111 protein-coding genes and 12 tRNA genes (2 of these 123 cut by a window edge) are annotated in these 110,899 nt (G+C 61.2%); 42 read left to right on the plus strand and 81 right to left on the minus strand.

The window, feature by feature from the left end:
* The 4 genes from thyA to rppH form a co-directional block, all read right to left on the minus strand.
* On the minus strand, positions 1 to 336 hold the start of the coding sequence (gene thyA, locus AB5Y59_RS09305) for a thymidylate synthase (protein WP_039039983.1). 459 nt of this gene lie to the left of the window's left edge; only the first 336 of its 795 coding nucleotides appear in the window; it begins with the start codon at positions 334 to 336; its stop codon lies off the left edge, out of view.
* On the minus strand, positions 336 to 1,160 hold the full coding sequence (lgt, locus tag AB5Y59_RS09310) for a prolipoprotein diacylglyceryl transferase (RefSeq protein ID WP_043153049.1): 825 nt from the start codon (positions 1,158 to 1,160) through the stop codon (positions 336 to 338). Before lgt ends, thyA begins: the two co-directional genes overlap by 1 nt.
* A 66-nt stretch (positions 1,161 to 1,226) precedes the next feature.
* The gene (gene ptsP / locus AB5Y59_RS09315; RefSeq protein WP_368211872.1) at positions 1,227 to 3,506 is read right to left on the minus strand and encodes a phosphoenolpyruvate--protein phosphotransferase; all 2,280 of its coding nucleotides are present in this window, start codon (positions 3,504 to 3,506) and stop codon (positions 1,227 to 1,229) included.
* Between the two features lie 13 nt (positions 3,507 to 3,519).
* Entirely contained in the window at positions 3,520 to 4,047 is a 528-nt protein-coding gene (gene rppH / locus AB5Y59_RS09320; protein WP_010673089.1) for an RNA pyrophosphohydrolase, read from the minus strand.
* Positions 4,048 to 4,778: 731 nt separating this feature from the next.
* On the opposite strand from rppH, the gene mutH reads away from it, so the two are divergent.
* Both mutH and AB5Y59_RS09330 read left to right on the plus strand, forming a co-directional pair.
* Entirely contained in the window at positions 4,779 to 5,453 is a 675-nt protein-coding gene (gene mutH, locus AB5Y59_RS09325; RefSeq protein ID WP_113069602.1) for a DNA mismatch repair endonuclease MutH, read from the plus strand.
* Positions 5,454 to 5,536: 83 nt separating this feature from the next.
* Positions 5,537 to 5,866, plus strand: coding sequence for an isoamylase early set domain-containing protein (locus AB5Y59_RS09330; protein ID WP_103260846.1), 330 nt, complete (start codon positions 5,537 to 5,539; stop codon positions 5,864 to 5,866).
* Between the two features lie 102 nt (positions 5,867 to 5,968).
* Here the strand turns inward: AB5Y59_RS09330 and rplS are convergent, their stop codons facing one another.
* The 5 genes from rplS to ffh all read right to left on the minus strand — a co-directional run bounded on the left by rplS (position 5,969) and on the right by ffh (position 9,486).
* Positions 5,969 to 6,316 carry a 50S ribosomal protein L19 gene (rplS, locus tag AB5Y59_RS09335; RefSeq protein WP_005313505.1) on the minus strand — a complete coding sequence of 116 codons (348 nt, stop codon included), beginning with the start codon at positions 6,314 to 6,316 and terminating at the stop codon, positions 5,969 to 5,971.
* A 32-nt stretch (positions 6,317 to 6,348) separates the two neighbouring features.
* On the minus strand, positions 6,349 to 7,098 hold the full coding sequence (gene trmD, locus AB5Y59_RS09340; protein ID WP_010673086.1) for a tRNA (guanosine(37)-N1)-methyltransferase TrmD: 750 nt from the start codon (positions 7,096 to 7,098) through the stop codon (positions 6,349 to 6,351).
* A gap of 34 nt (positions 7,099 to 7,132) precedes the next feature.
* Positions 7,133 to 7,654 (minus strand): ribosome maturation factor RimM, encoded by a 522-nt coding sequence (rimM, locus tag AB5Y59_RS09345; protein WP_039039979.1) that lies wholly within the window; start codon positions 7,652 to 7,654, stop codon positions 7,133 to 7,135.
* 24 nt (positions 7,655 to 7,678) lie between these two features.
* Positions 7,679 to 7,927, minus strand: a complete 249-nt coding sequence (rpsP, locus tag AB5Y59_RS09350; protein ID WP_010673084.1) for a 30S ribosomal protein S16 — start codon at positions 7,925 to 7,927, stop codon at positions 7,679 to 7,681.
* Between the two features lie 179 nt (positions 7,928 to 8,106).
* Positions 8,107 to 9,486, minus strand: coding sequence for a signal recognition particle protein (ffh, locus tag AB5Y59_RS09355; protein ID WP_010673083.1), 1,380 nt, complete (start codon positions 9,484 to 9,486; stop codon positions 8,107 to 8,109).
* Between the two features lie 285 nt (positions 9,487 to 9,771).
* On the opposite strand from ffh, the gene ccsA reads away from it, so the two are divergent.
* Positions 9,772 to 10,563 (plus strand): inner membrane protein YpjD, encoded by a 792-nt coding sequence (gene ccsA, locus AB5Y59_RS09360; RefSeq protein ID WP_039040017.1) that lies wholly within the window; start codon positions 9,772 to 9,774, stop codon positions 10,561 to 10,563.
* 39 nt (positions 10,564 to 10,602) lie between these two features.
* Positions 10,603 to 11,883: an HlyC/CorC family transporter gene (locus tag AB5Y59_RS09365; protein ID WP_010673081.1), complete on the plus strand. Its 1,281-nt coding sequence runs from the start codon at positions 10,603 to 10,605 to the stop codon at positions 11,881 to 11,883.
* Between the two features lie 30 nt (positions 11,884 to 11,913).
* Here AB5Y59_RS09365 and AB5Y59_RS09370 read toward each other — a convergent pair whose 3' ends face one another.
* Entirely contained in the window at positions 11,914 to 12,381 is a 468-nt protein-coding gene (locus AB5Y59_RS09370) for an Rrf2 family transcriptional regulator (RefSeq protein WP_039039978.1), read from the minus strand.
* A 111-nt stretch (positions 12,382 to 12,492) separates the two neighbouring features.
* On the opposite strand from AB5Y59_RS09370, the gene hmpA reads away from it, so the two are divergent.
* Entirely contained in the window at positions 12,493 to 13,686 is a 1,194-nt protein-coding gene (gene hmpA / locus AB5Y59_RS09375; protein WP_319921852.1) for an NO-inducible flavohemoprotein, read from the plus strand.
* Positions 13,687 to 13,768: 82 nt separating this feature from the next.
* On the opposite strand, the gene AB5Y59_RS09380 is transcribed toward hmpA, so the two are convergent.
* The 6 genes from AB5Y59_RS09380 to AB5Y59_RS09405 all read right to left on the minus strand — a co-directional run bounded on the left by AB5Y59_RS09380 (position 13,769) and on the right by AB5Y59_RS09405 (position 18,755).
* Positions 13,769 to 14,359 carry a tetratricopeptide repeat protein gene (locus tag AB5Y59_RS09380; protein WP_029313773.1) on the minus strand — a complete coding sequence of 197 codons (591 nt, stop codon included), beginning with the start codon at positions 14,357 to 14,359 and terminating at the stop codon, positions 13,769 to 13,771.
* Between the two features lie 396 nt (positions 14,360 to 14,755).
* Positions 14,756 to 15,691, minus strand: a complete 936-nt coding sequence (gene mdh / locus AB5Y59_RS09385; protein ID WP_010673076.1) for a malate dehydrogenase — start codon at positions 15,689 to 15,691, stop codon at positions 14,756 to 14,758.
* 242 nt (positions 15,692 to 15,933) lie between these two features.
* The gene (gene artM, locus AB5Y59_RS09390) at positions 15,934 to 16,596 is read right to left on the minus strand and encodes an arginine ABC transporter permease ArtM (RefSeq protein WP_010673075.1); all 663 of its coding nucleotides are present in this window, start codon (positions 16,594 to 16,596) and stop codon (positions 15,934 to 15,936) included.
* A gap of 2 nt (positions 16,597 to 16,598) precedes the next feature.
* On the minus strand, positions 16,599 to 17,249 hold the full coding sequence (artQ, locus tag AB5Y59_RS09395; protein ID WP_268451675.1) for an arginine ABC transporter permease ArtQ: 651 nt from the start codon (positions 17,247 to 17,249) through the stop codon (positions 16,599 to 16,601).
* Positions 17,250 to 17,252: 3 nt separating this feature from the next.
* A complete protein-coding gene (locus AB5Y59_RS09400; protein WP_010673073.1) occupies positions 17,253 to 17,990 on the minus strand; it encodes an arginine ABC transporter substrate-binding protein in 738 nt (245 codons plus the stop codon).
* Positions 17,991 to 18,014: 24 nt separating this feature from the next.
* Complete coding sequence (locus AB5Y59_RS09405) at positions 18,015 to 18,755, minus strand: ATP-binding cassette domain-containing protein (RefSeq protein ID WP_041214472.1); 741 nt, start codon at positions 18,753 to 18,755, stop codon at positions 18,015 to 18,017.
* Between the two features lie 200 nt (positions 18,756 to 18,955).
* On the opposite strand from AB5Y59_RS09405, the gene argR reads away from it, so the two are divergent.
* Positions 18,956 to 19,426 carry a transcriptional regulator ArgR gene (gene argR, locus AB5Y59_RS09410; RefSeq protein WP_005308670.1) on the plus strand — a complete coding sequence of 157 codons (471 nt, stop codon included), beginning with the start codon at positions 18,956 to 18,958 and terminating at the stop codon, positions 19,424 to 19,426.
* A gap of 79 nt (positions 19,427 to 19,505) precedes the next feature.
* Here argR and AB5Y59_RS09415 read toward each other — a convergent pair whose 3' ends face one another.
* The 5 genes from AB5Y59_RS09415 to glnK form a co-directional block, all read right to left on the minus strand.
* Positions 19,506 to 20,411, minus strand: a complete 906-nt coding sequence (locus AB5Y59_RS09415) for a Dyp-type peroxidase (protein WP_368211875.1) — start codon at positions 20,409 to 20,411, stop codon at positions 19,506 to 19,508.
* Between the two features lie 89 nt (positions 20,412 to 20,500).
* Complete coding sequence (locus tag AB5Y59_RS09420; RefSeq protein WP_368211877.1) at positions 20,501 to 21,535, minus strand: ABC transporter ATP-binding protein; 1,035 nt, start codon at positions 21,533 to 21,535, stop codon at positions 20,501 to 20,503.
* Positions 21,536 to 21,575: 40 nt separating this feature from the next.
* Positions 21,576 to 23,201, minus strand: coding sequence for an iron ABC transporter permease (locus tag AB5Y59_RS09425; protein WP_039039972.1), 1,626 nt, complete (start codon positions 23,199 to 23,201; stop codon positions 21,576 to 21,578).
* A gap of 39 nt (positions 23,202 to 23,240) precedes the next feature.
* Positions 23,241 to 24,248 (minus strand): Fe(3+) ABC transporter substrate-binding protein, encoded by a 1,008-nt coding sequence (locus tag AB5Y59_RS09430; protein ID WP_039039971.1) that lies wholly within the window; start codon positions 24,246 to 24,248, stop codon positions 23,241 to 23,243.
* 228 nt (positions 24,249 to 24,476) lie between these two features.
* On the minus strand, positions 24,477 to 24,815 hold the full coding sequence (gene glnK / locus AB5Y59_RS09435) for a P-II family nitrogen regulator (RefSeq protein ID WP_005332325.1): 339 nt from the start codon (positions 24,813 to 24,815) through the stop codon (positions 24,477 to 24,479).
* A gap of 201 nt (positions 24,816 to 25,016) precedes the next feature.
* On the opposite strand from glnK, the gene arfB reads away from it, so the two are divergent.
* Entirely contained in the window at positions 25,017 to 25,433 is a 417-nt protein-coding gene (gene arfB / locus AB5Y59_RS09440) for an alternative ribosome rescue aminoacyl-tRNA hydrolase ArfB (protein ID WP_010673067.1), read from the plus strand.
* Positions 25,434 to 25,459: 26 nt separating this feature from the next.
* Entirely contained in the window at positions 25,460 to 25,954 is a 495-nt protein-coding gene (locus AB5Y59_RS09445; RefSeq protein WP_368211879.1) for a methylated-DNA--[protein]-cysteine S-methyltransferase, read from the plus strand.
* A 606-nt stretch (positions 25,955 to 26,560) separates the two neighbouring features.
* Here AB5Y59_RS09445 and AB5Y59_RS09450 read toward each other — a convergent pair.
* From AB5Y59_RS09450 to AB5Y59_RS09480, 7 genes are all read right to left on the minus strand, one after another.
* Positions 26,561 to 27,757 (minus strand): NupC/NupG family nucleoside CNT transporter, encoded by a 1,197-nt coding sequence (locus tag AB5Y59_RS09450; RefSeq protein ID WP_039039970.1) that lies wholly within the window; start codon positions 27,755 to 27,757, stop codon positions 26,561 to 26,563.
* Between the two features lie 183 nt (positions 27,758 to 27,940).
* Positions 27,941 to 28,876, minus strand: coding sequence for a LysR family transcriptional regulator (locus tag AB5Y59_RS09455; protein ID WP_368211982.1), 936 nt, complete (start codon positions 28,874 to 28,876; stop codon positions 27,941 to 27,943).
* Between the two features lie 82 nt (positions 28,877 to 28,958).
* Complete coding sequence (locus AB5Y59_RS09460) at positions 28,959 to 29,495, minus strand: glutathione peroxidase (protein WP_010673063.1); 537 nt, start codon at positions 29,493 to 29,495, stop codon at positions 28,959 to 28,961.
* A gap of 59 nt (positions 29,496 to 29,554) precedes the next feature.
* Positions 29,555 to 30,118 carry an NnrU family protein gene (locus AB5Y59_RS09465; RefSeq protein ID WP_368211881.1) on the minus strand — a complete coding sequence of 188 codons (564 nt, stop codon included), beginning with the start codon at positions 30,116 to 30,118 and terminating at the stop codon, positions 29,555 to 29,557.
* 261 nt (positions 30,119 to 30,379) lie between these two features.
* Positions 30,380 to 31,513 (minus strand): glycerate kinase, encoded by a 1,134-nt coding sequence (locus AB5Y59_RS09470; RefSeq protein WP_041210943.1) that lies wholly within the window; start codon positions 31,511 to 31,513, stop codon positions 30,380 to 30,382.
* Positions 31,514 to 31,522: 9 nt separating this feature from the next.
* Positions 31,523 to 32,785 (minus strand): GntP family permease, encoded by a 1,263-nt coding sequence (locus AB5Y59_RS09475; RefSeq protein ID WP_042014914.1) that lies wholly within the window; start codon positions 32,783 to 32,785, stop codon positions 31,523 to 31,525.
* 119 nt (positions 32,786 to 32,904) lie between these two features.
* Positions 32,905 to 34,020, minus strand: coding sequence for a sugar diacid recognition domain-containing protein (locus AB5Y59_RS09480; RefSeq protein WP_039039965.1), 1,116 nt, complete (start codon positions 34,018 to 34,020; stop codon positions 32,905 to 32,907).
* 206 nt (positions 34,021 to 34,226) lie between these two features.
* Here AB5Y59_RS09480 and AB5Y59_RS09485 point away from each other — a divergent pair, with 206 nt between their 5' ends.
* The 3 genes from AB5Y59_RS09485 (at position 34,227) to AB5Y59_RS09495 (ending at position 35,933) form a co-directional block, all read left to right on the plus strand.
* Complete coding sequence (locus tag AB5Y59_RS09485) at positions 34,227 to 34,601, plus strand: YacL family protein (RefSeq protein WP_039039964.1); 375 nt, start codon at positions 34,227 to 34,229, stop codon at positions 34,599 to 34,601.
* A 49-nt stretch (positions 34,602 to 34,650) separates the two neighbouring features.
* The gene (locus AB5Y59_RS09490) at positions 34,651 to 34,941 is read left to right on the plus strand and encodes a hypothetical protein (RefSeq protein WP_039039963.1); all 291 of its coding nucleotides are present in this window, start codon (positions 34,651 to 34,653) and stop codon (positions 34,939 to 34,941) included.
* A gap of 161 nt (positions 34,942 to 35,102) precedes the next feature.
* A complete protein-coding gene (locus AB5Y59_RS09495; RefSeq protein WP_323884109.1) occupies positions 35,103 to 35,933 on the plus strand; it encodes a CPBP family intramembrane glutamic endopeptidase in 831 nt (276 codons plus the stop codon).
* 75 nt (positions 35,934 to 36,008) lie between these two features.
* Here AB5Y59_RS09495 and AB5Y59_RS09500 read toward each other — a convergent pair whose 3' ends face one another.
* The 5 genes from AB5Y59_RS09500 to AB5Y59_RS09520 form a co-directional block, all read right to left on the minus strand.
* Positions 36,009 to 36,428, minus strand: a complete 420-nt coding sequence (locus tag AB5Y59_RS09500) for a DUF4426 domain-containing protein (RefSeq protein ID WP_041210940.1) — start codon at positions 36,426 to 36,428, stop codon at positions 36,009 to 36,011.
* 18 nt (positions 36,429 to 36,446) lie between these two features.
* The gene (yggU, locus tag AB5Y59_RS09505) at positions 36,447 to 36,746 is read right to left on the minus strand and encodes a DUF167 family protein YggU (protein ID WP_010673054.1); all 300 of its coding nucleotides are present in this window, start codon (positions 36,744 to 36,746) and stop codon (positions 36,447 to 36,449) included.
* Positions 36,746 to 37,297, minus strand: coding sequence for a YggT family protein (locus tag AB5Y59_RS09510; RefSeq protein ID WP_010673053.1), 552 nt, complete (start codon positions 37,295 to 37,297; stop codon positions 36,746 to 36,748). Before AB5Y59_RS09510 ends, yggU begins: the two co-directional genes overlap by 1 nt.
* A gap of 23 nt (positions 37,298 to 37,320) precedes the next feature.
* The gene (proC, locus tag AB5Y59_RS09515; protein WP_010673052.1) at positions 37,321 to 38,145 is read right to left on the minus strand and encodes a pyrroline-5-carboxylate reductase; all 825 of its coding nucleotides are present in this window, start codon (positions 38,143 to 38,145) and stop codon (positions 37,321 to 37,323) included.
* Positions 38,146 to 38,267: 122 nt separating this feature from the next.
* A complete protein-coding gene (locus AB5Y59_RS09520) occupies positions 38,268 to 38,969 on the minus strand; it encodes a YggS family pyridoxal phosphate-dependent enzyme (protein WP_042864460.1) in 702 nt (233 codons plus the stop codon).
* A 39-nt stretch (positions 38,970 to 39,008) separates the two neighbouring features.
* Between AB5Y59_RS09520 and tapT the strand changes: the two genes are divergently transcribed.
* Genes tapT through yaaA form a run of 3 tightly spaced genes read left to right on the plus strand, consistent with a single transcriptional unit; the run spans position 39,009 to position 41,982 of the window.
* On the plus strand, positions 39,009 to 40,043 hold the full coding sequence (gene tapT, locus AB5Y59_RS09525; protein WP_368211884.1) for a type IVa pilus ATPase TapT: 1,035 nt from the start codon (positions 39,009 to 39,011) through the stop codon (positions 40,041 to 40,043).
* 23 nt (positions 40,044 to 40,066) lie between these two features.
* Entirely contained in the window at positions 40,067 to 41,176 is a 1,110-nt protein-coding gene (locus AB5Y59_RS09530; protein ID WP_042882153.1) for a PilT/PilU family type 4a pilus ATPase, read from the plus strand.
* Between the two features lie 32 nt (positions 41,177 to 41,208).
* Entirely contained in the window at positions 41,209 to 41,982 is a 774-nt protein-coding gene (yaaA, locus tag AB5Y59_RS09535) for a peroxide stress protein YaaA (protein WP_368211886.1), read from the plus strand.
* Between the two features lie 187 nt (positions 41,983 to 42,169).
* Here the strand turns inward: yaaA and srmB are convergent, their stop codons facing one another.
* Complete coding sequence (gene srmB, locus AB5Y59_RS09540) at positions 42,170 to 43,390, minus strand: ATP-dependent RNA helicase SrmB (RefSeq protein WP_041210934.1); 1,221 nt, start codon at positions 43,388 to 43,390, stop codon at positions 42,170 to 42,172.
* 127 nt (positions 43,391 to 43,517) lie between these two features.
* Here srmB and AB5Y59_RS09545 point away from each other — a divergent pair, with 127 nt between their 5' ends.
* Entirely contained in the window at positions 43,518 to 44,228 is a 711-nt protein-coding gene (locus tag AB5Y59_RS09545) for a tRNA1(Val) (adenine(37)-N6)-methyltransferase (RefSeq protein WP_368211888.1), read from the plus strand.
* 235 nt (positions 44,229 to 44,463) lie between these two features.
* Positions 44,464 to 45,726 carry a branched-chain amino acid transport system II carrier protein gene (brnQ, locus tag AB5Y59_RS09550; protein WP_254203880.1) on the plus strand — a complete coding sequence of 421 codons (1,263 nt, stop codon included), beginning with the start codon at positions 44,464 to 44,466 and terminating at the stop codon, positions 45,724 to 45,726.
* A 90-nt stretch (positions 45,727 to 45,816) separates the two neighbouring features.
* Here brnQ and AB5Y59_RS09555 read toward each other — a convergent pair whose 3' ends face one another.
* Genes AB5Y59_RS09555 through zur form a run of 3 tightly spaced genes read right to left on the minus strand, consistent with a single transcriptional unit; the run spans position 45,817 to position 46,959 of the window.
* A complete protein-coding gene (locus AB5Y59_RS09555) occupies positions 45,817 to 46,044 on the minus strand; it encodes a hypothetical protein (RefSeq protein WP_128344179.1) in 228 nt (75 codons plus the stop codon).
* Positions 46,045 to 46,049: 5 nt separating this feature from the next.
* Positions 46,050 to 46,511, minus strand: a complete 462-nt coding sequence (locus tag AB5Y59_RS09560) for a chemotaxis protein CheX (protein ID WP_010673043.1) — start codon at positions 46,509 to 46,511, stop codon at positions 46,050 to 46,052.
* The gene (gene zur / locus AB5Y59_RS09565) at positions 46,501 to 46,959 is read right to left on the minus strand and encodes a zinc uptake transcriptional repressor Zur (protein WP_049636537.1); all 459 of its coding nucleotides are present in this window, start codon (positions 46,957 to 46,959) and stop codon (positions 46,501 to 46,503) included. The genes AB5Y59_RS09560 and zur overlap by 11 nt, the downstream gene beginning before the upstream one ends.
* Before the next feature lie 136 nt (positions 46,960 to 47,095).
* On the opposite strand from zur, the gene dusA reads away from it, so the two are divergent.
* Complete coding sequence (gene dusA, locus AB5Y59_RS09570; protein ID WP_052816269.1) at positions 47,096 to 48,082, plus strand: tRNA dihydrouridine(20/20a) synthase DusA; 987 nt, start codon at positions 47,096 to 47,098, stop codon at positions 48,080 to 48,082.
* Positions 48,083 to 48,084: 2 nt separating this feature from the next.
* Positions 48,085 to 48,234 carry a hypothetical protein gene (locus AB5Y59_RS09575; RefSeq protein ID WP_139737104.1) on the plus strand — a complete coding sequence of 50 codons (150 nt, stop codon included), beginning with the start codon at positions 48,085 to 48,087 and terminating at the stop codon, positions 48,232 to 48,234.
* A gap of 83 nt (positions 48,235 to 48,317) precedes the next feature.
* On the opposite strand, the gene AB5Y59_RS09580 is transcribed toward AB5Y59_RS09575, so the two are convergent.
* Positions 48,318 to 48,743, minus strand: a complete 426-nt coding sequence (locus AB5Y59_RS09580) for a hypothetical protein (protein ID WP_029313758.1) — start codon at positions 48,741 to 48,743, stop codon at positions 48,318 to 48,320.
* 113 nt (positions 48,744 to 48,856) lie between these two features.
* Complete coding sequence (hupA, locus tag AB5Y59_RS09585) at positions 48,857 to 49,129, minus strand: nucleoid-associated protein HU-alpha (protein WP_005305063.1); 273 nt, start codon at positions 49,127 to 49,129, stop codon at positions 48,857 to 48,859.
* Positions 49,130 to 49,467: 338 nt separating this feature from the next.
* On the opposite strand from hupA, the gene AB5Y59_RS09590 reads away from it, so the two are divergent.
* On the plus strand, positions 49,468 to 49,950 hold the full coding sequence (locus AB5Y59_RS09590) for an Rsd/AlgQ family anti-sigma factor (protein ID WP_029313757.1): 483 nt from the start codon (positions 49,468 to 49,470) through the stop codon (positions 49,948 to 49,950).
* A gap of 102 nt (positions 49,951 to 50,052) precedes the next feature.
* Positions 50,053 to 50,439: a PilZ domain-containing protein gene (locus AB5Y59_RS09595; RefSeq protein ID WP_029313755.1), complete on the plus strand. Its 387-nt coding sequence runs from the start codon at positions 50,053 to 50,055 to the stop codon at positions 50,437 to 50,439.
* A gap of 53 nt (positions 50,440 to 50,492) precedes the next feature.
* On the opposite strand, the gene radA is transcribed toward AB5Y59_RS09595, so the two are convergent.
* Positions 50,493 to 51,857, minus strand: a complete 1,365-nt coding sequence (gene radA / locus AB5Y59_RS09600) for a DNA repair protein RadA (RefSeq protein ID WP_139737105.1) — start codon at positions 51,855 to 51,857, stop codon at positions 50,493 to 50,495.
* Positions 51,858 to 51,957: 100 nt separating this feature from the next.
* On the opposite strand from radA, the gene AB5Y59_RS09605 reads away from it, so the two are divergent.
* Positions 51,958 to 54,333: a PilZ domain-containing protein gene (locus AB5Y59_RS09605; RefSeq protein WP_368211892.1), complete on the plus strand. Its 2,376-nt coding sequence runs from the start codon at positions 51,958 to 51,960 to the stop codon at positions 54,331 to 54,333.
* Between the two features lie 56 nt (positions 54,334 to 54,389).
* On the opposite strand, the gene AB5Y59_RS09610 is transcribed toward AB5Y59_RS09605, so the two are convergent.
* Positions 54,390 to 55,295 carry an alpha/beta fold hydrolase gene (locus tag AB5Y59_RS09610; protein ID WP_139737107.1) on the minus strand — a complete coding sequence of 302 codons (906 nt, stop codon included), beginning with the start codon at positions 55,293 to 55,295 and terminating at the stop codon, positions 54,390 to 54,392.
* Between the two features lie 28 nt (positions 55,296 to 55,323).
* Positions 55,324 to 56,328, minus strand: a complete 1,005-nt coding sequence (gene serB, locus AB5Y59_RS09615; protein ID WP_368211894.1) for a phosphoserine phosphatase SerB — start codon at positions 56,326 to 56,328, stop codon at positions 55,324 to 55,326.
* A 193-nt stretch (positions 56,329 to 56,521) separates the two neighbouring features.
* On the opposite strand from serB, the gene AB5Y59_RS09620 reads away from it, so the two are divergent.
* Positions 56,522 to 57,130 carry an AhpA/YtjB family protein gene (locus AB5Y59_RS09620; protein ID WP_010673032.1) on the plus strand — a complete coding sequence of 203 codons (609 nt, stop codon included), beginning with the start codon at positions 56,522 to 56,524 and terminating at the stop codon, positions 57,128 to 57,130.
* Positions 57,131 to 57,195: 65 nt separating this feature from the next.
* Positions 57,196 to 59,442, plus strand: a complete 2,247-nt coding sequence (locus tag AB5Y59_RS09625; RefSeq protein ID WP_368211896.1) for a PAS domain S-box protein — start codon at positions 57,196 to 57,198, stop codon at positions 59,440 to 59,442.
* Positions 59,443 to 59,506: 64 nt separating this feature from the next.
* On the opposite strand, the gene deoD is transcribed toward AB5Y59_RS09625, so the two are convergent.
* The 7 genes from deoD to AB5Y59_RS09660 form a co-directional block, all read right to left on the minus strand.
* Entirely contained in the window at positions 59,507 to 60,223 is a 717-nt protein-coding gene (gene deoD / locus AB5Y59_RS09630; RefSeq protein ID WP_005341325.1) for a purine-nucleoside phosphorylase, read from the minus strand.
* A 133-nt stretch (positions 60,224 to 60,356) separates the two neighbouring features.
* Positions 60,357 to 61,565 carry a phosphopentomutase gene (locus tag AB5Y59_RS09635; RefSeq protein ID WP_139737110.1) on the minus strand — a complete coding sequence of 403 codons (1,209 nt, stop codon included), beginning with the start codon at positions 61,563 to 61,565 and terminating at the stop codon, positions 60,357 to 60,359.
* Between the two features lie 14 nt (positions 61,566 to 61,579).
* Positions 61,580 to 62,911 (minus strand): thymidine phosphorylase, encoded by a 1,332-nt coding sequence (gene deoA, locus AB5Y59_RS09640; protein WP_043153005.1) that lies wholly within the window; start codon positions 62,909 to 62,911, stop codon positions 61,580 to 61,582.
* Between the two features lie 82 nt (positions 62,912 to 62,993).
* Positions 62,994 to 63,767 carry a deoxyribose-phosphate aldolase gene (gene deoC, locus AB5Y59_RS09645; protein ID WP_039039946.1) on the minus strand — a complete coding sequence of 258 codons (774 nt, stop codon included), beginning with the start codon at positions 63,765 to 63,767 and terminating at the stop codon, positions 62,994 to 62,996.
* 387 nt (positions 63,768 to 64,154) lie between these two features.
* Complete coding sequence (locus AB5Y59_RS09650) at positions 64,155 to 64,325, minus strand: XapX domain-containing protein (RefSeq protein ID WP_010673027.1); 171 nt, start codon at positions 64,323 to 64,325, stop codon at positions 64,155 to 64,157.
* Between the two features lie 123 nt (positions 64,326 to 64,448).
* A complete protein-coding gene (locus tag AB5Y59_RS09655; protein WP_010673026.1) occupies positions 64,449 to 65,723 on the minus strand; it encodes a NupC/NupG family nucleoside CNT transporter in 1,275 nt (424 codons plus the stop codon).
* Between the two features lie 213 nt (positions 65,724 to 65,936).
* The gene (locus AB5Y59_RS09660; RefSeq protein WP_139737111.1) at positions 65,937 to 66,725 is read right to left on the minus strand and encodes a TatD family hydrolase; all 789 of its coding nucleotides are present in this window, start codon (positions 66,723 to 66,725) and stop codon (positions 65,937 to 65,939) included.
* Positions 66,726 to 66,765: 40 nt separating this feature from the next.
* Between AB5Y59_RS09660 and tppF the strand changes: the two genes are divergently transcribed.
* On the plus strand, positions 66,766 to 67,380 hold the full coding sequence (tppF, locus tag AB5Y59_RS09665; RefSeq protein WP_029313748.1) for a type IVa pilus pseudopilin TppF: 615 nt from the start codon (positions 66,766 to 66,768) through the stop codon (positions 67,378 to 67,380).
* Here tppF and AB5Y59_RS09670 read toward each other — a convergent pair.
* The 4 genes from AB5Y59_RS09670 to amt all read right to left on the minus strand — a co-directional run bounded on the left by AB5Y59_RS09670 (position 67,349) and on the right by amt (position 71,310).
* A complete protein-coding gene (locus AB5Y59_RS09670) occupies positions 67,349 to 67,519 on the minus strand; it encodes a DUF5363 family protein (RefSeq protein ID WP_164882078.1) in 171 nt (56 codons plus the stop codon). The genes tppF and AB5Y59_RS09670 overlap by 32 nt on opposite strands.
* Before the next feature lie 81 nt (positions 67,520 to 67,600).
* The gene (locus tag AB5Y59_RS09675; RefSeq protein WP_368211983.1) at positions 67,601 to 68,110 is read right to left on the minus strand and encodes an N-acetyltransferase family protein; all 510 of its coding nucleotides are present in this window, start codon (positions 68,108 to 68,110) and stop codon (positions 67,601 to 67,603) included.
* Between the two features lie 187 nt (positions 68,111 to 68,297).
* Positions 68,298 to 69,650, minus strand: a complete 1,353-nt coding sequence (gene rlmD, locus AB5Y59_RS09680) for a 23S rRNA (uracil(1939)-C(5))-methyltransferase RlmD (protein ID WP_039039940.1) — start codon at positions 69,648 to 69,650, stop codon at positions 68,298 to 68,300.
* A 232-nt stretch (positions 69,651 to 69,882) separates the two neighbouring features.
* The gene (amt, locus tag AB5Y59_RS09685) at positions 69,883 to 71,310 is read right to left on the minus strand and encodes an ammonium transporter (protein WP_010673021.1); all 1,428 of its coding nucleotides are present in this window, start codon (positions 71,308 to 71,310) and stop codon (positions 69,883 to 69,885) included.
* Between the two features lie 533 nt (positions 71,311 to 71,843).
* Between amt and AB5Y59_RS09690 the strand changes: the two genes are divergently transcribed.
* A complete protein-coding gene (locus AB5Y59_RS09690; protein WP_104455214.1) occupies positions 71,844 to 72,212 on the plus strand; it encodes a VOC family protein in 369 nt (122 codons plus the stop codon).
* Between the two features lie 201 nt (positions 72,213 to 72,413).
* Here AB5Y59_RS09690 and AB5Y59_RS09695 read toward each other — a convergent pair.
* Positions 72,414 to 72,498: transfer RNA gene (locus AB5Y59_RS09695), tRNA-Leu, on the minus strand.
* A 143-nt stretch (positions 72,499 to 72,641) separates the two neighbouring features.
* Here AB5Y59_RS09695 and AB5Y59_RS09700 point away from each other — a divergent pair.
* Positions 72,642 to 73,154, plus strand: coding sequence for an RDD family protein (locus AB5Y59_RS09700; RefSeq protein WP_010672963.1), 513 nt, complete (start codon positions 72,642 to 72,644; stop codon positions 73,152 to 73,154).
* Between the two features lie 144 nt (positions 73,155 to 73,298).
* On the opposite strand, the gene lptG is transcribed toward AB5Y59_RS09700, so the two are convergent.
* Together lptG and lptF are read right to left on the minus strand one after the other, a co-directional pair.
* On the minus strand, positions 73,299 to 74,369 hold the full coding sequence (gene lptG / locus AB5Y59_RS09705; protein WP_010672962.1) for an LPS export ABC transporter permease LptG: 1,071 nt from the start codon (positions 74,367 to 74,369) through the stop codon (positions 73,299 to 73,301).
* A gap of 25 nt (positions 74,370 to 74,394) precedes the next feature.
* Positions 74,395 to 75,507 carry an LPS export ABC transporter permease LptF gene (gene lptF / locus AB5Y59_RS09710; RefSeq protein ID WP_029313726.1) on the minus strand — a complete coding sequence of 371 codons (1,113 nt, stop codon included), beginning with the start codon at positions 75,505 to 75,507 and terminating at the stop codon, positions 74,395 to 74,397.
* A 172-nt stretch (positions 75,508 to 75,679) separates the two neighbouring features.
* Here lptF and pepA point away from each other — a divergent pair, with 172 nt between their 5' ends.
* The 6 genes from pepA (at position 75,680) to pbpG (ending at position 83,894) form a co-directional block, all read left to right on the plus strand.
* Positions 75,680 to 77,191, plus strand: a complete 1,512-nt coding sequence (pepA, locus tag AB5Y59_RS09715) for a leucyl aminopeptidase (RefSeq protein ID WP_010672960.1) — start codon at positions 75,680 to 75,682, stop codon at positions 77,189 to 77,191.
* A gap of 169 nt (positions 77,192 to 77,360) precedes the next feature.
* Positions 77,361 to 77,816 carry a DNA polymerase III subunit chi gene (locus tag AB5Y59_RS09720; RefSeq protein WP_368211899.1) on the plus strand — a complete coding sequence of 152 codons (456 nt, stop codon included), beginning with the start codon at positions 77,361 to 77,363 and terminating at the stop codon, positions 77,814 to 77,816.
* A 65-nt stretch (positions 77,817 to 77,881) separates the two neighbouring features.
* Positions 77,882 to 80,746, plus strand: coding sequence for a valine--tRNA ligase (locus tag AB5Y59_RS09725; RefSeq protein WP_319885732.1), 2,865 nt, complete (start codon positions 77,882 to 77,884; stop codon positions 80,744 to 80,746).
* A gap of 207 nt (positions 80,747 to 80,953) precedes the next feature.
* Positions 80,954 to 82,246, plus strand: coding sequence for a hemolysin family protein (locus AB5Y59_RS09730; protein WP_029313724.1), 1,293 nt, complete (start codon positions 80,954 to 80,956; stop codon positions 82,244 to 82,246).
* An 18-nt stretch (positions 82,247 to 82,264) separates the two neighbouring features.
* Positions 82,265 to 82,930, plus strand: a complete 666-nt coding sequence (locus tag AB5Y59_RS09735; protein ID WP_010672956.1) for a DedA family protein — start codon at positions 82,265 to 82,267, stop codon at positions 82,928 to 82,930.
* A 136-nt stretch (positions 82,931 to 83,066) separates the two neighbouring features.
* Complete coding sequence (pbpG, locus tag AB5Y59_RS09740; RefSeq protein WP_041214408.1) at positions 83,067 to 83,894, plus strand: D-alanyl-D-alanine endopeptidase; 828 nt, start codon at positions 83,067 to 83,069, stop codon at positions 83,892 to 83,894.
* Between the two features lie 329 nt (positions 83,895 to 84,223).
* Here the strand turns inward: pbpG and AB5Y59_RS09745 are convergent.
* From AB5Y59_RS09745 to pncC, 17 genes are all read right to left on the minus strand, one after another.
* A tRNA-Arg gene (locus AB5Y59_RS09745) sits at positions 84,224 to 84,300 on the minus strand.
* 27 nt (positions 84,301 to 84,327) lie between these two features.
* Positions 84,328 to 84,404, minus strand: a tRNA-Arg gene (locus tag AB5Y59_RS09750).
* Positions 84,405 to 84,431: 27 nt separating this feature from the next.
* Positions 84,432 to 84,508, minus strand: a tRNA-Arg gene (locus AB5Y59_RS09755).
* A gap of 27 nt (positions 84,509 to 84,535) precedes the next feature.
* A tRNA-Arg gene (locus AB5Y59_RS09760) sits at positions 84,536 to 84,612 on the minus strand.
* A gap of 27 nt (positions 84,613 to 84,639) precedes the next feature.
* A tRNA-Arg gene (locus AB5Y59_RS09765) sits at positions 84,640 to 84,716 on the minus strand.
* A gap of 27 nt (positions 84,717 to 84,743) precedes the next feature.
* A tRNA-Arg gene (locus AB5Y59_RS09770) sits at positions 84,744 to 84,820 on the minus strand.
* Positions 84,821 to 84,847: 27 nt separating this feature from the next.
* Positions 84,848 to 84,924, minus strand: a tRNA-Arg gene (locus tag AB5Y59_RS09775).
* 27 nt (positions 84,925 to 84,951) lie between these two features.
* A tRNA-Arg gene (locus AB5Y59_RS09780) sits at positions 84,952 to 85,028 on the minus strand.
* Between the two features lie 25 nt (positions 85,029 to 85,053).
* Positions 85,054 to 85,130, minus strand: a tRNA-Arg gene (locus AB5Y59_RS09785).
* Between the two features lie 94 nt (positions 85,131 to 85,224).
* Positions 85,225 to 85,301, minus strand: a tRNA-Arg gene (locus tag AB5Y59_RS09790).
* A 4-nt stretch (positions 85,302 to 85,305) separates the two neighbouring features.
* Positions 85,306 to 85,398: transfer RNA gene (locus AB5Y59_RS09795), tRNA-Ser, on the minus strand.
* Positions 85,399 to 85,610: 212 nt separating this feature from the next.
* Entirely contained in the window at positions 85,611 to 85,799 is a 189-nt protein-coding gene (csrA, locus tag AB5Y59_RS09800) for a carbon storage regulator CsrA (protein WP_005315760.1), read from the minus strand.
* Positions 85,800 to 85,892: 93 nt separating this feature from the next.
* Positions 85,893 to 87,140 carry an aspartate kinase gene (locus AB5Y59_RS09805; protein WP_069652249.1) on the minus strand — a complete coding sequence of 416 codons (1,248 nt, stop codon included), beginning with the start codon at positions 87,138 to 87,140 and terminating at the stop codon, positions 85,893 to 85,895.
* Positions 87,141 to 87,156: 16 nt separating this feature from the next.
* The gene (gene alaS, locus AB5Y59_RS09810; protein WP_041212325.1) at positions 87,157 to 89,781 is read right to left on the minus strand and encodes an alanine--tRNA ligase; all 2,625 of its coding nucleotides are present in this window, start codon (positions 89,779 to 89,781) and stop codon (positions 87,157 to 87,159) included.
* A 279-nt stretch (positions 89,782 to 90,060) separates the two neighbouring features.
* On the minus strand, positions 90,061 to 90,567 hold the full coding sequence (locus AB5Y59_RS09815) for a regulatory protein RecX (RefSeq protein ID WP_319918805.1): 507 nt from the start codon (positions 90,565 to 90,567) through the stop codon (positions 90,061 to 90,063).
* Between the two features lie 41 nt (positions 90,568 to 90,608).
* Positions 90,609 to 91,673 (minus strand): recombinase RecA, encoded by a 1,065-nt coding sequence (recA, locus tag AB5Y59_RS09820; protein ID WP_043154135.1) that lies wholly within the window; start codon positions 91,671 to 91,673, stop codon positions 90,609 to 90,611.
* Positions 91,674 to 91,753: 80 nt separating this feature from the next.
* Entirely contained in the window at positions 91,754 to 92,245 is a 492-nt protein-coding gene (pncC, locus tag AB5Y59_RS09825) for a nicotinamide-nucleotide amidase (RefSeq protein ID WP_029313644.1), read from the minus strand.
* 199 nt (positions 92,246 to 92,444) lie between these two features.
* Here pncC and AB5Y59_RS09830 point away from each other — a divergent pair, with 199 nt between their 5' ends.
* Together AB5Y59_RS09830 and mutS are read left to right on the plus strand one after the other, a co-directional pair.
* A complete protein-coding gene (locus AB5Y59_RS09830; RefSeq protein WP_368211902.1) occupies positions 92,445 to 92,852 on the plus strand; it encodes a Spy/CpxP family protein refolding chaperone in 408 nt (135 codons plus the stop codon).
* Between the two features lie 264 nt (positions 92,853 to 93,116).
* On the plus strand, positions 93,117 to 95,687 hold the full coding sequence (mutS, locus tag AB5Y59_RS09835; protein WP_368211903.1) for a DNA mismatch repair protein MutS: 2,571 nt from the start codon (positions 93,117 to 93,119) through the stop codon (positions 95,685 to 95,687).
* A gap of 70 nt (positions 95,688 to 95,757) precedes the next feature.
* On the opposite strand, the gene AB5Y59_RS09840 is transcribed toward mutS, so the two are convergent.
* Both AB5Y59_RS09840 and AB5Y59_RS09845 read right to left on the minus strand, forming a co-directional pair.
* Entirely contained in the window at positions 95,758 to 97,356 is a 1,599-nt protein-coding gene (locus AB5Y59_RS09840) for a BCCT family transporter (RefSeq protein ID WP_368211905.1), read from the minus strand.
* 9 nt (positions 97,357 to 97,365) lie between these two features.
* The gene (locus AB5Y59_RS09845) at positions 97,366 to 97,893 is read right to left on the minus strand and encodes a hypothetical protein (RefSeq protein ID WP_010672814.1); all 528 of its coding nucleotides are present in this window, start codon (positions 97,891 to 97,893) and stop codon (positions 97,366 to 97,368) included.
* A gap of 163 nt (positions 97,894 to 98,056) precedes the next feature.
* On the opposite strand from AB5Y59_RS09845, the gene AB5Y59_RS09850 reads away from it, so the two are divergent.
* Complete coding sequence (locus tag AB5Y59_RS09850; protein WP_010672813.1) at positions 98,057 to 98,536, plus strand: MarR family winged helix-turn-helix transcriptional regulator; 480 nt, start codon at positions 98,057 to 98,059, stop codon at positions 98,534 to 98,536.
* 61 nt (positions 98,537 to 98,597) lie between these two features.
* On the opposite strand, the gene AB5Y59_RS09855 is transcribed toward AB5Y59_RS09850, so the two are convergent.
* Positions 98,598 to 99,179 carry a YjaG family protein gene (locus AB5Y59_RS09855; protein ID WP_042864483.1) on the minus strand — a complete coding sequence of 194 codons (582 nt, stop codon included), beginning with the start codon at positions 99,177 to 99,179 and terminating at the stop codon, positions 98,598 to 98,600.
* Positions 99,180 to 99,340: 161 nt separating this feature from the next.
* Between AB5Y59_RS09855 and AB5Y59_RS09860 the strand changes: the two genes are divergently transcribed.
* Positions 99,341 to 100,285 (plus strand): D-2-hydroxyacid dehydrogenase, encoded by a 945-nt coding sequence (locus AB5Y59_RS09860; protein ID WP_268453220.1) that lies wholly within the window; start codon positions 99,341 to 99,343, stop codon positions 100,283 to 100,285.
* Positions 100,286 to 100,348: 63 nt separating this feature from the next.
* Here the strand turns inward: AB5Y59_RS09860 and mepM are convergent, their stop codons facing one another.
* A complete protein-coding gene (gene mepM / locus AB5Y59_RS09865; RefSeq protein WP_041212320.1) occupies positions 100,349 to 101,686 on the minus strand; it encodes a murein DD-endopeptidase MepM in 1,338 nt (445 codons plus the stop codon).
* Between the two features lie 270 nt (positions 101,687 to 101,956).
* On the opposite strand from mepM, the gene AB5Y59_RS09870 reads away from it, so the two are divergent.
* Together AB5Y59_RS09870 and AB5Y59_RS09875 are read left to right on the plus strand one after the other, a co-directional pair.
* On the plus strand, positions 101,957 to 103,258 hold the full coding sequence (locus tag AB5Y59_RS09870; protein WP_342041015.1) for a LapD/MoxY N-terminal periplasmic domain-containing protein: 1,302 nt from the start codon (positions 101,957 to 101,959) through the stop codon (positions 103,256 to 103,258).
* Positions 103,252 to 104,193, plus strand: a complete 942-nt coding sequence (locus tag AB5Y59_RS09875) for a TAXI family TRAP transporter solute-binding subunit (RefSeq protein ID WP_368211984.1) — start codon at positions 103,252 to 103,254, stop codon at positions 104,191 to 104,193. The genes AB5Y59_RS09870 and AB5Y59_RS09875 overlap by 7 nt, the downstream gene beginning before the upstream one ends.
* Here the strand turns inward: AB5Y59_RS09875 and AB5Y59_RS09880 are convergent.
* Entirely contained in the window at positions 104,188 to 104,862 is a 675-nt protein-coding gene (locus AB5Y59_RS09880) for a transglutaminase-like cysteine peptidase (protein ID WP_041212317.1), read from the minus strand. The two genes, AB5Y59_RS09875 and AB5Y59_RS09880, sit on opposite strands and share 6 nt — an antisense overlap.
* 76 nt (positions 104,863 to 104,938) lie before the next feature.
* A complete protein-coding gene (gene znuA, locus AB5Y59_RS09885) occupies positions 104,939 to 105,877 on the minus strand; it encodes a zinc ABC transporter substrate-binding protein ZnuA (protein ID WP_128296331.1) in 939 nt (312 codons plus the stop codon).
* 94 nt (positions 105,878 to 105,971) lie between these two features.
* Between znuA and znuC the strand changes: the two genes are divergently transcribed.
* On the plus strand, positions 105,972 to 106,736 hold the full coding sequence (gene znuC / locus AB5Y59_RS09890; RefSeq protein ID WP_039039733.1) for a zinc ABC transporter ATP-binding protein ZnuC: 765 nt from the start codon (positions 105,972 to 105,974) through the stop codon (positions 106,734 to 106,736).
* 9 nt (positions 106,737 to 106,745) lie between these two features.
* A complete protein-coding gene (znuB, locus tag AB5Y59_RS09895; protein WP_010672803.1) occupies positions 106,746 to 107,525 on the plus strand; it encodes a zinc ABC transporter permease subunit ZnuB in 780 nt (259 codons plus the stop codon).
* A 104-nt stretch (positions 107,526 to 107,629) separates the two neighbouring features.
* Here the strand turns inward: znuB and AB5Y59_RS09900 are convergent, their stop codons facing one another.
* Positions 107,630 to 108,547: a LysR substrate-binding domain-containing protein gene (locus tag AB5Y59_RS09900; RefSeq protein ID WP_042014956.1), complete on the minus strand. Its 918-nt coding sequence runs from the start codon at positions 108,545 to 108,547 to the stop codon at positions 107,630 to 107,632.
* 91 nt (positions 108,548 to 108,638) lie between these two features.
* Here AB5Y59_RS09900 and AB5Y59_RS09905 point away from each other — a divergent pair, with 91 nt between their 5' ends.
* Positions 108,639 to 109,502, plus strand: a complete 864-nt coding sequence (locus tag AB5Y59_RS09905) for a DMT family transporter (protein ID WP_368211908.1) — start codon at positions 108,639 to 108,641, stop codon at positions 109,500 to 109,502.
* On the opposite strand, the gene AB5Y59_RS09910 is transcribed toward AB5Y59_RS09905, so the two are convergent.
* Positions 109,499 to 110,089, minus strand: coding sequence for a uracil-DNA glycosylase family protein (locus tag AB5Y59_RS09910; RefSeq protein WP_010672800.1), 591 nt, complete (start codon positions 110,087 to 110,089; stop codon positions 109,499 to 109,501). The genes AB5Y59_RS09905 and AB5Y59_RS09910 overlap by 4 nt on opposite strands.
* Positions 110,090 to 110,191: 102 nt before the next feature.
* On the opposite strand from AB5Y59_RS09910, the gene rarD reads away from it, so the two are divergent.
* Positions 110,192 to 110,899, plus strand: partial view of an EamA family transporter RarD gene (gene rarD / locus AB5Y59_RS09915; RefSeq protein WP_113069038.1) — the 5' portion only. The gene runs 186 nt beyond the window's last position; only the first 708 of its 894 coding nucleotides appear in the window; its start codon is at positions 110,192 to 110,194; its stop codon lies off the right edge, out of view.

A 110,899-nucleotide genomic window follows, 5' to 3' on the forward strand; every position in this document is an offset into this window, starting at 1 on the left:
GATCTGGTCGATGACAGATCCATCGGCCGCTGGCCAGGAGCGCCACTGGGCACCATAGACAGGCCCCAGATCACCGTGCTCGTCGGCCCACTCATCCCAGATGCTGACACCGTGCTCTTTCAGATAGGCGGTGTTGGTATCGCCATTGAGGAACCAGAGCAGCTCATGAATGATGGAGCGCAGGTGGCACTTCTTGGTGGTCACCAGCGGGAATCCTTCCGCCAGATTGAAGCGCATCTGATGACCGAACAGGGAGACGGTCCCGGTGCCGGTGCGATCGGATTTGACGGTCCCTTCATCCAGAATTTTCTGCATCAGGTCGAGATAGGCACGCATTACTTCGCCTCCTTCGGTGCATTGCCGAACAGACGGGGCTGCTTGTAGGCGGCCCAGACCATGAGCCCCCCCGCCACTATCATCGGGGTAGAAAGGATCTGACCCATGCTGATCTCATTGAAGTAGAGACCCAGCTGGCTGTCTGGTTGACGAACAAACTCCACCAGGAAGCGGAACAGACCGTAGAACAGCAGGAACATCCCGGAAATGGCGCCACGGGGTGGGTGCTTGCGCCAGAACAGGTTCAGGATGATGAAGAGCACCACCCCTTCCAGCGCGAACTGGTAAAGCTGGGACGGGTGACGCGGCTCGGGCCCAGCCTCGGGGAAGATGATGGCCCAGGGGACATCGGTGACCCGACCCCACAACTCGCCGTTCATGAAGTTGCCGATGCGGCCAACACCGAGGCCGAACGGAATGAGCGGCGCCACGAAATCCGCCACGGTGAAGAAGTGGCGCTGGGTTTTGTGGGCAAACCAGATCATGGCGGTGATCACCCCGATGAGGCCACCGTGGAACGACATGCCACCGGTCCATATCTTGAACAGATAGGTCGGGTCGGCAAGGAAGAGATCGAAGTTGTAGAACAGCACATAGCCGATACGGCCACCCAGGATCACCCCGAGGAAGCCATAAAACAGCAGGTCGGATACCTCGTTGCGGGTCCAGCCGCTGTTGGGTGCATCGGCACGGCGACCTGCCAGCCACATGGCGAAGGCAAAACCGAACAGGTACATGAGACCATACCAGCGTACCGATAATGGTCCCAAACTGAATGCTACGGGATCAATCTGCGAGAAAACCCAATATCCGTCGTGCTGCATAGGCGGCCCCAATCATAAGAAAAGCCGCATTCTCCTATCATTCTTACGCAGTAACAAGACGGAATATCAATCGGGCAGCCTGACCTTGTGCCCAGCCCGCAGTAAGCCTCCCAGACCGTGCTCTTCCAGATAGCGGGCAAACAGGCCGCGCAGAACGTGAGGATTGTCATGCTTGAGACCATCCGCCATCAGCGTCTTCAACTCACCAAGGTCGGATTGCCGCAGCACGTATTTGATACGGGAGATGTTGTGGGTATTCATGCTGAAACGGCGATAGCCCATGGCCAAGAGCAGCAGCACTCCGACCGGATCGCCAGCCAGCTCGCCACAGACAGAGACCGGCTTGTGATAGCGCCGGGAGGCATCGACCAGCAGTTGCAAAGCGCGGATCACCGCGGGATGGAAGGCATCGTAGATGCTGGCGACACGGGCATTGTTGCGATCCACCGCCAGCAGGTACTGGGTCAGGTCGTTGCTGCCCACCGACCAGAAGTCGATGAGCGGCGCCATCTCCGGCAGGATGTACAGCGCGGAGGGGACTTCGATCATCACCCCGAGACTGGGGTAGCGGATCGCCGCATCGCGGCTGGCCGCTTCTTCCGACACCTCGCGCCACGCCTGATCCAGCAGACGACGGGAGGCCTTGATTTCACTGACGCTGCTGATCATCGGCAGCATGATGGCCAGATTGTCCAGCCCTTCGCTGGCCCGCAACATGGCCTTGAGCTGCACCAGGAAGAGTTCGGGGTGATCTAGGGTGAGCCGGATCCCCCGCCAACCAAGGAAGGGATTTTCCTCCACGATGGGGAAATAGGGCAGTTGCTTGTCCCCCCCCACGTCCAGAGTCCGCATGCAAACCGGGCGATCCCGATAGGTTTCCAGGATCCCGCGATAGCGGGCAGTCTGCTCCCACTCCGAAGGGAAGCTGTCCTGCAGCATGAAGGGGATCTCGGTGCGATAGAGCCCGACCCCGTCCGCCAGATGATTGAGGGAGATCTCGGTATCCGCACTCAGCCCTGCGTTGAGCAGCAGAGAGACCTTGGTGCCGTCGGCGGTCTCGGAGGGCTGGTTGTCGACGCTGCGCACCAGGGTGTCGAGTGCCCGCTCCTCACTCAGCAGTTGCCGGTACTCGGTCAGGATCACCTGGTTGGGTTCGATGAAGAGATCGCCGCTGTAGCCATCGATGACCAGGGTGCGCCCGCCTATGTCACCGAGGGGCAGATCCACCCCCATGATGGCCGCCACCCCCATGGCACGGGCCAGGATGGCGGCATGGGAGTTGGTCCCGCCCTTGAGCGACACCACACCGCTCAGAAATTCCCTCGGGATCTCCGCAAGGATGGTGGCCGTCACTTCATCGGCGACCAGCACCACGGGTTCGCCGATGGTGAGCTGCTCGGGTTCGTCCTGAACCAGCCGGCTGATGAGCCGCTGGGCGATGTCTTTCACATCGGTGGAGCGCTCCCGCAGATAGGGATCTTTCATCCCCTTGAACTGCTCTATCAGCCGATCGCTGATGAGTTTGACCGCCGAGATCGCCGTCCAGTGTTCCTTGCTGACCTTGTTGCGGATGGGCTTGATGTAGCCGGGATCGTTCAACAGGTGCAGATAGATGTCGAAGATGGCGACCGAGTCCTGGCTGTAGCTCTCGCGAAAGCGCAGTGCCAGGCTCTCCAGATCATGGCGCACTTCCTCCACCGCCAGCTCGAGACGGGCAAGCTGCTTGGCATGATCCTCGTCCTTGCGCGGCGTGATGGTATTGAGCGCCTTGCGCGGACGCCACACCCAGGCCTTGGCGATGGCGATGCCACTCGCCCCGGCAATACCGCGCAGCGGCTTGCTCCAGTCGGTCTTCTGCAGCCACCCCTTGGCCTGGGCCTGGGCGATGCGGGCAGCCAGCTGAGCCGCCAGGGTGACCATGAAGGACTCCTCCCCCTCATCGAAGAGGCGGCTCTCGTTCTGCTGCACGACCAGAATCCCCACCACCTGACGCTGATGCATGATGGGAGCGCCGAGAAAGGAGCGAAACGCCTCTTCCGCCACATCGGGCAGGAACTTGAAACTGGGGTGAGAGGGGGCATCGGCAAGGTTGATCAGCTCTTCACGCTGACCCACCAGGCCGACGATACCCTGCTCGAACGGCAGGGTGGCCTTGCCAACGGCCGATTCGGCCAGACCATCGGTCGCAGCCAGTCGATAGCGGCGCATGTCCGGCTCGGCCACATAGACGGAGCAGCAGTCCACCGTCATGGCGAGCCGGGTCTGGCTCACCAATGCTTGCAAGGCCTGTTCGAGGGTGTTGGCCTCGGCCATGCTTTCCACGATGCGTCTGAGTTCCGTCAGCAACTAGTTGTGCTCCTTAACGCGAGCGGTTGCGCCGCCCATCTTTTCGGTTAGCCTGCACCACGGGGACTGGCATGGCCAGCGGGGCAAACTCCTTCATCACCCGGCGGTAAACCTCCCGCTTGAAGGAGACGACCTGACGAACCGGGTACCAGAAGCTGACCCAACGCCAATCATCAAATTCCGGGTGACCATGACAGCCAAACTGGATCCTGGACTCTTTGCCAGGATCGAGCTGCAACAAAAACCATTTCTGCTTCTGGCCAATACAGACCGGTGAACTGTCCCAGCGGACGAGTCGTTTGGGTAAGCGATACTTCAGCCAGTTGCGACTGGTCGCCAGTATGGTCACATCGTCCTGCTTGAGGCCTATCTCCTCATACAGCTCACGATACATGGCCTGTTCCGGCGATTCACCATCATCAACCCCCCCCTGCGGAAACTGCCAGGAGTGCTGCCCATAGCGCTTAGCCCACAATACTTGTCCGTCACGGTTACAGATCACGATGCCGACATTGGGACGAAATCCGTCACCATCTATCACGTGATCACCTTATAAAGGCTGAATCTATAACGAGATTGTTCCACATTCACCCCGTGGCGGCAAACAGGGACTGTCATCTTCCATTCATGAATAACTTGGCATTTCAAGCAAAGTTATAAACAAATTGAAGGTTCATGCTAGGCAAGTTGCCCACCCAGACTGTGCATAAACCTGTGATCAAGCAGGTATATACAGTAGTTTTATACTGTGGCATTGCACGGAAGCATATCATACCCGATTCACTCAAAAACAAAATATACATTTAAATACATAAGGTTATAGTTTAATTGCTGGATCAAGATCCATGTCTTTTGCCTAAGAGGATCCAGCCTGTCAATTGTGAACAAGTTCGACTGCTCAAAGATCCACCAAGACGGATTTATCCACAGATATGGCGCATTATCTGCACCGAAATGGCGCTGAAAATCGGCGTACTCTCACATTTATTTCTGGTGCCACGCTTCCTTTCACCACTTTACGCCAGTTATCCAAGATTTCTGTGGATAACTGTGTGCAACAGCTCGCACAAACCCTTGGACAACTCGTTTATGCGGGGATCCGGCGGGCCAACATACTGGATAAATAAAGTAAAACCCTTTAAAATCATTTAGATATGTTGAATTCTGTCACCCATGTCTCCCTGTGTATAGCCGGGCGAGGATCGGTTATAAAATCAGCGATACCATGCAAGGATCCGTATTGCGATGTCTATTATCTCCAGAGGAGCCCTCATGCCCGCCAATCCCCAGTCAGAACAAGAGCTGCTCAGTCGAGCCTACGCCATGGCTGGCTTCACTCTGGCCCAGCTTGCCGCAACGGCGGGCATCCCCGTACCGCGGGATCTCAGACGTGACAAGGGCTGGACAGGGCAGTTGATCGAGTGGCAGCTGGGGGCCAGTGCAGGTAGCCGTCCCGAGCAGGATTTTCCGGATCTCGGTATCGAGCTCAAGACGATCCCTATCGATCCTCAAGGGCGCCCGCTGGAAACCACCTTTGTCTGCGTGGCCCCCCTCATCGGGGTCAGCGGCCAGCGCTGGGAGGAGTCGAACGTGCGCAACAAGCTGTCGCGGGTGCTCTGGATCCCGGTGGAAGGCAGCCGCGACATCCCTGTCGGCGACCGTCGCGTCGGCATGCCGCTGCTATGGAGCCCGAATGAAGAGGAAGAAGGACTGCTGCGACAGGACTGGGAAGAGCTGATGGACATGATAGTGCTGGGGGAAGTGGAGCAGATCAGCGCCCGCCACGGCCAAGTATTGCAGCTGCGCCCCAAGGCGGCCAACAGCAAGGCGCTGACCCGCGCTATCGGCCGCAATGGCCAACCCATCATGACGCTACCACGGGGCTTCTACCTCAAGATCGAGTTCACCCATCAACTCCTGCAGCGCCATTTTGCCCTCCCCCTTTGATCCTGTTTATCAACATCCTTGTCATAAAGTGATATAAAAATAACCAGCGCTACTTTCTTCGCAGCCAGTGACAAGGAGTCCATATGCCGATCAACAAGCAATTCCTCAAATCCCGTCCCGAGGTAAAGGTGACCTTTGCCGTCGAAAAGGAGGCCGCCGGTGATGCCGAGCAGGTCTTGCTGCTGGGTGAATTCAGCCAGTGGCAGCCCATTGAACTGAAGAGGATGAAAAACGGGGAGTTCAAGGCGACACTCAACCTGCCGACCGATGGCCCCAGCCATTTCGAGTATTGCTATCAGCTAGTGCAACCCGATGGTGAAACTCTTTATGACAACGACTGGGAGGCGGACGACTACGTGCCTGGCCCCTTCGGGCGTGACAACTCTGTGGTGCGGGTCAGCCAGCCCAGTTGAGCCAATACCCCGCACACGGATACAAAAAAGGCTCGCCATTGGCGAGCCTTTTCACTACCTGTCGAGCTTTTCGCCGACATACCGACACCAATTCGAATCGAATTAGTTGAGCTTCTCTTTGATACGAGCAGCTTTGCCGGACAGGTTGCGCAGGTAGTACAGTTTGGCGCGGCGAACATCACCACGACGCTTCAGTTCTACACTGTGGATCAGCGGAGAGTGAGTCTGGAATACACGCTCAACACCTTCGCCGTTGGAGATCTTGCGAACGGTGAAAGCAGAGTGCAGACCGCGGTTACGCTTGGCAATCACGATGCCTTCGAAAGCCTGCAGACGCTCTTTACCACCTTCTTTAACACGAACTTGAACACGTACGGTGTCGCCCTGGGCAAAAGCCGGGATGTCGGTACGCAGTTGCTCTTGTTCAAGCTGCTGAATAATCTTGCTCATTGTCTTTCCTTACCTAGGATAAACTGAAAACTCTACTTAACGCTGTCACGCACTTCGCGGACATACTCGGCAAGAAGTGATTCTTGCTCGTCAGTCAGAGCTAGGTTGTTAATAAGTTCCGGCCTTCTTTGCCAGGTTCGTCCGAGCGATTGCTTGAGTCGCCAGCGCCGAATCACTTCGTGATTGCCGCTTGTCAGCGCCTCGGGCACCGTCAGCCCATCCAACACCTCCGGCCGAGTATAGTGGGGATGATCCAGCAGCCCATCCGTGAAGGAGTCCTGCTCGGCACTGGCCTGATCACCCAAGACCCCCGGGACCAGACGCGAAACCGCATCGATCAGGGTCATGGCAGGCAACTCGCCACCACTTAACACGTAATCCCCGATAGACCACTCTTCGTCGACTTCGGTTTGTATCACGCGCTCATCGATACCTTCGTATCGACCGGCGACCAGAATCAGTTTCTGATTCGTCGCCAACTCGGTCACGCCCGCTTGAGTCAGCTTGCGTCCCTGAGGAGAGAGATAGATGACTTTCGCCCCGTCTCCCGCCGCTTGCTTGGCTGCATGAATGGCATCACGCAGCGGCTGAACCATCATCAACATGCCGGGCCCACCACCATAAGGACGATCATCGACCGTACGGTGTTTGTCGTGGGTGAAGTCCCGAGGGTTCCAGCACTCAATCTGCAGCAGGCCACTCTTGACGGCCCGACCCGTTACCCCGTGCTCGGTAATGGCTCGGAACATTTCCGGGAAGAGGCTAATGACCCCAATCCACATAAGAAACCTCCGGCACCCGTGTTAGCGCGGGAAACTAGAAACCAGGATCCCAATCAACTTCGATTGTTCGAGCAGTCAGATCAATATTCTTGATCACCTGCTCTTCCAGGAACGGTATCAACCGCTCCTTTGCACCAAAGGCATCTTTTACATTGGCCTCAACCACCAACACATCGTTGGAGCCGGTTTCCATCAATTCGGTCACCTTGCCCAGGTCGTATCCCTTGGTGGTTACCACGGTGCAACCAATGAGGTCACGCCAGTAGAACTCCCCTTCGGGCAACGCAGGCAACAGATCGGCGGGGACGCCAATCTCGACGTTGGTCAATGCCAGGGCATCCTCACGCACATCGATACCATCGAGTTTGCAGATCAGACCCTTGTTGTGACGCTTCCAGGATGACACCCGGATTTCACGCCACGCCCCGTTCTGATTGATCAGCCAGGGGTTGTAATCGAAAATCGCTTCGGCAACATCGGTGAAGGAGTTCACTTTAAGCCAGCCCTTGATCCCGTAAACGGTCCCCAGGGTGCCCAGAACTACAGGTTTTTCCACCTTAACTCCCTACCGTTTGGCTGATTAAGCAGCTTTGGCAGCGTCTTTGATCAGCTTGGCAACGCGGTCAGAAACAGCGGCACCAGTAGCAACCCAATGCTCGATACGAGCCAGGTCCAGGTTCAGCTTTTCAGCGTTACCAGCAGCAACCGGGTTGAAGAAACCGACGCGCTCGATGAAACGACCGTCACGGGCGTTACGGCTGTCAGCAACTACTACCTGGTAGAACGGACGCTTTTTCGCGCCACCACGTTGTAAACGAATGGTTACCATATCGTCCTCATAAACATCTAATGAACAAGGCCTGCAAATACGCAGACCCTAGCTTAAAATAAGCCGCGTAATTCTACTTGGATTCGTAATAATTGCAACCAAGCCAGCTATTTTTTGCGCAGGGATTGGCATGAAAAAGGCTCACCAGGGTGAGCCTTTCTGCCTGACCAGCAGGAAAATCAGAACGGACCGCGACCGCCACCACCGAATCCGGGGGGCAGCATGTTCTTCATCTGGCCCATCATCTTGCGCATGCCGCCCTTGCCGGACATCTTCTTCATCATGCGCTGCATCTCGGTGAACTGCTTGAGCAGCTTGTTCACGTCCTGGACCTGCATGCCGGAGCCCGCAGCGATGCGGCGCTTGCGGGAGCCCTTGATGAGATCGGGATGGGCACGCTCTTTCGGCGTCATGGAGCTGATGATGGCCTCCATCCGCACGGTGAGCTTGTCATCCATCTGATCCTTGATGTTGTCCGGCAGGCCGGACATGCCGGGCAGCTTGTCGAGCATCCCCATCATGCCGCCCATGTTGCGCATCTGGGCCAGCTGCTCGCGGAAGTCTTCCAGGTCGAAGCCCTTGCCGCTCTTGACCTTGCTGGCCAGCTTGGCCGCCTTCTCTTTATCGACGTTGCGCTCCACCTCTTCGATGAGAGAGAGCACATCCCCCATGCCGAGGATGCGGGAGGCGAGACGATCCGGATGGAACGGCTCCAGCGCGTCAGTCTTCTCACCCATACCGATGAACTTGACCGGCTTGCCGGTGATGTGACGCACCGACAGTGCGGCACCACCGCGGGCATCACCGTCTGCCTTGGTAAGGATCACACCGGTGAGCGGCAGCGCCTCGTTGAAGGCCTTGGCGGTATTGGCGGCATCCTGACCTGTCATGGCATCCACCACGAACAGGGTTTCGACCGGCTTGATGGTGGCGTGCAGATCCTGGATCTCCGCCATCATTTCGCCATCGACGTGCAGACGACCGGCAGTATCGACGATCACCACGTCATAGAACTTCTTGCGCGCCTGATCGATGGCGGCAGTGGCAATGGCGATCGGTTTCTGGCTGGCATCACTCGGGAAGAAGTCGACACCGATGTCGCCCGCAAGGGTCTCAAGCTGCTTGATCGCCGCCGGACGGTAGACGTCTGCACTGACCACCAGCACCTTTTTCTTGCTGCGCTCCTTGAGCAGTTTGGCCAGTTTGCCGACCGTAGTGGTCTTACCGGCCCCCTGAAGACCTGCCATCAGGATGATGGCCGGCGGCTGGGCAGCCAGGTTGAGCTGTTCGTTGGCCTCCCCCATCACGGTGACCAGTTCGCCATGGACGATCTTGATGAAGGCCTGGCCCGGACTCAGGGATTTGGCCACTTCCTGGCCCACGGCACGTTCCTTGACGCGCGCCACGAAATCGCGCACCACCGGCAGGGCGACGTCCGCCTCGAGCAGCGCCATGCGGACTTCGCGCAGGGTATCCTTGATGTTCTCTTCGGTCAGGCGGCCGCGGCCGCTGACATTGCGCAGGGTGCGCGAGAGTCGTTCAGTCAAATTCTCAAACATGACGCTTTCCGGTTCTTGGCGTGACACTGGGGGCATTATACCCCGGTCAGCACTCTAGGGACGATTACTCGCCGCTTGCCGCGGCGGCCTGCCATCGAACGGGCAGGTCAACAAATGGAGGGCAGTATACCCCAGTCAACGCCGGAGGACGATTATTCGCCGCACGGTGACCATCAACGCCTACTTATATGTGGGCAGTTAGCCTCTGGCACAACTGGCGAGCATATCTTGTGCAAGGTATACTGCCCCTCTTATCCATAAAGCTTGTTTGACAACGACCTGGTTATGATCGTGATCTCTGTTCTGGCCCTGGCGTTTTACCTGCTGGCCATCATCGCCTCACTGCACCTGCTGCTCAGCGCCAAGCCCGTCGGGCAAGTATCGCTGTTCGCCTGTGTCGGCCTGGCCCTGACCGCCCATGGCATGGCGGTGGGCAGCGAAGTGCTGGCCACCCATTCCGGCCAGAATCTCAGCATGTTGAACGTGGCGTCCCTGGTCAGCCTTATCATCAGTTGCTTCATGACCTGCGTCACCCGACGCTTCAACGGCTGGATCCTGCTGCCCGTCGTCTACAGTTTTTCAGCCCTGCTGCTGGCAGCCAGCGCGCTCATTCCCGGGCGCTACATCACCCATCTGGAAGCGCACCCCCAGTTACTACTGCACATAGGCCTCGCGCTGATGGCCTATTCGGTACTGATGATCGCCTGCTTGTTTGCCCTCCAGCTTGCCTGCCTGGACAGGCAACTGAAATCCAGAAAGATCAGCCACTTGCCAGCCATGCCACCCCTGATGACGGTGGAGAAGCGCCTGTTTCAGCTCATTTCCGCAGGTCTGCTGCTGCTGACCCTCTCCATCGCATCCGGCCTGTTCTTCCTGGAAGACATGTTTGCCCAGGGCAAGTCCCACAAGGCCATCCTCTCTATCCTGGCCTGGTGCGTCTACGCTCTGCTGCTCTGGGGCCACCATACCCGTGGCTGGCGCGGCCGCAAGGTCATCATGCTGAGCCTCATCGGCAGCTTCATTCTGACACTGGCCTATTTTGGCAGCCGCTTCGTCAAGGAAGTGCTGCTTAGCTGACACACGCACATTCCCCAACCATCCTTACAGGAGCCCTTCTTGGACAGTATCTCAACGAGTACATTGCTGATTGTTCTCGTTATCTTGATCCTTTTGTCAGCCTTCTTCTCCAGTTCCGAAACCGGTCTGATGTCGCTCAACCGCTACAAGCTGCGGCATCTGGCCCAGACCAAGCACAAGGCTGCCCGCCGGGTCGAGAAGCTGCTGGCCAGGCCGGACCGCCTGCTTGGCCTCATTCTCATCGGCAACAATCTGGTCAACATCCTGGCCTCCGCCATCGCGACCATCGTCTGCATCCGGCTGTTCGGGGATCTCGGCGTCGCCATTGCCACCTTCGGGCTGACCCTGGTGGTACTGGTATTCGGGGAAGTCACCCCCAAGACACTGGCGGCCATGTTCCCCGAGCGGATAGCCTACCCTGCCTCCTGGATCCTCAAGGGGCTGATGGTGCCGTTCGCCCCCCTTGTCTGGCTCATCAACAGCATCACGAACCTGCTGCTGAAACTCTTGCGTCTCGAGCACAACAAGGATGACTCCCTCAACTCCGAAGAGCTGCGCACCATCGTCAACGAGGCGGGCAATCTCATTCCCAAGCACCACCAGGAGATGCTGATAAGCATCCTGGATCTCGACAAGATGACGGTGGAGAACATCATGGTCCCGCGCAGCGAGATCTCCGCCATCGATATCAATGACGACTGGAAGATCATACTGCGCCAGCTGGCCCACTGCGCCCACACCAAGATCCTGCTCTATCGTGACAACATCGATGACGTCGTCGGCTTCCTGCACTCACGGGATGCCCTGAGACTGGTCGCCCGGGATCAGTTCAGCAAGTCCAGCCTGCTACGGGAAGTCGACCCCATCTATTTCATCCCCCAAGGGACCCCCCTCAACGTGCAGTTGGCCAAGTTCCAGCGCAACAAGGAGCGAATTGGCCTTATCGTCGACGAATATGGCGATATTCAGGGGCTGATCACCTTGGACGACATCCTGGAAGAGATTGTCGGTGACTTCACCACCTCCATGACACCGACCCCGAGTGACGAGATCCATCCCCAGCCGGACGGCTCCTTCCTGGTCGAAGGCTCCGCCAGCATCCGCGAGCTGAACAAGGAGATGGACTGGCACCTGCCCATGGACGGCCCACGGACCCTCAATGGCGCCATCCTGGAGTACCTTGAGGAGATCCCCCAACCCAACATCAGTGTCAGGCTGGCGGGCTACCCTATCGAGATTCTCGAAGTGGAGAACAACATGGTGAAGATGGCAAGGATCATGCCGCACCTGTACCGGGACGATTCAGGGTACGAGGATTGAAAAAAGGCTGCCGATGGCAGCCTTTTTGTTTCACTCGCTCTCGTCATCCGGCTCCAGCACCAGAGTGGGGATGAGCTCACCGAACACCTGCTGCAACTCGTCACGGTTTGCCAGCAAATCCTGCAGCGTATAACCATCCATCACCGCGAGGAAGGCGTTCATCGCCTCCTTCAAGGCACTCTTGAGCAGACAGACGGAGACGATATGGCAGACCGGGGAGCTGCAGTCGATCCCGTCCAGATTGCCTTCCAACGCCCGGATCACTTGCCCGATATTGATCTCGTCGGGGGAGCGCGCCATGCGGATGCCACCATTCTTGCCGCGTTGTGACTGCAGATAGCCCAGTTTTACCAACTGGTTCACCACCTTCACCATGTGGTTGCGGGATACGTCGTACAAGGCGGATACCTTGGCCACGCTCGACAGTTCCCCCTCCGGCAGGGTGGCCAGATAGAGCAGGGCTCTCAATCCAAAATCGGTATAGCTCGTTAGTCTCATAGTGCCTGTAGCGCCTAGCGCGAAGAATTGATGATTGATCCAGATCAATTAAACATTTAGGATGCAACTTAATAAGTGACATTCCAGATGTTCAATTAGAAAGGACCTCCTATGTTAGACCAAGCCACCATCGCCGTCATCAAGAGCACCATTCCTTTGCTCGAATCGGCGGGCCCTGACCTCACACGGCACTTTTATCAGCGCATGTTCAGCCACAATCCCGAGTTGAAGGATGTCTTCAACCTGGCTCACCAGCGTAGCGGGGGACAACCCTTGGCACTGTTCAGTGCGGTGGCGGCCTATGCCAGGAACATCGACAATCTGGGGGCCCTGGCCGGAGCCGTTGAACGCATCGCCCACAAACACACGGGTTTCCTGATCCAGCCGGAACAATATCACATTGTGGGTAGTCATCTCTTGGCCACGCTCAAAGAAATGGGTGGCAACGCTGTCACGGAGGAGGTCCTTACCGCCTGGGGCAAGGCGTACGGTGTGCTGGCCGACATCTTTATCGGCCGGGAGAGCGAGCTCTATCGGGAAAAGGCAAGCCAGGACGGTGGTTGGCAGGGAACCCGCCCTTTCATCATCAAGGAGAAGCGTCAGGAGAGTGAACTCATCACCTCTTTCGTCCTGGCCCCCCTCGATGGCAACCCCGTGTTGCGTTTCAAACCGGGGCAATATCTCAGTATCAAGCTGGTTCATCCCGCCCTCGAGCATCAGGAGATCCGCCAGTACTCCCTCTCGGACGCCCCCAATGGCCGCGACTACCGCATCAGCGTCAAGCGCGAACTCAGGGGTCAGGCCTCCAACCTGTTGCATGATCATCTTCACATCGGTGACACGGTCGACATCATGCCGCCGGCCGGCGACTTCTTCCTGCAAGAGGTGACAGACACGCCTGTGGTGCTGATCTCCGCCGGGGTCGGCCTCACCCCCCTGCTGAGCATGCTCAACCACTTGCTGGCCGAGGGCCCGGATATGGATATTCGCTGGCTTCATGCCTGCGAACACGGCGCCCACCACGCGTTCAGGGACGAGATCCGGGCAAAGAGCAGGCACCACGGGAAACTGGAGAGCCGGGTATGGTATCGGGAACCGGGGGAACCGGATGTCAAAGGAGAGGATTACGACTTCAGCGGCACTCTGGCACTGGAGCAGGTCACCGACCTCATTCCGGCCGACGCCCACTACTATTTCTGCGGCCCTGTCCCGTTCATGAAAGCAGTCAAAGCTCAGCTGGAGAATGTGGGCGTTCCTGCAGGGCGGATGCATTACGAGGTCTTCGGCCCCCATCAGGGCCTCTGATCCCTCCCCTGACCGGGAAAATGCACAAGGCCCACAAGCACAGCTTCGTGGGCCTTGTAATATCAAAGCGGGCTACCAGGACTCAGTGCATCGCCTTGGCACGAGCGATGGCATTGGCGGGCATCCGGTTGCCGAGCCGGCTGAGCAGGCTCGCCGCCTTCTGGTGCATGGCCTTGTCACCGATGACGGCGCCGTGCAGCCAGTGATACGCCTCCTCGTAATCCAGCGGACTCCCCATGCCCTGCAGCAACATCTCCACCCACTCCATCTGTGCCCGTAAGAAGCCGAGGCTCGCGGCTTCCCGCATCAGGGTCTCGGCCCGCACCAGATCCTTCTGAACCAGGATCCCCTTCCAGTAATAGCGGCCAAGCTGTTCCAGCGCCGGCGCCAGCCCCTGGTTGGCGGCCTCCCACATGTACTGCACTCCGATCTGGGCGTCCGGCTTGGTGCAAACCCCCCACGCCAGCATGTCCCCCCAGAGGAACTGATAGGCAGGGATCTTCATCACCGAGGCCCGCGCCTCGATATCCTGGGTGAGCTGGCACCTGTCCTGCTTCACCCGGGCCAGATGGCGCCCCTGCTCTATCCAGTTGAGCAGTTCGTCCTGGCGATAGAGCGGCACGGCCTGCAACTCTCCCGCAGCAGCGGATGCCTGCGTCGTCGCCCTGGGCAGCGGCGCAGCTGCAGGTGCGGACGGTACAGGTGCGGATGCGGATGGCGCCTGGGCTGGAACTGCTGACACAGGGAGGGATGGCGTGGCGACAGAAGAGGCTGGCGTCAGGGCTGGCTGGGCCGATGATGAGGCCGGTGACAAGGATGCAGACGCCGCGGATGGCGGCGCGGCTGCAGCCGCCACCGCCTGGGTGGGCGCGGCGGCCGAGGTGGACTCCGCCCCCTGCAAGGGTAAGCTGCACACACCGATAATGGCGATGAGGGTTCTTGGTTTTATCATAGGGATCTCCTGCTGCCTTCTGTTATCGGCAGCCAGGGCCATCTCCTTAGCCCGCCACACCCAGCCCCGAAAATGACAAAGGGGAGCCTGGGCTCCCCTTGCGGTCGACGTAGAGACTTACTTGACGAAGTCGACGCCCAGCTGGATGTCGGCCTTCAGGGTGGCCAGCATGCTGTCCATCGCTTCCTGCTCGAAGGCGCTCAGCTTGCCGTAGTCCAGCACGGTTTCGACACCGTTCTTGCCGAGCAGCACCGGCTGCGCGAAGAAGGTGGCGTGCTCACCGTTGCCTTCCACATAGGCACACTCGATGACGTTGGCTTCCCCTTGCAGACCCTTGATGAGCGACAGACCGAAACGGCAGGCTGCCTGACCCATGGAGAGAGTGGCGGAACCGCCACCGGCCTTGGCTTCCACCACTTCGGTACCGGCATTCTGGATGCGCTTGGTCATGGCAGCCACTTCCTCAGCGGTGAAGCTGGCGCCTTCAACCTGGGAGAGCAGCGGCAGAATGGTCACGCCACTGTGACCGCCGATGACGTTGACACGTACCTTGTCAACGTTCAGGCCCTTGGCCTCGGCCACGAAGGTCTCGCCACGGATCACATCCAGGGTGGTCACGCCGAACAGGCGACGCTTGTCATAGACACCGGCTTTCTTCAGCACTTCGGCGGCGATGGCGACCGTGGTGTTGACCGGGTTGGTGATGATGCCGATCAGTGCTTTCGGGCAGGAAGCGGCACACTTTTCCACCAGGTTCTTGACGATCCCGGCGTTGATGTTGAACAGGTCGGAACGGTCCATGCCGGGCTTGCGCGCCACGCCGGCAGAGATCAGCACGACATCGGCGCCGACCAGAGCCGGGCTCGGATCTTCACCGCAGAAACCTTTTACTTTCACGTCAGTCGGGATGTGGCTCAGGTCCGCCGCCACGCCCGGAGTGACCGGGGCAATGTCATACAGGCTCAGTTCGGAACCGGCAGGCAGGCGGTTTTTCAACAGCAGAGCGAGGGCTTGGCCGATGCCACCGGCGGCACCCAGAACGGCAACTTTCATGATCAACTCCATGTCTAAGCGTAGGTTTAAGGTTGTTTCTAGTTGGGTTAACGCTGATTCTTATTGTGCGCCTCACCTTAAAGGATCCCCTCCTAAAAAACAATCTGATAACAGTTGTAATCACGGGTTCTGTGAGCCAGGGAACAAGCGGCGATGAAAGCGGAGAGGAATATGCGATAAATGGGAGGAAAGACACAGATTTCCTGTGCTCCCCTCACCATTAAGAGGTAAATGTGACTGCTTCAGGACTGGAAAGCCAGTGCCCGACGCTCACACCAGCGGAAACCAATTGTTAACAATCCATTCATGGTCAGATAGAGCGCTCCGGCCACGGTGAACACCGCCAGGGTGTCATAGGTCTGGGCGTTGAGACGCTGGGCCAGCCCCATGATGTCCATGATGGTGATGGTGCTCGCGAGCGAACTCCCCTTGAGCACCAGGATCACCTCGTTGGAATAGGCGGGGACCAGCCGACGGGCGGCATGGCGGGTCTTCATCCACAGGGTCTGTCCGGCCGAGAAGCCGAGCGCACGGCAGGCCTCCACTTCACCGGCGGGGATGGCGTCGAGCGCCCCTTTGAACAGCCGGGTGGAGTAGGCTGCGGTATTGAAACCGAGCGCCAGCACGGCGCAGAACCAGGGTTGCTTGAGCAGCGGCCAGAGCGGCCCCGCCTTGAGCCATTCAAACTGGCCAGGCCCGTAGTAGATGAGGAAGATCTGGATGAGCAGCGGCGTACCGGTAAAGACCAGTACCCAGAGCTGCACCAGCTGGGTCGCCACCGGAATGCGGCGCTCCAGCACCCAGGTCATGCCGGCTGCCATCAGCACGCCCAGCAACAAGCTGAACGCGGTGAGCTGCAAGGTGATCGCCAGCCCTCCTAGCAGGGTCATCAGGTAATCCTGCATGGTCAGCCTCCGTAACGGCGGGTATAGCGGGACGCCTGCTTCAAGCCGAATTCACTCACCAGACTGATGGCCAGATAGATGAGGGCGGCAGCGGCGTACCAGGTGAAGGGTTGATAGGTGCTGGCAGAAGCCATCTGTGCCTGACGCATCATCTCGTTCACCCCGATGAGGGAGACCAGGGCGGTGTCTTTCAGCAGCACCAGCCACTGGTTGCCGAGCCCGGGCAGGGCGTGACGCCAGGCCTGGGGCAGCACGATGCGAAAGAAGGCGTGCCCCTTGCCCAGGCCGAGCGCCTGCGCCGCCAGCCGCTGCCCAGGGGGCACCGCATTGAGGGCGGCACGCAGGGTCTGGGTGGCGTAGCTCGCAAACAGCAGGGAGAGCGCCAGCACACCGCAGGCGAACGGGCTGAACTCCACATACTCCCCGGTGATGAGGAACAGCACCTGGGTCGAGCCGAAGTAGATGAAGAGCACCACCAGCAACTCGGGCAGACCACGGATCAAAGTGGTCAGGGTGGCCACGGGCCACACCAACGCACGCTGCTTGCTCAACTCAGCCGCACTGAATGCTAGTGCCAGCACCATGCCACCGACCAGGGATGCCAGGGCCAGCCCGAGGGTCATCCAGGCTGCATCCAACAACAGGCTCAACATGGCTTACTGCGCAAAGTACTTGTCATAGATCTTCTGATAGGTGCCGTTGGCCTTGATCTCGGCCAGCCCCTTGTTCAGCTGGGTCAGCAGTTCCTGGTTGCCCTTGGCCACGGCGATGCCAAAACCGGTACCGAAGTACTTGGCGTCGGTCACCGGGGTACCAACCACGGCGTATTCCTTGTGCTGCTTGAGCCAGTCCGCGGCCACCGCCGTATCGGCAAACACGCCGTCAGTGCGGCCATTCATCATGTCGAGGAAGGCGCTCTGGTAGCTGGCGTAGGGCACGGTCAGCAGACCCTTGCTCACCCAGTTGTCCACCAGATAGGACTGGTGAGAAGTGCCGTTCTGCACGCCGACTGTCTTGTCCACCAGATCGTCCGGCCCCTTGAAGGTCTCTTTCTTGGCGACGAACACCGCGGAGTTCTCGTAATAGATATCGGAGAAGTCGACCTGGGCAGCCCGCTCCGGGGTCACGTCCATGGCGGCGATGACGGCATCATAACGACGGAACTTGAGGCTGGGGATCAGGCTGTCGAAGGCCTGGTTGTGGAAGCTGCACTCCAGCTTGGCCTGCTCGCAGACCGCGCGGGCCAGATCGATGTCAAACCCCTGGAACTCGTTCTTGTCATCCAGGTATTCGAACGGCGCATAGGTTGCCTCGGTGGCGAACTTGATCTCTTTGGCCAGCACAGAAGTGCTCAGCAGACCCATGGCGGCGATCAGCAACAGACTCTTTTTCATGACAGCTTCCTTATCGACTCAATATCAATGCATCAAGAATTCGGCAAACCGGCTGGTTTGCGGGGACTGGAAGATGGCGGCGGTGCCGGATTCGATGATCCGCCCCTTCTCCAGATAGATCACCTGACTGGCCACCTTGCGGGCGAACTCCACCTCGTGGGTCACCACCACCTGGGTGATGCCGGTCTGGCTCAGGGTGCGGATGATCTCCGCCACCTCTTTGGTAATTTCGGGATCCAGGGCAGCCGTCGGTTCGTCAAACAGCAGCACCTGGGGATCCATCATCAGGGTCCGGGCAATGGCGACCCGCTGCTGCTGGCCACCGGAAAGCCGTGCGGGCCAGGCGTCCCGTTTGTCGGCCAGTTGCAGCTGGGCCAGCAGATAGGCCCCTTTCTCGATGGCCGCCTCGCGGCTCATGCCGAGCACCTTGACGGGCGCTTCAATCAGATTCTCCATCACGGTGAGGTGCGGCCACAGATTGTACTGCTGGAACACCATGCCCACCTTGCGGCGCAGCGCCTGTGCCTGACGGTTGAATTCGGCAGTAGAGAGGCTGGACGGGAAAGAAAATTCACTGTCTGCGATGCGCAACACACCGGCATCCGGCGTGTCCAGCAAGTTCATCATGCGCAGCAGAGAGCTCTTGCCTGCCCCGCTCGGGCCCAGCAATACCAAGGTCTCGCCGGGAGCAGTCCGAAAGCTCACCTGCTGCAGTACCGGCACCTTGTGCCAGGATTTTTCGATGCCGATTAATTCGATACCCATACAGCCCAATTGAATAAGTTTTCAAAATTTCGTCCTGATTCTAGCGCCAGCATAAGTTGATGCAAGCTATATTTGAATCAATATGCAGAACAAGCGCCGCTTCCTTGCCAAAACAGGCATATGAATGCAAAATAGCAGCGCTGTTCGTATCTGCCGCCTGAGCGTGACAGGCGGTCACTCCCCTCATTCGTGAGTCCAAGATGAAACATAACGACAAGCAAGAAAAACTGGCCAAGGCCTTTAAAGCCTTGCTGAAAGAGGAGCGTTTCGGCTCCCAGGCAGAGATAGTGACTGCCCTGCAAGAGATGGGCTTCGAGAACATCAACCAATCCAAGGTCTCGCGCATGCTGAGCCGCTTCGGCGCCGTTCGCACCCGCAATGCCAAGATGGAGATGGTCTACTGTCTGCCGGTGGAACTGGGCGTACCCACCACCTCCAGCCCCCTCAAGAACCTGGTGCTGGATGTCGACCACAACGGCGCTCTGGTGGTGATCCACACCAGCCCCGGCGCAGCTCAGCTGATCGCCCGCCTGCTTGACTCCCTCGGCAAGGCCGAAGGGATCCTCGGCACCATCGCCGGTGATGACACCATCTTCATCACCCCGACCAGCGATACCGACATCGAGGAGCTCTACCTCTCCGCCCTCGAGCTGTTCGAGCAGACGCCCTGATCCGGTCGCCTTGGGCGATCCGCACAAAAATCCCGGCCTTGGCCGGGATTTTTTGTTTTGAACGGTAGGCAGGCCGGGTTTATTTGCCCTCGGCCACCAGAAAATCGACGGAAGGGGCGAAGAAGGCCGCGCCGGTCACCGCCCGAGTGAAGCGCAGCAGGTGGTCGAAGTGGCTGCCTTCCCCTTTGTACATACTGGCCAGCATGGCGTTGAAGTGCAGCGGCGTGCGGCAGCAGGAGATGAAGTAGAGCCCCTGCTCGCTCATGGTGCCCCAGGGCATGCTCTGGCGCAGGATCTCCATGGACTCCCCCTTCGGGGTCTTGAGGTTGACCCGCTTGATGTGGGAAGTGAGCGGCTTGTCGGCGGACTCGTATTCGATGTTGTCGACCTTGGTGCGACCTATGATGTCTTCCTGCTCCTTCAGGGCCAGCTTCTCCCAGTCGCTCATGGCGTGGACCCAGCGCTGCACGTGGATATAGGAGCCACCGGCGAACTCGCCGCCGTCCAGCAACGCCACCTCGGCGCGGTGCTCATCCTGCGGGTTCTCGGTGCCGTCGACGAAACCGGTCAGATCCCGGCAATCCTGGTTGCGAAAACCGCGGACTTCCTCGGCCAATTCAACAAGCCCGGCCAGCAGGGCCATGACGCGATGACCGGCATGATGCAGCACGTCCACCCGATCAGCACGCAATTGTACGAAGAGATCGAACGGGGTATTGGGGGCCTCCTGACCGTTGGCGGATTGCGCCATGAAACCGCGGAACTGGGGCGGCCGGGCGGCAGGATAGAGATCATCCCAGGCGTCGGCCCCGACGGCGACCAGACCGCTGAAGGCCGCATCGGGGAAGTCGGCGCTCACCACCTCCCAGAGTGCTGGCAGGCTGGCCAGGCGGGAGGTCAGGGCAGCGGCGTCACCGGTGCGATTGAACATCAGATAGAGGGCGTGCAGATTCGGCTCTGCGCAGATCCCGGCTTGGGCTTTCATGTCTCTCTCCAAGTGCGTTGGCTATGGGCGTGGCGCGATTATAAACCAGCGCGCTTCCAGTTCATTGATTTCACGACAATACCACGCACTCATGGCAAGGGGTCAAACAACACCAGGGCATGAGGAGCCACGGTCACCCGCGCGCGCTCCCCTTCCAGGGGCTCACCGATGCTGGCTTCCAGTTGCTGGCCGCCACACTCCACCAGTACCCGACAGTGATGGCCCAGGAACTGTTGCTCACGCACCCGGATCTCACCGTCATCCGCCGCCGTCAGCGCCAACTGCTGGGGTCTGAGCATGAGCTGCAACCGCTCCCCCACCGCGCGGCCATGGGGCTCCTGACCGCAGATGGTTCCAAGGAGGGTCTGCACGCAGTGGCTGTCCACCACCTCGGCCGCCAGATAATTGACCCCGCCGAGAAACTCCGCCACGAAGCGGTTCCCGGGGCGGCGATAGAGCTGCTCCGGCTCCCCCACTTGCTCGATGCGACCGGCGCGAAACAGAGCCAGCCGGTCGGCGAAGGCGAAGGCCTCTTCCTTGCTGTGGCTGACGAAGATGGCACCAATGCCCTGCTGTTTGAGCAGGGCGCGGATCTCGAGGATCAGTTTCATCCGCACCTGGGTGTCGATGTTGGAGAAGGGCTCGTCCAGCAGCATCAGGCGCGGCTTGCACACCAGGGCACGGGCGATGGCCACCCGCTGCTGCTGGCCGCCGGAGAGCTGATGGGGATAGCGCTCCCCCAACCCCTGCAGGTTGACCAGCGCCAGCGCCTCTTCCACCTGTTGCTGGCGGCTGCCGCGATCCTGCCCGGTCAGGCCGAAGCCGACGTTCTCGGCCACCGTCAGGTGAGGAAAGAGAGCGTAATCCTGGAAGATCATGCCGATATGGCGGGCCTCCGGCGGCATACTCACGCCGGGGGCATCGAGCAGGGTCTCTCCCAGCCGGATCTCCCCCTGGGCCAGGGGCAGCAGACCGGCCACCGCCTTGAGCAGCGTGGTCTTGCCACAGCCGCTCGCCCCCAGCAGACAGACAATCTCGTTGTCGGCCACCTGCAGGGAGAGCTGCTCCAGCACGGGGCGCCCATTGTAGTGACAGCTGACCTTCTCGATATTCAGGCAGGACAAGGCTCTTTTCCTCTCGCGTAGTGATGCCGGACGGGGCCGCTCAATGGCCTGGACCATCCAGGGTACGGTTGATCCACAGCAGGGGAATCAGCCCCACCAGCACGATGACGATGGCACCGAGCGCCCCCCGCTCCAGCATCTCGTCCGAGACGAACTGATAGACGTGGGTCGCCAGGGTTTCGAAGTTGAACGGCCGCAGCAGCAGGGCGGCGGGCAGCTCCTTCATGGATTCGATGAACACCAGCATGGCGCCGGCAAAGAGGCCGCGCCGTACCAGCGGCAGGTGAATGCGACGCAACATGCCGCCCGCCCCCTGCCCCAAAGAGCGGGCCGCCATGTCGAGGCTGGGGGAGATCTTGCTCATGCTGCTCTCCACCGACCCGATGGCGATGGCCACGAAGCGCACCAGATAGCCGAACACGATGGCGGTGAGGGTGCCGGTCAGGAGCAGACCGGGGCCCGGCATCCCGAGCCACTCGGCCAGATCGTTGATGCCAAAATCCAGGGCCGTGAGCGGCACCAGCACGCCGATGGCCAGCACGGTCCCCGGCATGGCATAGCCCATGGCGGCGAGGCGCAGGGGCAGCAGGCTGCGAGTTCCCCCATCGAGGCGACGGAAGAAGCCGAGCAGCAGGGCAATGGCCATGGCCAGCAGGGCGGTCAGGGCCGAGATGGCGAGGCTGTTGCCCGCAAAGCGCACGAATTCGGGCGTCCACGACAGCGCGAAGTAACGCACCCCGTAATCGAGCAGGATGACGAACGGCAGGGCGAACCCCGCCAGCACCAGGCCCCAGCACCAGAGCCCGGCCAGCACGCCCCTCAGGCCCCCGAGGGGGTAACGCAGGGGCTGCTCGAAGCCCATGGACTTCTGGAACACCTGCTGGCGCTGGCGGGAGCGCCGCTCCAGCGCGATGAGCAGCACCACCGCCAGCAGCATCAGACAGGAGAGCTTGGCGGCGGTCGCCAGGCTGCCGTAGCCGAGCCAGGTGTCGTAGATGGCGGTGGTCAGGGTGTTGATGGCAAAGAAGTGGACGGTGGCAAAGTCCGCCAGAGTTTCCATCGCGACCAGAGATGCCCCCACCATGATGGCCGGGCGGGCCAGGGGGAGGCTCAGGCGGCGAAAGCTCTGCCAGGGGGTGCAGCCGAGCAGGCGGCTGGAGTGAATGAGGCTGACCGACTGCTCCAGGAAGGAGGCCCGTGCCAGCAGATAGACATAGGGGAAGAGCACCAGCGCCAGCACCCAGGCGGCGCCACCGAGGGAGCGAATGGCCGGGAACCAGTAGTCGGCCGGTCCCTGCCAGCCAAACAGGGCACGCAGCCCCGCCTGCAGCGGGCCCGAGTAGTCGAGCAGGTCGGTATAGACGTAGGCCACGATATAGGAGGGCATCGCCATGGGCAGCATCAGCGCCCATTGCAGGGCGCGGCGCCCCGGCACCTCGCACATGGCCACCAGCCAGGCGGTGGGCACTCCGAACAGCAGGCTGAGGCAGACCACCCCCAGCACCAGACCTGACGTGTTTCGCAGATAGTCGGGCAGTACGGTATCGGCGAGGTGGGCAAACAGTTCCCCATCAGCCGAGAAGGCGGAGAAGACCAGGGCGAGTACCGGCAAACCCAGCAGCAGAGCGGTGACCCAGCTGCCGGCAATCCATCCAAAATGTTTCATGAGTCCACAGAAGTTGATGGGGCCGTTGGCCCCATCTGATTACAAGTCGAATTTCACTTCATCCAGCAGTTGCAAGGCGTCCTTGCGGTGCTTGGCATAATCGCTGACCGGCATGGGGTCAGACTTGAACGTGCCCCAGGACTTGACCATGGCGGAAGGCTCGACCCCCGCCTTGACCGGGTACTCGGCATTCACATCAGCATACATGTGCTGGGCGGTATCCCCGGAGAGGAACTCCATCAGCTTCTGTGCTGCGTCCTTGTTCTTGGCATACTTGGTCATGGCCACGCCGCTCACGTTGACGTGGGCACCGCGATCACCCTGGTTCGGGAAGTTGATTTCCACCGCGTCGGCCCAGGACTTCTGCGCCGGGTCCTTCAACATGGCACCCAGGTAGTAGCTGTTGCCCAGGGAGACATCACAGATGCCGTCCTTGATCGCCTTGACCTGATCACGGTCGTTGCCCTGGGGCTTGCGCGCCAGGTTGGCCTTGACCCCTTCCAGCCAGGTCTTGGTATCCGCCATGCCGTGATGGGCAATCATGGACGAAACCAGCGCCACATTGTACTCGTGCTTGCCGCTACGGGTACAAATTTTTCCTTTGAATTCAGGCTTGACCAGATCTTCGTAGCGGATGGTGTCGAGCTTGCCAAGACGCTCCTTGCTGGAGTAGATGGCACGCACCCGGGTGGTCAGGGCGAACCAGCGGTTGTCCGGATCGCGATAGATGGAGGGGATGTTCTCCTGCAGCGTCTTGCTGTCCACCGGCTGCACCAGGTCCTTGTCCACCAGCTCGGTCAGACGGCTGATGTCCACGGTCAGCATCAGATCGGCCGGAGAGAGCTTGCCTTCCCGTTCCAGACGCTCGTTCAGCCCCTCTTTGGCAAACACCACATTGACCTTGATCCCGGTCTCCTTCTCGAACTGCTGGATGATGGGCTTGATCAGCTCATCCTGACGGTTCGAATAGACGTTTACCTCCTGGGCGGCGAACGCCGACTGGGCGACAAGCGTGGAGAAAGCCAGTGCCAACATCTTCATTTTCATCATCCGTTCCTTGTCTGCGTAAAGAGTGATAACCATTTTCGTTTGCATTCTGCATGAATCGGGAGGAGAGGATCAAGGCGGTTTGCTGGGTTGGAACGATCTATTTAATCAGCGGCCAAACAAAAAGACCGGATGGAATCCCATCCGGTCTTTCGACGACCACCCATTCACACTGTCGGCAGAACCTGCCCGGACCTTTGCCCGACCCGGCCGGGCAAAGGGGCGTACTCAGAGCGCCTCGTCGTCGCTCTCACCAGTACGAATACGCACCGCTTGCAGCAGGTCATAGACGAAAATCTTGCCGTCACCGATCTTGCCGGTATAGGCCGCCTTGCAGATGGCCTCGATCACCCCTTCGACGTTCTCGTCTGCGGTGGCGATCTCCAGCTTCACCTTCGGCAGAAAGTCGACCTGGTACTCGGCCCCCCGGTATAATTCGGTGTGCCCCTTCTGGCGACCAAAACCCTTCACTTCGGAGACGGTCAGGCCTTCCACCCCCAGGTTGGCGATGGCCTCGCGCACGTCGTCCAACTTGAAAGGTTTGATAATCGCAGTAATCAGCTTCATCTGGTTGCTCCCAATCCATGGTATGTCACGAATGGGTCATCAATTCTTGTGCCAAGTATTTTTATCGTTTATTTTCATATAGATAGATATGACACTCTGAGCCGGAAAGGCTCAGGATCACCAAGGAAGCGCATCTCGCCCCATAATGAGGCACCAAGCTGCACCAGACTCCCTTGATGCACCAAATGAGAGCATCACCCCATGTTAGTCATCTCCAACAGCGTGATCATCCCCTGGCATGAATTGCAATTCCAGACCATGCGGGCCCAGGGCAATGGCGGCCAGCACGTCAACAAGACCGACTCCGCCGTCTGGCTGCGCTTCGATTATCGCGACTCCCCCAGCCTGCCGCCGCTCTACAAGGAGGGACTGGAGCGGCTCAGCGACAGCCGGGTTCACGACGGCTTCATCCAGATCCGGGTCGAGACCCATCGCAGCCAGGACATGAATCGCAAGGAGGCTATGAGCCGCCTGACCGAGCTGCTGAAAAAAGCCGCGTGGCGCCCCAAGGCCCGCCACGCCACCAAGCCGACCCGCAGCTCCCAACGCAAGCGGGTCGATGCCAAGAAACGCAAGGGAGAGATCAAATCCACCCGCGGCAAGCCCGTGCTGGAGTGACCTGCCACAAGCCCGAGGACAAGAGAATGCAGTACAGCTTTTGTGAATGCGCCAAGGGGCCCTTGCTCATCGCCATCGATGGGGCCGGGCTGCGCCACGTGGAATTCATGCAAGGGGAGCGCCCCGTCCTGCCGCAACCGGAGTGGCAGCGGGATGATGCCGCCCTGGCCCACTTCGTCGAGCAGTTTGCCGCCTACTTTGCCGGCCGCCTGCGGCGCTTCGATCTCCCCCTGGCCGCCACGGGCACACCATTCCAGCAGGCCGTGTGGCAGGCGTTGTGCGACATCCCCTACGGCGAGACCGTCAGCTACCTCCAGATTGCAGAGGCCATCGGCAACCCCAGGGCCGTGCGGGCGGTGGGCGCCGCCAACGGCCGCAATCCCCTCAGCATCATAGTGCCCTGCCACAGGGTCATAGGGCGCAGCGGTGAACTGACCGGCTACGGGGGAGGCATCCCCATCAAGCGCTGGTTGCTGGCACTGGAGCAGGAGACCGCAGACCACTTCGCGCTGACCCCATGAAGGGGCGCGCCTCCTGTCAAATGCGGGTTGCGGGTGCAGGCACCACAGACCACAGGCCACAGGCCACTCGCGCGGATCCTCTGACGAGCGGCATCTCCATCACATACGAGTTGCTGGTCCCAACAGCAGACCGCGTTGCACTGCTCATGACGGGCAACACCCCAATCACATGCTGGTTGTTTGCCGCCTGGCAGCATGGTTGCGTGATGCGTTGAGCCTGCATCGGGATAATCTGTCGCCGGATCCGCCCCATGGCAGGAGCGTGCCCACCGCCCCGATTCATCTTTCCTTTGAGCCGCACAACAAAATAAATCGCTGATTATTTATTTTATTTCAGCATCAAACATTTAAAAATCACATTGCAGCAGCATTTTGAAAATGAACACAGTATGAAGAATCGCCTCAGAAGCGCTTCAGAGAGCATCAGGCATCATGGCTTCACACTTGGATGGGACGGCTCATCCCTCATTCAGGTGGCACCCATGTGACGCTTCCAATCTGTCTTTTCCCCGCGCCTCCCCAGAGGCGCTTTTTTTGCCTGCAAGCGGGTGCAAAAAAGCCCGCCGAAGCGGGCAATGACCGGAAGGTGCTGACTTCCTGGGTCTATCAGAGGGCGAGGAACAAGCCTGCCAGGGAGGCGCTCATCAGGTTTGCCAGCACCCCCGCCAGGATGGCGCGCATGCCGTAGCGGGCGATGAAGGACTTGCGCTCCGGCACCATGGCCCCCAGGCCGCCGATGAGGATCGCCATGGAAGAGATGTTGGCGAAACCGCACAGGGCGAAGGTGACGATGGCCTTGCTCGACTCGTTCAGGGTCTGATCCTGCACCAGGGCAATGAAGGCGACGAACTCGTTGATGACGATCTTGGTGCCGATCAGGGCACCAGCCGCCTGGGCCTGATCCCAGGGCACACCGATCAGCCAGGAGACGGGGGCGAACAGCCAGCCCAGGATGATCTGGAAGCTCAGATCCAGCCCCACCAGGTCGCCGGCCCAGCCCAGCAGGCCGTTGAGCAGGGCGATCACGCCGACGAAGGCCAGCAGGGTCGCCCCCACGGCGACGGCGATGTTGAGACCCGCCATGGCACCATCGGCGGCCGCTTCAATGACGTTGGTGGCGCGGGGGATCTCCACGTCTTCGTGGTGATCTTCCTCTTGCGCGGCGGGCGGCACCAGGATCTTGGCCATGGCAAGCCCGGCAGGGGCGGACATGAAGGCCGCCGCAATCAGGTATTTCAGCTCGACCCCGATGCTGGCGTAGCCCACCAGGGTGCCGCCAGCTACCGAGGCCAGCCCGCAGCTCATCACCGCAAAGAACTGGGAATCGGACATCCTGGAGAGATAGGGTTTGACCACCAGCGGCGCTTCCACCATGCCGACGAAGATGTTGGCGGTGGCAGAGAGGCTCTCGGCGCGGCCGGTGCCCAGCAATTTCTGCAGGCCGCCGCCGAGCAGGGCGATCACTTTGGGCATCAGGCCGATGTGATAGAGGATGGCGATCAGCGCGGAGAAGAAGATGATCACCGGCAGCACGTTGAAGGCGAAGATGAAACCGAGTTTGAACTTGGCCAGATCCCCGAACAGGAAGGCAATCCCCTCCTGGCCGTAGCCGATGACGCTGCTGACGCTCTCGCTGACACCGTTCAAGACCTGTTGACCGGCGGGCAGCCAGAGCACCAGGGCGGCGAAGAGCACTTGCAGGCAGAGAGCAAAGCCCACTGTTCGCAACGGGATACGACGACGATTATCAGAGCAGAGTGCGGCCAGGGCCAGGATGCTCAGGATACCAAGCAGGGCAATCATGGGGGATTCCATCCAGTGAGGCTGAAGATGGGCGCGGATTCTGCTCCCCTCCCCTCACCGCCGCAACCCCGCCGGGTTACAACCCTGTTAGCAAAAACGTTTGCACGATATCGGTTGCGCCAACTGACTGATTTGACACAACTTTGAAACCGCACTCACGCCAGTGTTCTTGTATGGAAACGATTATTCCTCGGTGCCGGACAATTTCCCCCCGAGCCAGGGTGCGAGTCGCTGCGCCCAGTAGGGCCCGGATCCGAAGCTCTCCTTGAGGAAGTCGATGAAGAGGCGGATCTTGGGATCCAGATGCTCTCGCCTGGCATAGACGGCGTGCACCGCCATCTTCTGGTTCGGTTGCCACTGGGGCAGCAGAGGGATGAGCTGACCAGATTGCAGCTCCTTGTCCAGCAGGTAGTTGGCCACATAGGCGATGCCGAGCCCGGCCAGGGCGGCGTCCCGCACCGCTTCCGCCAGATCCACCCGATAGTTGCCCGCCACCTGCACCGTCTGGCGCTCCTTGCCCTGGCGAAATGACCACTCGTGGTAGCGCCGCTCCCGGCTCTGGTAGGTGATGCAATTGTGATGGGCCAGATCCCTGGGGTGCAGTGGCGTGCCGTGACTCAGCAGATAATCCGGCGAGGCCACCAGCACGAAACCGATGTCTGCCAGTCGCTGCCCGACCAGGGACTCGGGTTTGTCCTCGTAGGTGGTGATCCAGAGATCCAGCCCCTCATCCACCAGATTGGTGCGGTGATCGAACAGGGACACCTCCAGCTCCAGATCCGGATAACGTGCCTGAAACGCCTTGAGGCGCGGGATCACGTGCAATCGCCCGAAGGATTGACCAACCCCCAGATGGAGCACACCGCTCACCTTGCCACGGCGCTCCGCCACCATGGATTCCGCCTCCAGCGCCACCGCCACCAGAGCGCGGCAGTGGCGGGCATACTCCTGACCCAGTTCGGTGAGCCCGAAACGACGGGTAGTGCGCTGTACCAGCTGGGCGCCGAGCGCGGTTTCCAGCAGGACGAGCTGCTTGCTGATGTGGGATTTGGAGACCCCGAGGCGGCGCGCAGCCGCCGAGATGCCCTGTTCACGAACCAGGGCATCGAAGATCACCATTTGGGGAAGACGTTGCAGCACGGTGTCACCGGAGTGGATGGCGGGGCCGCATTATTCCAGAGCGGCCCGCCATGGGGTAGGGTCAGTGCCCCAGGGCATCGATGATCTGCTGTTTGAGAGGATCATCCGACGGATTCTGGTTGGCGCCATAGCTCGCAATCAGCTTGCCGTCCCGCCCGACCAGGTACTTGTGGAAGTTCCAGTTGGGCGCATCACCGTCGGCAGCCGCGGCCAGCCCCTTGAACAGCGGCACTGCATCCGAACCCCGCACCGCCACCCGGTTGAACATGGGGAAGGTCACCCCGTAGTCCCGGCGGCACACCTCGGCGGTCTTGTTCTCGTTGCCCGCCTCCTGCCAGAAATCGTTGGAGGGGAAGCCCAGCACCATCAGTCCCTTCTCCTTGTAACCCTGATAGAGGGCTTCCAGATCCCGGAACTGACCGCTGTAACCGCAGTAGGAGGCGGTGTTGACCACCAGCACCACCTTGCCCTCGGTCAACTGGCAGAGGTTGTGGCGCTGGGTGCTGTTGAGCTCCCGCATCTCCACGTTGAAGTAATCGGGGCAGGCGGCAGAGACCGCGCCCGAGCCGAGCATCAGCAGCAGGGTGAACCATTTCATCGACGTGACTCCCATTGTTTTGTCCATCATACGCAAGACCCCGGAATCTGGTTCAGGGATCAGTGCAGGGGGATCCCGGTCAGCCAGCCGTGTCCCCAGAAGATAAGCAGAGCCGTGAGCGCCAGCCCCGCCCCCAGACTGATCCCCGTCCCATGCCAGGTGGCGGCGGCACGGGGGTGACGACCCCACTCCCGCATCGAAATCCAGACGATGCTGATGAGAGCCCAGAGACCGAGCCCGCCAAACAGCACCAGAGAACGCGCCTCGCTGTTCACCGCCAGATGGGCCCCCGACCAGAGCAGCACCCCGAGCAGCTGGGGATGCACCAGCCAACGACGGAAATGGTTCGCCCCCAGCCCCGCACACAGCAGGACAAGGGCGATCGGCATGATCCCCATCACCAAGGTGGGCCCCCAGACAGGCAGAAAATAGAGGGGCATGGGACTGGCACTGCGCCAGCCTGCGAGGATGCAGCCGATGGCGACGAACACCAGCAGCGAGAAGAGCCCCTTGTAGCGGTTCTCCCCCAGCCGATCCCGCAGACGGGCGCGGTGCTGTGCCGCGAAACAGGGGTAAAGATGGATCAGGGTGAACAACACCACCCCCAGGGTCAGCAGGATCATGGCTCGCACCTCGCATATTGCCCCCCGGAATGGGAAGCCCTCCCTCAGGCGGGCCTTGTTTCTCGTGGCTCCCTCACTGTCGGGAGATCACTATGCCGCAAAGCCCCTTGTCAGAATACAAAAACCATATGAAAGACAGCAGGATAATAAAAAAAGCCGACCCAAGGATCGGCAAGTGCGTCAGAGGTGCCACGCCGGGCCGCTCACTCTGCTGCACGGGGCAGGGTCAGGCCGATGCACCGCATCGGCCAGGAGAGAGGGTCATTTGCGCAGCAGGTAGAGAGCCGCCACGTTGCGGGCCGTGAGCTGCAGGTTGGTGGTGGCGGTGGCCAGCGCCTCAGGCAGGGACATGGCCCGATTGACCACGGCGAACACCGCATCCAGCCCGTGCTCGTGCACCACGCCGCAGTCATCGGTGAGGCATCCGGCGATGCCGATCACCGGCTTGCCGAACTGCTTGGCACAGCGAGCCACCCCGATGGGCGTCTTGCCGTGGATGGTCTGGCTGTCGATGCGGCCCTCGCCGGTGATGACCAGATCCGCATCGGCCACCGCCTCGGCCAGATTCAGCGCCTCGATGACGATCCGGATGCCGGGTTTGAGCTCGGCGCCGAGCAGCCCCACCAGGGCTGCCCCCATGCCGCCTGCGGCCCCCGTTCCCGGGATCTCCTTCACCTGCTTGCCAAGCGCCTGCTCGATGCAGTCCGCGTAACGGGCCAGATTGGCATCCAGCTCGGCCACCATCTCGGGAGTTGCCCCCTTCTGCGGACCGAACACGGCGGACGCCCCTTTCGGGCCGCACAGCGGATTGTCCACGTCGCAGGCCACCTCGATGGTGAGTCCGGTCAGACGGGGATCCAGCCCGCTCAGGTCGATGGTGGCCAGCTCGGCCAGACCGGCACCGCCCGGCGCGATGGGGGTACCATCTGCTTTCAGGAGCTTGCCGCCGAGTGCCTGGATCATGCCGGCACCGCCGTCATTGGTGGCGCTGCCGCCGATGCCGAGGATGAGGTGGTTCACCCCCATCTCCAGCGCGGCCAGGATCAGCTCCCCGGTGCCGACACTGGAGGTGAGCCGCGGATTGCGCAGCTCGGGCGCCACCAGATGGAGGCCGGAGGCCGCCGCCATCTCGATGACGGCGCGCTTGCCATCCCCCAGCAGGCCCACGAAGCCCTGTACCCTGTTGCCGAGGGGGGCGGTCACCTCGACCGGCAGGATGCGACCACCGGTGGCATCCACCAGAGACTGCACCGTCCCCTCGCCGCCATCGGCCATGGGCAGCTTGACGTAGGTGGCATCCGGCAGCACCTGCTTGAAACCGGCCTCGATGGCATCGGCCACCGCCATGGCGCTCAGGCTCTCCTTGAATGAATCGGGGGCGATCACAATTTTCATATCAGTTCCTTAGGCGAGGCCAAACACGCCAAACATCAGGGTGGAGACAACGGCGATGGTCAGACCGACCGCGGTTTCGTAGGGGATGAGCTTGAGTCGCTCGCCGACGCCCATGTGGACGCTGCCGCCGGTGGCATGGAAGAAGGAGCCGTGGGGCATATGGTCAAACACGGTGGCGCCGGCGTGGATCATGGCGGCCCCTGCCAGGCTGCTGATCCCCAGTTCAATCAGAGTGGCGCTGAACACGTTGGAGGCCACCACGGTCCCGGCCGTGGTCGAGGCGGTCGCCAGCGACATCAGGGCACCGGAGATGGGGGCCAGCAGATAGGAGGGCAGACCGGAAGCGGTCAGGCCGCTGATGAGCACATCTTTCAGGCCGGAGTTGGCGATGATGCCCGCCAGGGTACCCGTCCCCAGCAGCATGATGGCCACCGGCGCCATGCGGGCCAGGCCCGAGACGGCAAACTGGTTCACCTTGGTGAACTTGCCCATCATCAGGGCCCCCACCAGGCCGCCGAGGGGCAGCGCAATGAGCGGGTCCACCACGATGCCGGCGATGGGACGCAGGGCCAGCAGCAGGATGGCGACCAGGGGCGCACTGATGGCGGCGGCAAAGCCGGGCAACTTGGCACCGTCAACGCTCACCACCTCGTCGGCGGCCACCTTGCTGCCCCGGTTGTTGAGGCGCTTGGCGAGCCAGTAGGCCATCACCAGACCGAACAGGCCGGGAATGATGCCCGCCGCCATCACCGAAGTGAGAGGCAGGTGGAAGGCATCGGCTGCCGCAATGGCGTTGGGGTTGGGAGACATGACGTTGCCCGCCTTGCCACCGCCTATCATCGCCAGCAGGATGGCCGCCTTGGAGAGATCGGCACGGCGGGCGATGGCCAGCGCAATGGGGGCGACCGTGATGACGGCCACGTCCACGAAGACGCCGACTGCGGTCAGGATCAGGGTGGCCAGCGCCAGAGCCAGCAGGGCGCGGGTCTCGCCGAGTTTCTTGACGATGGTCTCGGCGATGGTGGTGGCGGCGCCCGATTCGATGAGCACCCCGGCCAGCACACCCGCCGCCAGGATCCGCATCACCGCCGTGGTGATCCCCTGGGCGCCGCCGATCATCAAGGCAACGGTCTGGGTCAGGTCGGCGCCACCGATCAGGCCACCGGCCAGGGCACCGACAATCATGCCGTAAGCGGGCGGCACCTTCTTCAGGATGAGGAAGATGGCGATGGAAAGCGCGGCGAGCGCGCCGAGCGCGGAGACTGGGATCATGACGGGCACCTTGTTGTTGTAATGAGTGGCGCCATTATGGGGATCCCCGCCTGGAATGCTTTGGCCATAAAACCAAAAAAAGCATTTACCGGCCTTGTATTTTTGTTGGAAAAGACAAATCAGCTATCGAGACTGAGCCCGAGATAGAGCAGAAACTTGTCATCTAACTTGTTGAAATTCAAACCGGTTATCTGCTCTATCCGGGTCAGTCGATAACGCAGGGTGTTGGGGTGAATGAACAGGGCTTCGGCACAGGGATGCAGATCACAATCCTGCAAGAAATATTGGCGCAGCGTCTTTTGCAGCGTTCCCTTTGTGTCCTCCTGCGCCAGCTTTTGCAGCGGAGCCCGCAGCTGATCCGCCTGCCAGGAGTCCGCCAGGGTGCCGAGCAGCACTGAAAGCCGGTAATCCTCGAAGAAATAGACCTGCTTGCGGGGCGATTGGCGCATGCCACGGCGCAAGGTGTCTCGCGCCGTCTGGTAGGAGAGCGCCAGCCCGGGGATGCCGGCGAAGTAATCACCCACACCGATGCGAACCTTGAAATGGGGAATACGGGAGAGCAGCTGCCGGATCCGGCTGCGCTCCTGCGCCGACTGCCAGACGCCGTCGCTGAGCTGGGCGGGTTTGAGCACCACTATCTCGTCCAGGCCGTTGATGGCCACCAGGTTGTCCCGCTCCGGGTTTTCCAGCAGGTGAACCAGCTCCCTCACCTGGGCGGGCTCGGCCTCCTCCAGCGCCAGCACGGCCACCACCCGGGGCTGGGCGAGATCCAGCTCGAGGAAGCGGGCCACCTGTTGCAGTTGATCGGCCCGCCCTTCGCCGCGAATGAGCTGCAACACCAGCTCCTCCTTGTGGCGCTTGTCCCACTGCAACTGCTCGGTGAGTGCCGCCTGTTCCAGGATGAGCTCGGCGGTCATGCGCACCAGCTCGGCGTAAGCACGCACGATGTCCGGATCCCCAGAGATGCCGATGACGCCGAGCAGCTCCCCCTGATAGGCGATGGGCAGGTTGATGCCAGGCCTCACCCCCTTGAGCTCCCGGGCGGTGGCCTCGCTTATCTCTACCACCCGGTTCTCGGTCAGGGCCAGCACGGCCCCCTCGTGGCGCTGGTGCAGCCGCTCCGGATTGCCGGACGCAATGATGAGTCCCCGCTCATCCATGACATTGACCGAGAACGAGAGGATCTTCATCGCCCGGCTGACTATCTGATGCGCGAGCGCGTCGTTGAGCTGCATTGCCTCTCCATACCATTCGTTGACAGGGTCCCCGGCGTGCGCCATCACCGGGATCACCCGTTAAAGATCCCACATCATCAAGACAAGCGCGGGGGGGATCGCTAGAATAGGCCACTTTACGCTATCAGTGCCCCACCATGGATCAAGGATCCGGCATCATGCCGCTTTGCGCCGTGGTGGTTTCACCCTCCGATATGGACTCCGCTATGGATTATGAATTTCGCCGCGACCCGTTCGGTGGCTATCGCGCCCGGTTCTCCATGGGCCATGAAGCCATCGGCCAGTGGTTGATCGACGAGGTGGGCAAGGACGAGGAGAAGCTCGACGAGCTGTTCGCCATCATCGACCAGCTCTCCAGCCGGGCCCGCACCGAATACCGGCTGCTGGGGGGCGACTACTCCCTGCTGCTGACCCACGAGGAAGCCGAGGTGAAGGCCAATGTCCTCAATATCGAGCAGGACGAGGATCTCGACGATCTCGCCTACTACGATGATGAACAGCTGGCCATGTGCGGGCTGGAAGATTTTGCCCAGGTACTCGGCTCCTGGCGCGCCTTTATCCGCAACGAGGATATGGGCTGATTACCCCCATTCGGGCGAGCATGCCCCTTGCAACCCAACAGGATTGACTATGTCCATTTACGATTTTGATGACGAACTGCCGGAAGACGAGCTGGATCAACCGAAGAAACCCGCCCAGCCCAAGAAGAAGGGCAAGCAGGTGCTGAACACCCAGGTCAACCTGAGCCCGCGCGATGCCAGCCGCCTGAACGGCATGCACGTCGAGGCCATCACCACCCTGGATGACGTCAGTCTGCCGAAGAACGTCATCTTCAAGGCCGGTCTCATCGCCCTGGGCGAGCTGGAAGCCAGCAAACGCGCCGACATCATCGCCCGGGTCATCGCCGAGTCCGGTCGCTGATACGGGAAGGCCATCGCCTCTCTCGGTGACATCTTGCCGCCGCCCAAGCCGGAGCCCAGCTCCGGCTTTTCATTGCGCGTCTTCTGCCGGCCAGTCCCTTTTCCTTGAACCAGACCATGGGGATCGTTAAGGTGCGCCCTTCATTCATACAAGGAGACTCGATGTTACCACTCCCCGATATCCTCATCTGGCTCGTCCTGGGGCTCGCCGTACTCTGCTGCCTCGCCCGCCGGACCAGGCCCGGCATGCTCCTGCTGGGACTAGCCCTGCTCACCGCCCTCTGGCTTGAGCGACTCGCGCCCCTCGCCGCTCTTGTCAGCCTCGCCGGTCTGCTGCTGGCCTGGCGTACCCCCACCCTGCCCCCACCCTGGCGTGGCGTCGCACTGACGCTGATCCTGCTGTGGTCCCTCGCCCTGACGCTGCATCTGGTGCCCGGCTTTGACAATCTCAGGGTGCTCGACAAGGTACAGGCGGGCCCGGCCAGCGTGCCCTTCACCCTTTACCTCAATCTGGACAAGCCGCTCATTTTCTTCGCCCTGCTGCTGGCCATCCCCGGCCTGCTCGGCCCGGGTGGAACGATGCGCTGGCGGCCGCTGGCCCTGCTCATCCTGCCGCTCGCGGCCCTGCTCATCACCGCCTGGCAACTGGGCGCCCTCAAACCCGAAGCGGGACTGCCCCACTGGTGGTGGCTGTTCGCATTCAACAACCTGCTGTTCACCTGTGTGGCGGAAGAAGCGCTGTTCCGGGGATGCATCCAGCAAGGGGTGACAAGCCGAAGCACGCCCTGGGCAGGTCTCCTGGTCGCCAGCCTGCTGTTCGGCGCAGCCCATCTTGCCGGTGGCCCGTTGCTGGTGTTGTTCGCCGCGCTGGCGGGGGCCTGCTATGGCCTGGCGTTCCAGCTGAGCGGGCGCCTCAGTGTCGCCATCCTGCTCCACTTCCTGTTCAACTTCGCCCACCTGGCCCTGTTTACCTATCCCCTGGCCAGCCACTGACGTCGAGCACAGGTTCACCGGGCAAAAAAATGCCCCGCCCCCGTAGGGGCAGGGCATCTGCATTCACCCTGCAATCTAGTCGACGTAGAAGGTCTGCTGGAAGGTCAGCGTCTGCTGCAGCCCCTCCCCCATGATCTTCAGGGTGAACTGGTAGGTGTCCTCATTGCGATAGGGCAGCACTGCCAGGTAATAGATGGCATTCCCCTCTTTCACCTCCTGAAAATTCAGGGTGCGAAGGGTGCCGGTCAGATTGCGGGCTTCGCCGCTGATCCCCACCGCCTGTGCCACCCCCTGCTTGTTCTGCACCGCGATATTGACGATGCCGTTATAGCGGCTGCGCTCCAGGCCATAGGTCCTGGCTACCTCGGGGGTGAGGAAGCTGGAGTTGAACGCGCTGTAGTGCACTTTCCAGGGGCCCAGCTCCTGCATCTGCTCAGCCCGCAGCGGCAGCGTCATCAGGAGTGCCAGCAGGCAACTCATCCAGGCTGTTTTCATGATGTCATCCCTCTCGTATCAACCCTGATTATCGAGCAGAGCGGCAATCTCGGCGGGGATCTGCTTTGGCGCGTCGATGGCGACCGTCTTGTGCCGACCCAGCTCCCCCCGCAGGATGCGAACCTGCCCCTTGGCCACCTTGCACTGCTTGGCCAGGTACTTGATCAGGTGACTGTTGGCCTGACCATCCACCGGCGGTGCCGTGATGGCCACTTTCAACTCGTCACCGTGCAATCCGATGATCTGATCCCGGCTCGCCTTGGGCTGGATCATCAGATGCAACACCAGCTCGTCCCCTTCCAGCAGGACGGCGGGCATCAGATCATCCACCACAACTGGCCGAACAGATCCCCCATCAGGTAGTTGATGGCCTGCAGCGCGATGAAGGCGACCAGCACGGAGAGATCCAGCCCGCCCAATGCAGGCAGGATGCGGCGAATGGGGGCCAGGAAGGGTTCAGTGAGCTGGTGCATCACGTATTCAATGGGGTTGCGCCCCTGGCTGACCCAGCTCAGGATGGCGCGGATAAGCAGGATCCAGAAGATCATGGAACCCGCTTTCTTCAGCACGGTGAGCGTCGCAAACAGACAGAGAGTGAGCCAGTCCGCCTGCAGCACATTCATGCTCTTGAGCAGGACCAATTTGCCAAAGGCGATCAGCAGCGCCAGCAGCACAGAGGCCATGTCCAGCCCGCCAAAACCCGGGATGACGCGGCGCAGGGGCACCACCAGCGGGTTGGTCAGCTTGACCACCATCTGGCTCATGGGGTTGTAGAAGTCGGCCCGCGCCCACTGCAGCCAGACCCGCAGCAGCACCACCATGAGGTAGAGATCAAAGACAGTGTTAATCAAAAAGTAAGCCGTGTTCATCCGGGCTCCTTGCTAAAAGGGATTCAGAAAAGGGTTTCCATTTCGCCGGCCCGGGTAACGGCCGCCTGCATGGCTCTTGCGGTCAGCGGCATCAGCCCCTGCTCCTGGAATGTCTTGACGGCCTCGGCCGTGGTCCCGCCCTTGCTGGTCACCTGCTCGCGCAGGGTCTGCAGCGACAGCTCGGGATTCTGCTCCACCATGGCGGCCGCCCCCAGGGCGGTTTGCTGCACCAGCAGGCGAGCCTGCTCCGGCGTAAAGCCCATGGCCTCGGCCTCCTCGGCAATCGCCTGCATGAACAGGAAGAAGTAGGCCGGGGCACTGCCCGCCGCCGCAATGACGCCGTTGATGCCGGCCTCCTGCTCCACCCAGAGGGTCTTGCCCACGGATTGCATCATCTGTTCGGCCACCGCCCTATCAGCCTGCCCGATGGCGGGCGGTGCATAGAGCCCGGTCATCCCCAGCCCCAGCAAGGAGGGGGTGTTGGGCATGGTGCGAATGATGCGATCGTGACCGCCCGCCATCTCCTGCAAGCGTGCGACGCGAATGCCGGCGGCGATGGAGATGAGCAACTTGCCATCCAGCGAGCCAAGCTCGGCCACCAGCGCCGTCAGCATGCCCGCCATCAGCTGGGGCTTGACCGCCAGCACGATCACCTCGGCCTCCCGGGCCGCCTCGGCGTTGTCCTGGGTGATACGGATGCCGAACTGGCTGGCCAGTTCGTCCAGCTTGGGGCGGCTGGGATTGGCGGCGATGATACGCTCTGCCGGGTAACCCGCCTGGATGAGGCCGGCAATGATACTTCGGCTCATGTTGCCTGCCCCGATGAAGGCGAGGGTTCTCTGCTGCATCAAACACTCCTGTTACTGACATCGCAGCGGATGCCGACCCAGCCTGTGTAGGCTGACAGCATCACACGCGCCTGTTTACCTGAAAAAAGCACGACCGGGATGTTTCTCGCCCCGGCTCTTGCTCATGAATAGTCACGGGCCCCGAAGATGGCGGTCCCGACCCGCACCATGGTGCTGCCATGGGCAATGGCAGGCTCAAGATCCTCGGTCATCCCCATCGAAAGGGTGTCGACGCTCGGGTATTGTTGCGCAAGCTCGGTGAACAGAGCCTGCATGCGCGCCATCTGGGCCGCGAGCACCCCCTCGTCGCGGGTGTGCTCGGGGATGGCCATCAGGCCGCGCAACCGCAGCCGCTCGCTCTGAGCCACCAGGGAGGCCAGGCGGAAAATCTCTTGCTCCGACGTACCGGATTTGCTGCTCTCTCCGCTAATATTGATTTGCAGACAGATATTTAGCGGCGCGAGCCCACTCGGTCTCTGGTTGTTGAGGCGTTCGATGAGCTTGTCGCGATCGACACTTTGAACCCAGTCGAACCGCTCCGCCACCAGCTTGGACTTGTTCGATTGCAGCGGGCCGATAAAGTGCCACTCTATGTCTGTACAGGCGTTCTGCTCGCGCAAGGCATCAATCTTGAGCGCGGCCTCCTGGGCGTAGGATTCGCCAAAGCGCCGCTGGCCGGCGGCATAGGCAGCCTGAATGTCCCCCAGCGGCTTGGTTTTACTGACAGCAAGCAACTGGATGTGATCTGGGCTGCGGCCAACACGCCGGGCAGCCTCTACAATACGTTCCTTTACCTGAAGCAGGTGCTGGGCAATCTGGCTCATATTTCGTTCGTGATCTTGTGATGGGAGAATAACAAATCTATGGATATCACAGAGTTATTGGCATTCAGTGTAAAGCATAAGGCCTCGGATCTACACCTCTCGGCCGGGGTCCCCCCGATGATCAGGGTTGATGGGGAGGTTCGCAAGATCAATTTGCCCGCCCTGGATCACCGGGAAGTCCATTCTCTCATTTACGACATCATGAATGACCACCAGCGCAAGGAGCTGGAGGAGAACTTCGAGGTGGACTTCTCCTTCGAAGTACCCGGCATGGCACGCTTTCGGGTCAACGCCTTCCAGCAGGCGCGCGGCTCGGGCGCCGTGTTTCGTACCATCCCGAGCACCGTTCTGACCCTGGACGATCTGGGGGCGCCGGAGATATTTCGCAAGATAGCGGAGTACCCTCGCGGCCTGGTGCTGGTGACTGGGCCCACCGGCTCGGGCAAATCCACCACCCTGGCCGCCATGGTCGATTACATCAATGACAACTTCCACCACCACATCCTCACCATCGAGGACCCCATCGAATTCGTGCACGAGAACAAGCGCTGCCTGGTGAACCAGCGGGAAGTACACCGCGACACCAAGAGCTTCAGCAACGCCCTGCGCTCGGCCCTACGGGAAGACCCGGATATCATCCTGGTAGGTGAAATGCGGGACCTCGAAACCATCCGCCTAGCCATGACCGCCGCCGAAACCGGTCACCTGGTGTTTGGCACCCTGCACACCTCCTCGGCTGCCAAGACCATCGACCGCATCATCGACGTCTTCCCCGGCTCGGAGAAGGACATGGTGCGATCCATGCTCTCCGAATCCCTGCGAGCGGTCATCTCCCAGACCCTGCTCAAGCGTATCGGTGGCGGCCGGGTGGCGGCCCACGAGATCATGCTGGGGATCCCGGCGGTGCGAAACCTCATCCGGGAAGACAAGGTGGCCCAGCTCTATTCCGTCATCCAGACCGGGATGACCCACGGCATGCAGACCATGGACCAGAGCCTCAAGCAGCTGGTCAACCGGGGGGTCGTCGCCTCCCTCGATGCCAAGGCCAAGGCGGTCGATCCCAATACCATTTAAGCTCGCACACCCAAGGAGTCGCCATGAACATGGATGTTCTGCTCGCCGCACTGGTTGAACAAAAGGGCTCGGATCTCTTCATCACGGTCGATGCCCCCCCGACCCTCAAGGTCAACGGGCGTCTGGTGTCGCTCGGGCCGGCTCCCCTCGACAAGACGACGGCGCTGGCGTTGATCAGAGAAAGCCTGGACGAGACCCACTTCGAGCGCTTCCTGCACACCCGCGAGGCCAACTACGCCATCCAGCGAGGCTCGCTGGGGCGCTTTCGGGTCAGCGCCTTCTGGCAACAGGATATGCCGGGCATGGTGCTGCGCCGCATCGAGACCCGCATCCCCACCTTTGACGAGCTGGTGCTGCCCCCCATCCTGCAGGAGGTCGCCATGGCCAAACGCGGGCTGGTGCTCTTCGTCGGCGCCACTGGCGCCGGCAAGTCCACCACCCAGGCGGCCATGATCGGCTTTCGCAACCAGCACGGTGACGGCCACATCCTGACGGTGGAGGATCCGGTGGAATTCGTCCATCAGCACGATCGCTGTCTGGTGACCCAGCGGGAGGTGGGGATCGACACCGCATCCTTCGATGTCGCCCTCAAAAACTCCCTGCGCCAGGCCCCGGATGTCATCCTCATCGGTGAAATCCGCTCCCAGGAGACCATGGAGTTCGCCATCCAGTTCGCCGAGACGGGACACCTCTGCCTCGCCACCTTGCACGCCAACAATGCCAACCAGGCGCTGGATCGCATCCTGCATCTGGTCCCCCAGGAGAAGCACCGCCAGTTCCTGTTCGATCTCTCCTTCAACCTGCGCGCCATCGTCGCCCAGCAGCTGCTCCCCTCCGCTCATGGGCAGCGCCGGGTCGCCGCCTTCGAGATCCTGCTCAACACCCCGCTCGTCACCGACATCATCCGCAAGGGAGAGATGCACAGACTCAAGGAGGTGATGACCAAATCCGGCGAGCTCGGCATGCAGACCTTCGATCAGGCGCTGTTCACCCTGTTCTGCGCCGGCCAAATTGGCTACAGTGAGGCCCTTGCCCATGCCGACTCCGCCAACGACCTGCGACTGCTCATCAAGCTGTCGGGTCGCGAGCAGCTGGGCGCAGGCACTCTCGACAACGTGACCCTGGATGAATGAGGGGCGTGCGTCACCGCTAGTAAAGGACCGTTATGCTGATTGTGGTTTCCCCGGCCAAGACGCTGGATTACGAGTCACCCCTGGTGACCTCCCGTTTCACCCAACCCGAACTGCTGGACCACTCCGCAGCACTGATCACCCGGGCTCGTCAACTGAGCCCGGACCAGATCGCCAGCCTGATGAAGATCAGCGACAAGCTCGCCGGCCTCAACGCCGCCCGCTTTGCCGAGTGGCAGCCTGACTTCACGCCGGCCAACGCCCGCCAGGCGCTGCTGGCCTTCAAGGGGGACGTCTACACCGGTCTGGCCGTAGAAGATTTCAGCGAGGCCGACCTCGACTTCGCCCAGGCCCACCTGCGCATGCTCTCCGGCCTTTATGGCGTACTGCGGCCGCTTGACCTCATGATGCCCTACCGCCTGGAGATGGGGATTAGGCTGGAGAACCCGCGCGGCAAGGACCTCTACCAGTTCTGGGGCGACATCATCACTGAGCACCTGAGCAAGGCGCTGGCGGCCCAGGGGGACGACGTGCTGATCAACCTCGCCTCCGACGAGTATTTCAAGTCGGTGCGCCCGAAAGCCCTGCAGGGGCGCATCATCACCCCGGTCTTCAAGGACGAGAAGAACGGCCAGTTCAAGATCATCAGCTTCTACGCCAAGAAGGCCCGCGGCATGATGGCACGCCACATCATCAAACATCGGCTCACCCGGGTGGAACAGCTGACCGGTTTCAATGTCGACGGCTACTACTTCGTACCGGAAGAGTCCGACGCCAATACCCTGATGTTCAAGCGCGCTGAAAATTAATTACACATTCAAGGGAACCAAGTCGGAGATCCTCGGGTCTGACTCTGTGAATCCTCTGTTGTAAGCACTTTTTGTTGGCCGACGTCCTTGCGTCGGCTTTTTTCTGCGCCTCTCTCAGGCCACTCCCCAGGCAGCAGACAGCAAAACGGCCATCCTGGGATGGCCGTTTCAACTGTGCTCGGGGGCATTACTTCTTTTTCTTCTTTGCCGACTTCTTGGCATCCTTCGGCTTTTTCTTCTTCACCGGCACCCGCGCTTCCTTGTGTCTGGGGCGCAGCTCATCGATCACCCGGCGCTTGAGGCGCTCCTCGGTGTAGCGTTCGATCTTGGCGACCATGGCCATGTCGTGAGCTTCCACCAGGCTGATGGCGCAGCCACGGTTGCCGGCACGACCGGTACGACCGATGCGGTGCACATAGACATCCGCACCGTAGGGCATGTCGTAGTTGATGACATGACTGACGTTCGGCAGGTCGATGCCGCGGGCGGCCACGTCGGTGGCGATGAGGAAGGGCACCTCCCCTTCGTGGAACTTGCGGATAGACTCGATGCGCTTGGCCTGCTCCATCTCGCCACGGATCCAGGCGCAGGGCACGCCTGCCGCCTGCAACTGGCCGGAAAGCTCCGCCAGTCGCTCACGGGTCTTGACGAAGATGATGGCCTTCTGGGTCTCCGGGTTTTTCAGGATGTGCACCAGCAGAGCCAACTTGTGGGCGGCATCATCGGCCAGGTGGATCCACTGGGTGATGGGGCGGCGCTCGCTGCGGGGCGGCTCGGCGTGCAGCTCAACCGGGTCTTTGAGGATCTCGCTCGCAAACTTCTCGAGGCCGGCCCCTTCCAGGGTGGCGGAGAAGAGCATGGTGTGCTTGCGGTAACGCGCCTCTTCCACGATGCGGTTCACGTCCTTGATGAAGCCCATGTCCAGCATCCGGTCCGCTTCATCCAGCACCAGCACCTCGATGTCGTGGCTCTCGAACTCCTCTTTCTCGATGTACTCGAGCAGACGGCCAGGGGTGGCCACCACGATGTCGGTGGTCTTGGTCAGGGCAGGCAGCTGCTCTTCATGGCTGACACCACCGATGATGGTCTCGATGCTGAGATGGGTGTGCACCGCCAGGGCCTTGGCGTGAGCACTCACCTGCAGCGCGAGCTCGCGGGTCGGAGTCAGGATCAGCATGCGGCACGGACCCGGCTTGCGGCGCGGGAAGTCCAGCAAGTGCTGCATCGCGGGCAGCAGGAAGGCGGCGGTCTTGCCGGTTCCGGTCGGCGCAGAGGCCAGAATATCGCGGCCGTCCAGGGCTGGCTCCAGCACCATCTGCTGGATGGTGGTGGGGCGGGTGAATCCCATCTCGGCCAAGGCCCGACTGAGGGCTGGATTCAGGTCGAAATCATCAAAGGACTGGCTCATGGCAATACTCGGTCATTAAGGAAGCGGCAGATTATAGGCGATTATGCCGCCGGCTCCTATGGTGACTGTGGCTTAGCCGCTATAATCGCCGGCCATTTTCCGCGGGCAGGCACAGGAGGAGGGCCGAATGGGGCGCAACAACGGTTTCACGTTCAAGCAATTTCACATCGATCACGACCGCTGCGCCATGAAGGTCGGTACGGACGGCATTCTGCTGGGAGCCTGGGCGCCGGTCGACAGCGCCCGCCGGGTGCTGGACATCGGCACCGGCAGCGGCCTCATCGCCCTGATGCTGGCCCAGCGCAGCACGAACGACTGCCACATAGACGGGGTGGAGCTGGATAAGGATGCAGCCGTGCAGGCCCAGGAGAATGTGGCGGCCTCCCCCTGGCGTGAGCGGGTCACCATCATAGAGAGCGCCATTCAGGATCACCTCGCCCCCCCTTACGATCTCATCGTCTCCAACCCGCCCTATTTCCCGGCAGGCCAGACACTCCGCGATCCGGCCAGGGCTCTGGCCCGTCATACCGGGGGGCTCGCCCCCAGGGGATTGCTGGCCGCCAGCGATCGCCTGCTGAGCCGTACCGGGCAACTGGCCCTGGTGCTGCCCACGGCGATGGCGGATGAAATTTTATGCATTTCGTCGAGTTATGATCTGTATGAGCGTTGTTATCTGGCTGTTACTACCAGAGAGGGGAAAGAGGCAAATCGTGTTTTATTGCTGCTTGGCAGAGGATTAAACAAGTGTGAGAGGGGTGAAATTGTGATCCATTCTGCCACGGGAGGCTATTCCGACAGATATATCCAACTAACCAGCCCCTTCTATTTGAAGATGTAAATTTTGCCTTGAACTATTTTTTCACATCATTATGCTGACTGCTAAATGAGCGCCCGCTCAAGACCAGTTCAAACCACTGGTCGCGATGAAAAAACCAGCGGGGCTCTTTTTTTTACCCCCGGAAAGTGCCGGTCACTGACAAATAAAAAACTATAACAAGCAATAGTTTACAAGACAGACGAGGTTGAACTTGACGAAATCACTCACATTGTCCGATGTACTCGGATTGGGCTTCATGACCTTTGCGTTCTATCTGGGCGCAGGCAACATCATCTTCCCGCCCCTGGCCGGCTTCATGGCGGGTGAGCACCTCTCTCTCGCCATGCTGGGCTTCCTGGTCACCGCCGTGGGCCTGCCCCTCATCACCATCATCGCCGTCGCCAAGGCTGGCAACGGCTGGGCCGGCATGACCAAGCTGCTGCCGACCGGCGTGGCCACCGCACTGGCCGTCGCCATCTACATCATCATCGGCCCGGCCTTCGCCGCCCCCCGTACCGGCCTGGTGGCCTACGAGATGGGCCTCAAGCCCTTCCTTGGCGACATGGGACCATCCGGTCTGGCTGCCTACACAGTACTGTTCTTCGGCGTGGCCATCCTGGTCTCCCTGAACCAGGGCAAGCTGATGGATGCCATCGGCAAGTACCTGACCCCGCTGCTGATGCTGCTGCTGCTGACCCTGGCCATCGGTGTCTTCGTCGCACCGCAAGGAAGCATGCCTGCCGCATCCGGTGACTACCAGAGCACCCCCTTCGTGAAGGGCATTCTGGAAGGCTACAACACCATGGACACCCTGGCGTCCCTGATGTTCGGCGCCCTGATCGTCGACCTGCTGCGCCAGAAAGGCATCCATGACTACCAGAGCCAGTTCAAGTACCTGGCCATCGCGGGCATCATCTCCGCCATCGGTCTCTCCGTGGTCTATGTCTCCCTGTTCCAGCTGGGCAACACCGCTGCCGGCGTCGCCACAGACGTGAGCAACGGCGGTGCCATCGTCAACGCCTACGTGCTGAGTCTGTTCGGCCAACCGGGTCAGTTCATCCTGGCAGCCATCATCACCCTGGCCTGCTTCACCACGGCCGTCGGCCTCATCTCCGCCTGCTCCGACTTCTTCCACAACCTGACCGGCATGAGCTACAAGAAGCTGGTCGTGTTGCTGGGTGTCATCTGCGGCATCGTGGCCAACGTGGGCCTGAGCCAGCTCATCAGCCTCTCCATTCCGGTGCTGGTCGCCATCTACCCGGTTGCCGTGGCGCTGGTACTGGTCACCTTCCTGAAGGGTTACTTCGGTCGCCCCCGCCTGGTGTTCCGCTCCGTGCTGCTGGTCGCCTTCCTGTTCGGCTGCCTGGACGGCCTGGGCGCCGCCGGTATGAAGATGGATGCTTTCGCCTTCCTGCCGCTGTTTGACAAAGGCCTGGCCTGGTTGCTGCCGACCCTGCTGGCCTGTGGCCTCGGTGTCATGGTGCGTGGCAATGGCAAGCTGGCTGCAGAAGCGGCCTGATAACAGATCTTGACCAAATGAAAGAGGCCAGCATTTGCTGGCCTCTTTTTTGTTGGTGCAATCTGGTTCATCCGTTGTGGAGAGCGCTCTTCAGAGGACGGTTGCTGGCTTGGGTTTGCCTGCAAGACCGTACCAGTGATGCTCAAACCGGCCCGCATGCCAGCGCAGGGTGCACCAGGGCTGGTCAGCCTGCCAGCGCGGGAAGTTGATCTCCACGCGGTTGTCTTCGTACTTGTAGAGAGAGGTGCTGATCTCGATATCCGACAGGATAAGCAGCACCACCCCACCGATGACACTCCATTTCAGCATCTTCCACATGGCGATTACTCGAAGCAGATCTCGATGGTGGCACGGCCATACTCCGATTCGAACGGCATCATGATCTTGGCGCCGTCTGCCCGGTGAGTGATGGTGTGATTGGGACCGGAGACGATGACCGGGGTCGCCATGTCGAACTCATAGCCCTTCTCCCCCAGCATGCGTTTGGCGCCGCCCGTCACCATGTTGGTGATCTCGCCCACCATGTCGGTCACTTCCTCGTTGATGGTGGCCGGCGCCTCCCCCAGCATGCGACGCATGATCTCCAATGCCAGCCCCTTCTCGAAACTGATGGAGAGGGAGCCCCGGGTCTGCGGACCCACCATGCCAATCAGGCCGGAGACATCTCCCCGAGCCAGCTCGTCCGTCTTGCGCTTGGGCGCGCCCGGTTTGAGTTCCAGCTGTGCCATGGTGGAGAGCACGTTGAGCAGGGAGAGCAGGAACGGGTTTACAAAATCAGCCTTCATCTTGACTTCCTACGGTAACGGAACAGCGGGCACATTGACCATGGGCTTCTATGGTCTTGTTGGTAATAGTAAAACCATGCTGATGAGCCTGCTCGGAAAAGGCGCCGTCGATGGCGGGATCGTGCAGCTCCACTACCTCACCGCAACGATCGCAGATCAGCAGTTGCATCGGGTGGGCATGGTCGAAGTGGCAGCAGAAGATGAAGGCGTTGAGCGACTCCACCTTGTGGGCAAAGCCCTGTTCGAGCAGGAAGTCGAGCGCCCGATAGACGGTAGGCGGTTTGGCATGAGCCTCGGTCTGCTGCAACTGGGCCAGCAAATCATAGGCACTGATGGCATTGCCGTGGGCGGCAAGCAGCCGGAACACCTGGCGCCGTGTCGGGGTGAAACGGATCCCTCGCTGCTCGCAGAGGCGTTCCGCTCGTTGTAGAAGTTGGTCTTGATTCATGTTCACGCAGATACCCTGTCAATTAGCCGGATACTATCACAGGGCCCCCAGTGCGCGGCGACAAAATTCATTTTCTGGGGCTGTCTCACGTTGTGATAGAATCCCGCCCCTTGTTTGGCCAACCCGGATGATTTTTATGCAGGCGCAGCGCTTTTCCATCGCCCCCATGCTGGACTGGACCGATCGGCATTGCCGTTATTTCCACCGTCTGATGACCCGCCAGACCCTGCTCTATACCGAGATGGTGACCACGGGCGCCATCATCCACGGCAAGGGCGACTATCTGGGCTACAGCGAGCAGGAACACCCTCTCGCCCTGCAACTGGGTGGCAGCAACCCGGCAGACCTGGCCCGCTGCGCCAGGCTCGCCGAGGAGCGCGGCTATGACGAGGTCAACCTCAACGTCGGCTGCCCTTCCGATCGGGTGCAAAACGGCCGTTTCGGCGCCTGCCTCATGGGCGAACCCGCGCTGGTGGCCGATTGCGTCAAGGCGATGCGCGACGTAGTCGACATTCCGGTCACCGTGAAGACCCGTATCGGCATCGACGAGCAAGACTCCTACGAGTTCTTGCAGGCCTTCATCGAGCAGGTTAGGGACGCCGGTTGCGATACCTTCATCGTCCATGCCCGCAAGGCCTGGCTGAGCGGCTTGAGTCCGAAAGAGAACCGCGAGATCCCGCCCCTCGATTATCCTCGCGTCTACCAGGTCAAGCAGGATTACCCGGATCTGACCATTGCCATCAACGGCGGGGTGACCAGTCTGGAACAGACTCTTGAACATCTGCAGCACCTCGACGGGGTCATGATGGGCCGCGAAGCCTACCAGAATCCCTACATTCTGGCCCAGGTGGACAATCTGGTGTTCGGCGAGAACCATGCCGTACCAAGCCGCCACGAGGTGGTGCGGATGATGCTGCCCTACATCGAACAGGAGCTGGCCAAGGGCAACTACCTCTCCCACATGACCCGCCACATGCTGGGGTTGTTCCAGAACATGCAGGGGGCGCGCGCCTGGCGTCGCCATCTGAGCGAGAATGCCTGCAAGCCGGGGGCCGACATCCAAGTGGTGCTGGACGCCATGGCCAAGGTGCCGGAGTTCGCGCCGGCCGACGCGGTGGAGTGATCATGTACCGCTTCACCGGATCCTGGCTGCACAAGGCCCTGGTGCGTCTGTGCGCCAGCCTGCTCACCATTCTCGGCATCAAGCTCAGCGCCTTCTATTTCATCGGGCTGCTGATCGTGCTGGGGCTGCACCGGGACCAGATCCTGGGCTAAGCGCCCCACGCTCCCGAACAAGAAAAAGCCGGCGCCCCTGCGCCGGCTTTTTTGTCACCACGGAGGTGACCCGACAGTCTGGCTTACTCCTCCTGAACCATGAACTGGAGTTCAGGGGGAGAAGAGGTCAGCACATCGGCACAGTAATCCCAGGTCGAGATGCGGTAGTGCTGCAAATCTTCATCCAGGTGCAGTCCATCGGATTCCTGATGGAACCAGCTGGCGAAACGGGACGGGGTGATGAGCTGGATCTGCTCCTCGATGACGTGGCTGTCACGCCCCTCCGCCAGATCGCAATCCTCCATCACCCGCACTGCGAAGATGTGGCGAAAACTCACCCGGCACAGGGGCAACGGAGGCAGATCGATGCTGCGAGCACGCCCCAGCATGACGGTCAGGGTGTCGCTCCAGATATCCTGATGCAGTTCGGCCACGACCAGGCCGGGAGGGAGTTGACGAGAGGGTGCCCAGGGGACGGCTACCTGCCGAATGGCATTTTTCTGTTCCATATCCACCTCGCTACAGCGCATGCCATATTCTGAGTGTATCTGAAACAAATTTTGACGAAGATGGCAAGAAAAAACCCGGCACAAGCCGGGTTTCATTTGATTACAAGACGATCTTATTTGACGGCGTCTTTCAGCGCCTTGCCAGCCACGAAGGACGGCACATTGGCGGCTGCAATCTGGATCTCTTTACCGGTTTGCGGGTTGCGACCGGTACGGCCCGCGCGATGGTTGACCTTGAAGGTACCAAAACCCACCAACTGAACGGCATCGCCCTCTTTCAGGCTCTGGGTAATACCATTGATGATCTCTTCCAGAGCGACTTTGGCCTGAGCTTTGCTCAGGTCTGCTTTGGCGGCAATTGCATCGACAAGTTGAGCTTTGTTCATAACATTTCCTTTATGATCGGGCATTTAGCACCGGGCCACTCTATTCAAAAAAAAACACTCAGGCAAAGGCTTTATCAGCCGGATTGGCTTGAATGCTGGGGTTTTCATCAAGATCTGCGGAAATAGTCACATATATCGCCCCCTTGTCCCCTGGATGGGCGACAGGATGCGAAGTACCGGTGGGGAGAGGCATGCAAATCCCCGCCTGATGTAACAATATCCCTACACTCCTATTGACGGTCAACTGGATTTTCCCTAGTTATAGGAGTGTCGTCAGTCGATAAGAATGACCGAAGGCATGCGACCCGAGAGCCGCATGTCATGCCCATGGAGGGACTATGTTAACTGAACTGGAAAAAACCAAGCGCGCACTGGCAGGCAAGCACAGAGCAATAGATGACTGGCTGGATGCCAGACAGGCGTTGCTGGTCGAGTACATGCGACTGGCAGGCCTCATGCCCGCCAAGTGCAAGCAACGCACCCTCCCAGGCCACGTCGAACTGCAACGTTTTTGCGAACAACTGGTCGATTACGTCAGCGCAGGCCATTTCGAGATCTACAACCATGTCGTCACCGCCTTTGAGCAAGCCAGCGGGGACAAACTGGAGCTGGCCAAGCGCATCTACCCCCATATCCGTGCCTGTACCGAATTCGCGCTGGAGTTCAACGACAAGTACAGCAACGCCGACGAAGCCCAGTTGCTGCAACTGGACGAGGATTTGAACCAGCTCGGCCCCGTGCTGGAGGACAGGTTCAAACAGGAGGATCGGCTGGTCAAGGCGCTGCAGGTGGTGGAATCCCTCAGCCATCAGCAGGTCTGATATTCAATATCGGAGCCAGTTCAATATCCTGGCGTGCCAGCTGGATTACACTCTGCAACATGAAGGATGAGCATCTTGCTCGCACGCAGACCGGAGACGACCATGGCCGAGCGCCGCCACTTTACTCGGATTTTCTATTTGACCGCCGCCAAGCTCACCCAGGGTGAACACCAGTGGCGCACCCAGCTGGTCGATGTCTCCCTGCAGGGAGCCCTGCTGCTCAGACCCGAGGATTGGGTCGCCAGCGAGGACAAGGAGTACGAAATCTGCTTCGTGCTCGGGGGCAGCGACATCGAGATCAAGATGCAGGTCGAGCTGACCCACGAAGCCAGCAAGAAGCTGGGGTTTTACTGCCACCACATCGACATCGACAGCGCCACTCACCTCAAGCGGATGATCGAGCTGAACATCGGAGAGGAGCAACTGCTCCATCGCGAGCTGGAGCAGTTGCTGCAAGAGCACCGAGACCACGTCCCCCCCGAATCCTGAGCGGGCGGGCAGAAAAACAAAGGAGCGTTCATACGCTCCTTTTTCATGGTTGGTTACAGGGCCTCGAGGGCATCGGAGAGTTTCTTCACCGGCACCACCTCCATCCCCTCGATGGGATGTTTGGGCGCATTGGCATGCGGGACGATGGCTCGGCGGAAACCGTGCTTGGCCGCCTCCTGCAGTCGCTCCTGACCCGAGGGCACGGGCCGTATCTCGCCGGAGAGTCCCACTTCGCCAAAGACCACCAGATCCTTGGGCAGGGCCTGATCCCGGAAGCTCGACACCATGGCCAGCAGCAGCGCCAGATCCGCGCTGGTCTCCTCGACTTTGACGCCACCCACCACGTTGATGAACACATCCTGATCCGCCATCTGCAACCCGCCGTGACGATGCAGCACCGCCAGCAGCATGGCGAGACGGTTGTGGTCCATCCCCACCGCCACCCGGCGCGGATTGGAGAGCTGGGAATAATCCACCAGCGCCTGCAACTCCACCAGCAGGGGGCGCGTGCCTTCCCAGATCACCATGACGATGGAGCCCGGAGCCTGCTCCTCCCCGCGGCTGAGGAAAATCGCGGAAGGGTTGCTCACCTCCTTCATTCCCTGCCCGGTCATGGCGAAGACCCCCAGTTCGTTGACCGCACCGAAGCGGTTCTTGTGGGAGCGCAGGGTGCGAAAACGCGAGTCGTGCCCGCCATCCAGCAGCACGGAGCAGTCGATGCAGTGCTCCAGCACCTTGGGGCCCGCCAGGGTGCCGTCCTTGGTGACGTGGCCCACCATGAAGATGGCCACATGATTCTGCTTGGCATAGCGTGTCAGCAGCGCCGCCGACTCCCGCACCTGGGAGACGGACCCCGGCGCAGACTGCACATCCGCCACGTGCATCACCTGGATGGAGTCGATGACCATGATCTGAGGCTGCTCCTGCTGGGCGATGAGGCAGATCTGCTCGACACTGGTCTCGGACAACATGCGCAGCTTGTCCGTGGGCAGACCCAGCCGACTGGCCCGCATCGCCACCTGTTGCAGTGACTCCTCACCGGTCACATAGAGGGTCTTCATGCGCTGCGCCAGGCCGCACATGGTCTGCAGCAACAGGGTCGATTTGCCGGCCCCGGGGTTGCCGCCGATGAGAATGGCCGAACCGGGGACCACGCCGCCACCGAGTACGCGGTCCAGCTCCTTGAAGCCCGAGCTGAAACGGGGGATCTCCGTGGTGGCGATCTCCGCCAGGGTCTGCACCTGGCTGCCGACGGCGCCCGCATAACCGGTATAGCGAGCGCCCTTGCCGGGTGTCGTCACCCCCAGTCGCACCTCGGTGATGGTGTTCCATTCCTTGCACTCGCTGCACTGGCCTTGCCAGCGGGTGAAGTCGGCTCCACATTCGGAACAAACATAGGCGGTTTTGTTTTTGGCCATGGATAACTCGGGGACAGGATGAATTCCTGCTTGATATACTTGTTTGCGACCGGCAGATCAAACCCAGAATCGGAAAAGTGACTTTCCGCGGCAGGAATACATGGATTCAGAACAACCACTACATCTGATAGAACAACTTGTCCCCCTGCTCCGGGAAAAGGACTTCGACGAAATCTTCAACCGTCTGACCCAGAACGAAAATACCAACAGTCGGTTCCTGCTGAAGATGGAACTCAAACGCAAGTGCACCCCCTGCCGGCGCGTCATCGACATGCGCAACGAGCTGGGCGCCCTCTGTCAGGTGCATGAGTTCGACGGGGTGACCCACTTCATGCCCGCCGAGGCCATCGAGCTGTTTCAATCCCAGTGCTACCTCTACCGGGACAGCTACACCCTGGGGGTCTACGAGGCGCTGCAAGCCTGGTACAAACTCAACCAGGGGCGCAGCGACAATCTGGCACTGCCCATCAGCCCATTTCGTCCGTTCGATGTCAGCGCCATCCCCTTCGCCAGCCATTACGGGCGACAGGAAGAGCGCATGCACTTCAGCTCTCCCATGGTGCTCCAGCTCGCCAACGGCGAGAAGATCCTCGCCAAGAGCTCCGACATCTCCCTCGGCGGCATCCGGGTATCCGTGCCCTATCTGCCCGACTACCAGACAGGCGACCTGATAGCCGTCTTCTTCACCGGACTGGAACGCGATCATCCCCATCCCCTGCTGCGTGACCCGGTCAGCTACCAGATCCTGGGGGAGGAGAGAAAAGAGGACAAATTCTGGCTCAGGCTGCTCAAGAACGGCGAGCATCCGGTGTTCGACGAGTTCCTGCGCGACTTCATCGAGCGCAACCGCAGCCGCTATCGCGTCAGCGTCGACTACCTGCTCTCCGCCGCCGTCATCAAGGGGTATGAGCAGTTCTATCTGCCGCGCATGACCGGCATGCCCCTCTATTTCGGCAAGGGCAGCGTCCCCGCCCTCGAGATCGCCCTGCGCACCGAGAACAACCAGCACATTCTCGAATACTGGCGCGACGCCAAAAACCGCGACATGCTCGCCAGCCTCTTCACCGCTGCCCGCATGCCCTCGTTGCTCCCAGGCAAAGAGGGGCTGTGCGAGACGCTGATCTACAGCTTTACCCATGCGGTACGCAGCCACCTCTACTTCTTCTCCGCGACCCGGAAGGAGCTGGAACAGAGCGGACTGACCGCGCTCTTCTTCCAGATCGGCGCCCGCCGCCCCAGTTGGCGGGTGTACAAGTTCAGCATGGAAGCCTGCACCCTGCGGGAGGCCGACCTCGACAACCCCCAGGGCGGGGCGAGCCAGTTGCAGGACAGGCTGCTGCGCGAGCGCCTGGCCCAGCTCGGATACGTGGGCATGCTGCAGGAGATAAACCTGGACAACCAGCGCGACGAGTTCCAGCGAGAGACGGGTCAGGATCCGCTCAACGCCAACGCCTTGCAGCGCTTTGGCCATGACATCCATGCCGCCCCCTTCGAGATAGAGACGCTGCACTATGTGCAACTGCGCAAGGAGGCGCGCTACATGCACAAGACGGCCATCGTCTTGCATCACAAGGAGCGATCCTGGGTCGGCTGGACCCGAGACATCTCTGCCCACGGCATGCAAATCGAGCTGGAGGAGCCGTTCGACGGGGAGAAGGGAGACATTATCACTGTGGCCCTGCCCCGTTTGCAGGAGCTCGCCAGGAACATGGACCTGCAACGCCTGCCCTATCGGCTGGTCAGCCTCAACCTGAGCAGAACCGTGCTGCATCTGTGCATCGAGGGGACGGCTGAGCGCCATACCGGCCACCAGTTCTTCAGCCTGCTTATCGAAAGCAACCAGAACAAGCTCAAGACCACCCGGGAGTTCAATCGCTATCGCGGCATGGCCAGGGCGCTGCGCAACCTCTACACCCACCACCTGTTCAACACCCCCGTCTATGTGAACAAGCTCAAGGCCGCCCCGAAACTGGCCGCGGCCGGCCTCTCGCCACAGCCACGCAGCCTTTCCCGTCTGCTGCGCATCTGTGCCGAGCAGGATCAGCAGTTGAACCTGTATCCCCTGTTCCAGGGGGCACTGCTCAAGGCCCTGCTGCTCAATCCCCTGCGCGCCATCGAGCGGGAAGACAAGCCGGAAGAGGAGGAGGTCTACATCGCCGCCCTCCACTCCCAGGGGGGAACCCCCCTGTTTCGCAGCCACCTGGCCAGCAGCTTCAGCTCACCGGATCAAAAGCGCCGCTTCATCGAGCTGGCCCGGCAACAGGGAGAGTTCTATTCAGTACTGGTGGGTATTTCGCGCACTGGCCGCCCGGACACCAGCTTCATCGCGGGTGAACTGGACTATATCGCCAAGTTCGCCATTCACAAGGCCAAGAAGCTGGAAGAGGAGCTCTGGAGTGTCGTGGGCGTGGGTGAACTGACCGATACCACCGAGGCGACCCTGTTCCGCCTTGGCATACCATCCGGGTCCCGCTAGCCAGCAGGGCCGGGAGACAACAAAAAACGTGCACGCAAGTGCCCGTTTTTTGTCTATCAGGCAGCCTGGGGGTTGATCAGCCAGGCGAGGATGTCGGGGAAGTGATCCTCCTGTGCCTGGGGGGCCGTCAGCATGTTGATGTGGTCGTAATCGAGGCGGTTGCCGTTGTCCCGCCCAAGGCGGGTGTGGCGGGCGGCCGAGCCCATCTCGTCGCTGAAGCGGCGCACGTCGACGGGGTGGCCAAGTACCTTGTCCGCCTTGGCGGAGATCATCCAGAGCGGGGGCCAGTTGACCCGGCTCGCCGCCTCGTCATAGGCGAAGCCGTCAAAGGGGTCCAACCAGGGCCCGCACTTGACCCAGGGGATGGTCTCCTGCAAGTAGCGCAGGGGCTCATCATCGGCCCCTATCTTCAACCGGCGGGCGGCCAGAAACCCCCGGCGGCGCGCCAGCCAGGGGGCGAGCCGGTTCCAGATCAGATCCACCTTCAACCAGCGCTCCGGGTTCTGCACCGAGACCCCCCGCTTGGTGCCGAAGAACACCAGGCTGGCAACCTGCTCCGCCAGCTCGGGGAAGCGCACCAGGGTCGAGGCCATGATGACGCCGCCCCAGGAGTGGGCCATCCAGTGCACCCGGGCACCGGCATGGCGGGCCGAAACCCAGCGCTGCAGGGCGGGCAGATCCTCGGTGATCAGCTCATGCTGGCCGTGGCCGGCCCGCTCGGCGATGGTCGGTGTGCTCAGACCCCGACCACGCAGATCCGCCACATAGACCTGATACCCGTGGCGAGCCAGAAAGCAGGCAAGCCCCTTGCCCGATTCGGTGTAGAAGATGCGGCCGTTCTCGATGGCCCCGTGCACCATCAGGATGGGGTCGGCATGCACCGCGACACCGGGCTGGATATGGCGCACATGGAGTCGATGCTCACCGCAGGGGACAAACAGGGATTGCTGTAACAGTTCCATCTCGTGATCGGCTCCTCCTTGAGCGGGATCAGCACCAGCGTCGGTCGCGACAAGCCAGGGCGCCGAGCAGGCAGAGCACCCCTTCCAGATCGTGGTGATTGAGGGTCGCCGCCGCCTGGGCACGTACCAGGGGTTTGGCATGAATGGCAATGCCAAGCCCCGCCACCGCCATCATCTTGAGATCGTTGGCACCATCGCCGACCGCAACCGTCTGGGATGCAACCACCCCGTACTCCGAGGCCAGCTGTTGCAGTGCTTCGGCCTTGGCGGCGGCATCGACGATGGGGCCGCTCACCTTGCCGGTCAGCATGCCCCCTTCCACCGCCAGCTCGTTGGCGAAAATGGCATCCAGACCCAGAGCACGCTGCAACTCGCCGGCAAAGCGGGTGAAGCCACCGGAGGCGATCGCCACCTTCCAGCCAGCCTGCTTGAGGGTATCGACCATGAGTGGCAGGCCCGGCATCCAGGGCATGTCGGCTGCCACCTCGTCGAGGATGGTGACCGGCGCCCCTTCCAGCAGCGCCACCCGGGCACGCAGACTGTCGGCAAACTCCAGCTTGCCCTGCATGGCCGCCGCGGTAACGGCCGCCACTTGCTCACCGACCCCGGCCAGCCGCGCGATTTCGTCGATGCACTCTATCCTGATCGCGGTGGAATCCATGTCCATCACCAGCAGACCGGGCTCACTCAGGGTAGGCAGGGCGGCCAGATGACACAGGTCGATGTCCCACTCCTGGGCTTTGAGCGCCTGCACCAGCTCGGGGGAAAAGCGGTTGGTGCCAAGCAGCAGCAGCGGAATACCGGCCTGCTCCCCTGCGGGATAGAGGCTTGACTCAAGCCCCAGGGCATCCAGCTGCTGGGCCAGGCGGGCCAGATGACCGGCCTCCAGCCCCTTGCCAAACAGGACAATCCAGGCGCTGTCGTGGGCGTTGGCCGCGGGCAGCAGGGCTTCGTTGGTGAGCTGCCAGCAGGGGGCACAGCTCAGGGCCCCGGACCAGTCGTGCAGGGAGCGGGGAAGTTGGGACAACAACATAAGAGAGACGCCTTCCTTGGAAATCATGGGGTTCATCATGCGGGCCCAGAGTAGCGTATTGCTTTTTGTACAGGCAAGCGCCAAGATCCCGCCTGCGGTGCGGGCAGACATGGAAACAGACCACCCTGTTTCCCGCTTCGCGGCACCGGGGCACCAGCCAGCCCCGCTCATCAATTACCAGAGGCCCGGTTCTGTGCGTCATCTTCCCATCAAACGTGTTGTCAGCCTGGCGGCGGGAGTCCTGCTCGGTCTCTGGGTGCTGGTGCTGCTCATCCACATGCAGGGAGAGAGCCAGGCCGCCCTGCACGCGGCCGCACGGGACAGGGCACAGGCGCTGGTCGCCTATGCCGCCCGGGACATGCGCCGCTGGATCAAGGAGGACAAGGAGAGCGAACTGGAGAGACTGGCGCAGGATCTGGCCGCCGAGCCTGACATTCTGGATGTCACCCTCTATGACGCCCGCGGCATTCCCCTCGCCCAGTCGGACAACGCCCTGCCGCTGGACAGTCTGCTGCCCATCGGCAGCGACAACAAATCCCTGCCGGAGCAGGGCAAGGGGCGCATCCAGTTCGTCCAGGAGATCCAGGACGGAAACCTGACCCTGGGCTATCTGAGGATCACCCTGGAAGAGCAGAAACTGCTGGCCGCACAGGATACCCATCTCAAGGTCAACCAGGAGAAACAGCGCCTGATGCTGCTGGTGATGCTGCTGGCCGGCCTGCTCATCTCCTACGGGGTGCGTCGCAACTACATGCGGGTGCGCAAGCACAAGAAACAGAGCAAACCCGCCGCTCCGCAATAAGCGGGAGTGGATCACATCCTCCGGCTTGTATATAACACAGGCAAGATCACTGGCAGGAGAGCCACATGATTGCCCCCCCCTTGCCGCTGGATGAACACAGTCGACTGGAACGACTGCGCATCCTCGGCCTGCTCGACCACGAGCCCATCGATCAGCTTGATCGCCTCACCCGGCTCATCACCCGGCATTTCGCACTCCCCATCGCCATGGTCTCCCTGACCGACGTGAACAGGCAGTGGTTTCTCGCCCGCACCGGGGTCGATATGTGCGAGATCAACCGGGAACACTCCTTCTGCGGTCATGCCATTTTGCGCCCCGACATCATGCAGGTACCGGATGCCAGACGGGATCTCCGCTTTGCCGACAATCCGCTGGTGACCGATGATCCCGGCGTGGTCTTCTACGCCGGCCGCCCCCTGCGCGCCCTCGATGGCGTGGTGCTCGGCACCCTCTGCCTGGTGGACCATGTGCCGCGCCATCTCGACGAAGATGCCTGCCGGGATCTCGACGACTTCGGCCGCCTGGTGGAGAACACCCTGCACGATTTGGAGCGGCGCCACCAGGTGCGCACCCTCAACCAGGTGCTGGAAGACAAGGAGCATCTCTTCACCCTCACCTTCAACCAGTCGTCGGTGGGCATGGCCCTCTCCTCCCTCGAGGGGAAATGGCTGAGAGCCAACCCGGGGCTGGAGCGGCTGCTCGGTTACAGCGAGCACGAGATGCTGAGCCGGACCTGGCTCGCCATGACCCATCCCGAAGATCTGCAACGGGAGCAGCCCCTGTTCGATGCCCTGATCGCGGGGCAACGGCAGGATTACCGGCTGGAGAAGCGGATGATCCGGGCCGATGGCACCCAGTGCTGGGTCCAGCTCAGCGTGACCCTCTGCCAGAGCCGCACCATGGCCCCCCACATGATCGCCGTGTTTGCCGACCTCACCGAGCGCAAACAGGCCGAGGCCGAACTCGTGCGGCTGCAGCAAGGGCTCGAGCAGCAGGTGCAGTCACGGACCCGGGAGCTTTCCCGCACGGTGGAACAGCTGCATCAGGAGATGCGCGAGCGCGGCGCCATGCAGCAGCAGCTGTGGCAGGAGCAGCGCCGCTTGCAGCACATGCTGGAGCACACCAGCAATGCCTTCCTCGAGCTCGATGCCGATTTCATCATCACAGGCTGGAACCCGGCCTCCACCACCCTGCTCGGCTGGCACGCCGACGAGATGCTGGGCCGTCCCCTCTTCGGGCTGCTCGGCGCCGAGCATCCCCTGCTGAGCCTGTCAGGCAACCCGCAGAGTCCGCCACGGCGGCTGGAGTGCGACATCATCACCCGCACAGGCCGGCACATCCCGGTCGAGGTGATTGCCGAGCGTTACCAGTTCGACGGCAAGGTGCGCATCGCCCTGTTTTTGCACGACATCACGGCCCGCCGCCAGGTGCTCGCGGAGATCGAGCGTGGCCGTGCCCGACTGCGGGCCATCACCGATGGCCTGCCGGTCACCATCAGCATGGTGTCGCCCGAGGGGCGTTACCTGTTCGCCAACCAGGCCTATTGCCGCTACTTCGGGCTCGATACCGAACAGATACGGGAAATGAGCGTGCGGGACGTCATCGGCGAGGAGGCCCACGGCAGGGCCATGGCCTATGTGGCAAAGGCCCTCGCCGGTGAGCAGGTGAGTTTCGAGCACCGTTTCGCTCTCCCCATAGGCCGACGCGACCTCAGGATCACCATGATCCCGAGCCGGGGCGACGAGCCCGGGGTCTACATCCTCGGCAGCGACATCACCGAGTTCAAGGCGCTGCAAAGCCAGCTGGAACACGAGGCGGCTCACGACCCCCTCACCGGCCTGCCCAACCGGCGCGCCTTCACCCTGCGCCTCTCTCGGGAGCTGGAGCGGGTGCGCCAGAATGCCGAACCCCTGGGCCTGCTGTTCCTCGATCTCGACGGCTTCAAGGGGATCAACGACAGGCTGGGACACCACGTCGGCGATGCCCTGTTGCAACGCTTCGCCCAGGTGCTGAGTGCCGAGGTGCGTCCGGGGGACATGGTGGCGCGCCTGGCCGGCGACGAGTTCACCATCATACTGCCCGCCTTGCGCCAACCGGCGCAGGAGCTGCCCGCCCTGTGCGAGCGGCTGCTGGCGGCCATGGCGGTTCCTGGAGACGTGGCCGGTCATCGGCTGCCCCTTGCCGGCAGCATAGGGGGCGCCCTCTGCCACTCGGGCCAGTATTGTCACATCGATGATCTGCTGCACCGGGCCGATGCCGCCATGTACCAGGCCAAGCAGTCGGGCAAGGGGCGCTTCGCCCTCGATCTCTGACCGTGCTTCGCAAAAATGCAAAACGGCGGCCCGAGGGCCGCCGTTTTTTTATGCGCGAGGGGGATCAGTTGTCACCCAGCAGGACGGAGTCCAGCGCGATTTCGATCATGTCGTTGAAGGTCAGCTGACGCTCTTCGGAGGTGGTCTGCTCACCAGTACGGATATGGTCGGAGACGGTGCAGATGGTCAGCGCCTTGGCACCGTACTCGGCGGCCACGCCATAGATACCGGCGGCTTCCATCTCGACACCCAGGATGCCGTATTTTTCCATGACGTCGAACATGGAGGGGTCCGGGGTGTAGAACAGATCGGCGGAGAAGATGTTGCCCACGCGCACGGCCACACCCTTGTTCTTGGCGGCCTGAACGGCATTGGCCACCAGGTCGAAGTCGGCGATGGCGGCGAAGTCGTGATCCTTGAAGCGCAGACGGTTCACTTTGGAGTCGGTGCAGGCTCCCATGCCGATCACCACGTCACGCAGTTTCACGTCTTCACGCACGGCACCGCAGGAGCCCACGCGGATCAGGGTCTTCACGCCGTAGTCGGTGATCAGCTCTTTTGCGTAGATGGAGCAGGACGGGATGCCCATGCCGTGACCCATGACGGAGATGCGACGACCCTTGTAGGTGCCGGTGAAACCGAACATGTTGCGCACGTCGCACACCTGCTCGACGTTCTCCAGGAAGGTTTCGGCGATGTACTTGGCACGCAGGGGGTCGCCCGGCATCAGCACGGTATCAGCAAAGGCGCCATCTTTCGCATTGATATGAGGAGTTGCCATTCTCTTTATTCCTTCACACTAGGTTGAGTTTTATTGTCTTTATGGATTGTCCGCTGCCTGCGCGGCGGCGGTACATTACAGGAAACCGGGGCCCTGTGGCACCCCGGGCAGGCGAACCGGCCCGGGGTCACCATCACAGGAAGCTGGTACCGTATTGCAGCTTGGGCAGGCCGTGGTAGGCCGCGATGCTCTGGCCGATGTCGGCGAAGGTCTCGCGACGACCGACGGAGCCTGCCTTGACCGGCTTGCCGTAGAACAGTACCGGAATGTATTCGCGGGTGTGGTCGGTACCGCTCCAGGTCGGGTCACAGCCGTGGTCGGCGGTCAGCACCACCACGTCGCCATCCTGCAGCAGGTCGAACAACTCCGGCAGGCGGGAGTCGAAGTACTCCAGCGCATCGGCGTAGCCCTTGACGTCACGGCGGTGACCGTAGGAGGAGTCGAAGTCCACGAAGTTGGTGAAGACGATGGTCTGATCACTGGCCGCTTTCACCTCTTCCAGAGTCCTGTCCCACAGCTCGGTCAGACCGGTCCCCTTCACCTGCTTGGTGATGCCCTGCTGGGCATAGATGTCGGCGATCTTGCCGATGGAGACCACCTGGCCACCCGCCTCCTTCATGTAGTCCAGCACGGTCGGCGCCGGCGGCAGCACGGAGTAGTCGTGGCGGTTGCCGGTGCGCTTGAAGTTGCCCTTGCCGCTGCCCACGAACGGACGCGCGATGACGCGGCCGATGTTGTAGGGCTCCAGCAGCTCGCGCACGATGTGGCACAGCTCATAGAGCTTCTCGAGGCCATAGGTCTCTTCGTGGCAGGCAATCTGGAACACGGAGTCGGCAGAGGTGTAGAGGATCGGCTTGCCGGTGCGCATGTGCTCTTCGCCCAGATCGTCCAGCACCTGGGTACCGGAGGCGTGGCAGTTGCCCAGATACCCGGGCAGACCGGCCTTCTCGACGATGGCGTCCAGCAGCTCCTGCGGGAAGCTGTTGTGGTGGTCATGGAAGTAACCCCACTCGAACAAGACGGGCACGCCGGCAATCTCCCAGTGACCGGACGGGGTGTCCTTGCCGGAGGAGAGCTCCTGGGCAAAGCCGTAGGCACCGATCACCTCGACATCCTTGTTCAGTCCGGCCGGGAAGGTGCCGCTGGCGAGTTCGCCCGCGTGGCCCAGACCCAGCTTGCTGAGGTTTGGCAGGTTGAGAGCGCCACGGCCCTCGATCTCACCGGCGGCGCACGCCTTGGCGATATGGCCAAGGGTATTGGCACCCACGTCGCCGAACTTGTCGGCATCGGCGGCAGCACCAATACCGAAAGAGTCCATCATCAGAATAAAGGTACGTTTCATGGGACTTCCCCTTGTTACAAATCAGCCAGACCGATGCGACGGTAAACCTCGGGCAGCGCCTCTGGTCGGGTGTCGCCGATCTTCACGGCAGCCTGCACCATGCGGGCAGCCTCGGCAAATTGAGCTTCTGTCTGAGCGTGGATCAGGGCGAGCGGCTTGTCAGCATCGACGCTCTGACCCAGGCGGATAAAGTCGGTCAGACCGACGGCATAATCGAGTTTGTCGGCGGCGGCGCGGCGACCGCCCCCCATGGCGACCACGGCCAGGCCCAGTTCACGGGTGTCCATGGCGGTGACGAATCCGCTGTGGGCCGCGTAGACGGGGCGCACGATGGCGGCTTTGGGCAGGTAGGCGTCGTAGCGCTCCATGAAGTCGGCGGGACCACCGAGGCCGGTCACCATGCGCCCGAAGATCTCGGCTGCCTTGCCATTGTCCAGCACCGCCTGCAGCTTGGTGCGGGCATCGCCGTCATCGCTGGCAAGACCGGCGGAGATCAGCATCTCGGCGCACAGGGCCATGGTCACTTCGTGGATGCGCGGGTTGCGATACTCACCGGTCAGGTAGCGCACCGCTTCGCGCACTTCCACGGCGTTGCCGGCGCTGGAGGCCAGCACCTGGTTCATGTCGGTCAGGAGTGCAGAGGTGCGGCAGCCGGCCCCGTTGGCCACGGCGACGATGCTCTTGGCCAGTTCCTCGGAGGCTTCAAAGGTCGGCATGAAGGCGCCGGAGCCCACCTTCACGTCCATCACCAGCGCTTCCAGCCCGGAGGCAAGCTTCTTGGAGAGGATGGAGCCGGTGATCATGGCAATGGACTCGACGGTGGCGGTGATATCCCGTACCGCATAGATACGCTTGTCCGCCGGGGCGAGATCGCCGGTCTGGCCGATGATGGCGACACCCGCCTCTTTCACCACTTTCAGGAAGCGGTCGTTGTCGACCGAGGTCTGGTAGCCGGGGATGGCATCCAGCTTGTCCAGGGTACCGCCGGTATGGCCGAGACCACGGCCGGAGATCATGGGCACGAAACCGCCACAGGCGGCGACCATGGGGCCCAGCATCAGGGAGACGACGTCACCCACGCCGCCGGTGGAGTGCTTGTCGACGATGGGGCCGCCCAGATTGAGGTGGTCCCAGGTCAGCACCATGCCGGAGTCGCGCATGGCGCAGGTCAGGGCGACCCGCTCATCCATGGTCATGTCCTTGAAGTAGACCGCCATCGCCAGGGCCGCGATCTGCCCCTCGCCGATGGTGTTGTTGGTTATGCCCTGGACGAAGAATTGAATCTCTTGGGTACTGAGCGCTTCACCGTTGCGCTTCTTGCGAATAATTTCTTGAGGCAAAAACATCTTTCATTCCCTCCGTGCATCACGCACGAACACAGACCGAACCAGATCCGGAAGGGGGCGGCGCACCGCCCCCTGCCACCGCTTAGTAACCGCTGGTATTGGCAGGCTTGTCGCCATGCCCCAGGGTCGCCAGCAGGCTGGCCAGCAGGCTGGAGGCGCCGAAGCGGAAGGTGCGGGCGGATACCCAGTCCTTGCCCAGGATCTCTTCGGCCATGGCCAGGTACTGACCCGCCACGGCGGCGTCTTTCACGCCACCGGCCGGCTTGAAGCCCACTTTCGGGTTCTTGGCCTTGATCACTTCCATCATGATGCGGGCAGCTTCCGGGGTCGCATTGACCGGCACCTTGCCGGTGGAGGTCTTGATGAAATCGGCACCGGCGTCGATGGAGATCTCGGAAGCGCGACGGATCAGCGCCTCTTCCTTCAACTCGCCGGTCTCGATGATCACTTTCAGCAGTACCTTGGCGCCGCAGGCTTCCTTACATGCTTTGACCAGATCGAAGCCGACCTGTTCATTGCCGGCCATGAAGGCGCGGTACGGGAAGACCACGTCCACCTCGTCGGCACCGTAGGCCACGGCGGCGCGGGTCTCGGCCACGGCGATCTCGATGTCGTCGTTGCCGTGGGGGAAGTTGGTCACGGTCGCGATGCGCACGTCGGCGGCGCCGATGTCACGCAGGGTCTTGCGTGCGATGGGGATGAAACGGGGGTAGATGCAGACGGCGGCGGTCAGGCCGGCCGGAGACTTGGCCTTGTGGCACAGGTCGATCACCTTCTGATCGGTGTCGTCATCGTTCAGGGTGGTCAGGTCCATCAGGTTCAGGGCGCGTTGGGCGGCCACTTTCAGATCAGTCATGCTATGTCTCCAAAGTCTTGTTAAGCCCCATCACCCGCGATCGGCTTCACCGAACACCAAGGGTCGGCAGAGACGTTCCCGGAGCAACGGGATATGGAATTGCAGCGCAAATGCACAGGCAATACGGCTGCAAATAAGGCAAGAGCCCTGTCACTTTCTTACAAAAGTGCGGACTTGGTTCCATGAAGACTTGAGAAAGGCCGACTACGCAGACCCGACTTCCCAATCAATTCCATTTGACCGCCAACACCCGGATTCACCGGGCATTAGTCAATGCCAGCACCCTGCTGGCATCGCCTATTTCAGCCGAGATACCCCGTGTTTGCAAGCCGGATTTGCCAATTTCAGAGGTACCTCACACCCGGCAAATCCAGCGCTGGAAGGCGCTTAAGAGAAGAAGCGGGTCAGGATCCAGGAGTAGGCAATGCCCCCCAGATAGACCCCCACGATCCCCATGACGCCGGAGAGGACGGGCGGCGCCGGTATCGGCAACTTGAGGAAAGAAAACAACACCCCAACGATAAAGCCGGCCGCCATAGCCAGTAGCACTTCATTCATAGAACCTCCGATTTGACTCACTTTATTATTAGTCTTGACAGGAAAACGGTTGTCACCACCCCAAACGAGAACGCCACAGCAAATCGCTGTGGCGTTCGTCTTTATCCTGTCAGTCAGGCGATGTTACATGCCGGACAGCGCCAGGAAGAAGCCTGCGATGGTCGCAGACATCAGGTTGGACAAGGAACCTGCCAGCACGGCCTTCAGACCGAACTTGGCGATGGTGCCGCGACGGTTCGGTGCCATGGAGCCCAGACCACCCAGCAGGATGGCGACGGAGGACAGGTTGGCGAAGCCGCACAGGGCGAAGGAGATGATCGCCTTGGTGTGCTCGGACATGGCCACACCGTTGATCAGCACTTCATCCTTCAGGTAGGGAGCGAAGTTCAGGTAGGCCACGAACTCGTTGACCACCAGCTTCTGACCGATGAAGGAACCGGCCACGACCGCTTCGCTCCAGGGCACGCCGATCAGGAAGGCCAGCGGGGAGAACAGCCAGCCCAGCAGCAGCTCCAGGGAGAGTTGCGGGTAACCGAACCAGCCGCCCACACCGGAGAAGATGCCGTTGATCATGGCGATGAGGCCGATGAAGGCCAGCAGCATGGCACCCACGTTCAGGGCCAGTTGCAGACCGGCGGAGGCACCGGCGGCAGCGGCGTCGATCACGTTGGCAGGCTTGTCGTCCAGCTCACCTTCTGCGGTGTTCTCGTCGTAGCTCGGGGTCTCGGTTTCCGGTACCAGCAGCTTGGCGAACAGCAGACCACCCGGGGCAGCCATGAAGGAGGCGGCGATCAGGTATTCCATCTTGACGCCCATGGAGGCGTAACCGGCCAGCACGGAGCCGGCAACGGAAGCCAGACCACCACACATGACGGCAAACAGCTCGGAGTCGGTCATCTTGGAGATGAAAGGACGTACCACCAGCGGGGCTTCGGTCTGACCGACGAAGATGTTGGCAGTGGCGGAGAGGGATTCGGTACGGGAAGTGCCCAGCACCTTCTGCAGACCGCCGCCCAGCAGCTTGATCACCCACTGCATGATGCCGAGGTAGTAGAGTACCGCGATCAGGGAAGAGAAGAAGATGATGACGGGCAGGACGCGGAAGGCGAAGACGAAGCCACCGCCACCGAATACTTCGAACATCTTGTTGCCAACCAGACCACCGAACAGGAATTCGATGCCGTTCTGGCCATAACCGATGACGCTGGAGACGGCGTCGGACACGCCCACCAGGATGTCACGACCGACCGGCACGTAGAGCACGAAGGCCCCCAGACCGGCCTGGATGGCAAAGGCGCCACCTACGGTACGAATTTTGATTGCCTTGCGGTTGCTGGAGAACAGCACCGCAATCAGGATGAGCGTCGCCATCCCTACCAGACCCATTATCAGATTCATTATTAACACTTCCTCTTTAGTAGCACCTGCCAGCTTGTTAACGATTTGTGTATTGAAGCCGCTAATCAAGGGTGCGCATTATACTAATTACGGTGCGACAAAATAGAATACTGGTCACATTTTATAAGCCACAAACGGCCTGAACATCGTTTAATTAGACCGCAAACGATTTTTATGGGCCCTGTTTTTTATCACTCGGTCATCATTTGATAATCAAATGTTAATTTCATGATTTCCTGGGGGGAACAGCCGCCGGGTGGAGCCATGTAACACCGAAATAACATCCTCCAGCGGTTGCTGCCGCAATTGTGCCAACAAGCGGGCTATGGTCGGCAGGCTGGCCGGCGTGTTCACCTCCCCCTGCTGGCCTTGCAGCGGCATGTCGGGAGCGTCGGTTTCCAGCAGCAAGGCCTCCAGCGGCATCTGGCGTATCGCCTCCCGGGTCTTGTTGGCCCGCTCATAGCTGATGACCCCCCCGATCCCCAGCCTGAAACCCAGTTGCCAGAACACCTCCGCCTGATGCAGGGAGCCGCTGAAGGCGTGAATGACCCCCCCTTGTGGCGGTGTGAAGCGCCGCAGGATCTTGGCGACCGTGTCGTTGGCCCGCACCGAGTGGACGATGAGGGGCAGCTCATGCGCCATGGCCAGCCGCACCTGCGCCTCGAACATCTCGACCTGCCCCTCCTGCGGCACATGGGAGCGCAGATCCAGCCCGCACTCCCCCACGGCCACCAGCCCACGGGGCCGACTCGCCAGCAGGGTCTCCAGCCGGGTCAGTACATCCCGGGGCTGCTTGCCCACATACCAGGGATGGATCCCCAGGCCATAACGGATGTCGTCGTGGCGCCCGGCCAGCGCCATCACCCGCCCCCAGTTTTCCTCTCCCACGGCGGGGATGATATACTCGCCCACCCCCAGCTGGCGCCACCGGGTCAGCAGCGCCTCCCTATCGGCGTCAAAGACCGGAAAATCGAGGTGGCAGTGGGTGTCTATCAATTCCATGTCGCGCTTACCTGTCTGTCGTACTCAATGGGTTCATTCCATGCCAACACACGTTTCCCGAGGCTTTACCCTGATAGAACTGGTGCTGGTCATCATCGTGCTGGGGATCCTGGCCGTGACCGCCCTGCCCCGCTTCATCAACATCCAGGACGACGGGCTCAAGAGCAGCGTCTCGGCCACGGCGGGCAGCTTTGCCAGTGCCGCCCGGCTCGCCCACGCCGGCTGGGCGGTCAAGGTAAAGGGGGAGCCCCTGGCACTCTACAACTTTAGCGGCATGGGCAGGCAGGATCTCGACATCAACAGCCATGGCTGGCCGGTGGGCACCAAGGAGGACCAGGGAGGTCAGGGGCCCGATACCGTCTTCCCCGGTGGCGACAGCGATCAGATCTCCGTCAGCAGCCGGGACGACTGCGAGAGCCTGTTTGGCGCCCTGCTCGATACCGATCTGACGGTGGCCGATGAGTTGCACCAGGATTCAGACAGTGACTACATCTCCCGGCTCATCCCGGCAGACGCTCAGGCTGACGGCGCCCTTCGTCACGACAACTGCCGCTATACCCTGCGCAGCTCCGTGGGCCGCTTCCCGGCATACCCCGACGGGCTATCGTTCGACTACAACAGCGTCACTGGCGCCGTGACCCGCCAGTTCCAGTGAGGTCGTCGCCCTTCTCCGGGCGCTTCTCGTCTTCATCATGGCGTACCGGCGCGCAGCAGCGCCGGTTCTCCGGTGTGAGTCCCCACTCCTGGCACCAGGCATCGTAGCGAGCCAGCCAACGCAGCAATATCCCCTTCATGGGCGCCTCCTTGTCTTGATGGTTTCCCCACAAGCCTGCCCCAATCCAGCGCCCCAGACCAGCCTCACGGGGCCAGCGGCGTCATGGCCTGTCCAGCGGCAGCAACAGCCCCATGGAAATCTCGTCCACATAGCCCTCGTCCAGCCGATAGGCCTGCCGTCTCACCCCTTCCTCCACGAACCCGCACTTGCGATACAAGGCGTGAGCCACCTCGTTGTGGGCCATCACTCCCAGCTCCAGCCGGTGGATACCGAGATCCCTCGCGGTCGCGATCAGGGTAAGCAGCAACCGTTCCCCCCATCCCTGCCCGCGCGCCCCCGAACGCAGTCCCATCACCACCAGGGCGCAGTGGCGGTTGCGTGCCAGGCCGCCACCAAGGAGCGCGGCAAACCCTTGCACCTCCCCCGCCAGCTCCAGCAGCCACATGGCCTGATTGGGGGCCGCGGCCATGGCCTCGAGCCGCCTGCGCTGCCCCGCGATGTCCGAGGGGCGCTCTCCCGCTTCATACAGCATGAAGCGGGTCTCCCTGTCCAGTTGCCCGAAAAAGCGATCCAGCACCGCCGCATCCTCCACCCCTGCCATATGAATCATCACGCCGATCTCCCTGCCTGGTGGTTCTGCCGACCACGACCATAAAAAAACGACTCCCTCAGGAGTCGTTTCTATCAGAGCCATCTGGCTAACGCCACGCCCTCGGCCCGATCAGGCTTTCGCTGGCAGGCTCAGGCGAGCAACCACTTCCACCTGCATCGCGCGAGGGGAAGATCCCGAGCGACGATCAGGCCTTCGCTGGCAGGCTCAGGCGAGCAACGGCTTCCACGTGCATGGAGTGCGGGAACATGTCCACCGGCTGCACCTCGTCCAGCACGAAGCCCTGCTTGACCAGCCAGGCGAGATCCCGGGCCAGTGTCTGGGGGTTGCAGGAGACATAGACCAGACGGCGCGGCGCCATGGCCACCAGGGTCTGCAATACCGCCTTGTCACAGCCCTTGCGGGGCGGATCCATCACCACCACATCGGCACTCACCCCGTCGGCATGCAGGGCAGGCATCAGCTGCTCCGCCTTGCCCACGTGGAACTCGGTCTGCTCGATGCCGTTGAGGGCCGCATTGCGACGGGCGTCGCTGATGGCGCTCTCCACCGACTCGATCCCCACCACCTTGGCGGCCTTGCCTGCCAGGAACAGGGAGATGGTGCCGATGCCGCAATAGATGTCGAACACCGTCTCGCTGCCGGTCAGCTCGCAATACTCCAGCGCCTTGGAGTAGAGCACGTCGGTCTGGCTCGGGTTGTTCTGGAAGAAGGAGAGGGGCGAGATCTCGAATTCGAGCTCGTGGATCTTGTCGCGGATCACCCCGCTGCCCAGCAGCACCCGGTTCTTGTCGCCCAGGATGCGGTTGGTGCGCGCCTCATTGATGTTCTGCACCAGAGTAGTGACCGGCAGATCCGCCAGGGCCGCCAGCAGCTCGGCTTCGAACGGCAGCGCTTCGCCCAGGGTCACCAGCACCACCATCAGCTCGCCGCTCTTGAAGCCCTTGCGGGTCATCAGGTTGCGCACGCAGCCGGTGTGGGCCACCTCGTCATAGGCCGCGATGTCGTGCTCGCGCATCCAGTTGCGTACCCGAGCATTGAGCTCCACGTGCAGCGAGTCCTGCACCGCGCAATCATCGGCGGTGATGAGGTCATGGGAGTGCTTGCGGTAGAAGCCGATCTCGGCGCCCGCCTCGCTGCCACGCACCGCGTACTGGGCCTTGTTGCGGTAGGCAAACGGCGTCTCCATGCCGAGGATGGGGTTGACCACGGCCTCACCCAGCCCGACCTGCTCCAGTGCGCTCTGCACCAGGCTCTGCTTGAGGGCAAGCTGGGCCGGATAGGCCAGCGGGCGCACCTGGCAGCCACCGCATTCGGTGTTGGGGCAAAAATCGGCCACCCGATCGGCAGAGGGCTGGGTCAACTCGACCAGCTTGCCGTGCAGGTAGTTCGGTTTGACCTCGGTCAACTCGACCAGCGCCTGCTCACCGGGCAGCAGACCCTCGACAAACAGGGGGCGATCGAACAGGCGACCCTTGCCATCCCCCTTGTCGGTCAGTTCCAGAATATCGATCTGATGTTGGTGTCCCACTAACGGCATGAGCGGCTCCGAAGGCATGAATAGAGAGGGTGACGACGGGGCAGACCCGGCGACCCCGAATAAAGGGTGGCAGAGTTTAGCGGAGATCCGCCCAAAATGCAGGCATAAAAGACCCTGCAAACACAAATAGCGACCCCGGCCACCAGCGGCCCGGTCCGGGCAGCCTGGCCAGCCCGCCCCAATAAAAAAACCGCCGGACGGGGCCGGCGGTATGACATTCATGGCAGCAGGATCAATGGCTGTAGGCTTTCTCGCCGTGGCTGGTCACGTCCAGCCCTTCGCGCTCGGCATCTTCCTTCACCCGCAGACCGATCAGCAGGTCCACCAGCTTGTAGGCCACGGCCGAGACCAGGGCGGTCCAGACCACGGTCACCCCCACGCCGATGACCTGTACCTTGACCTGGGCCAGGATGGAGTACCCCTCGGCCACCTGGTTGGTCACATAGTCCCACACCCCGGTGCCGCCCAGATCCGGGCTGGCGAACACCCCGGTCAGCACGGCACCCAGGATCCCGCACACCCCGTGCAGGCCGAACACGTCCAGGCTGTCATCGGCCCCCAGCAGACGCTTGAGACCGTGCACGCCCCACAGACCAGCCACACCGCTGAGCAGGCCGATGATGAGGGCGCCCCCCACACCGACGAAACCGGCGGCAGGGGTGATGGCGACCAGACCCGCCACCGCACCGGAGACGGCGCCAAGCAGGGAGGGACGGCCCTTCATCGCCCACTCGGCGAAAGTCCAGGAGAGGGCGGCAGCGGCCGGTGCGATCCAGGTGTTGGCGAAGGCCAGGGCCGCCGTGCCGTTGGCTTCGAGGGAGGAGCCGGCGTTGAAGCCGAACCAGCCGAACCACAGCAGGGCGGCACCGATCATGGTCATGGTCAGGCTGTGGGGGGTCATGGGGTCACGGCCATAGCCAACCCGTTTGCCCACCATGAAGGCCCCAACCAGACCGGCCACCGCGGCGTTGATGTGCACCACTGTGCCGCCGGCGAAGTCCAGAGCGCCGTGCTGGAACAGATAGCCTGCGGTGGCACCGGCCGCTTCGGCGGCGGCCGCATCCGTGTAGGCATCCGGACCCGCCCAGTACCACACCATGTGCGCCATCGGGATATAGGCGAAGGTGAACCAGATCACCGCGAACAGCAGCACCGCCGAGAACTTCATCCGCTCGGCAAAGCCGCCGACGATGAGCCCGCAGGTGATGGCGGCAAAGGCACCCTGGAACACCACGTAGATGAACTCGCTGATCCCGACCCCCTTGCTGAAGGTGGCGGCGATGGAATCCGGCGTCACCCCCATCAGCAGCACCTTGTCGAAGGAACCGTAGAAGGCGCCGCCCTCGGTGAAGGCCAGGGAGTAGCCGTAGACCACCCAGAGGACGGTGATGAGGCAGAACAAGGTGAACACCTGCATCAGCACGCTCAGCATGTTCTTGGCGCGCACCAGGCCGCCGTAGAAGAGGGCGAGGCCCGGCACGGACATCAGGATCACCAGGGCCGCCGCCACCATCAGCCAGGTATTGTCCCCCTTGTTGATGGTCACGGTCGCGGCCGCCTGTACCACATCGGCCTGCGCGGCCACCTCTTCGGCCCAGCCCGGGGCGGCCATGGTGGCGGCCAGCGCCAGCAGGCCAGTCATTACGAGTCTCTTGAACATACAGCCCTCTCCTTGTCGTCCCGGCATCCGGGTCCATTTCCTGATATGCATTTCCAACCTGGCCACCTGCCCACCGCACCTGTGTGGCTCACGGAGACTTCATGGCGACATGACATGGGGAAAGCATAAAGCAGGCCAAGAAAAATAATCCTTTTATTTCATGGCGTTATGTTTTTATCACATTCAACACGCACCATCTTGGCGCACGATGCCCGGTTACAGGGGGAAAATCGCACTTTGGCTGTGCATTGCCGGGAAAATGCACCAGGATGACCCAATCACCTCACAATGACGGGGCGAACCCGTGGTGATGTCACCCTGGCAGGCTTATCTATCCCGCTAAGGTATTTATGAAATAAATGAAATGGGCCATACCATGGTGAAATCAAATGAGGCTGACGGCCAATATCCCCCCACCCGAGGGGCACAAGCACGATAAGAGTGCAAACGCGCGCCATTCGTCTGGCTTGCCCCGAAATGCCCGGTCATACTGGCAAGTCATCATCCCCTGTTCCCAGCGCCGCGAGGAGCCCATGCCCAATCTCAACGTGACCGAAATCAAGGCCTTCGTGCCTGCCCGGGATTTCACACTGTCAAAGCAGTTCTATCAGGATCTCGGCTTTACCCTGGCCTCCGATGGCGACGGCGTGGCCTATTTTCATCTCGGCAACGCAAGCTTCCTGCTGCAGGATGGCAACCCCCCGGGGCTGGCCGAGCAGCTCATGATGCACCTCCTGGTGGAGGACGTGGCCGCCTGGCGGGCCCAAGTGGAGGCGAGCCAGATCGCCGCCCGCTACGGCGTCCGGGTCACAGAGCTCGTCACCCAGCCGTGGCGCATGAAGGAATTCTGTCTGTACGATCCCGCCGGCGTGCTGTGGCGCATCGCACAGAATATCGACTGAGGGGATGGCAGTCCGAGAGGCTGATGGCCCGAGAGCCTGTGGGTCTGAGGGTCTGAGGGTCTGAGGGTCTGAGGGTCTGAGGGTCTGAGGGTCTGAGGGTCTGAGGGTCTGAGGGTCTGAGGGTCTGAGGGTACACCTCTTCGCACCGCCCGGAAAAACAAAAGGCCATCCGTGAGGATGGCCTTTTGTCATGGAATTTGATGGTGCCCGGGGTCGGACTCGAACCGACACGTATTGCTACGGCGGATTTTGAATCCGCTGCGTCTACCGATTTCGCCACCCGGGCAGCTGCGAAGGATTATACGAATGGCGCTTGGCCATGCAAGGTGTTTTTCTTGCGCCCACCGTTGTTTGCTCATTTATTCAACGCCTTGCCGATGCCAGGCCAGTTACATAGAATGCCCGCATCATATTAATGGAATAATCATCATGGCCAAGCGCAAGACCCCCTCCCCTCTCCAGCCTGCTCCCCGGCATCCGTCCGCCGGTCTGCTGCGCCGTCTCGGCGCCCTGCTCTATGACTATCTGGTGGTGATTGCCCTGCTGATCATCGCCGGCTTCATCGGCATGGGAGTGGCCCACCTGCTGCTGGCCACCGGCATGGCGCACGTTCCCGAGGGCAAGGATGCCGCCTGGCTGCTCACCAGCCCCCTCTACAGCGCCTGGCTGGCCTTCGTCATCTGCGGTTTCTACACTTGGTTCTGGGTCCGCGCCGGCCAGACCATCGGCATGCGGGCCTGGCGCCTGCGCATCCAGAACCTGGACGGCAGCAACATTCGCGTCACCCAGGCCCTGATCCGGCTCGCTACCTCGGCCTTTGGCCTGGGCAACCTGCTGTGTGTGTTCAATCGCGCCCGCCCCCGCGCCTTCCAGGACATCTGGGCCGAGTGCGAGGTGGTGGTGCTCGGCAAGACGGAAAACCTGGAGCAGCTCAATCGCTGATCCCAAGGCGGTAACGAAAAAGGGCACCCCGAGGTGCCCTTTTTGTTGACCAGAACTGATGGCTTGCAGCCCAGGACCTTGACGGAAACAGTGCATCGAGAGCAATGGCCGCCTGTTGTCAGCAGCCCGCCGTCCTTCAGGCCGCTACTGCTTGCGGCTCAGGATATAGAAGGAGATGCCGCCAAACAGCAGGCTGGGTGCGATGGCCGCGAGGATGGGCGGGACCGCATAGACCAGGCTGACCGGGCCGAACACCCTGTCGCTCACATAGACCGCGAAGCCGGTCATGATCCCCATCAGCATCCGCGCCCCCATGCTCACCGAGCGCAGCGGGCCGAAGATGAAGGAGGAGGCGAGCAGTATCATGGCCACCACGGAGAGCGGTGAGAGCAGCTTGCGCCACATCTCCAGCTTGTAGCGTCCGGCATCCTGCTTGTTGGCATCCAGATAACCGATGTAGTCCCGCAGCCCCGAGATGGGCAGGTTCTCGGGATCGATGCTGACCACCCCGAGCTGCTTGGGGGTCAGCTCGGATTGCCAGGCCATCTGGGCATGCTCTTCGTCCTGGATCCGGGTGGGATCGTCAAACCGGGTGATGTGCACCTGCTTCAGCAGCCAGTGGTGATCCTCGAACACCCCCTCCTTCGCCTGCACCACGTCGATCAGGTTGCGTGACGGAGTGAAGCGGTAGAGGGTGATGCCGGTCAGGGCGCCATCGTTGCGCACCCCGTTGATGTTGACGAAGTTGTTGCCATCCCGTGCCCAGACCCCGTAGGCCGAGACCGTGAGCCGCCCTTCCGACATGGCCCCCGCCTTGATGTCATCCGCCATCCGCTTGGCGGCCGGTGCGACGTACTCTCCCATCAGCCCCACCAGCAACATCAGGGGAATGGCGGTCTTGAGCGCCGCCATGACGATGCTGATCTTGGAGCGTCCCGCCGCCTGCATCACCACCAGCTCGGAGCTGGTCGCGAGCTGGCCCAGACCGATGAGGCCACCGAGCAGGGCCGCCAGGGGGAAGAAGAGCACCGCCTCCTTGGGCATGGAGAGCAGCACGTAGTAGAGGGCGTTGAGCATGTCGTAGTTGCCTTCCCCGACCGCCTTCAACTGCTCCACGTACTTGATGAGCGCGGCCAGCCCGACCAGGGTCAGCTCGCACAGCAGGATCGACATGAAGATGACCCTGCCTATGTATCTATCGAGAATGCCGAACATCAGCAGAGACTCCCAGGTTGCAGCATCATGCTGACTTTCTCTTGAACAATTGCCCTTTGACCCCGTTCCACCAGCTGGTGCCCTGCAGGTTGAGAGGCAACCCTATCAGCAGCAGATAGACCAGGGGCACCAGGAACATCCCGGGCCAGTGGGGCAGACGCCCGCTGTCGATGGCCGACCGGGCGGCACTGAGCAGCAGGAAATAGGAGAGATAGAGCAGGATGGCCGGCAGCAGCTTGGCGTAACGCCCCTGACGGGGATTGACCCGCGCCATCGGCACCACCAGGAAGGTGAGCACCAGTATGGAGAGGGGCAGCGACAGGCGCCACTGCAATTCGGCCATCAGCTGGTTGTCCTGGGTACCGAGCAATGCCAGGGTCGGCTTGGCCGCCGCCTTGCGGTTGGATCGCTCCATCTCCTGCTGGCGGATCACCAGGCTGTATTCACGGAACTCCGAGACCTGGAACTGCTTGCCGGTGAAATGCCCCTCGTAGCGCGAGCCATCCTTCAGGGTCAGCCACTGCAAGCCGTTGCTGTCGGCGGTCACCTGCCCCTCGTTGGCCACCACCACTGACGGGGGTGAGCCACCCTCGGCCCGTTGCAGCACGAAGATTTTCTGCAACTCCGACCCCTTGTCGTTCAGATCCTGGATGTAGGCCACCAGGCGCCCCTTGTCGAGCTCCATGAAGCGGCCGGCCTGCAGGAAAGAGATACCGGGATCGGCCTTGAACTCGTCGATCACCTGGTACTCCCGCTCCTTGGCCTGGGGGGCGACCCAGCCGGTGTTGAACGCCGCGACGGCGGCGGTCAGCAAGGCCAGCACCAGGGCGCTGCCCATGATGAAACGGTGACTGAAACCCACCGCGTGCATCACCGTCATTTCGCTTTCCGCGTACAAACGGCCGTGAGCAAACAGAATGGCTAAAAACAGACTGATAGGCAGCATCAACAACGCCATATTCGGCAGGTTGAGCAGCAGGAGGGTGGATACCAGGCGCGTCGGCACCTCACCATCGGCGGCATCGCCAATGATCTGGATAAATTGCTGGCTGACGAAGATAAGCAGCAGCACGAACAGCACCGCCAGCTGGGTTTTCAGGGTCTCCCTGAACAAATATCGGAAAACGATCACAGTCATTCCCAAGTAAACTTGTGTTTTTAGTCGAATGCCTGAAAAATAGGGCCCTATATTGGATTTTTACCAGTTTGAACTGCGGAGCCTGTGACTGTTCGCTCCGCCTCTGATACCCCAACAAGCACCGCATTATTCAATAAATGGTGCCTTTTGTCTTTAGGATGTAGGAGATTCCATGGAGTTCAGTGTAAAGAGTGGCAGTCCTGAGAAGCAACGCAGTGCCTGCGTCGTGGTCGGCGTTTTTGAGCCCCGCCGCCTCTCTCCGGTTGCCGAACAGCTGGACAAGATCAGCGACGGCTACCTCAGCTCGCTGCTGCGCCGTGGCGACCTGGAAGGGAAACCGGGCCAGATGCTGCTGCTGCATCAAGTACCGGGCGTGCTCAGCGAGCGCGTACTGCTGGTCGGGTGCGGCAAGGAGCGCGAACTCGACGAGCGCCAGTACAAGCAGATCATCAACAAGACCATCACCACCCTGAACGAAACCGGCTCCATGGAAGCGGTCTGCTTCCTGACCGAGCTGCACGTCAAGGGTCGGGATACCTACTGGAAGGTGCGTCAGGCGGTGGAAACCACCAAGGCGGGCCTCTACAGCTTCGATCAGTTCAAGACCAACAAGGCCGAACCGCGCCGTCCGCTGCGCAAGCTGGTCTTCAACGTGCCGACGCGTCGGGAACTGACCATAGGCGAGCGCGCCATCAACCACGGCCTGGCCGTGGCGAAAGGGGTGCGCATCTGCCGCGACGTGGCGAACATGCCGCCCAACGTCTGCAATCCCGCCTACCTCGCCTCCCAGGCCCGCCGTCTGGCGGATGCCTATGACAACATCACCACCAGGGTGGTGGGGGAGCAGGAGATGGCCGAGCTCGGCATGAACTCCTACCTCGCAGTGGCCCGCGGCTCCGAGAACGAAGCCATGATGGCCATCATCGAGTACAAGGGCAACGCCGACGCCAAGCCCATCGTGCTGGTGGGCAAGGGGCTGACCTTCGACTCCGGCGGCATCTCCATCAAGCCGGCAGACGGCATGGACGAGATGAAGTACGACATGGGTGGCGCCGCCTCCGTGCTCGGCACCATGCACGCCCTGGCCCAGTTGCAGCTGCCCATCAACGTCATCGGTGTGCTGGCGGGCTGCGAGAACATGCCGGGGGGCAACGCCTACCGCCCCGGTGACATCCTCACTACCATGTCCGGCCAGACCGTCGAGGTACTCAACACCGACGCCGAAGGCCGCCTGGTGCTGTGCGATGCCCTCACCTATGTGGACCGCTACGATCCCGAGACCGTGATCGACGTGGCGACCCTGACCGGTGCCTGCATCATCGCCCTTGGCCACCATACCTCTGGCCTCTTGGCGAACCACAACCCCCTGGCCCACGAGCTGCTCAACGCCTCCGAACAGGCCGGCGATCGCGCCTGGCGCCTGCCCCTGTTCGACGAGTATCAGGAGCAGCTGGAAAGCCCGTTCGCGGACATGGCCAACATCGGTGGCCGTCCGGCCGGTACCATCACCGCCGCTGCCTTCCTGTCGCGCTTCACCAAGAAGTACAACTGGGCCCACCTGGATATCGCAGGGACCGCCTGGAAGAGCGGCAAGGAGAAGGGCTCCACCGGCCGACCTGTGCCCCTGCTGACCCAGTTCCTGCTCAACCGGGCCGGCGTGGCGGACGTCGAAGACAAGGAGTGATCCCCTTATCCATCGACTCGAAGAGCGATGCGAGAAGGCGTTACCCTGTATCACAAGGAAGAGGCCTGCCTCTTCCTTGTTTCATTGAGAGAATCCGGGAAGTCCGTGCCAGACGCGGCTCCCGAAGACGGCCAATCGCTGTCCGTCACAGCCAAACGGGACCGACCTGATGAGCCAAGTGACCTTTTACCTGATGAGCCAGCCCGATGATGCGGATGCCTCCGCCGTCGAGCGCCTCGCCTGCCAGCTTGCGGCCGATGGCTGGAGCGCAGGCCACCTCTATCTGCTGTGCGAGGACGAGGCCCAGGCCCTGCGTCTGGACGAGCTGTTGTGGCAGTTGCCGCCCGATCGCTTCGTGCCGCACCAGTTGCAGGGGGAGAGCGGTCAGGCCCCGGTGGAGATAGGCCATCAGCCGCCACGGCGGCGCTATGCCTGCCTCATCAACCTGGCCCGGCAGACACCTTTGTTTGCAGGACACTTCGCTCAAGTGGTAGATTTTGTCCCCACTGACGAAACGCAAAAGCAGCAAGCCCGCGAGCGCTACAAGCGCTATCGCCAGGCGGGCCATACCCTCGAGATGAGGGATCAGCCCGTCCTTGCCGCACCGGATCCGGCGCAGCCCTGACTGTGCCACCCTCGATCCACGACGAATCAACACCAGAATCCATCCATCCAGAATACGGCGAGACCATGGAAAAGACTTTTAATCACAACGCCATCGAACAGGCGCTCTATCAGCACTGGGAAGCCCAGGGTTACTTCAAGCCCCACGGCGACACCAGCAAAGACTCCTTCTGCATCATGATCCCGCCGCCGAACGTCACCGGCAGCCTGCACATGGGTCACGCCTTCCAGCAAACCCTGATGGACACCCTGATCCGCTACAACCGCATGCAGGGCAAGAACACCCTGTGGCAGGCAGGTACCGACCACGCCGGTATCGCCACCCAGATGGTGGTTGAGCGCAAGATCGCCGCAGAAGAGGGCAAGACTCGCCACGATTACGGCCGGGAAGCCTTCATCGACAAGATCTGGCAGTGGAAGGAAGAGTCCGGTGGTACCATCACCCGTCAGATGCGCCGTCTGGGTGACTCCGTGGACTGGGAGCGCGAGCGCTTCACCATGGATGAGGGCCTCTCCGCCGCCGTCCAGGAAGTGTTCGTGCGCCTGTACGAAGATGGCCTGATGTACCGCGGCAAGCGTCTGGTGAACTGGGATCCCAAGCTCAACACCGCCATCTCCGACCTGGAAGTGGAAAACCGCGAGATCAAGGGCCACATGTGGCACCTTCGCTACCCGCTGGCCAACGGCGCCAAGACCGCCGAAGGCAAGGATTACCTGATCGTCGCCACCACCCGTCCGGAAACCATGCTGGGTGATACCGCCGTGGCCGTGAACCCGGAAGACCCGCGCTACAAGGCGCTGATCGGCCAGCACATCCTGCTGCCGCTGGTGAACCGTCTGATCCCCATCGTTGCCGACGAACACGCCGACATGGAAAAGGGCACCGGCTGCGTGAAAATCACCCCGGCCCACGACTTCAACGACAACGAAGTGGGCAAGCGCCACAACCTGCCGATGATCAACATCTTCACCCTGGACGCCCACGTGCGTGCCGAGGCCGAAGTGGTCGATACCAATGGCAACCCGAGCACCGCCTATGACGCTGCCCTGCCGACCGAGTTCGCCGGGATGGAACGCTTCGCCGCCCGCAAGGCCATCGTCGCCAAGCTGGACGAGCTCGGCCTCCTGGCCGAGATCAAGGATCATGTGCTGCAACAGCCGTACGGCGATCGCGGCGGCGTGCCTATCGAGCCCATGCTGACCGACCAGTGGTACGTGCGCGTGGCCCCCATGGCCAAGACCGCCATCGAGGCGGTGGAAGATGGCCGCATCCAGTTCGTGCCAAAGCAGTACGAAAACATGTACTTCTCCTGGATGCGCGACATTCAGGACTGGTGCGTCTCCCGTCAGCTGTGGTGGGGTCACCGCATCCCGGCCTGGTATGACGATGCCGGCAACGTCTACGTGGGCCGCAACGAAGAGGAAGTGCGCGCCAAGCACAGCATCCCGTCCGTGACCGTGCTGCGTCAGGACGAAGACGTGCTCGACACCTGGTTCAGCTCCGCCCTGTGGACCTTCTCCACTCTGGGCTGGCCGAACAACACCGAGGCACTCAAGACCTTCCACCCGACCGACGTGCTGATGAGCGGCTTCGACATCATCTTCTTCTGGATTGCCCGGATGATCATGATGACCATGCACTTCATCAAGGACGAGAACGGCCAGCCGCAAGTCCCGTTCAAGACCGTCTACATCACCGGCCTCATCCGTGACGAAGAAGGCCAGAAGATGTCCAAGTCCAAGGGCAACGTGCTGGACCCCCTCGACATGATCGACGGCATCTCCCTGGAAGACCTGCTGGAGAAGCGCACCGGCAACATGATGCAGCCGCAGATGGCCGAGAAGATCGCCAAGCGCACCGCCAAGCAGTTCCCGGAAGGGATCAATGCCCACGGCACCGACGCCCTGCGCTTCACCCTGGCGGCGCTGGCCTCCACCGGTCGTGACATCAACTGGGACATGAAGCGCCTGGATGGCTACAACAACTTCTGCAACAAGCTGTGGAACGCCTCCCGCTATGTGCTGATGAACACCGAAGATCAGGATTGTGGCTTCTCTTCGCAAGGGAATGGTGGCGAGATGCAGTTCAGCCTGGCGGATCGCTGGATCCAGTCCCAGCTGCAAGTGGCCATCCGTGACTTCCGTACCGCCCTCGATACCTACCGCTTCGATATCGCGGCCGGCGTGTTGTACGAATTTATCTGGAACCAGTTCTGTGACTGGTATCTGGAGCTGACCAAGCCGGTACTGACCAAGGGCTCCGAGGCCGAGCAGCGCGCTGCCCGCCACACCCTCGTCAGTGTCCTCGAGACCCTGCTACGCCTGGCACACCCGATCATCCCGTTCATCACCGAAACCATCTGGAAATCGGTCGCCCCGCTGGCCGGCGTACACGCCGACACCATCATGATTCAGGCTTTCCCGGAATTCGACGCCGCCAAGGTGGACGACGCCGCGATGGCGGATCTGGAGTGGGTGAAGGAGTTCATCGTCAGCATCCGCAACATCCGCGCCGAGATGAACGTGGCGCCGAGCGTGCCCCTCAACGTGCTGCTCCAGTGCGATGCCAAGGACGCCCAGCGCGCCGCTGACAACGAGGCCTTCCTCAAGTCGCTGGCCCGTCTGGAATCCATTCGCGTACTGGCGGCCGGTGAAACCGCCCCGCTGTCGGTCAAGAAGCTGATCGGTGCCACCGAGCTGATGATCCCGATGGCCGGTCTCATCGACAAGGAAGCCGAACTGGCCCGTCTGGCCAAAGAGGTGGCCCGTCTGGTGGGCGAGTGCGGCCGCATCGAAGGCAAGCTCGGCAACGAAGCCTTCGTCGCCAAGGCACCGGAAGCGGTCATCATCAAGGAGCGCGAGAAGCTGGAAGATTACCGTCTCCAGCTGACCAAGCTGGAAGCCCAGCAGGTCGAGATCGCCGCGCTCTAAGCCACAGCGCAACATGACAAGCCCCCGTTTATCGGGGGCTTTTTCATGTCAGGGTTCAGTTCTCCCTCTCCTGCCCTGCCGGTTTTATCCCTCCCGCCGGGGCGATATTCAAAAATTCACGAGCCAAATCACCTCCTTTCACAAGCGCAGAGCCCGCAAATTCATTACACTGCCAGCGGTCTTTTCTATCGGGAGTGCTGCTGCAGTATGGAAATATTGATCCTGTTTGGATTGATTTTGCTCAATGGCGTCTTCGCCATGTCGGAAATCGCCATCGTGACGGCACGCAAGGCACGCCTCGCCAAAATGGCGAGCGAAGGGAGCCGCTCCGCCGCCATCGCCCTCAAGCTCGGGGAAGATCCGACCCATTTCCTCTCCGCCGTGCAGATCGGCATCACCAGCATCGGCTTGCTCAACGGTATCTATGGCGAGTCCCTGCTGGCCCAGCCCTTCGCCCTCTGGCTGCAGGAGTGGGGGCTCTCCCCCAAGAGCAGCAGCCTGCTCGCCACCGTCATCGTGGTCGTGCTGGTCACCTATCTCTCCATCGTGGTAGGGGAGCTCGTGCCCAAACGCCTCGGACAACTCAGCGCCGAGCGCATCGCCTGTCTGGTAGCCCGCCCCATGCTCTGGCTGGCGACCCTGACCCGTCCCTTCGTCTGGTTGCTCTCCGCCTCCACCAACGCCAGCCTGCGGCTGCTGCGGGTCGATCAGCGCAGCAGCAACAACGTCACTCAGGAGGAGATCCACGCCATGCTGGTGGAGGGCTCCGAAGCGGGGGTGATCGAGGACCATGAGCACACTATGTTGCGCAACGTGTTCCGCCTCGACGAACGCAGCCTGGCCTCCCTGATGGTGCCGCGCAGCGACATCCGCTATCTGGACCTGTCACTGCCGCTGGAAGTGAACCTCCAACGTCTGGTGGAGTATCGCCACAGCTTCTTCCCTGTCTGTGACGGCAGCCTGTCGGATCTCGTCGGCATCCTCAACGTCAGCAAGGTGCTGCACGCCTACATCAAGGGAGAACCCATCGATCTGGCGGCGCTGACCCAGGACGGCAGCCTGCTGCCGGAGACCCTCAACGGCCTGGAGCTGCTCAACCACTTCCGTACCCACTCCGAGCACATGGTGCTGGTGGTGGACGAATATGGCGAGCTGCAGGGGCTGGTCACCCAGCAGGATCTGCTGGAAACCCTGGCCGGCGACTTCCAGCAGGAAGATGGGGAGGACAACTGGGCCTTCCAGCGTGCCGACGGCAGCTGGCTGCTCGACGGCCTCATTCCACTGCCAGAATTGAAGGACTGTCTGGAGCTGGTTCGTCTGCCGGAAGAAGAAAAACATCACTATCACACCCTTGGAGGGCTTATCATGCTGCTCCTTGGCCGCCTTCCCCAGACCGGAGACCTGGTCACCCTGGAACAGTGGCAACTGGAAATCGTGGATATGGACGGCCTGCGCATCGACAAGGTACTTGCCATGCCCTTGACCGACCAACCCAGCTAACCTGCGGAGTTTGCATGTATGGAGCAGTTTTACCACCTGGCTCACGCCTTTATGCATCAGGATCTGGCGACACTCTCTGATCCCAAGATGGTCTTCATGGTCTATGTCGTCCTGCTGACCTTCCTGGTGCTCGAGAATGGCTTTATCCCCACCGCCTTCCTGCCAGGGGATACCCTGCTGATCCTGACCGGCGTGCTGATCTATCAGGGGGTGTTGCCGATGGCGGTGGTCCCGCTGCTGATCATGGCGACCTTCGTCGGTACCTGGCTTGGCTACATGCAGGGGCGTTTCCTCGGCCACACCCGGATGTATCACAGGCTGATGTCCCACCTCGATGACAAGCACAAGGAGAAGGTGCACTACCTGCTCAACAAGTACGGCATCATCACCCTGATCACCGCCCGCTACATCGCCTTTGTGCGTACCGCCTACCCCTATATCGTCGGCGCCAACGAGATCCCCCAGGGGCGCTTCTTGGTGGTCAACCTGATCAGCTCCATCATGTGGATCTGCCCCCTGGTCGGGCTGGGTTACTACCTGAGCCACACCAAGCTGGCCGCGCAGTATGAGTCCCAATTTCTCAGCGTCATTCTCTACCTGCCGGTCGTGCTGCTGGTGGGCGGCCTCATCGCTCTGGTCTGGCGCTGGTGGAGCAGACGCAAGCCCGGCGTCTCCAGAGAGTGAGACAAGCCACAGGGTCGCCCACAGGCGGCCCTTTTTTATGGAAAATAGTGGCGAATTCCCCCTGCTCGCTCTTGTAAAGCAGGGGCAAAAATGAGTGAATCTAGCGCCTTTTTTCGCTGTGGATGGAGTTGGTTGTATGGGGTGTTGGATTCGCGCAATCGCGCTGGTAGGTGGATTGATGGGACTGCTGGGTTCGCAGACAGCCCTGGCGACTCCCGACCCGGCCAAGCTGCAGCTCAAATCGGGCAGTGCCCTGGTGATGGATGTCAACACCGGCAAGACCCTGTATCAGAAAAACCCCACCCGGGTGCGCCCCATCGCCTCCCTCACCAAGCTGATGACGGCGCTGGTGGTGCTGGATGCCCGCCAGAACCTCAATCAGACCCTGACCATCGATCAGAACGACAGGGACAACATCAAGCACACCTATTCACGGGTGCGCATGGGCACCCAGGTCAGCCGCCGCGACGCCCTGCATCTGGCGCTGATGTCCTCCGAGAACCGCATGGCCTCGGCGCTTGCCCGCCACTACCCGGGGGGTCGCCAGGCCTTCATCCGCGCCATGAACAACAAAGCCAGACAGCTCGGCATGCGCAACACCCGCTACTATGACTCCACCGGTCTCTCCACCCGCAACGTCTCCACCGCCCAGGATCTGGCCAAGCTCCTCTCTGCGGCCTATCGACAGCCGCTGATCCGTGAATTCACCCAGGACACCAGCAGGGAGATGCGCTTTCGCAAGCCGGCCTACAGCCTGATGTTCAACAATACCAACCCCCTGGTGAAGAACCCGGACTGGGATGTACGCCTCTCCAAGACAGGCTATACCGACGAAGCGGGCCGCTGCCTGCTGATGCGTGCCAAACCGGATCGTCAGGAGCTCGCCATCGTACTGCTCAACTCGGTGGGCAAACGCACCCCTGTCGGGGATGCCAACCGCATCCGCAAGTGGCTGAAAAGCTGATTCTCTCCACGAAGACATGAAAGGATGCCGCGGCATCCTTTTTTATTGCCCGCCAAACGCCTCAGCAGGCCGCCAGAGGGCGCCAGCCCCGCACAGCATAGATGCGCATGGTTCGGGCACCCAGGTCGCCACAGGCACGGCCACGGGATGCGTCAGCAGCCTGCCAGGCAAGACACGTGGAGAGTGGTGACCCGGGGGCACGTGCAGCAAGGGGGAACCATCCCCCATGGGAGCGTCAGGGAGAAGGACACGAGAGAGACAACCCCATGATGGGGAGGAGGATATCGCCCATAAAAAAACAGCCCCGACTGACGTCGAGGCTGTCTGTATGGTGCGCCCGAGAGGATTCGAACCTCTGACCACCTGGTTCGTAGCCAGGTACTCTATCCAGCTGAGCTACGGGCGCTCACAACTTGTTGCACTGCTTTAAACATGGTGCGCCCGAGAGGATTCGAACCTCTGACCACCTGGTTCGTAGCCAGGTACTCTATCCAGCTGAGCTACGGGCGCTCATAAATTGTTGCACTGCTTTAAACATGGTGCGCCCGAGAGGATTCGAACCTCTGACCACCTGGTTCGTAGCCAGGTACTCTATCCAGCTGAGCTACGGGCGCTCATAAATTGTTGCACTGCTTTAAACATGGTGCGCCCGAGAGGATTCGAACCTCTGACCACCTGGTTCGTAGCCAGGTACTCTATCCAGCTGAGCTACGGGCGCTCATAAATTGTTGCACTGCTTTAAACATGGTGCGCCCGAGAGGATTCGAACCTCTGACCACCTGGTTCGTAGCCAGGTACTCTATCCAGCTGAGCTACGGGCGCTCATAAATTGTTGCACTGCTTTAAACATGGTGCGCCCGAGAGGATTCGAACCTCTGACCACCTGGTTCGTAGCCAGGTACTCTATCCAGCTGAGCTACGGGCGCTCATAAATTGTTGCACTGCTTTAAACATGGTGCGCCCGAGAGGATTCGAACCTCTGACCACCTGGTTCGTAGCCAGGTACTCTATCCAGCTGAGCTACGGGCGCTCATAAATTGTTGCACTGCTTTAAACATGGTGCGCCCGAGAGGATTCGAACCTCTGACCACCTGGTTCGTAGCCAGGTACTCTATCCAGCTGAGCTACGGGCGCTCATAAATCATTGTATTGCTTGAAATGGTGCGCCCGAGAGGATTCGAACCTCTGACCACCTGGTTCGTAGCCAGGTACTCTATCCAGCTGAGCTACGGGCGCCCTGTTTTCAAACGATAAAAAAAGCTTACTCAACAGTAAGCCTTCTTTAGTGTCGACTTGCTGATGGTCAACACATGACTCCAAGAGTCAAATATGGTGCGCCCGAGAGGATTCGAACCTCTGACCACCTGGTTCGTAGCCAGGTACTCTATCCAGCTGAGCTACGGGCGCAAAATGGCGGAGAAGGGGGGATTCGAACCCCCGATGCGGGTATAAGCCGCATACTCCCTTAGCAGGGGAGCGCCTTCAGCCTCTCGGCCACCTCTCCGTTTGCGGGGCTGATAATACTTCACAGGGATTTTTAGTCAAACACTTTTTTGGAGAAAACAGAGCGTTCGCTCAGCATTTGGCCAAAGAGTGGAATATTCAAGCAATATCGACACTTACCCAGTAGTTTCGCGCTCTACAGGCCGATTTGCAGGCCCCTGAAAAACAAAAGGCGACATCCGGGATGTCGCCTTCAGGCAGCCATGAAATGGCTTAGAAATTCGGTTGGCCCGGGACTTTCTCGGCCTGTATCCGCATGTAGATCTCTTCGCGGTGTACGGAAACCTCTTTCGGTGCATTCACACCGATACGAACCTGGTTCCCTTTTACGCCCAGTACGGTAACGGTTACTTCGTCACCAATCATCAGGGTTTCCCCTACACGACGAGTCAAAATAAGCATTCGCTTGCTCCTGTATCCTGTTTTGTATTTATATCGATATGCGCCATTATCTTACAAAGATACCGATATGGTAAATGGTTGAAACTAAATCAATCAGGGATTGTTTCCCAAGGGCTGCTCATGAGGCTCTTGATCCAACCCGAACGCCGAGTGCAACGAACGCACGGCCAGCTCCAGGTACTTCTCGTCAATCACCACGGATATCTTGATTTCAGAGGTGGAGATCAGCTGCATGTTGATCCCTTCCTCACCCAATACCTTGAACATGGTGCGCGCTACACCAGGATGATTCCACATGCCGACCCCGACGATGGAGACCTTGGCGATCTCTCCGTTGCCCTGCACGCAGGCGGCCCCCAGCTCGCTGGCGGTCTCCTCCAGCAAGGCGCGGGCCCGGCGATAATCATCGCGATTCACCGTGAAGGTGAAATCGGCGGTGCCATCTCCCATGGTGTTCTGCACTATCATGTCGACATCTATGTTGGCGTCGCTGATCGGATTCAGGATCTGCGCGGCCACGGTCGGCCTGTCCGGCACACCCAGAATGGTCAGGCTGGCCTCGTTGCGATTGAACGCAATGCCGGATACCAGGGGTGCTTCCATCCTCTCACCTCCATATGTGATTAAGGTTCCCTCTCCGTCGACGAAACTCGACAGCACCCTTAGCGGCACGCGGTACTTGCCCGCGAACTCGACCGAACGGATCTGCAACACCTTGGCACCGAGACTCGCCATCTCGAGCATCTCCTCGAAGGTGATGGTATCGAGGCGACGCGCCTTGGGCTCGATGCGCGGATCCGTGGTATACACCCCGTCCACATCGGTAAAGATCTGGCACTCATCGGCCTTGATGGCCGCAGCCACGGCCACCGCGGTGGTATCCGAACCTCCTCGGCCCAAGGTCGTGATGGCATTGTGCTCATCGCGCCCCTGGAAACCGGCAATCACCACCACCTTGCCGGCACCGAGTGCGGCTTCCACCTCCTCGGTGTCGATACGGGTGATGCGCGCCTTGCCATAGGCGGAGTCGGTGTGGATGCGGACCTGATCACCGGTCATCGAGACTGCGGGGCAACCGCGCTTGTTGAGCGCAATCGCCAGCAGCGCAATGGTGACCTGCTCACCGGTGGAGATCAGCACATCCATCTCGCGCCGGTTGGCATCCTGGTCCAGCTGCTGGGCCATGCCCAGCAACCGGTTGGTTTCGCCCGACATGGCGGAGACCACCACCACCACGTCATGTCCCTGGGCACGGGTCAGTTGAACCCGCTCAGCAACTGCCTCGATCCGCTCCAGCGTGCCGACCGAGGTGCCACCGTACTTCTGTACATAGAGTGCCACAGATCACCTCGCCCGCTTACAGGCGCTCTTCCAGCCAGGAGTGAACGGATTGCAGCGCCGCCGGCACCGCCTCAGGCTGGGTACCACCCGCCTGTGCCATGTCGGGACGACCACCGCCCTTGCCACCCACCTGCTGGGCCACCAGATTGACCAGCTCACCAGCTTTGACCTTGCCGGTCAGGTCATTGGTCACGCCCGCGATCAGGTTGACCTTGCCATCACTGCTGGTTGCCAGCAGCACGACACCGGATTTCATCTGGTTCTTCAGCTCGTCCAGCATGCCGCGCAGGGATTTGGGGTCGACCCCTTCCAGGGCGGCAACCAGCACCTTCTGGCCATTGATGTCGATGACCTGACTCAGCAGATCGTTACCCGCCTGCGCCGCCAGCTTGGCCTTGAGCTGTTCCAGCTCGCGCTCCATCATCTTGGCCTTGTCCAGTACCTGGCGAACCTTGTCGGCGATGGAGAACTGATCGCCCTTCACCAGCGCGGCGGCCTCTTCGATCTGTTCACCCAATTGGTGCATCAGATCGATGGCGCTCTTGCCGGTGACCGCTTCGATACGACGCACGCCAGCCGCGATGCCGCTCTCGGCAATGATCTTGAAGAAGCCGATATCACCGGTGCGCTTGGCGTGAGTACCGCCGCACAGCTCGGTGGAGTAGTCGCCCATGCGTACCACGCGCACATCGTCTTCATATTTCTCGCCAAACAGCGCCATGGCACCGGCTGACTTGGCCTCTTCCAGCCCCATCAGCTGGGTCGCCACCTCGTGGTTGGCACGGATCTGGGCGTTGACGAGCTCCTCGATCCGGCGAATGGTCGCCATGGTCAGCCCTTCGAAGTGGGAGAAGTCGAAGCGCATGCGCTCGGCGCCCACCAGGGATCCTTTCTGGGTCACGTGCTCACCCAGCGCCTGGCGCAAGGCCGCGTGCAACAGGTGAGTCACGGAGTGGTTAAGGGCGATGGCCTGACGACGGTCGCCATCGACCACGGCCTCGACCTCGGCTCCCTTCTCCAGGGTACCCAGTTCCAGATAGCCCTTGTGGATGATCGCCTTGCCCGCTTTCTGGGTGTCGGTGACGGCGAAGATGCCGTCATCCACCTTGAGGATGCCGCTGTCACCCACCTGACCGCCGGACTCCGCATAGAAGGGGGTCTCCGCCAGCACGATCACTGCCTCTTCACCGGCGATGAGGCCATTGACCTCGACACCATCCTTGTAGATACCGACCACCTGGGTGTTCTGGCTCAGTTGCTTGTAACCGGTAAAGGGGGTCTCGAAATCGAGCTTCAGCACGTCGTTGTAGTTCACACCGAAACTGGAAGCCTCTTTCGCACGGGCGCGCTGCTTCTCCATCTCAGCCTTGAAGCCCTCTTCGTCGATGCCGATCTCGCGCTCGCGCACCACGTCGGCGGTCAGGTCGGCCGGGAAGCCGTATGTGTCATAGAGCTTGAACACCACTTCACCCGGGATCACCTTGGCATCACCGAGGTTGGCCAGGGCGTCTTCCAGCAGCAGCAGACCTCTGTCCAGCGTGCGGACGAACTGCTCCTCCTCGATGCGCAACACTCGCTCGACCAGCGGCAGCTGGGCGATCAGTTCCGCCGCCACATCCTTCATCTGCACGGCCAGCTCGGCAGCCAGCTTGTAGAAGAAGACGTCGGTAGCACCCAGCTTGCGGCCGTGACGCACGGCGCGGCGGATGATGCGGCGCAGCACGTAGCCGCGACCTTCATTGGAGGGCATGACACCGTCAGCCACCAGGAAGGCGCAGGAACGGATGTGGTCCGCGATGACGCGCAGGGACTGGTTGCTCAGATCCGTGGTGCCGACAATCTCGGCCGCCTTCTTGATCAACGCCTGGAAGATGTCGATCTCATAGTTGGAGTGCACCCCCTGCATGATGGCGGAGATACGCTCCAGACCCATGCCGGTATCCACGGACGGACGGGGCAGCGGCTCCATGGTGCCGTCAGCCTGACGGTTGAACTGCATGAAGACCACGTTCCAGATCTCGATGAAGCGGTCGCCATCCTCTTCCGGTGAACCGGGAGGGCCACCCCAGATGTGATCGCCGTGGTCGTAGAAGATCTCGGTGCAGGGACCGCATGGGCCGGTATCGCCCATGGCCCAGAAATTGTCGGATGCATAAGGAGCACCCTTGTTGTCACCGATGCGCACGATGCGATCGGCCGGCACGCCGACCTCTTTTTCCCAGATGTCGAAGGCTTCGTCATCAGTCGCGTAGACGGTCACCAGCAGGCGCTCTTTGGGCAGCTTGAGGGTACCGGTCAGGAATTCCCATGCAAACCGGATGGCGTCCTGTTTGAAGTAGTCACCGAAGCTGAAGTTGCCCAGCATCTCGAAGAAGGTATGGTGACGGGCGGTATAGCCGACGTTTTCCAGGTCATTGTGCTTGCCGCCAGCCCGCACGCAACGCTGGGCCGTGGTGGCACGGTGATAGGCACGCTTGTCGGCGCCAAGGAACACGTCCTTGAACTGGTTCATCCCTGCGTTGGTGAACAGCAGGGTCGGATCGTTGTGCGGTACCAGCGAGCTGGAAGAGACAACCTGGTGTCCCTGGGTGCGGAAATACTCGAGAAACGCAGCGCGAATCTCTGACGTGGACATGTACATGGAAAATCCTGCTTGATTCGAATACGGACTTTTAACCGCATTAATGTAAGTTTTCTGCAGGGTAAAGTAAAACGTGGGGACCCTTGGCGGGTGAAATAGCCCCCAAGGGGCCAGCGTTTGGCAGCAGCACCCGCAAGCACGTCGCAACAGGGGGGCTTCGGGATGCCTCGCTTGACCACAGGGCCACCATTGACAGACCCGGCGAAGGGCTGATATTCCCCACCAGCCGCACCGCACACCAAGGGAAATCCTGCCCATAGGTCCAACCTCGGCGCGCCACTATTGCTCACCTTGCATGGCTGAGAGGGCGTAACGGGCTTGCTCCTGGGTAAAACCACGCCCCATCAGATATTTGAGCCACTTCATGCGCAGTTTGAAGTCGGCAAAGTCGGTCGCCTTTGCCCGACGCGACAACAACGCAAGCGCCAGTTCGAACCAGTCGAGCTCGGGTTGATCCAGGGCCGCCTCGATCTGGGTGTCATCCAGCCCCTTGCGACGCAGGTCGAAGCGGATCCTGAGCGGACCATGGCCTTTGGCCGCACCGGCCCGCACCGCCATGGCACCGTAACGATCGTCATTGACCCAGCCATAGCCACGGCAATGGTCGAGTACAACGGCGACCACCTCCTCCTCGAATCCCTTCTGACGCAGGCGTCTGGCCAGCTCGGACTCCGCACTTTCGCGGCGGGCAAGACTACGCATGGCAAAAGCGCGGGCGGTGACGACCAGCTCTTCAAAGGTCAATTCGACGGGCTCGCCCGGCTCGTTCACTGATTCATCCACCATAAACAACAAGGCCGGGTATCAACCCGGCCTTTCCTCATTCCTTATTCGAACTCTTGTTCGTTTTCGGCTTCAAACTCGGCGTATTCGGCAGCCGTGGCCTTCTCCTCCACCGGCGCGGCGCCGGAGAGCAGCAGCTCGCGCAGCTTCACTTCCACCTCGGCAGCCAGTGCCTTGTTTTCGGAGAAGAGCTTCATCACGTTGGCTTTGCCCTGGCCGATCTTCTCGCCGTTGTAGCTGTACCAGGCCCCCGCCTTGTCGATCAGCTTGTGCTTGACGCCGAGATCCACCAGCTCGCCCTCCTTGGAGATGCCGGCACCATAGAAGATCTGGAATTCAGCCTGCTTGAAAGGTGGCGCCACCTTGTTCTTGACGACCTTGACGCGGGTCTCGTTACCGACCACTTCGTCACCCTCCTTGATGGCGCCGGTACGACGGATGTCCAGGCGCACGGAAGCGTAGAACTTCAGAGCGTTACCACCGGTAGTGGTCTCCGGGCTGCCGAACATGACACCGATCTTCATCCGAATCTGGTTGATGAAGATGCACAGGCAGTTGGCGTTCTTGATGTTGGCGGTCAATTTACGCAGCGCCTGGGACATCAGTCGGGCCTGCAGGCCGACGTGGGAGTCACCCATTTCGCCTTCGATTTCCGCTTTCGGGGTCAAGGCCGCCACGGAGTCGACGATGATGACGTCGACGGCATTGGAGCGCACCAGCATGTCGCAAATCTCCAGTGCCTGTTCACCGGTATCCGGCTGGGAGATGAGCAGGTCGTCGACGTTGACGCCCAGCTTGGCGGCATAGATAGGATCCAGTGCGTGCTCCGCATCGACGAAGGCACAGGTCTTGCCCTTCTTCTGGGCTTCGGCGATCACCTGCAGGGTCAGCGTAGTTTTACCGGACGATTCCGGACCGTAGATCTCGACGATACGACCGCACGGCAGACCACCGATCCCCAGCGCCACGTCCAGAGAGAGAGAGCCGGTGGAGATGGCTTCGATATCCATGGTCTTGCTGTCGCCCAGACGCATGATGGAGCCTTTGCCAAACTGCTTTTCGATCTGGCCCAGCGCAGCCGCCAGTGCCTTCTGTTTGTTCTGATCCATGCCAATCTCCGCTGGGAATCGTGAGTAAGAAGTGAAGTTGGGCTAAGTATACTGTTTATGCATACAGTATCAAGCCCAATTTATTTGAGCAGTGCCAGGAGTCCGGACAAGGCCTGTCTGACCGCCTGCTGGCGCACCTGATGGCGATCCCCATCGAAACGGGCGAGCAGGGAGTGGTGACGACCGGTACGATCTGCCCAGGCAAACCAGACAGTGCCGACCGGTTTCTCCTCGCTGCCACCACCAGGCCCGGCGATACCGCTGATGGCCACGCAGATACCCGCATCGGAGCGAGCCAGGCAGCCCCGGGTCATCTCCAGCACCACGGGTTCGCTGACGGCACCGTGGCGCAACAGGCTATCGATGCTGACGCCGAGCATCTGCTGTTTGGCTTCGTTGGTGTAGGTCACGAAACCGCGATCGAACCAGGCCGAGCTGCCGGCAGTATCCGTGATGGCAGTGGCAACCCCGCCGCCGGTGCAGGATTCCGCCGTGGCGGCAAGCCAGCCTCTGGCCAGCAGTGCCTCGCCCAGTTCCCGGGATAAGCGGGAGATCTCTGCTTCAAGTCCCATCATCGCGTCCTCTTCCGGCCTCTTCCAGGCGAAATATGGCGCTCATTATGCAGTTGCCCCGCTCCTCGGGCAACCGACCCCGGGGCCACTGCGTCAGCAAGTTGTCGTCGCTTAAGCTCCAGTACATGGCTGCTCGTTATCATGTTCCAACACCGCCATGCATGCGGTTTCCATCCCATCAGACCAAGGAGAAAGCCGGATGAAGCATCCGTTCAACGTCGCCATGACAGCCCTCGCAATGTGTATCGCCACCCATGCCTTTGCCACCGAGGGTACCGCCGAGCTGCGGAGCGAGACCACCCTGGCCCAGGAACTGAACCTCTCCAGCGCCCAGGTGGAGCAGATCAAGGGGCTGCGCGAGCAGGCCACCAGGGAGCTGGGCTCAATCAAGCTTGATGCCATCGGCCAGGACGTCATCGTCAACATGATCAAGTCCGGCAAATGGGATGAAGTGGCGGCGAGAAAGCAGTTGCAGACCATCAGCGACGTACAGGCCGAGGCCCGCTACCATCGCGCCCACTACCTCTTCGAGGTGAGCCGGGTGCTGACACCCGAGCAGAAAGCCAAACTGCACGAGATGCTGAGCGGCGACGAAGCCATGTACTGAGGGCGACACTCTCCCCGTCTCTCCCATCCCCGCATCCGTGCGGGGATGCTATTTCTCCTCCCCCGTGCCTCTTCTTGGCCAGGCTCCATCCCAGGCCACTCTGGTCAGCATCATCCGGATGCACAGATCCGCGACGGGATGCCGGCTTTGCCCCCAAGACGGAGATTCCTCCTCACCATCTTGCCTCGAGCATGTAGAATGGCCCCCAGATTCAGACCCATGACGGCAGACGTTTGCCCGCAAGAGCACCTTCTGGAATAGCACATGACAGCACAATACCAAGCGCCAGGCGCCAACTTGAGCGCCCACACCCCCATGATGCAGCAGTATCTGACTCTCAAGGCCGAAAACCCGGAGATCCTGCTGTTCTATCGCATGGGTGACTTCTACGAGCTCTTCTACGACGACGCCCGCAAGGCCTCCCAGCTGCTCGACATCTCCCTGACCAAGCGCGGCCAGTCGGCCGGCAGCCCCATCCCGATGGCCGGGGTGCCCTATCACGCCATCGAGGGGTATCTCGCCAAGCTGGTACAGCTCGGCGAATCGGCCGCCATCTGCGAGCAGGTGGGGGACCCCGCCACCAGCAAGGGGCCGGTGGAGCGCAAGGTCATTCGCATCATCACCCCGGGTACCGTCTCCGACGAGGCGCTGCTCAGCGAACGGCAGGACAACCTGATCGCCGCCGTCTACCACGATGGCCGCCGCTTCGGTTACGGCACCATGGACATCGGCTCCGGTCGCTTCTTCATCAACCAGTTCGAGAAAGAAGAGACCCTGCTGGCGGAGCTGCAACGCACCAATCCGGCGGAGCTGCTCTACCCCGAATCGTTCGCCTTCCTGCACCATGTCGAGGGTCGCCGCGGTCTGCGTCGCCGCCCGGAGTGGGAGTTCGAGCTCGGCACCGCCCGCAAGCTCTTGTGCCAGCAGTTCGGCACCCAGGATCTGGTGGGCTTTGGGGTCGAGCAGAGCGAGACCGCCCTGTGCGCCGCCGGCTGCCTGATGCAGTACGTGAAAGACACCCAGCGCACCGCCCTGCCCCACATTCGCAGCGTGCGCCTGGAGCAGCCCGATCATGCGGTCATCATGGATGCCGCCACCCGCCGCAATCTGGAGCTGACCCAGAATCTGGCTGGCGGCCACGACAACACCCTCTCCGCCGTGCTCGATTGCACCGCCACGCCGATGGGCAGCCGGCTGCTCAAGCGCTGGATCCATCAGCCGATCCGCGACCGGGTGATCCTCAAAGGTCGCCAGAGCACCATCAAGGAGCTCATCGAGCAGAACCTCTATGACGAGTTGGGCGGATTGCTGCGCCAGGTCGGTGACGTGGAGCGGGTGCTGGCGCGTCTCGCCCTGCGCTCGGCCCGCCCGCGCGATCTGACCCGGTTGCGGCAGGCTTTCGCTCAGCTGCCCGAGTTGCAGCGGCTGCTGGCGGAGAGCGAGCACGAGGCGGTGCAGCAACTGCGCGAGCGGGCAAGTACCTTCCCCGAGCTGTTCGATCTGCTGGAGCGTGCCGTGATGGAGGTGCCGCCGGTGCTCATCCGCGATGGCGGCGTCATCCGTGAAGGGTTCAACACTGATCTGGACGAGCTGCGGGATCTGGCCAATGGCGCCACCGCCAGCCTGGCCCGCATCGAGGAGCGGGAGAAGGCGCTCACCGGCATCAACACCCTCAAGGTGAGCTACAACAAGGTGCACGGCTTCTACATTGAGGTGAGCCGCGCCAACAGCCACCTGGTGCCGACCCACTACATCCGCCGCCAGACGCTGAAAAACAACGAGCGCTATATCATCGATGAGCTGAAGAAGTACGAGGACAAGGTGCTCACCGCCCAGGCCCAGGCCCTGGCGCTGGAAAAACGTCTCTACGAAGAGCTGCTCGACGCCCTGCTGCCGCACCTTGGCGATCTGCAGGAGTCTGCTGCCGCCCTGGCGGAGCTGGACGTACTGGCCAACCTGGCCGAGCGGGCAGAGACCCTCGACTATCGCTGCCCTACCCTCATCGATGAGGATCAGATCATCATTGAAGCGGGCCGCCATCCGGTGGTGGAGCAGGTGATGACCGACCCCTTTATCGCCAACCCCATCCGGCTGGAGAGGGAGCGGCGGATGTTGATCATCACCGGCCCCAACATGGGCGGTAAGTCCACCTACATGCGCCAGACTGCGCTCATCGTTCTGCTGGCCCATATCGGCGCATTCGTGCCCGCCGACAGCGCCCGCATCGGCCCCATCGACCGCATCTTCACCCGCATCGGGGCGTCGGATGATCTCGCCTCCGGCCGCTCCACCTTTATGGTGGAGATGACCGAGACTGCCAATATCCTCAACAACGCCACCGCCCGCAGTCTGGTGCTGATGGACGAGATTGGCCGCGGCACCAGCACCTACGACGGCCTCTCGCTGGCCTGGGCCTGCGCCGAGCAGCTGGCAAGCAAGATTGGCGCCTACACCCTGTTCGCCACCCACTACTTCGAGCTGACCCGCCTGCCCGAGCTGATGAGCGGGCTGGCCAACGTCCACCTGGATGCGGTGGAGCACGGCGACACCATCGCCTTCATGCACGCGGTGCAGGAGGGGGCGGCCAGCCGATCCTACGGCCTGCAGGTAGCGGCGCTGGCCGGGGTGCCGAAGTCGGTGATCCACCAGGCCCGCCACAAACTGCACGAGCTGGAGAGTGCCACTCCGGTGGCCGCCGGCGAAAGCCGTCCGGCTCCGGTCACTCTCGCCCCGCAACCCCATCCTGTGGTGGAGGAGCTGGCAGCAGTTCGCCCGGACGAGCTGACCCCGCGCCAGGCCCTTGACCTGCTCTATCGACTCAAGCAGATGCTGTAGCTACCGACCGCCGAACAGGCATGAAAAAGGGGAACCGCGAGGTTCCCCTTTCGTTTGACCGAACCTGTCATCAGCCCGGACCGATGCGATCCATCAGGCTCAGATTGACCGACCCCGGATGGCGCTTGAGCTTCTGCCTGTATTCGAACTGGTGCTGGCTCTCCTGTTTGAGCCCCTGCATCAGGGAGTAGCACATGGCCAGCATGATGACCGAGAAGGGCAGCGCGGCGATGATGCTGGCGGCCTGCAGGGCGGCAAGCCCGCCGGAGACCAGCAGAATGGCCGCGACCAGCCCCTGCCCCAGTCCCCAGATGGCACGGTGCAGCACGGGAGGATCCTGGTCGCCGATGGAGAGCAGCGTCGTAATCACGAGCGTGCCCGAGTCGCTGGAGGTGATGAAGTAGGTGCAGATAAGCAGGGTCAGCACCCCCTTGGCAATCCAGCCGAAGGTCTCCCAGTGCAGCAGTTCCACCGTCTTGTAGAGCGCCATGGTGACATCCTGATTGACCGCTTCCACCACGCCGCCGCCACCGAACAGCTCCAGGTTCATGGCAGTCCCGCCGAACACGGTGAGCCAGAACATGCCGAGCAGGGAGGGCACCAGCAGAACACCGAGCACGAATTCACGAATCGTGCGGCCCTTGGAGATGCGGGCGATGAACATGCCGACAAAGGGTGCCCACGCGATCCACCAGCCCCAGTAAAATGCGGTCCAGCTAGACTGCCAGGCCGAGGTACCGTTGGCTTCGGTATTGGTCCAGAAGCTCAGCTTGACGATGTTCTGCAGGTAATCACCGATGTTCTGCACATAGGCGTTGAGTATGTAGGTGGTCGGCCCCAGCACCAGGAAGAGGCCCAGCACGAACACGCTCAACCAGATATTGAGTTCGGAGAGGATCTTCACCCCGCGCCCGACGCCGGAGATGGCAGACAGGGTGGCAATCAGGCTGATGCCACCGATGAGCCAGAGCTGGTTCGCTTGTGACACGCCCATGCCGAACATCTGATTGAGGCCGGTGTTCATCTGGGAGACGCCCAGCCCAAGGGAGGTCGCCACCCCGAACACGGTACCGAACACCGCCAGCACGTCGGCGGCATGGCCCCAGAAGCCATAGATGCGATCGCCGAGCAGCGGATAGAGCACGGAACGAATGGCCAGTGGCAGCTTGCGTCGATAGCTGAAGAAGGCCAGCGACAGGCCGACGATCACATAGATGGCCCAGGGGTGCAGACCCCAGTGGAAGAAGGTGAGGCGCATGGCGATCTGGGCCGCTTCCGGCGTCATACCTTCGGTGATGAAGGGGTTGCCCTGCAGGTGATACATGGGCTCGGCGATGCTCCAGAACACCAGGCCTATGCCCATGCCTGCGCTGAACAGCATGGAGAACCAGGCAAAGTAGCCAAACTCCGGTACCTGGTCGTCGTCGCCCAGCCGGATGCTGCCAAAGCGGCTGAACATCAGGTAGACGGCGAAGAACAGGAACAGGGCGACCACCAGGATGTAATACCACTTGAAGCCAGCAATGATGGTGTCCTTGGCCCCGGTAAACCAGGTGCCTGCGGTATCCGGATCAAAGACGCCGAACAGCAGGAAGAGGGTCACGACGGTGAGGGCCGTCATGGCCATGGTGGGATTGAGGCCTTTCAAAAGCCCTTTGGTTGCTCGCATCGGGCCTCCTTAGTCGTTGTTGAAAAAGTCTTCACCCACGTGATCGCCGGCACCGCCGATGGCGCGATAGGCCAGACGACCTGCCACCTGCTCACGGTGATCCACCAGGGTCACCGACGGCTGGCCGTTCACTGCGTGGCGTTTGCCGAGGAAGATAGCCATGGGCACCCCCAGATTGGAGACACCGCTGGTGATCCAGAGGCGGTTGAAGTCATAGGAGCCACCGATGAACTCCAGCTGTGCCAGCCCATTGTCCAGACCCGCCAGATAAAAGTTCATGGCACTCTCGTCGGGGAAGAGGTGAACCAGCACATAGGCATAGCGCAGCTCATTGACCAACTCCTTTAGACTGAAAGAACCTGTGTTGCTGCAAGAGAGCGGCAACTCGCCATCGTAGTGGTGTACCTTGAGGTTGTTGGGGTCCTCGTCATAAGCAGGTTGATAACGCACAAATGCCGCGGTATCCGGCAGTTCATAGCGAACTCTGACCACGCGCAGATCGGCAACCAGGGACTTGATATCCAGGTCGTCATGCATGATTTCACTCCTCAAATATCGGGTTGGAATGGGGCAATTGTCCGATAACCTAACACAATATTCATTAGAGCTGAAATCATTACATCAAAAACCATATTGACCTTGTTATGGATTAGGCGGAGAATTTCGCGCCTCTCCACAGCCCTGCGATGACCCAGACCCCATGGAAAAACATGATGAAGTGCTGATCGCCCTGCGCCAGATCATCCGTGCCATCGACATGCACTCCAAGCGCTTGATCAAGGAAGCCGGCCTGACCTCGCCCCAGCTCCTGCTGCTCAAGGGTATCGACGAGCTTGGCCAGATCTCCATGCGCCAGTTGGCGGATCACACCAACATGAGCCAGGCCACCGCCACCACCATCATGGACCGGCTGGAGAGCCGCCAGCTGGTGCAGCGCATTCGCAGCGAAACCGACAAACGCAAGGTGCATGCGACGCTCACTGACGCGGGACGCGCCCTGCTTGCCCAGGCTCCGACCCCCTTGCAGGAGAGTTTCATTCAACGCTTTCAGGCGCTGGAGAACTGGGAGCAGGGGTTGTTGCTCTCTTCCCTGCAACGCATCTCCGCCATGATGAATGCCGACGGTATCGATGCCGCCCCCGTGCTGAGTGTCAGCCCCCTGACCGAAGAGCGGGCCTGAACCGCACCCATAAAAAAAGCTCCCGACCGGGAGCTTTTTTTATGGGTAGAACGCGATGGCATTACGCCTCCAGGCTGATGCCGATGTTGGAGACGCCGTCCTGGGCCGCGAAGGCGCGGATGGCAAGGATGCGATCGCTGTCCCGTTCATGGGCCACCCGTTTGAGCAGTTCGACCTGGAACTCCAGCTCCGCCTCCATGTACTCGTGCTCATAGAGCTCCTCATCGCTGAGGTCCCGCTCTTCCAGCATCTCGATGAAGCCGGCGACCGTGCCGACAGACGCATGGCTGGCGTCGTTGGCCTCTTCCCCCACCCGGCAGATCACCGAGTTGTAGGCACAACCCAGCGCCACGCAGGCGTCCAGTGCCGGATAGGCGCCGTAGGATTCAAACTTGCGGGGATCGGGAATGTAGACTTCAAACGCTTCCAGAATGGCACCAAGATTGACGCGGGATCCCTTGACCGTCAGGTAGTTCCACATCTGATCCAGCGCGTGACGGAATGCCCTCGCATCCCCGAAACCGGAGGCCTGGGTAAAGAGCACATAGTTGGGGTACATGCGCTCTGCCAGCGCCAAGGTATAGACGGTTTGCTGCCAGGGCTGCAGCTCGGCCAGTCGCTTATAAAACTTGTCACCAAACACTGGAGTCGGATCCTTTGCAAAATGTGGGGCAGATTGTAGCCCACGAGGGCCCCGTCTAAAAATGAAAAAGCGCCCTGCTCGACTATCTTGCCCGATCAACTGGGGTAAGATGGAGACAGCATCCCTCTCGCCTTGCCATAAACACGATAAGGAACAAGAGTATGAGCCAACGTACCCTGCTGCTGTTGAGTCAGGACAACAGCCACTATGAACGCCTGCTCAAGGCGGCCCATCTTCCCCATCTGCACATTCTTCGGGCCGACAATCAGGCCGAGGCCGAACAGCTTATCGGTGACGCTCATATCCTGATGGCCGAGCCTGCCCGGGCCAAGCCGCTGCTGGCCAAGGCCGGCAAGCTCAGCTGGCTCCAGTCCACTTATGCCGGGGTCGACGTGCTGCTGGACGCCAGTTGCCGCCGCGACTACCTGCTCACCAATGTCCGCGGCATCTTCGGCCCCTTGATGAGCGAGTATGTGTTCGGCCATCTGCTCAGCCTGACCCGCCAGTTGCCACTCTATCGCGAGCAGCAGCAACAGTGCGTCTGGCAGAGCCATCCCTATCAGGGCTTGAAGGGAAAGACGCTGCTGCTGCTCGGCACCGGCAGCATAGGGCAGCATATCGCCCACACCGGCAAACATTTTGGCATGAGGGTGCTCGGCATCAGCCACAGTGGCCGTGAGCGTGCCGGGTTCGATCAGGTGTACCAGTTGCCGACACTCAACAAGATGCTGGCCCAGGCCGATGTCATCGTCAGCGTGCTGCCCGCCACCCGCGAGACACGCCATCTCTTCACCGCCGAACGCTTCGGCCACTGCAAACCGGGCGCCATCTTCTTCAACGTCGGCAGAGGCAATGCCGTCCATGAGGGGGAGCTGCTGGCGGCACTGCAAGCCGGCAAGCCCGCCATGGCGGTGCTCGATGTGTTCGAGCAGGAACCCCTGCCCGCTGACAGCCCGCTCTGGCACCAGTCCAATCTCATCGTGACGCCTCACAACAGCGCCTACAGCTTCCCGGAAGATGTGGCCCAGATCTTCATCCGCAACTACATCCGCTTCATCGATGGTCAGCAGCTGGACGGCAGGATCGACTTTGACAAGGGTTATTGAAGCCGTTCTGCAATGAAAAAGCCCCGCCAGTTGGCGGGGCCTTTTTCGTCAGGAGGAAGCCGTTCAGCCCGCCTCCATCTCTTTGCGGTAGCTCTTCACCTTGGCGAGGAACTGACGCTTGTCCTTGCCGGAGAGCGGCTCCGCCATCGGCAGCTTGATCTTCATGGGATCCACCGGGCGGTTGTTGATGCGCACCTCGTAGTGCAGGTGAGCACCGGTGGAGCGGCCCGTGTTGCCGGAGAGGGCAATCTTGTCACCCATCTTCACCTTCTGGCCCGGCTTGACCAGCAGCTTGCTCAGGTGCAGATAACGGGTCATCAGGGTACGGCCGTGCTTGATCACGACATAGGTGCCTGCCAGCGGGTGGCTGGTTGCCTTGAGGACCACACCGTCACCGGTCGCCATGATGGGCGTGCCTACCGGCAGGGCAAAGTCGGTTCCCTCATGGGGCCGGACCTGCCCGGTAATGGGATGACGGCGATTCGGGTTGAAACTGGAGCTGACCCGGTAACGGCTGTGAGTCGGATAACGGCGGAAGCCGCGCTCCAGGCTGTTTGCCTGACCGTCATAATAGTTGCCATCTTCCGACAACCAGGCTGACACGGCCTTGCCCTGGCTGAACACCTCGACCCCCAGCAACTGGGTATTGCCCGTACTCTTGCCGTCGACCGTCTCCTGACGGACCAGCACCTTGAACTTGTCACCCTTTTTCAAATCCTTGGCGAAGTTGAGGCGCCACTGGAACAGGTTGGCAATCTTCTGGATGTGGTTGGCCGGGATCCCGGCATTGCGGGCGCTGACGTAGAAGCTGCCGTTGATGACACCGTCATAGCTCTTCTGTTGCCACTCCACCTCTTCATTGAGCATGTTGGCGCTATAGGTGTCGTCGGTACGCTCCAGCACCAGGGTCTGCTTGATGTTCAGGCGGATCTTCAACTGCTGCAGAATGTTGTCCTGATCGATCAGCAACTCGATGGTCTGACCGGGTTTGAGACGCGCCAGGTTGTTCTTGGCATCCGCATCCAGCACCTTGTAGAGGGTGGTGGTGGACAGCCCCAAGTTGTTGAAGATGGTGGTCAGGTTCTCGCCGTTGCGAACCCGGTAATCTTGCCATTGAGGCGTGGCATCGGCCGGGATGTCGTCTTCGGGAGCGGCTGACTCGACCAGCTCGTGATCCGGAATGTCGTTGAAGTCGGTGTTGTCTTCGTTGGTTGCGGTGCCCGTGGTGGCGATCGGCAACTCCAGACGCAGTGGCCGCTCCAGGATGTCACCGGGAGCTGGCAATACGGCTACCGCTGACAGCGTCATGGCCGTGAGCAATAGCATGGCATAGAAATGCTTGCGGGGAACCGGGGGTTCCCAATTGGCAGCCTGGGCTACCAAGGGACGGAGACGTTTCATCCGCTATCCTGTTATTAGATCTAAGGGTGGTGGTTGTGGGTCTGTTTTTATGAGTTTTTATTATGAAAACCGAATATCTGGCTTTTAGACCTAAATACTTACAAAAAGTTCATAGCTCCATGCACGAAACTCACATTTTATGCATAACCTTCCAGCATGGGCAGAAATGATCGTCATTTTCAGCCATTTTTTTCTATTTTTAAGAACCAAGTCCGGTTGTGGTGCTCTCCGGCCCAGAAAATGTTGCAAAAACATCTCCATGGAGTGGGTATGTCATTGGCAAAATTGTTAAATGTAATCATCCTAATCCTCTTCACCATCGGCGCCGCGCTGCTGCTCGTGCTGGAGATCACGACGGTACGACAGTCTATTCTCGACCAGATGTCGGCCAACCTTGAAACCGCCATCACCGCACTGGGGCTGGTGCTGCAGGGCACTCTGCTCAACGATGACAAGGTCCTTGCCGAGACCATAGTGAACGCCATGTTCGACGGAGGCTTCGTCAACTCCGTCGTTCTGCTGGATCCGGATGGCCAGGTGCTGTTCCAGAAGGTGTTCCACACCGCACAGCAAAATGTTCCAGGCTGGCTCCCCTCAGTTATCGACATGCCGCCGGTCAAGATTGAGCAGGAGTTGACCGACGGCTGGCGCATTCTCGGTACCCTCACGCTCGAGGGACACAAGGGTTACGCCTACCAGCATCTGTGGAACGCCATCAGTCGTACCGGACTTGCGCTGCTCGCCGGCCTGCTGGTGTTCAGCCTGGTGATCACCTGGGTGTGCCGCCGCCTGCTGCGCCCCCTCGAACAGGTCAGTCTGCAGCTGACCCGGATCCGCAAACGCCAGTTCAGCGGCAACCTGCCAACCCCGTGGCTTCGCGAATTGCAGGAAGTCGTTGTCTCCATCAACCAGCTGGTCTCTGAACGCAAGCGGGACCTGCTGCAACAGCGGCTCAAGATCACCCAGCTTGGCAAGCACGACGCTCTCCCGACCCACCAGAAGCTCGTTGGGCTGGTCGACACCGATGGCAACACCTATCAGCAGCATTTCTTCTCCACTCAGGGGAGTATCAGGCTCTACAGCCGCCTGCTACCCAAGCACCCCCCCACCACGGACAGTTCGCCGGATGAAATTCGGGGGCTGCTCAACGACTGGCTGACTCAGAAGGCGGAAGGACTTCAGCTGCCTCTCAGCCTGCTCGGCCACCCAGACTGGGCGCAGTTTGCCCCCGTGCTGACCAGCACTCGTGGCAAGACGCTGGACTGGCGCTGGGACCTGGCGATCTTCCCCCCTCTGGCCGAGGAACGACTGACCGCACTCCAGTCCCAGGGGATTGAGCTGGCATTCAGCAACATCCCGATGAACAACGACAATCTGGCCAGGCTCGACCCCATCAGACCCGTCTTCATCAGTTGCCAGCTCACCCAGTCCCCCCTTTATTGGAACCTGCTCTCCCAATGCCTCCATGCTTCCGGCTACACCTTGCTGGCGGAAGCCGGCGACGTAAGCGATGTGGACATGCTGCGCAGTTGGGGTATCGATGGTTATGCCACTCAGGAGAATGCATCATGAGGATCCCGCTGCTGCTTGCCCTGCTGTGGCAACCGACCCTGCACGCGACCACCATGACCATAGGCACAGGGGGGGAGCAAGGCATCTATTACCAGGTCATCAAGGAGTTCTGCAGACTGGCCAAAAAAAGTGACCCCACGATGCCTTGCAAACTGCAGGCCAGCTCTGGGTCCATCGAAAATCTCCGCCAGCTGAAAGCGGGAGAGGTCCCCTATGCCCTCGTCCAGTCCGACTGGCTCTATCAGGCCAGCCAGGGCACGGGGCCTTTCGTTGCCCAACCACAACGCGAGCTGAGGGCTCTCTTTGCCACCCACGCCGAACCTTTCACCATAGTGGTGCGAGCCGATGGGGATATCACCACCCTGGAGCAGCTCAAGCTGGCCCCCATCGACATGGGCCTGAAGAGTTCAGGGACTCGTCAAACGGCATTGGCCCTGTTCAATGTTCTGGGCGCAAAGGAGCAGGATCTCGATTTGAAGAGCGTCGCCAATCTCTCCGAAGCGTTGTGCAATAAACAGATCGATGCCTATGGCCTTGTCATGGGTCATCCCAACCGCATCGTGCTGGACACCGCCAAGCGCTGCGCCGTGCGCTTCCTGGCGATCGAGGGGCCCGTAAGGGACCAGCTGCTCAAAGGGGTCAGGTATTACCAGCGCAGCCAGGTGCCGGCACGCATCTACCCGGGCAACCTCAAGGCAACCCCCACCTTCGCCATCGCCGCCACCCTGGTGACCAATGCCGCCACTCCCGATGACGAGGTCTATCGGCTGACCCGGGCCATGCTGAGCCAGCAAACCAGTTTCAACGAACAGACCTATGGCTATGCGAACCTGTTTCACAAGGTGCGCAACAAAATAGGCCCGGTGCTGAGTGTCGAACAGCATCCGGGCGCGGGAAAATATTTCGAGGAGTTGAAGGCGGCGGGCAAGTTATAGCTGGCGACGGGGGGAGCGCAGATGCTCGCTGGAGAAGCGGCTCTGCATCGAGGTCCACTGGGCCAGGCGATCGGCACTCCCCGCCAGGGTTCCCTCGCGACGGGATTTCATGATCCAGATGCTTTTGGCATCGAAACTGTAAACCGGCTGCAGATCATTGCGCTTGCTCCCCGGCAGGATGCGGCCATTGATGTTGTCCAGCACCAGGGGATCTGACTTGATGGTCGGGAAGTACAACGTCACCATGTGGAACTGGTTGTAACGAATTGCCTTCACATAGGCCAGCCGCAGCTTCTTCTCGTCGACCCCCAGCTCCATCAGGGTGTAGTACTTGGCGATGCTGTAGTCCTCGCAATCCCCGCCTCTCGCCCCGATGAACTCCAGCGGATTGGCCCAATAATCATCATCCCCCCACAGTCTGGGATCCTCGCTGTAGGTCAGGTTGTTGAAGTAGTTGTTCACCAGCTCCAGCTTCTGCTGGTCCGTCGTTCCGGCCCTTGGCGTCAGCAGACGAGAGAAGGCCTCGGACCGCTGGATCGCTCTGGCGCCATAGACCGCCTGCATTTTTGCCCTGAGTTCCGGGCTGGCGATGTGTTCGGAAAGACCGGATGCCTGTATGCCGGATCCCAGCAGGGTCAGCGTGCAGGCAGAGACGAGCAACCATTTCATGACTGACACTCCATATCAGATGCTGGAGGTCAGTATAGTTGGCCGCGCCGCCTCTATCGTCAATGTCGGGCAAGGCCTAGCGGCACTGGGCGAAGGCATCCGCCAACTGCTGCATGAATTGCGGATAACCGTCCGGACCGAGCGGCACCTGCTCGCCGACTTCGTCCAGCAGCAGCACCTTGGCCCCGGTATTGCGGGCAACCGACTCGATCACCGCCGGGGAGAACTGCGGCTCGGCGTAGATGCAGCTCGCCTTTTTCTCTTCCAGCGCCTTGCGGATGTCAATCAGCGTCTTGGCTCCCGGGCGACGCTCCGGGCTCACGGTGAAGTGTCCCTTGGAGCTCATGCCGTAGTGACGCTCCCAGTATCCATAGGCTTCGTGGAACACGAAGTAGCCCTTCTGATCCACCGCCTTCATCTGCACGGCGATCACCTTGTCCAGGGCGTCAACCTTGCCCTCGAAGGCCGCGAGATTGGCGGCATAGCGCGCCTGGTTGGCAGGATCCAGCTTGCCCAGTTCGGTCGCGATCGCCTTGGCAATCACCTTGGCCTGGGTTGGACCCAGCCAGATGTGGGGATCCACCCCTTCGTGGTGGTGCCCTTCATGGCCCTCGTCGTGCGAGCCGTGGTCGTGGGCGGCATGGTCATGATCCTTGTCATCATGGTGATGATCGTCATGTTCCCCCTGGGTCGCATAGTTGTACAGCGGCATGCCGGGAACCTGGGTCAGGGTCAATACATGAGGATGCTGGGCCAGGGGTTTAGCCATGAAGCCTTCCAGCTCGGGACCGACCCACACCACCAGATCGGCCTCCTTGATATTGCGCATGTCGGAAGGGCGCAGGGAAAAATCGTGGGGCGACGCACCGGTGGGCAGCAGCACCCCGGGCTCGCTCACACCATCGGTGATCGCCGCCGCGATGAAGCCCAGGGGTTTGATGGTGGTCAGCACCTCGAGGGCACGGACAGGCAGACTCACCGCCATCAGGGCAGTGATCAGAGCAAGAATTCGCATAGAGGTCTCGTCAGGGAATATGTGTGTGATAATATAACAAACCAACGTCGCTGTTATATTATAACTCTCACAGGCTGTAAACCCCGGAGCTGTCATGACCCAACTGGTGGAGCTGAAAGAGGTCTGTCTCTCATTTGACGGACGACTCGTGCTCGACAAGGTCTCCTTTACCCTGAACAAAGGCAAAATCACCACCCTGGTCGGCCCCAACGGGGCGGGCAAGAGCACCCTGAGCAAGCTGGTGCTGGGTTTGCTCAGCCCAGATTCGGGGGACATCGTCCGCCGCCGCGATCTGCGGGTCGGCTATGTACCCCAGCGCCTCTATCTGGACCCCACCCTCCCCCTGACGGTGCGCCGCTTCCTGCAACTTGGCAAGAACAGCCGCCTCTCCATCGAGGAGGCGCTCAATCGGGTCGGTGCCCAGGATCTGCTGGACAACCGGATGCAAAAGCTCTCCGGTGGCGAGATGCAGCGGGTACTGCTGGCCCGCGCCCTGCTGGTCAAACCCGAGCTGCTGGTGCTGGACGAACCGGTGCAAGGGGTAGATATCACGGGCCAGATCGAGCTCTATGCCCTCATCAGCCAGCTGGCCGCCGAGTTCCACTGCGCCGTGCTGATGGTCTCCCACGATCTGCACCTGGTGATGGCCAGCACTCACGAGGTGATCTGCCTCAATCGCCACGTCTGCTGCCACGGCGAGCCACAGAGCGTGGCCCGTCACCCGGAATTTGCCCGCCTGTTCGGGCGGCCGGAGAGGGAGGTGCTGGCGGTCTATACCCACCATCACCACTGCGATGGCGAACACCATCATCATGAACCGCAGGCTCCCGTCATCCGCCTGCCCTCTCGCAACAACTAGGATCTTCACGTGGACAGCTTTCTGTTATACGCCCTCGCGGCCGGACTCGGCATCGCCCTGCTGGCCGGGCCGCTTGGCAGCTTCGTGGTGTGGCGCAAGATGGCCTATTTTGGCGACACCCTCTCCCATGCCTGCCTCTTCGGCATCGCCCTCGGCATCCTGCTGCAGGTGGACCTCACCCTGGCGGTCGTGGTCTGCTGCCTCGCCATGGCGATGCTGCTGGTCATCATGAGCCGCAACCAGCAGGTGGCCACCGACACCCTGCTCGGCATTCTGGCCCACAGCGCCCTGTCGCTGGGTCTGGTCACCCTGAGCTTCATGGACAACGTGCGGGTGGACCTGATGGCCTACCTGTTTGGCGACCTGCTCTCGGTGCAGCCCATGGACCTGCTCTGGATCTACGGCGGCGGCGCCCTGGTGCTGCTCACCCTGTGGCGACTCTGGGATCCCCTGCTCTCCATGACCATCTCGGAAGAGCTGGCCCGGGTGGAAGGGGTACGGGTGGATGTGCTGCGCTGCGTGCTGATGTTGCTGATAGGCCTGGTCATCGCCGTGGCCATGAAGTTCGTCGGGGCGCTCATCATCACCTCCTTGCTGATCATTCCCGCCGCCACCGCCCGCCGCTTCAGCCAGACTCCGGAGCAGATGGCCGGCTTTGCCGCCCTGACAGGCTGTCTCGCCGTGCTGGGGGGCCTTGCCCTCTCCTGGTATCAGGACACCCCGGCCGGTCCCTCGGTCGTAGTCTGCGCCACCACCCTCTTTGTACTGAGCCAGTTCAAGCGCACCTGACCCGCTCCTGATGGCCCTGGTCTCGCCAGTGCCATCAGGCCTCCCGAATCAGACTCCTGCGTCGTGGTCTGTGCCGTCCATTCTGCATAGGGCGCCCAGCACGTTCAGACGCGCCTGAGAGGCTCGTTTTCCCCGGGTCTCAGGCTCGCCTGCGACTCCTGCCACAGCCACTGACGCAACCGGCTGATGGCGGGTTCATGGGCGCGCGAGCGCTTGAAGACGAAATAGAAGTTGTCGCCGGTCTCGAGGGCGTGCAGGGGCAGCCGCACCAGACGCGGATCTTCCGGCTGCAACATGTAGTCATTGATGAGCGCCATTCCCTGGTCCCAGTTCGCCGCCTCCAGCGCGAGCAGGATATGGCTGAAATGGTGCACCCTCGCCTCGGGGGGAATAGTCAGCCCCCCCATTTCGGCCCAGCGCCGCCAATCTTCCCCCTTCTCGCGGTAGATAGCCTGGATGGAGAGCAGCGGCAACTGCCACAGGGTGGCGGGCCACTCCCCTTCCACCTGCTGCCACATCCGGCGACTGCACACCGGCATCAGCCGCTCCCGATAGAGCAGATCGTGCATGTAGCCCGGCCCTTCGGGGGAGACGGTGATGAAACCGTCCGCCACCCTGTCGGAGAGCTCGGGATCTTCCGCCACCATCTCCAGGCTGAGATCCAGCTCGGGATAGAGCTGGCGCAGCCCGGCCAGGCGCGGGATCAGCCACTTCACCGCAAAGGAGCTGTAGACCGCGAGCCGCACCCGCATCTCGCCGCCGCCGCGCAACTGCTCGCTGCTCTGGGCAATCTGGACCAGCCCGGCGGCGATCCCCTCGAAATAGATCTCCCCCTGGGGCGTCAGGGAGAGCAGCCGCCCCTGGCGCAGCAGCAGCCGCTCCCCCAGAAAATCCTCCAGCAGACGGATCTGGTGACTGACCGCACTCTGGCTGACATTGAGCTCCAGGGCGGCGCGGGAAAAACTCAGCAGGCGGGCAACCACCTCGAAATATTGAACGGCGCGCAGGGGGGGCAGCTTCATTATCCAAATTTCTCATGCGTGATGATTTTTTATCATTTTACTGGATAACAGGCCGCGGGCTACCCTCCCCTCATCTGAATCTGGAGGTGGTATGAATGCAGTCGGGATAGGCATCCTCTATCTGGTGCTCGGCAACATGGTGGCGGTCTTCTCCGATGCCCTGGTCAAGGTGCTGGAGCCGGACCAGCCCATTTTCCAGTTTGTCTTTTTCCGCCAGCTCTCCGCAGCCCTGCTGCTCGCCCCCTGGCTGCTCTGGTCCTGGCGGCGCAACCCGCCGGTAGCCCTCAAGTGGCACCTGCTGCGAGCCCACATCTGGGCCGTCGGCGTCTGCCTGATGGTGGTCGCCCTCACCCGGCTGCCGCTCGCCACCGCCAACGCCCTCTTTTATGCCGCCCCGCTGCTGATGGTGCCGCTCGCGGTCTGGCTGGCGGGGGAGGCACTCTCGCGCCAGAAGGTGCTGACGGCGCTGCTCGGCTTCGTCGGAGTGCTCATCGTGCTGCGCCCGACCGAAGTAAACTGGGCCGCCCTGGCGGCGCTCGGGGTGGCGCTCTCCCTGGCGGTCAACAACCTGCTGATCAAGCGCATCCCGCTCCAGCAGCCCATCGCCCAGACCCTGTTTTTCACCAATGTGCTGAGCATGCCCTTCATCCTGGCGCTGGCCTGGTGGGAAGGGGGCGAGTGGCAATGGCAGATGTGGTGGCCCGCCTTCGGCTCCTCGGCGCTCATCATGGTCTACGCGGGGCTGTGCGTGATGGCCTATCGCAAGGCGGAGGTGAGCAAGATCGCCTCGGCGGAGTACACCGGGCTGCTGATGGCGGTCGCCATCGGGGTGTGGCTGTTTGACGAACAGCCAGGGCTGCCGCTGCTGCTGGGGTGCCTGTGCATCATACTGCCGCTGGTCGCCATGGCCCGCAGCAAGCCCAAGCCCAAGCCCCAGGCCGAGCCGGCGCTCTAGCCTGCCGGGTCAAGCAGGGGGGCGACCCTCTGCTGCAGATGGGGGATCACCGCCTGCTCGAACCAGGGGTTCTTCCTGAGCCAGAGGGTGTTGCGCGGGGACGGGTGCGGCAGCGGCAACCAGGCCGGGCCATAGTCCGCCCAGTGTCGCACCGTCTCGGTGAGCGATCCTTTCGCCGCCGCCCTCAGGTAGTAAGCCTGCGCATACTGGCCGATGAGCAGGGTCAGCTCGATGTTGGGCAGCAGCATCAGTACCTTGTCGTGCCAGGTGGGGGCACATTCCGGGCGCGGCGGTAGATCCCCCGACTTGCCCCTGCCGGGGTAACAGAGCCCCATGGGCATGATGGCGATGCGGGATTCATCGTAAAAGGTGGCCTTGTCCACCCCGAGCCACAAGCGCAGCCGATCGCCGGAGGGATCGTCCCAGGGGATGCCGCTGGCGTGTACCCGGGTGCCGGGGGCCTGGCCGATGATGAGCAGACGGGCGCGCTCGTTGCCGCGGATCACCGGCCTTGGGCCGAGCGGCAGGTGGGCCTCGCACAGGCGGCAGGCCCGGATCTGTTCAAACAGGGGATCGAGTCGGTTCATGGGCCCGATAGTACCAGAGTTTTCTCCCCGCTCCCGCTTGTGAAAGGGGCGGCGGATACTTATCATGCAGCCGCCATTGTTTAGTTTAATAAACGGAGAGAGATGAAGAACTGGATGGGCACCGGCAGCGCAGCCCTCTCATTCGTGCTGTGGGGCATGCTGCCCCTCTATTACCAGTTCATGCCCGAGATCAACATGTGGGAACTGCTCTCCCACCGGGTGCTCTGGTCCGTGGTGCTGCTGGGAGGCCTGCTTCTGCTCCTCGGCCAGCGGGTGCCCTGGGGGGCCCTGCGCGGCGATCCCCGGCAGCTCGGCCTCGTGCTGCTGGCGGGCCCCGTGATGTCCATCAGCTGGTGCATGTTCACCTGGTGCCTGACCACGGGCCAGGTGCTGGCCACCAGCCTCGCCTTCTTCATGACCCCGCTGTTCAACATCGCCTTTGCGGTGCTCTTCCTCAAAGAGAAGCTCACCCCGCAAAAACACCTGGCGGTGGCGCTCGCCCTGGCGGGGCTCGCCTACATGCTCTTCTCCTACGGCCAGCTGCCCTGGTTCTCCCTCGTGATGGGGGCCAACTTCGCCCTCTACGGCCTCATCAAGAAAAAGGTGAGACTGGACGCCGGAACCAGCCTCTATCTGGAGTCCCTGGTGCAGTTGCCCGTCGCCCTTCTCATCATCGGCTGGCTGACCTTGCAGGGCACCAGCCAGTTTATGGCCGGTGACTGGACCGATCGCCTGCTGCTGATGGGCAGTGCCCCCGCCACCCTGCTGCCGGTGGGGCTGTTCTGCTATGCGGTGGCGCGCACGCCCATG

It is taken from the genome of Aeromonas sp. s10, from assembly GCF_040907975.1.
In the GTDB taxonomy this organism is placed as follows: Bacteria; Pseudomonadota; Gammaproteobacteria; order Enterobacterales; family Aeromonadaceae; genus Aeromonas; species Aeromonas caviae.

Coding starts and splice junctions, on each gene's coding strand:
- lgt (WP_043153049.1), bottom strand. CDS start 1,160: ATGCAGCACGACGGATATTGGGTTTTCTCGCAGATTGATCCCGTAGCA.
- mutH (WP_113069602.1), top strand. CDS start 4,779: ATGCCCGCCAATCCCCAGTCAGAACAAGAGCTGCTCAGTCGAGCCTAC.
- AB5Y59_RS09330 (WP_103260846.1), top strand. CDS start 5,537: ATGCCGATCAACAAGCAATTCCTCAAATCCCGTCCCGAGGTAAAGGTG.
- rplS (WP_005313505.1), bottom strand. CDS start 6,316: ATGAGCAAGATTATTCAGCAGCTTGAACAAGAGCAACTGCGTACCGAC.
- trmD (WP_010673086.1), bottom strand. CDS start 7,098: ATGTGGATTGGGGTCATTAGCCTCTTCCCGGAAATGTTCCGAGCCATT.
- rpsP (WP_010673084.1), bottom strand. CDS start 7,927: ATGGTAACCATTCGTTTACAACGTGGTGGCGCGAAAAAGCGTCCGTTC.
- ffh (WP_010673083.1), bottom strand. CDS start 9,486: ATGTTTGAGAATTTGACTGAACGACTCTCGCGCACCCTGCGCAATGTC.
- ccsA (WP_039040017.1), top strand. CDS start 9,772: ATGATCGTGATCTCTGTTCTGGCCCTGGCGTTTTACCTGCTGGCCATC.
- AB5Y59_RS09370 (WP_039039978.1), bottom strand. CDS start 12,381: ATGAGACTAACGAGCTATACCGATTTTGGATTGAGAGCCCTGCTCTAT.
- hmpA (WP_319921852.1), top strand. CDS start 12,493: ATGTTAGACCAAGCCACCATCGCCGTCATCAAGAGCACCATTCCTTTG.
- mdh (WP_010673076.1), bottom strand. CDS start 15,691: ATGAAAGTTGCCGTTCTGGGTGCCGCCGGTGGCATCGGCCAAGCCCTC.
- artM (WP_010673075.1), bottom strand. CDS start 16,596: ATGCAGGATTACCTGATGACCCTGCTAGGAGGGCTGGCGATCACCTTG.
- artQ (WP_268451675.1), bottom strand. CDS start 17,249: ATGTTGAGCCTGTTGTTGGATGCAGCCTGGATGACCCTCGGGCTGGCC.
- AB5Y59_RS09400 (WP_010673073.1), bottom strand. CDS start 17,990: ATGAAAAAGAGTCTGTTGCTGATCGCCGCCATGGGTCTGCTGAGCACT.
- AB5Y59_RS09405 (WP_041214472.1), bottom strand. CDS start 18,755: ATGGGTATCGAATTAATCGGCATCGAAAAATCCTGGCACAAGGTGCCG.
- argR (WP_005308670.1), top strand. CDS start 18,956: ATGAAACATAACGACAAGCAAGAAAAACTGGCCAAGGCCTTTAAAGCC.
- AB5Y59_RS09415 (WP_368211875.1), bottom strand. CDS start 20,411: ATGAAAGCCCAAGCCGGGATCTGCGCAGAGCCGAATCTGCACGCCCTC.
- AB5Y59_RS09425 (WP_039039972.1), bottom strand. CDS start 23,201: ATGAAACATTTTGGATGGATTGCCGGCAGCTGGGTCACCGCTCTGCTG.
- AB5Y59_RS09430 (WP_039039971.1), bottom strand. CDS start 24,248: ATGAAAATGAAGATGTTGGCACTGGCTTTCTCCACGCTTGTCGCCCAG.
- glnK (WP_005332325.1), bottom strand. CDS start 24,815: ATGAAGCTGATTACTGCGATTATCAAACCTTTCAAGTTGGACGACGTG.
- arfB (WP_010673067.1), top strand. CDS start 25,017: ATGTTAGTCATCTCCAACAGCGTGATCATCCCCTGGCATGAATTGCAA.
- AB5Y59_RS09445 (WP_368211879.1), top strand. CDS start 25,460: ATGCAGTACAGCTTTTGTGAATGCGCCAAGGGGCCCTTGCTCATCGCC.
- AB5Y59_RS09450 (WP_039039970.1), bottom strand. CDS start 27,757: ATGATTGCCCTGCTTGGTATCCTGAGCATCCTGGCCCTGGCCGCACTC.
- AB5Y59_RS09455 (WP_368211982.1), bottom strand. CDS start 28,876: ATGGTGATCTTCGATGCCCTGGTTCGTGAACAGGGCATCTCGGCGGCT.
- AB5Y59_RS09460 (WP_010673063.1), bottom strand. CDS start 29,495: ATGAAATGGTTCACCCTGCTGCTGATGCTCGGCTCGGGCGCGGTCTCT.
- AB5Y59_RS09465 (WP_368211881.1), bottom strand. CDS start 30,118: ATGATCCTGCTGACCCTGGGGGTGGTGTTGTTCACCCTGATCCATCTT.
- AB5Y59_RS09470 (WP_041210943.1), bottom strand. CDS start 31,513: ATGAAAATTGTGATCGCCCCCGATTCATTCAAGGAGAGCCTGAGCGCC.
- AB5Y59_RS09475 (WP_042014914.1), bottom strand. CDS start 32,785: ATGATCCCAGTCTCCGCGCTCGGCGCGCTCGCCGCGCTTTCCATCGCC.
- AB5Y59_RS09480 (WP_039039965.1), bottom strand. CDS start 34,020: ATGCAGCTCAACGACGCGCTCGCGCATCAGATAGTCAGCCGGGCGATG.
- AB5Y59_RS09485 (WP_039039964.1), top strand. CDS start 34,227: ATGGATTATGAATTTCGCCGCGACCCGTTCGGTGGCTATCGCGCCCGG.
- AB5Y59_RS09490 (WP_039039963.1), top strand. CDS start 34,651: ATGTCCATTTACGATTTTGATGACGAACTGCCGGAAGACGAGCTGGAT.
- AB5Y59_RS09495 (WP_323884109.1), top strand. CDS start 35,103: ATGTTACCACTCCCCGATATCCTCATCTGGCTCGTCCTGGGGCTCGCC.
- AB5Y59_RS09500 (WP_041210940.1), bottom strand. CDS start 36,428: ATGAAAACAGCCTGGATGAGTTGCCTGCTGGCACTCCTGATGACGCTG.
- yggU (WP_010673054.1), bottom strand. CDS start 36,746: ATGCCCGCCGTCCTGCTGGAAGGGGACGAGCTGGTGTTGCATCTGATG.
- AB5Y59_RS09510 (WP_010673053.1), bottom strand. CDS start 37,297: ATGAACACGGCTTACTTTTTGATTAACACTGTCTTTGATCTCTACCTC.
- proC (WP_010673052.1), bottom strand. CDS start 38,145: ATGCAGCAGAGAACCCTCGCCTTCATCGGGGCAGGCAACATGAGCCGA.
- AB5Y59_RS09520 (WP_042864460.1), bottom strand. CDS start 38,969: ATGAGCCAGATTGCCCAGCACCTGCTTCAGGTAAAGGAACGTATTGTA.
- tapT (WP_368211884.1), top strand. CDS start 39,009: ATGGATATCACAGAGTTATTGGCATTCAGTGTAAAGCATAAGGCCTCG.
- AB5Y59_RS09530 (WP_042882153.1), top strand. CDS start 40,067: ATGAACATGGATGTTCTGCTCGCCGCACTGGTTGAACAAAAGGGCTCG.
- yaaA (WP_368211886.1), top strand. CDS start 41,209: ATGCTGATTGTGGTTTCCCCGGCCAAGACGCTGGATTACGAGTCACCC.
- srmB (WP_041210934.1), bottom strand. CDS start 43,390: ATGAGCCAGTCCTTTGATGATTTCGACCTGAATCCAGCCCTCAGTCGG.
- AB5Y59_RS09545 (WP_368211888.1), top strand. CDS start 43,518: ATGGGGCGCAACAACGGTTTCACGTTCAAGCAATTTCACATCGATCAC.
- brnQ (WP_254203880.1), top strand. CDS start 44,464: ATGACCTTTGCGTTCTATCTGGGCGCAGGCAACATCATCTTCCCGCCC.
- AB5Y59_RS09555 (WP_128344179.1), bottom strand. CDS start 46,044: ATGTGGAAGATGCTGAAATGGAGTGTCATCGGTGGGGTGGTGCTGCTT.
- AB5Y59_RS09560 (WP_010673043.1), bottom strand. CDS start 46,511: ATGAAGGCTGATTTTGTAAACCCGTTCCTGCTCTCCCTGCTCAACGTG.
- zur (WP_049636537.1), bottom strand. CDS start 46,959: ATGAATCAAGACCAACTTCTACAACGAGCGGAACGCCTCTGCGAGCAG.
- dusA (WP_052816269.1), top strand. CDS start 47,096: ATGCAGGCGCAGCGCTTTTCCATCGCCCCCATGCTGGACTGGACCGAT.
- AB5Y59_RS09575 (WP_139737104.1), top strand. CDS start 48,085: ATGTACCGCTTCACCGGATCCTGGCTGCACAAGGCCCTGGTGCGTCTG.
- AB5Y59_RS09580 (WP_029313758.1), bottom strand. CDS start 48,743: ATGGAACAGAAAAATGCCATTCGGCAGGTAGCCGTCCCCTGGGCACCC.
- hupA (WP_005305063.1), bottom strand. CDS start 49,129: ATGAACAAAGCTCAACTTGTCGATGCAATTGCCGCCAAAGCAGACCTG.
- AB5Y59_RS09590 (WP_029313757.1), top strand. CDS start 49,468: ATGTTAACTGAACTGGAAAAAACCAAGCGCGCACTGGCAGGCAAGCAC.
- AB5Y59_RS09595 (WP_029313755.1), top strand. CDS start 50,053: ATGGCCGAGCGCCGCCACTTTACTCGGATTTTCTATTTGACCGCCGCC.
- radA (WP_139737105.1), bottom strand. CDS start 51,857: ATGGCCAAAAACAAAACCGCCTATGTTTGTTCCGAATGTGGAGCCGAC.
- AB5Y59_RS09605 (WP_368211892.1), top strand. CDS start 51,958: ATGGATTCAGAACAACCACTACATCTGATAGAACAACTTGTCCCCCTG.
- AB5Y59_RS09610 (WP_139737107.1), bottom strand. CDS start 55,295: ATGGAACTGTTACAGCAATCCCTGTTTGTCCCCTGCGGTGAGCATCGA.
- serB (WP_368211894.1), bottom strand. CDS start 56,328: ATGTTGTTGTCCCAACTTCCCCGCTCCCTGCACGACTGGTCCGGGGCC.
- AB5Y59_RS09625 (WP_368211896.1), top strand. CDS start 57,196: ATGATTGCCCCCCCCTTGCCGCTGGATGAACACAGTCGACTGGAACGA.
- deoD (WP_005341325.1), bottom strand. CDS start 60,223: ATGGCAACTCCTCATATCAATGCGAAAGATGGCGCCTTTGCTGATACC.
- AB5Y59_RS09635 (WP_139737110.1), bottom strand. CDS start 61,565: ATGAAACGTACCTTTATTCTGATGATGGACTCTTTCGGTATTGGTGCT.
- deoA (WP_043153005.1), bottom strand. CDS start 62,911: ATGTTTTTGCCTCAAGAAATTATTCGCAAGAAGCGCAACGGTGAAGCG.
- deoC (WP_039039946.1), bottom strand. CDS start 63,767: ATGACTGATCTGAAAGTGGCCGCCCAACGCGCCCTGAACCTGATGGAC.
- AB5Y59_RS09650 (WP_010673027.1), bottom strand. CDS start 64,325: ATGAATGAAGTGCTACTGGCTATGGCGGCCGGCTTTATCGTTGGGGTG.
- AB5Y59_RS09655 (WP_010673026.1), bottom strand. CDS start 65,723: ATGAATCTGATAATGGGTCTGGTAGGGATGGCGACGCTCATCCTGATT.
- AB5Y59_RS09660 (WP_139737111.1), bottom strand. CDS start 66,725: ATGGAATTGATAGACACCCACTGCCACCTCGATTTTCCGGTCTTTGAC.
- tppF (WP_029313748.1), top strand. CDS start 66,766: ATGCCAACACACGTTTCCCGAGGCTTTACCCTGATAGAACTGGTGCTG.
- AB5Y59_RS09670 (WP_164882078.1), bottom strand. CDS start 67,519: ATGAAGGGGATATTGCTGCGTTGGCTGGCTCGCTACGATGCCTGGTGC.
- AB5Y59_RS09675 (WP_368211983.1), bottom strand. CDS start 68,110: ATGATTCATATGGCAGGGGTGGAGGATGCGGCGGTGCTGGATCGCTTT.
- rlmD (WP_039039940.1), bottom strand. CDS start 69,650: ATGCCGTTAGTGGGACACCAACATCAGATCGATATTCTGGAACTGACC.
- amt (WP_010673021.1), bottom strand. CDS start 71,310: ATGTTCAAGAGACTCGTAATGACTGGCCTGCTGGCGCTGGCCGCCACC.
- AB5Y59_RS09690 (WP_104455214.1), top strand. CDS start 71,844: ATGCCCAATCTCAACGTGACCGAAATCAAGGCCTTCGTGCCTGCCCGG.
- AB5Y59_RS09700 (WP_010672963.1), top strand. CDS start 72,642: ATGGCCAAGCGCAAGACCCCCTCCCCTCTCCAGCCTGCTCCCCGGCAT.
- lptG (WP_010672962.1), bottom strand. CDS start 74,369: ATGTTCGGCATTCTCGATAGATACATAGGCAGGGTCATCTTCATGTCG.
- lptF (WP_029313726.1), bottom strand. CDS start 75,507: ATGACTGTGATCGTTTTCCGATATTTGTTCAGGGAGACCCTGAAAACC.
- pepA (WP_010672960.1), top strand. CDS start 75,680: ATGGAGTTCAGTGTAAAGAGTGGCAGTCCTGAGAAGCAACGCAGTGCC.
- AB5Y59_RS09720 (WP_368211899.1), top strand. CDS start 77,361: ATGAGCCAAGTGACCTTTTACCTGATGAGCCAGCCCGATGATGCGGAT.
- AB5Y59_RS09725 (WP_319885732.1), top strand. CDS start 77,882: ATGGAAAAGACTTTTAATCACAACGCCATCGAACAGGCGCTCTATCAG.
- AB5Y59_RS09730 (WP_029313724.1), top strand. CDS start 80,954: ATGGAAATATTGATCCTGTTTGGATTGATTTTGCTCAATGGCGTCTTC.
- AB5Y59_RS09735 (WP_010672956.1), top strand. CDS start 82,265: ATGGAGCAGTTTTACCACCTGGCTCACGCCTTTATGCATCAGGATCTG.
- pbpG (WP_041214408.1), top strand. CDS start 83,067: ATGGGGTGTTGGATTCGCGCAATCGCGCTGGTAGGTGGATTGATGGGA.
- csrA (WP_005315760.1), bottom strand. CDS start 85,799: ATGCTTATTTTGACTCGTCGTGTAGGGGAAACCCTGATGATTGGTGAC.
- alaS (WP_041212325.1), bottom strand. CDS start 89,781: ATGTACATGTCCACGTCAGAGATTCGCGCTGCGTTTCTCGAGTATTTC.
- AB5Y59_RS09815 (WP_319918805.1), bottom strand. CDS start 90,567: ATGGTGGATGAATCAGTGAACGAGCCGGGCGAGCCCGTCGAATTGACC.
- recA (WP_043154135.1), bottom strand. CDS start 91,673: ATGGATCAGAACAAACAGAAGGCACTGGCGGCTGCGCTGGGCCAGATC.
- pncC (WP_029313644.1), bottom strand. CDS start 92,245: ATGGGACTTGAAGCAGAGATCTCCCGCTTATCCCGGGAACTGGGCGAG.
- AB5Y59_RS09830 (WP_368211902.1), top strand. CDS start 92,445: ATGAAGCATCCGTTCAACGTCGCCATGACAGCCCTCGCAATGTGTATC.
- mutS (WP_368211903.1), top strand. CDS start 93,117: ATGACAGCACAATACCAAGCGCCAGGCGCCAACTTGAGCGCCCACACC.
- AB5Y59_RS09840 (WP_368211905.1), bottom strand. CDS start 97,356: ATGCGAGCAACCAAAGGGCTTTTGAAAGGCCTCAATCCCACCATGGCC.
- AB5Y59_RS09845 (WP_010672814.1), bottom strand. CDS start 97,893: ATGCATGACGACCTGGATATCAAGTCCCTGGTTGCCGATCTGCGCGTG.
- AB5Y59_RS09850 (WP_010672813.1), top strand. CDS start 98,057: ATGGAAAAACATGATGAAGTGCTGATCGCCCTGCGCCAGATCATCCGT.
- AB5Y59_RS09860 (WP_268453220.1), top strand. CDS start 99,341: ATGAGCCAACGTACCCTGCTGCTGTTGAGTCAGGACAACAGCCACTAT.
- mepM (WP_041212320.1), bottom strand. CDS start 101,686: ATGAAACGTCTCCGTCCCTTGGTAGCCCAGGCTGCCAATTGGGAACCC.
- AB5Y59_RS09870 (WP_342041015.1), top strand. CDS start 101,957: ATGTCATTGGCAAAATTGTTAAATGTAATCATCCTAATCCTCTTCACC.
- AB5Y59_RS09880 (WP_041212317.1), bottom strand. CDS start 104,862: ATGAAATGGTTGCTCGTCTCTGCCTGCACGCTGACCCTGCTGGGATCC.
- znuA (WP_128296331.1), bottom strand. CDS start 105,877: ATGCGAATTCTTGCTCTGATCACTGCCCTGATGGCGGTGAGTCTGCCT.
- znuC (WP_039039733.1), top strand. CDS start 105,972: ATGACCCAACTGGTGGAGCTGAAAGAGGTCTGTCTCTCATTTGACGGA.
- AB5Y59_RS09900 (WP_042014956.1), bottom strand. CDS start 108,547: ATGAAGCTGCCCCCCCTGCGCGCCGTTCAATATTTCGAGGTGGTTGCC.
- AB5Y59_RS09905 (WP_368211908.1), top strand. CDS start 108,639: ATGAATGCAGTCGGGATAGGCATCCTCTATCTGGTGCTCGGCAACATG.
- AB5Y59_RS09910 (WP_010672800.1), bottom strand. CDS start 110,089: ATGAACCGACTCGATCCCCTGTTTGAACAGATCCGGGCCTGCCGCCTG.